This is a genomic window from Enterobacter sp. 301B (assembly GCF_003850715.1).
Lineage (GTDB): Bacteria > Pseudomonadota > Gammaproteobacteria > Enterobacterales > Enterobacteriaceae > Enterobacter > Enterobacter intestinihominis.
On record NZ_PQTC01000010.1, the window covers coordinates 57,672 to 167,427 of the forward strand.

Below are 109,756 nucleotides of genomic sequence, written 5' to 3' on the forward strand. Positions count from 1 at the left end.
CGCGTTTCGGGGCGGAACCAGGCTTTGGCTTCCGTCACTTCCGGCAAGTTATCGGTCAGCACGTCGATACGGCGGTGCATAAAAATCCCGTCGATAACCTCGGGGGAATAATCTTCCGCGGGGTTGCCGCGTACGAAATCGGCCAGCAAATTGCCGGAGAGGGAGCTGTCCGCGAGGTGAGCGAGATGCAGGTGAGCGAGAAAATTCATGCGTTTTATTCGTCCGGTGGCGGCTAGTTGTTGCAGCAAAAGGGTGTGAGCACTAGACTATGCCGCCTGTTTTTAAGTCACGAGTATACGTCATGCGCGTCGCCGATTTCTCCTTTGAACTACCTGAATCCCTGATTGCTCACTACCCCATGCCTGAGCGTAGCAGCTGTCGCTTGCTGTCACTGGACGGGCCAACGGGCGCGCTGACGCACGGTACTTTCACCGATCTGCTCGACAAGCTCAACCCTGGCGATCTGCTGGTCTTTAACAATACCCGCGTGATCCCAGCGCGTCTGTTTGGCCGTAAAGCCAGCGGCGGCAAGATTGAGGTGCTGGTCGAACGTATGCTCGATGATAAACGTATTCTGGCACATATTCGCGCATCCAAAGCGCCGAAGCCGGGCGCTGAACTGCTGCTGGGTGATGACGAGAGCATCAAAGCGACCATGACCGCGCGTCACGACGCGCTGTTCGAGGTGGAGTTCAACGACGAGCGCACGGTGCTTGATATCCTCAACGCCATCGGCCACATGCCGCTGCCGCCGTACATTGAACGCCCGGATGAAGAAGCCGACCGCGAGCTGTATCAGACCGTCTACAGCCAGAAGCCTGGCGCAGTGGCGGCGCCAACGGCGGGCCTGCACTTTGATGAACCGCTGCTGGAAAAGTTGCGCGCCAAGGGTATTGAGATGGCCTTCGTGACGCTGCACGTCGGCGCGGGGACGTTCCAGCCGGTGCGCGTGGACAGCATCGAAGACCACATCATGCACTCTGAGTATGCCGAAGTGCCGCAGGAGGTGGTTGATGCGGTGCTGGCGGCGAAAGCGCGCGGTAGCCGCGTCGTGGCCGTCGGTACAACGTCGGTACGTTCCCTTGAGAGCGCTGCGCAGGCCGCGAAAAAAGAGCTGATTGAGCCCTTCTTTGGCGATACGCAGATCTTTATCTACCCGGGCTATCAGTACAAAGTCATTGATGCGCTGGTGACCAACTTCCATCTGCCTGAATCGACGCTGATTATGCTGGTCTCCGCGTTTGCGGGGTATCAGCATACGATGAACGCCTACAAGTCTGCGGTAGAACAAAAATATCGCTTTTTTAGCTACGGTGACGCGATGTTTATCACGTACAATCCGCAGGCTTTGAATGAGCGTGTCGGGGAATAAGTCCGCGGCACCGTGTTACAACGTTGGACTGTTTTTCTGACGTCGGAGAAAAAATGAAATTTGAACTCGATACCACCGATGGCCGCGCGCGTCGCGGTCGCCTGGTGTTTGATCGCGGCGTGGTAGAAACCCCCGCGTTTATGCCTGTGGGCACGTACGGCACCGTAAAAGGAATGACGCCGGAAGAAGTTGAAGCCACTGGCGCACAGATAATTCTCGGCAACACCTTCCACCTGTGGCTGCGTCCAGGCCAGGAGATCATGAAGCTCCACGGCGACCTGCACGACTTCATGCAGTGGAAAGGCCCCATCCTCACCGACTCCGGCGGTTTCCAGGTCTTCAGCCTGGGCGATATCCGTAAGATCACCGAGCAGGGCGTACACTTCCGTAACCCGATCAACGGCGATCCAATCTTCCTCGATCCGGAAAAGTCTATGGAGATTCAGTACGATCTCGGCTCCGATATCGTGATGATCTTCGACGAATGTACGCCATACCCGGCGGACTGGGACTATGCCAAACGTTCCATGGAGATGTCCCTGCGTTGGGCGAAGCGTAGCCGCGACCGTTTTGACTCCCTGCAAAACAAAAATGCGCTGTTCGGCATTATCCAGGGCAGCGTTTACGAAGATTTACGCGATATCTCGGTTAAAGGTCTGGTAGAGATAGGCTTTGATGGCTACGCTGTCGGCGGTTTGGCTGTGGGTGAGCCGAAGGAAGATATGCACCGTATTCTGGAGCATGTCTGCCCGCAAATCCCGGCGGATAAACCACGATACCTGATGGGTGTGGGTAAACCAGAAGATCTGGTGGAAGGCGTACGTCGCGGCATTGATATGTTCGACTGCGTTATGCCAACCCGAAACGCACGTAACGGTCATCTGTTCGTTACCGATGGCGTGGTGAAAATCCGTAACGCGAAGCATAAGAGTGACACCAGCCCGCTCGATTCCGAGTGCGATTGCTATACCTGTCGCAATTATTCTCGCGCGTATCTGCATCATCTCGATCGTTGCAACGAGATTTTGGGGGCGCGTCTCAATACCATTCATAATCTTCGTTATTATCAGCGCTTAATGGCTGGTTTACGTAAGGCTATCGAAGAGGGTAAATTAGAGAGCTTCGTGACCGATTTCTACCAACGTCAGGGGCGGGATGTTCCACCGTTGAACGTTGATTAATTTTAATAATGAGGGAATTTGAATGAGCTTTTTTATTTCTGATGCGGTAGCAGCAACGGGTGCACCAGCGCAGGGCAGCCCGATGTCTCTGATTCTGATGCTGGTTGTGTTCGGTCTGATCTTCTACTTCATGATCCTGCGTCCACAGCAGAAGCGTACTAAAGAGCACAAAAACCTGATGAACTCCATCGCGAAGGGCGATGAAGTCCTGACCAATGGTGGCCTGGTGGGTCGCGTAACCAAAGTAGCGGAAAACGGCTACATTGCTATCGCCCTGAACGACACCACTGAAGTGGTTATCAAACGTGACTTCGTAGCTGCCGTTCTGCCGAAAGGCACCATGAAGGCGCTGTAATCCCAACTTTTCCCAAAGGGAACTGCCGTGTTAAACCGTTATCCTTTGTGGAAGTACATCATGCTGGTCGTCGTGATTATCGTCGGCCTGCTGTACGCGCTTCCCAACCTGTATGGTGAGGATCCGGCCGTTCAAATCACTGGCGCGCGCGGTGTCGCCGCCAGTGAGCAAACGCTGATCCAGGTCCAGAAAACGTTACAAGAAGAAAAAATTACCGCTAAGTCTGTGGCACTGGAAGAGGGCGCAATTCTTGCTCGCTTCGACACCACCGACACGCAGCTCCGCGCACGTGAAGCGCTGATGGGCGTGCTGGGTGATAAATATGTCGTGGCGCTTAACCTTGCTCCTGCAACCCCACGCTGGCTGGCTGCGCTGAACGCAGAGCCAATGAAACTGGGTCTTGACCTGCGTGGCGGCGTTCACTTCCTGATGGAAGTGGATATGGATACCGCGCTCGGCAAGCTACAGGAACAGAATATCGACAGCCTGCGCAGCGATCTGCGCGATAAAGGCATTCCGTACACCACCGTACGTAAAGAAGATAACTACGGCATGAGCATCACGTTCCGCGACAGCGCGGCACGCGATCAGGCTGTGACCTATCTGTCTCAACGTCACCGCGATCTGGTGATCACCTCTCAGGGCAGCAACCAGCTGCGTGCGGTAATGACCGACGCGCGTCTGAGTGAAGCACGTGAGTACGCCGTTCAGCAGAACATTAACATTCTGCGTAACCGTGTAAACCAGCTGGGCGTGGCTGAGCCACTGGTACAGCGTCAGGGTGCTGACCGTATCGTGGTCGAACTGCCAGGTATCCAGGATACCGCCCGTGCGAAAGAGATTCTGGGTGCGACGGCGACTCTGGAGTTCCGTCTGGTTAACGCCAACGTTGACCAGGCTGCTGCGGCTTCAGGCCGTGTGCCGGGCGATTCCGAAGTGAAACAGACCCGCGAAGGCCAGCCGGTTGTGCTGTACAAACGCGTGATCCTGACCGGTGACCATATCACCGACTCCACTTCAAGCCAGGATGAGTACAACCAGCCGCAGGTTAACATCTCGCTGGACAGCGCAGGTGGCAACATCATGTCTAACTTCACCAAGGACAACATCGGCAAGCCGATGGCGACCCTGTTCGTGGAGTACAAAGACAGCGGTAAGAAAGACGCCAATGGCCGTGCCGTGCTGGTGAAAGAGGAAGAGGTGATTAACATCGCCAACATCCAGTCTCGTCTGGGTAACAGCTTCCGTATTACCGGTATCAGCAACCCGAACGAAGCGCGTCAGCTCTCTCTGCTGCTGCGTGCCGGTGCGCTGATTGCGCCAATTCAGATTGTTGAAGAGCGTACCATCGGTCCAACCCTGGGTATGCAGAACATCAAGCAGGGTCTGGAAGCGTGTCTGGCCGGTCTGGCGGTGTCCATCATCTTCATGATCTTCTTCTATAAGAAGTTCGGCCTGATTGCGACCTCCGCGCTGATTGCCAACCTGGTGCTGATCATCGGTATCATGTCCCTGCTGCCGGGGGCGACGCTAACCATGCCGGGTATCGCGGGTATCGTTCTAACCCTTGCGGTGGCGGTCGACGCCAACGTACTGATAAACGAACGTATTAAAGAAGAGCTGAGCAACGGTCGTTCTGTACAGCAGGCGATTGAAGAAGGCTACAAAGGGGCGTTCAGCTCCATCTTCGATGCGAACGTAACAACACTGATTAAGGTTCTTATCCTGTATGCAGTGGGTACTGGCGCGATCAAAGGCTTTGCGATTACTACCGGTATCGGTGTCGCAACGTCGATGTTTACCGCTATTGTCGGCACCCGTGCCATCGTGAACCTGCTGTACGGCGGCAAGCGCGTCAAAAAGCTGTCTATCTGAGGAGTGCGTTGTGGCACAGGAATATACTGTTGAACAATTGAACCACGGCCGTAAAGTCTGGGACTTTATGCGCTGGGACTACTGGGCCTTCGGCATTTCAGGTTTTCTGCTGATCTTGTCCATCGTCATTATGGGCGTGAAAGGCTTTAACTGGGGTCTGGATTTCACCGGTGGTACGGTGATCGAAATTACCCTGGAAAAACCGGTCGATATGGACCAGATGCGTGAGTCTCTGCAAAAAGCGGGCTTTGAAGAGCCGCTGCTACAGAACTTCGGCAGCAGCCGCGACATCATGGTGCGTATGCCGCCGGTACACGATGCCAACGGCAGCCAGGAGCTGGGCAGCAAGGTCGTTCAGGTTATTAACGAAACGACCAGCCAGGATGCAACGGTTAAGCGTATTGAGTTTGTCGGCCCGAGCGTTGGTGCTGACCTGGCGCAGACCGGTGCGATGGCGCTGCTGGTGGCGCTGATCTCGATTCTGATTTACGTCGGTTTCCGCTTTGAGTGGCGACTGGCGGCAGGCGTGGTTATCGCTCTGGCGCACGACGTGGTGATCACCATGGGCATACTGTCTTTCTTCCACATTGAGATTGACCTGACGATTGTGGCATCCCTGATGTCCGTTATCGGTTACTCACTGAACGACAGTATCGTGGTATCTGACCGTATTCGTGAAAACTTCCGTAAGATCCGTCGCGGCACGCCGTACGAAATCTTTAACGTGTCGTTGACCCAGACGCTGCACCGTACGTTGATCACCTCCGGCACCACCCTGATGGTGATCCTGATGCTGTTCCTGTTTGGTGGCCCAGTGCTGGAAGGCTTCTCGCTGACCATGCTGATCGGTGTGTCTATCGGTACGGCCTCGTCTATCTACGTCGCGTCCGCGCTGGCGCTGAAGCTGGGCATGAAGCGCGAGCATCTGATCCAGCAGAAAGTCGAGAAAGAAGGGGCGGATCAGCCGTCCATTCTGCCGTAAGAGTCTTATGCGGTATTGAAATCCCGGCCTGCTGGCCGGGATTTTTTTTGTCTACTCCTGACAGTATGCATACCGCTGCTTCCGGCTCGACAGGTGCCTCAATATTGTGCAGACGGAGAGACGCTTTAGCGAAAGTGCGGACAGAGCTCTGGCAGATTTTTTGCGGAAGGTGAAGCAGTAAAAAGCCGGGTGGCGTCTACGCCTTACCCGGCCTACATTCGGATCGTAGGCCCGGCAAGCGCAGCGCCACCGGGCGAAGTCCGCACAGGTTAGAAGTTGTAACCCACGACCAGGTAACCACCCCAACCGGTAGAGCGAACGCTGAAGTCGCCGTTGCCGAAGTTCAGGCTGGCGTCGTCGTTCCACTGACCACCGTTGTGCCAGTAACGCGCAACAACAGAGTAGTGCCAGTGATCGTAGTTCAGCGCCAGAATGTGGCTGGAGGCGATGGAGTTACTGGTACGAGCATGCTTCCCGTTGTTGTCATAGAAGTTATCGTCGCCCAGGTCTGAACCCCAGTCAAAGTTGGTGAAGCCGATATAGCTCAGGTTACCGCCCCACAGCTGAGTGATTGGCACAAAGTATTTCACTTTGAAACGGTAGCCATCCCACTCGTTCTCATTTGATGCGCCATAGTTCTGCCACTGGTATTTCGCATACACGTTCAGTGACAGGCTCATTGGCAGGCCGGTTTCGATGTCAGTACCCAGACCCATATACCAGGTGCTCTGTTCCTGAGAATCGTTGCGACCCATGTCATAGATGTAGTTGTTCGCGAAGTACCACTCTTTGAACGGACCAAACGCCAGGCTGGTGCCGGTCAGTTTGTCGATAGAGAAACGCGGTTCGATTTCCATGAACAGCGGGGAGCCATTGTTCCAGATACCTTTCGCATCGGAGTTACCGCCGAAGAATACCGGCAGATCGACGTAGCCGTAGAAATCAAACCAGTCTTTTTTAGCGAATGCTTCGTACTCGAGGTAAGTATCGTTGCGGATCTGCGGCCCGAAACGGGTGTGGTAGCTGCCTACCACGTTAACGCTCTGGTGCCACCAGTCGGAGAGATATTGTGGTTTGTCGTTTTCCGCTGCGTTAACAGTGAAAGAGGAGGACAGTGCCAGCACGGCGCCAGCTGCGAGTAATGTTTTTTTCATAATCATGCCACTGATTGAAATTCCCTTCCGGGAGTGAAAAATGCGCGAATTGCGTTTCTAAATATTTCGTGTTTCTGCGGAGCCTATTATAGGAATCCTTGCTCACAAAAATATGTGTTGTTTCACATATCTCTCACATACGTAATCGATTGCGTTCACGTTTGCGTACTTTAAACGGCCGGGATTGTAGCGGCAATCATTTATGTTGCCAATCCATACGAAATGTAAATGTTAGCGGAGTGACATTTCACTCCGCTAAAAGGGCGGGTTATTGCGCGGCAGGTTGAATGTCGTGAATGCGGATAAAGCCCAACTGTTCTGGCGTCAGTCCGCTCAGCTGGAGCGGGATATCAACATCGCTCGGTGCCAGCGTGCTGGCGGGGGCGGTGAAGAGCTGATTCTTCACATTCACCTCCTGATAGCTCTCCGTGGTGCCCTGAATCTGGCCCCACTCTACGGTGCCGCTGAAGGCGGGAAGCGGATCGTTGGATTCACCCTGAATGCGTAATGTTGCGCGCGTACCATCGGCATTCGCTGCAACATTCACCAGAGACATCCTTAGCGTGCCAATCTGGCTGTTCAGACGCGCGGGCGTGTTTGCGCCCGGCAATAAATAAACGCCATTGCTGGATTTGGCATTCAGCGCGTTCTGCTGGGTGATCTTCACGGTTTCTTTATTAAGTTTGTCCATCGCCACATTGAGCGTATTCACGCTTTGTTTCATCTCGCGAACTTCACTTTGCTGTGCGCAGGCGCTGAGCGTGAACAGGCTCCCAACCAGCACTATTTTCAGGTAACGTCTTGTCATTGCGTTTAATTCCTTGAAATCACACATTGCTGCAATGGTAGACAGGATAGTGGCGTCAGGCATAGATCCTTTGTCTCAAAAAGCTCTTCCTTTGTTGTCGGGCCAGTTCAGGGTAAAATAGAAATCAGTTAACCAGATAACAGGGACATCGTATGCATTGCCCATTTTGCTCCGCTGTGGATACCAAAGTCATCGACTCACGTCTTGTAGGCGAAGGGTCTTCCGTGCGTCGTCGTCGGCAGTGTCTGGTGTGCAACGAGCGTTTTACCACCTTCGAGGTGGCAGAGCTGGTAATGCCGCGCGTGGTAAAAAGTAACGATGTGCGCGAACCGTTCAATGAAGAAAAACTGCGTAGCGGGATGCTCAAGGCGCTGGAAAAACGGCCCGTCAGCTCCGATGACGTCGAAATGGCGTTAAATCATATTAAATCTTATCTGCGGGGGCTAGGTGAGCGCGAAGTGCCGAGCAAAATGATCGGTAACCTGGTGATGGAACAGCTAAAAAAGCTCGATAAAGTCGCCTATATTCGCTTCGCCTCCGTTTACCGCAGCTTCGAAGACATTAAAGAGTTTGGCGAAGAGATCGCCCGCTTACAGGATTAAGCCTATGCAGGACGAGATGTACATGGCGAGAGCCATGAAGCTGGCGCAGCGCGGTCGGTTTACCACTCACCCTAACCCTAATGTCGGGTGCGTCATTGTTAAAGATGGCGAGATCGTGGGTGAAGGTTTTCACTACCGCGCAGGCGAGCCGCACGCTGAAGTGCATGCCCTGCGCATGGCGGGGGAGAGGGCGCGTGGCGCGACGGCCTACGTGACGCTGGAGCCATGCAGTCATCACGGGCGCACGCCTCCGTGCTGCGAAGCACTGATTGCGGCGGGAGTCTCGCGCGTTGTCGCCGCCATGCAGGATCCTAACCCGCAGGTGGCGGGCCGCGGGCTGTATCGTCTGCAACAGGAAGGGATCGACGTCAGTCACGGCCTGATGATGCAGGATGCCGAAGCCATCAACAAAGGCTTCCTGAAGCGTATGCGCACCGGTTTCCCGTTTATCCAGCTTAAGCTTGGCGCGTCACTGGATGGCCGCACGGCGATGGCGAACGGCGAGAGCCAGTGGATCACCTCGCCACAGGCAAGGCGCGATGTGCAACGTCTGCGTGCGCAAAGCCATGCTATTCTCACCAGCAGTGAAACGGTGCTGGCTGACGATCCGGTCCTGACCGTGCGCTGGGATGAGCTGAATGCCGATACCCAGGCACTCTATCCGCAGGAGAACCTGCGTCAGCCGCTGCGCATTATTATTGATAGCCAGAACCGCGTGACGCCGGAGCACCGCATCGTGCAGCAGCCGGGGGAAACCTGGATTGCCCGCACCAAAGAAGATACGCGCGAATGGCCGCAAGGCGTGCGCAGCATTATGGTGCCGGAACACAACGGGCATCTCGATCTGGTGGTGCTGATGATGCTGCTGGGTAAACAGCAGGTCAACAGCATCTGGGTCGAAGCCGGTCCGACGCTCGCCGGCGCGCTGCTCCAGGCAGGGCTGGTGGATGAGCTTCTGGTCTACGTTGCGCCTAAACTGTTAGGTAACGACGCGCGCGGCCTGTTTGTGCTGCCCGGCCTTGAAAAACTGGCCGATGCGCCGCAACTCTCATTCAGCGAGATTCGTCCGGTAGGCCCGGATGTCTGCCTCCATTTAACGACAGCGTAATTGCTCCTGAAATAGGGAAGCAGTGCGCAAAGTATTATGATAAAATCCGCCCCCCTGCGGGGCCAAATGAACCCGTAAAGGAAGAGTATGAACATTATTGAAGCTGCTGTAGCTACCCCGGACGCTCGCGTCGCCATCACCATTGCGCGTTTCAACAACTTCATCAACGACAGCCTGCTGGAAGGTGCGGTTGACGCCCTGAAACGTATCGGCCAGGTTAAAGATGACAACATTACCGTCGTTTGGGTACCAGGTGCTTACGAACTGCCACTGGCAGCGGGCGCGCTGGCGAAAACCGGTAAATACGACGCGGTGATTGCACTGGGTACTGTTATTCGTGGCGGCACTGCGCACTTCGAATACGTTGCGGGCGGTGCAAGCAATGGTCTGGCGCACGTTGCACAGGATGCTGAAATTCCTGTCGCGTTCGGCGTACTGACTACTGAAAGTATTGAACAAGCCATCGAACGTGCTGGCACCAAAGCCGGTAACAAAGGTGCAGAAGCTGCACTGACCGCGCTTGAAATGATCAATGTATTGAAAGCCATCAAGGCCTGATTTTTTTGTAAGGGGAATTCCGTGAAACCTGCTGCTCGTCGCCGCGCCCGTGAATGTGCCGTCCAGGCACTTTACTCCTGGCAGTTGTCCCAGAACGACATCGCTGATGTTGAATACCAGTTCCTGTCAGAACAGGACGTGAAAGACGTTGACGTTCTGTACTTCCGTGAACTGCTGTCGGGAGTGGCGACTAATAGCGCGTATCTCGATGGTCTGATGAAGCCATACCTGTCCCGTCTGCTCGAAGAGCTGGGCCAGGTCGAAAAAGCAGTGTTGCGTATCGCGCTGTTTGAGCTGTCTAAACGTGATGATGTGCCGTACAAAGTGGCCATCAACGAAGCGATCGAACTGGCAAAAACCTTCGGCGCTGAAGACAGCCACAAGTTTGTAAACGGCGTGCTGGATAAAGCCGCACCTGCGATCCGTCCCCACAAAAAGTGATCCGCAAACCGGAGTCTTGCATTGCCTTTTTGGCAGTGCGGCTCCGGTTTTTTTCTTTTATTTGCTGAGGCATAACGTATGGCATGCGGCGAATTCTCCCTGATTGCCCGTTATTTCGACCGTGTCAGAACCTCTCGTCTTGATGTTGAAACCGGCATTGGCGATGACTGCGCACTTCTCAATATTCCCGAAAAACAGACGCTGGCAATCAGCACCGACACCTTAGTATGTGGGCGTCACTTCCTGCCCGATATCGATCCTGCCGACCTGGCGTATAAGGCGCTGGCGGTCAACGTTAGCGATTTGGCGGCAATGGGCGCCGACCCGGCCTGGCTGACGCTGGCTCTGACCCTGCCGGAGGTGGATGAAGCCTGGCTTGAAGCCTTCAGCGATGCCCTGTTTGAACAGCTGAATTATTACGATATGCAGCTGATTGGCGGTGATACCACCGCCGGGCCGCTGTCGATGACCCTGGCAATCCACGGCTATGTGCCAGCGGGGCGCGCGCTGAAGCGTTCGGGCGCAAAACCGGGCGACTGGATCTACGTGACCGGTACGCCGGGGGATAGCGCGGCCGGGCTGGCGATCCTTCAGAACCGTTTAGCAGTTGAAGATGCTGACGATGCGGCGTACCTGGTGAAGCGCCACCTGCGGCCCACGCCGCGTATTTTGCACGGTCAGGCGCTGCGCGAGCGGGCCAGTTCTGCTATCGATCTCTCTGACGGGCTGATCTCCGATCTCGGCCATATCCTGAAGGCCAGTGGCGTGGGCGCACGGATCGATCTGGATCTGTTCCCACTGTCAGAGCCGTTGCGTCGCCATGCCGATCCTGAACAGGCGCTGCGCTGGGCACTATCCGGTGGGGAAGATTATGAGCTGTGCTTTACCGTTCCCGAGCTGAATCGCGGGACGCTGGATGTGGCGTTAGCGCATCTGGGGGCGAAATTTACCTGCATCGGGCAGGTGATGCCGGAAAGTGAAGGGCTGCTGTTTGTCCGCGACGGCGCCCCGGTTACGCTTGACTGGAAAGGGTACGATCACTTCGCGTAATTTTGTGCGCTCTGTATTGCCGGGTGGCGCTGCGCTTACCCGGCCTACGGATTTTGTTCCCTGAATTGTTTATTTAAACCCTACCACCGGATGTTGCTGATACGGCGTCTCCAGCTCGGCAATCTGCTCCGGCGTCAACGATAAGTCCACCGCACTCAACAACTCGTCCAGCTGTTCTTCCCGCGATGTGCCCACAATCGGCGCGGCGACACCGCGCTTGCTCAGCAGCCACGCCAGCGCTACCTGCGCGCGCGTTGCACCGATATCGTCGGCGATCCCGGCTAATCGTTCGGCAATTAACGCATCGCTGGCTTCTGTATCGTCATACAGATTTTTACCTACTTCATCCGATACCAGCCGGGCGGTAGTTTCACCCCACGGACGGGTTAACCTTCCGCGCGCCAGCGGGCTCCACGGGATCACCGCCACGCCTTCCTGGTAGCAGAGCGGCAGCATCTCGCGTTCTTCTTCCCGGTAGATCAGGTTGTAGTGATCCTGCATAGTGACAAAGCGCGCCCAGCCATGCTGCGCCTGGAGATCGAGCGCCTGAGCAAACTGTGAGGCATGCATGGACGATGCGCCGATGTAGCGCGCTTTACCGGCTTTCACGACATCGTTCAACGCTTCAAGCGTCTCTTCGATCGGCGTGTTGTAATCCCAGCGGTGAATTTGCAGCAGGTCGACGTAATCCATGTTCAGGCGTCTGAGGCTGTCATCAATGGAGCGCAGGATTTGCGTGCGAGAAAGGCCTTCCGCCAGATCGCCTGACGGGTAATACACCTTGGTGGCGACCACAATCTCATCCCGACGGGCAAAATCTCGCAGGGCGCGGCCCACAATCTCTTCGCTGCTGCCGTCGGAGTAGCTGTTGGCGGTATCGAAGAAGTTGATGCCGCCGTCAATGGCGCGCTTAATGATAGGGCGGCTGCTCTCTTCCGGCAGCGTCCAGGCGTGATTTCCCCGGTCAGGCTCGCCAAACGTCATGCAGCCCAGGCAAAGCCGGGACACCTTGAGGTCTGTTTTTCCTAATGTCGTGTATTGCATGGTTCCGCTCCTGCTGTTTAAACAATACGTTTAAGCATAGCAGGAGCAGAAAAGGGGAGGGATCAGGCCAGCCAGGTGCGGATTTTAGCTTCGATACCGACGGCGTCCAGGCCAATGTCGGCGCGCGCCTCGTCCTGAGTGCCTTGCGGGATGAAGTGGTCCGGCAGGCCGAGATTAAGCACCGGAACGACTTTACGGTTCGCCATCAGCACTTCGTTCACACCGCTACCCGCGCCACCCATGATGGCGTTCTCTTCCAGCGTGACCAGCACTTCATGGCTTTCCGCCATGCTCAGAATCAGAGATTCATCGAGCGGCTTCACAAATCGCATATCGACGAGCGTCGCATTCAGGGTTTCAGCGACTTTTGCCGCTTCCGGCATCAGGGTACCAAAGTTCAGGATCGCCACTTTTTCACCGCGACGTTTCACCAGACCTTTACCGATGTCCAGTTTTTCCAGCGGCCGTAATTCAACGCCAAGGGCATTGCCGCGTGGATAACGTACCGCACAGGGACCGTCCTGATAGTGGTAACCGGTATACAGCATCTGACGACACTCGTTTTCGTCGCTTGGCGTCATGATCACCATGTCCGGGATGCAGCGCAGGAAGGAGAGGTCAAATGCGCCCTGGTGCGTCTGGCCGTCAGCCCCCACGATGCCCGCACGGTCGATAGCAAACAGCACCGGCAGCTTCTGGATGGCAACGTCATGGATCACCTGATCGTAGGCGCGTTGCAGGAAGGTAGAGTAAATCGCTACCACCGGCTTGTAGCCGCCAATCGCCAGGCCCGCTGCGAAGGTCACCGCGTGCTGCTCGGCAATGGCGACGTCGAAATACTGGTCCGGGTATTTTTTGGAAAACTCCACCATGCCGGAGCCTTCACGCATGGCAGGCGTCACCGCCATCAGCGTGTTGTCTTTCGCCGCCGTTTCGCACAGCCAGTCGCCAAAGATTTTTGAGTAGCTCGGCATCCCGCCGCTGCTTTTCGGCAGACAACCGCTGGTATGGTCGAACTTGGGCACCGCGTGGAAGGTGATCGGATCTTTTTCCGCCGGTTCGTAACCACGCCCTTTTTTGGTCATGATATGCAGGAACTGCGGGCCTTTCAGGTCGCGCATGTTTTTAAGCGTCGTCACCAGACCTAACACATCGTGGCCGTCCACCGGGCCAATATAGTTAAAGCCCAGCTCTTCAAACAGCGTACCCGGCACGACCATGCCTTTGATATGTTCTTCGGTACGCTTAAGCAGCTCTTTGATCGGCGGTACGCCGGAGAAGACTTTTTTCCCGCCTTCGCGCAGTGAGGAGTAAAGCTTACCGGACAGCAGCTGCGCCAGATGGTTATTCAGCGCGCCGACGTTCTCGGAGATCGACATTTCGTTATCGTTGAGGATCACCAGCATGTCCGGTTTGATATCGCCCGCGTGGTTCATGGCCTCAAAAGCCATCCCGGCGGTGATCGCCCCGTCACCAATCACGCAGACGGTACGGCGTTGCTTATTCTCTTTTTCGGCGGCAACGGCAATCCCGATGCCTGCGGAAATGGAGGTGGAAGAGTGGCCGACGCTTAACACGTCAAACTCGCTCTCGCCGCGCCACGGGAACGGATGCAGGCCGCCTTTCTGGCGAATGGTGCCAATCTTATCGCGACGTCCGGTCAGAATTTTGTGCGGATAGGCCTGGTGGCCAACATCCCAGATCAGCTGATCGAACGGCGTGTTATAGACGTAATGCAACGCCACGGTCAGCTCAACCGTGCCAAGTCCGGAGGCGAAGTGGCCGCTGGAGCGGCTAACGCTGTCGAGCAGGTAGCGACGCAGCTCGTCACACAGCTTCGGCAGACTCTCTTTCGGCAACAGACGTAACTCCTGAGTGGAGTCAACTAACGCCAGTGTCGGGTATTTGGCAATATCAAAACTCATCAAAGGCTCATCGAGATATATAGTTTATTTATTACGCTGGATTATGTAGTCCGCTAGCGCTTCCAGTGCCGAGGTATCCAGCGATTGCGCGGCCAGCTCATTCAGTGACCGGCGGGCATCGTCTATCAGATCCCGGGCTTTACGTTGGGCATGCTCAAGGCCCAACAGGGCGGGGTAGGTACTTTTGCCAAGCTGCTGATCCGCACCCTGACGTTTTCCCAGTGTTGCAGTATCGCCCACCACATCCAGAATGTCATCCTGAACCTGGAATGCCAGACCGATACTTTCTGCGTATCTGTCCAGAATCGGCAGGGCTTTGCGCCCGCGTTCACCCGCGCTCAGTGCGCCCAGACGAACGGCTGCCCGAATCAGGGCGCCCGTTTTGTGACGGTGGATGCGCTCCAGCTGTTCCAGAGTTACCTGACGACCTTCAGCCTCTAAATCCAGCGCCTGGCCGCCGCACATCCCGGCGACGCCGCTGGCCATTGCCAGTTCGGACACCATTGCCAGACGATCGCGATCGCTCACTTCAACCATCGGCGCATCGCTCAGAATAGAGAACGCCAGGGTTTGCAGCGCATCACCCGCCAGAATGGCATTCGCTTCGCCGAACTTAATGTGGCAGGTCGGCTGACCGCGACGCAGATCGTCATCGTCCATGGCCGGCAAATCATCGTGGATCAGCGAATAGGCGTGGATACACTCCACGGCGGCTGCCGGGGCGTCCAGCGTGTTATCGCTGATACCGAACATGTTGCCCGTGGCATACACCAGGAACGGACGCAGGCGTTTACCCCCCAAGAGTGCGCCATAGTGCATGGCTTCAACCAGAGGAGTGTTCTGAAAAGGCTGCGGCTCAATGAAACGGCGCAGCGCGTCGTTGGCGCGGATGACGCGCGCCTGAAGCGCGTTGGAGAAATCCATTTACTCGGCGTCCGGTGTGAATGGCGTGGTTTTAGCGTCTTCGCTGTCGGAAAGCAGGATCTGCACACGCTGCTCGGCCTGCTGGAGTTTTACCTGCCCCTGGCGCGCGAGCTGCACGCCGCGTTCAAATTCGTTGAGCGCGTCTTCCAGCGGGAGATCGCCGCTCTCAAGACGGGTAACGATCTGCTCCAGTTCACTCAGCGCAGTTTCGAAACTGGCCGGTGCGTCGTTTTTCTTCGGCATAGTGAATTGACTCTTAAATTTTTCGCCCTGACATGGTAACGGACTCGGGGCAATTATCAAATAACGCGAGTGGCGCGATGGTGGTATACTTGCGCGCCTGGATGCAGCCACGGGTGTGGGCTGCTGTATCATTTTCCACTACAAGCCTTTATAAGCTTGCCTAAGAAACATTGCCGCCATGAAGTTTATCATTAAATTGTTCCCTGAAATCACCATCAAAAGCCAATCCGTGCGTTTGCGCTTTATTAAAATTCTCACCGGGAACATTCGTAACGTATTAAAACACTACGACGAAACGCTCGCCGTGGTGCGTCACTGGGACCACGTTGAAGTCCGCGCGAAAGACGAAAACAAACGTCTTGATATTCGCGACGCGCTGACCCGTATCCCGGGTATTCACCATATTCTGGAAGTGGAAGACGTTCCCTTCACCGATATGCACGATATCTTCGAAAAGGCGCTGGTACAGTACCGCGATCAGATCGAAGGGAAAACGTTCTGCGTACGCGTGAAGCGCCGTGGTAAGCATGAGTTTAGCTCCATTGACGTTGAGCGCTATGTCGGCGGCGGTCTGAACCAGCACGTTGAGACGGCGCGCGTGCGCCTGACTAATCCGGACGTTACCGTTAATCTTGAGATCGAAAACGATCGCCTGCTGCTGGTTAAGGGCCGTTATGAAGGTATTGGCGGCTTCCCGATCGGCACGCAAGAAGATGTGCTGTCGCTGATCTCCGGCGGGTTCGACTCCGGCGTTTCCAGCTATATGCTGATGCGTCGCGGCTGCCGCGTGCACTACTGCTTCTTTAATCTGGGCGGCGCGGCGCACGAAATCGGCGTACGTCAGGTGGCGCATTACCTGTGGAACCGTTTCGGCAGCTCTCACCGCGTGCGTTTCGTGGCGATCAACTTTGAGCCAGTGGTTGGCGAAATTCTTGAGAAAGTGGATGACGGCCAGATGGGCGTGGTCCTGAAACGTATGATGGTGCGTGCGGCGTCCAAAGTGGCTGAGCGCTACGGCGTGCAAGCGCTGGTCACCGGTGAAGCACTGGGGCAGGTCTCCAGCCAGACGCTGACCAACCTGCGCCTTATCGACAACGTGTCTGATACGCTGATCCTGCGTCCGCTGATCTCTCACGATAAAGAGCACATCATCGATCTGGCGCGTAAAATCGGTACTGAAGATTTTGCCCGCACCATGCCGGAATATTGCGGCGTGATCTCAAAAAGTCCAACCATTAAAGCGGTGAAGGCGAAGATCGAAGCGGAAGAAGAGAACTTCGATTTCAGCATCCTGGAAAAAGTGGTGGCGGAAGCGTCCAACATCGATATCCGTGAGATCGCCCAGCAGACCGAGCAGGACGTGGTTGAGGTGGAGACGGTCAGCGGCTTCGGTGCTAACGATACGATTCTGGATATTCGTTCTGTTGATGAGCAGGATGACAAGCCGTTGCAGGTGGAAGGCGTGGAGGTGGTTTCGCTGCCGTTCTACAAACTGAGCACCCAGTTTGGCGATCTCGACCAGAGCAAAACGTATCTGCTGTGGTGCGAACGTGGGGTCATGAGCCGTTTACAGGCGCTGTACCTGCGCGAGCAGGGCTTCGCGAACGTGAAGGTGTATCGCCCGTAGCCTATTGCCCGGCGGCGCTTCGCTTACCGGGCCTACGGTACCGTACACTTGTAGGCCGGGTAAGGCGTAGCCGCCACCCGGCTTTTTTTACTCGTAGTAGTTATAAATCCCTGCCGCCATCACCAGCGATGACGCCACTTCGTACGCTTTTTCGCGCCCGACCAGCAGGTCAATAATCTTCAGGCCAAAATCAATGGCGGTACCCGGCCCCTGGCTGGTGAGCAGGTTAACGCGCGGATCCCAGACCACGCGTTTATCCACCCACTGGTCTTCCGGAATCGTATCCTTCAGGCCTGGGAAGCCGGTCATATTGCCGATGGGGAAAATGTCGTGCGGAACCAGTACCGTACCTGCGGCCGCACAGATTGCCGCGACGATACGCCCGGAAAGATGAAACTGACGAACGGTTTCAACCAGCAGCGGGCTGTCGCGGAAACACTCCGCGCCCTTCAGACCGCCCGGCAGCACGATAATGTCGTAATCACCGTCCGCCACCTGTACAAGCGGTGCATCTGCCAGGATCTTGACTCCACGCGAGCAGGTAATCGCCAGACTTCCGTCGCTGGCGACGCTGGCGGTGGTAACCTTAATACCACCACGTACCATCAAATCAATGGTGGTGACCGCTTCTGTCTCTTCGCTACCAGGGGCGAGGCATACCAGTGCCGATGCGCTCATACTCACTCTCCTTTCGTTTAACTAACTCAAACAGACGGCTGTTTTCCGCAACGGTAATGCCGTGTGCCCGGGCGCGTTTTAACAGATAACCGGTAATGTAATCAATTTCGGTATGCCGCATAGCCCGGATATCCTGCAGCATTGAGGAGATATTTTCTGCCGTACTCTCAATGACCTGGTCGACATAATAACGTAAATCGGTTTCTGAGGTGTGGTAGCCTTCGCGTTCAATGACGGCGGCAACTTCCCGGCAAATCAGCGCTAACCGATCGGGATGCTGGCGCAGATCACCGTTAGGGCAATCCAGCAGGGCAGTCAGTGGATTGATCGCGCAGTTGACCGCCAGTTTGCGCCACAGTTCTGCGCGAATGTTATTGTGCCAGGCGACGTCAGGCAGCGTGCTTTGCAGGGTATCCGCAAGATAGCTGTAATCGCCGGGCTGTTCACGCGCCGGGCCGATATGGGTGATGCCACTGGCAACATGAATAATGACGTTACCGTCGCGGCGTGCCGCGTGGGTGGTTGTTCCCATTAGCAGCGGTTGCCGGACAGACTTTAGCTCTTCAATGGTACCCATACCGTTGTGAATCAGCAGGACTGGCGTGCTTTCAGGTAATTGGGCGGCCAGGCTTTTCACCGCATCGGAGACCTGCCAGGCCTTCAGCGTGACCAGCAGCAGATCGCTGCTCGCGAGAAATTCCGGATCGTTTGCCGTCAACGACTCGTTAAAAATTGAACCGTCTGTACCCATCACATTCACACTGCAATAGGGTTGGGGAATTCGCAGCCAGCCCTGAACGTCGTGTCCCTGTTTGCATAGCGCGCTGAGCCAGAGTTGACCAAGGGCGCCGCATCCAAGCACTGTTACTTTCATTGTTCCTCCTCACCTGCAACTGCGCCAGGTGCTAAGACGCTAAGTATAGCGCCATCAGCTAAGCTTCTCGTTATGCCTCGTTGCAGGTATTATGCAACGCAACAAAAATGAAGGGAGAAGAAAAGATGCCATCTTTCGATATTGTTTCTGAAGTTGATCTGCAGGAAGCGCGTAACGGCGTAGATAATGCTATTCGTGAAGTGGAGTCACGTTTCGATTTTCGTGGCGTTGAGGCGACCATTGAACTGAACGACGCGAACAAGACAATCAAAGTACTGAGTGAGTCTGATTTCCAGGTCAACCAACTGCTGGATATCCTGCGCGCCAAGCTGCTCAAGCGCGGCATTGAAGGGACCTCACTTGATGTACCGGAAGATTTTGTTCACAGCGGCAAAACCTGGTTTGTAGAAGCGAAGCTGAAGCAGGGGATTGAAAGCGCGGTACAGAAAAAAATCGTTAAGCTTATCAAAGACAGCAAGCTGAAAGTGCAGGCGCAGATCCAGGGGGAAGAGATCCGCGTGACCGGAAAATCCCGTGATGACCTGCAATCCGTGATGGCGCTGGTGCGTGGCGGCGATCTCGGTCAGCCATTCCAGTTTAAAAACTTCCGCGATTAAGACAATTATGCCCGGCTAAACCGGGCATTTTTTCAGGCCTTCAGCGCCTGCTCTACCTCAAAGCGGTTAGTCACTTTGCTGTCAATTTTGACATACGCACTGCGCTCTTCCGGGACAATCAGCACTTCGCTCACGCCCTCTGTCGCTTCCAGACGCTGTTGTAACGCGTCACCGATTGCCACGTCATCGGGAATTTCCACCCGCAGGCTACTCACATAGCGCGGCTCTTTCATGGTGCTGGCAACAAACAGCCAGAGCATCGCCAGTAGCGCACCGGCGAGGAACACGGTCTGAGAATCAAAAAGGCCGTCCACCCAGCCGCCGAGGGACCCGCCGATCGCCACGCCGAGAAACTGGCTGGTGGAGTAAATGCCCATCGCGGTGCCTTTGTATCCTGCCGGAGACTCTTTGCTGATAAGCGACGGCAGCAGGGCTTCCATCAGATTAAACGCCAGGAAGAACAGCTGTACGCCTGCGATCAGCTCCCAGAAATGTGGGCCGGCGCCCCACAGCACAATCTCGGCAATCAACAGTAACGCCACGCAGCCCACGAAGACGCGTTTCATTTTGCGCTTCACTTCGGCGTAAATAATGAAGGGCACAACGGAGACAAACGAGATCAGCATTGTGACCAGATAAATTTTCCAGTGCTCTGCCGCCGGGAAACCTGCTGCGGCAAGTTGACCGGGCAGGGCGACAAAGGTGGACATCAGCAGAATGTGCAGGCACATAATGCCGAAGTTCAGCTTAAGCAGGCGCGGCTCGGCGATGACTTTGCTGAAGCAGCCTTTGACCATCCCGGATTCACGGTTCAGGACATGGTTTTTACTGTCCGGCACAACCCACAGCGTGAGTGCGATCCCGATGGTTGCCAGCACGGCTATCATCCAGAACAGGGCGTGCAGGCCGAGTGAATGGGTAATAATCGGCCCCAGCACCATGGCAATGGCAAACGTAACGCCGAAGCTGACGCCAATAAACGCCATGGCTTTGGTGCGGTTTTGCTCGCGGGTTAAATCTGACAGCAGCGCCATCACGGCGGCGGCAATCGCCCCGGAACCTTGCAGGGCGCGGCCAAGAATAATTCCCCAGATGGAGTGGGAGAGGGCAGCGATGATGCTGCCAAGTACAAACACCAGCAGCCCGCCGACAATCAGCGGTTTGCGACCCACGCGGTCGGAGAGCAGGCCAAAGGGGATCTGGAATATCGCCTGCGCCAGGCCGTAGATACCGATCGCCAGACCAATCAGCGCTTCGCTGGCACCCTGTAACGCCATGCCATATGTGGTCAGAACGGGCAGGACCATAAACATGCCAAGCATCCGCAGCGAGAAAACAGTCCCTAAACCCCAGGTCGCACGCAGTTCACCTGGCGTCATTTTATAATCGTTCATTACCACCTCTACCAAAAAGCAGGCCATAGTTTAGGCGGGGTGATAAGTGCGGTAAATAGGTGTTTGTTTAAGAGATATTACGAGGGTGTGATAAAAGCACCCCCGGATAAAAAATTACGCCTCGACGCGCAACCCGTAGCTTTTAAATTTCTCAAGAACAATGGCAATTTCATCGTCACTGAGTACCGGAACGGGATCCACGATCGCCAGCGTGGCCAGGTAGAGTTTTGCCAGCACCTCTACCTCCTGCGCCAGCCACAGTGCCTTCTCAAGATTTTCTTCGCAGGTGATCAGACCGTGGTGCTGTAATAGCGTCGCTTTGCGATCGCGTAACGCGACCGCGACATGCTCTGACAGCGCGCGCGTCCCGAAGGTCGCGTAAGGCGCGCAGGGAATGGAGTTTCCCCCGGCGGCGGCAATCATATAGTGAATAGCAGGAATGGGGCGGTTGAGTATCGAGACGGCGGTACAGTTAACCGCATGGTTATGGACGACGGCGTTAGCATCCGGGCGGGTCTGATACACAACCTGATGAAAACGCCATTCGCTGGAGGGCAGTTTATCCTCTTCGTGTCGCCCCTGTGCATCGACATAGACGATACTCTCTTCGGTCAGATGCTCGTAGGGAATTCCGGTCGGCGTAATCAGCATACCGTCGCGATAGCGAACGCTGATATTCCCGGCGGTGCCCTGATTTAATCCCATGCGGGTCATCTCAAGGCAGGTGTCGATAATGTCTCTGGCTAATCGGGCTCGTTCCATTTTTTATTCTCCGGGTACAGTTTTATTTTTACTGGCGGGAACGTTTGACCAGCTTCATATCGACTTTCGCCGTCTCGTTGACCGCTTCGCCGTCGATGGCTCGCTGCATCAGTTCAAACGCTTTTTCCGCCCAGGTATCTTCATCCTGCTGCATGGACCAGACGCTGTTAGGCAGGAACCCCAGCATGGGGTGCTCATCGAAGGTGCCAATATTGATGTGTTGAGGCACGGTACCGGTACGCTTCCGCAGGGCTTCGATTGCCCCTTCCAGGACGGGTAACGATGAGGCGATAAACGCCTGCGGAACACCCTGGCTGTCGATAAGCGAATCCATCAGGGCATATCCCCCCTCCGGCGTATTGTCCGGCCCTTCGATGACCCACTCGCGATGGTGAATACCGGCTGTTTTCAGGGCCTGCAAATAGCCGTTCAGACGGTCCGTAATGCTGGGCAGTGCGGTATCGCCCACAAGGAACCAGAGCGGCGTTTTGCACTCTTCCAGCATATTGCGGGCCAGTTCATCCCCCCCAGCCTCGTTATGACTCTCTACCAGCGCGTTGTCAGTAAAGCCAAAATCCCGGTCAAGGAGCACCAGTGGCTTTTGGATCTGCCGCAAATGATGCTGCTGATTTTCCAGCGTCGAGGGAACGATAAATAAGCCGTCCACGTTGCGCGCCATCAGAGCTTTTACCAGCTTGTTTTCGTAATCCACATCGTTGTAAGTACAGCTGATCATCAGCTGGTAACCCGAACGGCGGCAGCGCAGTTCGAGTTTCTCGGCGAGCGTTGCAAAGAACACGTTTGAGATGTTGGGCACGATGAGCCCCAGCGTCTCGGTTTTGTTTAACTTCAGACTGCGCGCCGAATGGTTGAGGGTATAGCCGAAGCGCTCGACGTGTTCATTAATTCGGGACTGTGTTTTCACACTGATCCGATACTGTTCGGCTTTCCCGCTCAGTACCAGCCGCACGGTGGTGACGGATAAATTCAGATCCTTCGCTATCTGTTCAACTGTTTTGGCCATCGCTACGCCTCAATCCTTAACGTACGTAAAAACTGCTGATAAAGCATACGCATCCTGCCATTACATTTCCTGCTGCATCAGGAGATTAAGCGCCTGTTGCTGGGTCCACAGCATCAGGTACGCCTCATATTTTTGCCGGTGGAAGGCCGCGGTTTCCGGCCGACAGGTGATGATATCGCCGGCTTTGACCATTTCCCGGGTGGCGTCGGTAAGCGTTGCCCATGCACCGCTCGCCACAGCGCCGCAAATGGCCGCGCCGAGAGTGACCGCATCTTCTTCGGCTAAAAGGTGAATATCGCAGCCTGTGGCATCGGCATACTCCCGCAGCCAGAGCCGGTTATGAGTAGCTCCACCACAAATGACAATGCGCGACAAAGTGTGCCCATGATGTTTCAGAGTATCCATAATGTGTCGTGTGCCGTAGGCAATGGCCTGTAGCGTGGCCAGATAGAGCCTCGCCAGCGCGCGCTCACCGGTCTCTAATGTCAGACCGACAACGCTGCCCCGGGCATCAGGACGCGAACGCGGCGAGCGGTTGCCGTGGTGATCGGCCAGAATGTGCAGGTTGCGGGTGGGATATTTTTCTTCCTGTTCAAGCGCGGCTACCCAGTCGTTGAGTAATGCCACCGGATGGCATTGCGCCGCTTCTGCTTTTGCAAACAGCTCTGCGCTGACTCCGTGCTCGCGCAACGTCCAGTCGACCAGCGCCCCGGCAGCACTTTGCCCGCCTTCCGTCAGCCAGTAGCCCGGCAGCATGGCGCTCCAGTAAGGTCCCCAGACGCCGGGCGTATGGATCTCCGTCTGACTGGCAAGCATATGGCAGTTCGAGGTTCCGCTGATGAGCGCCAGCGTGCCTTCCGGGTGTGAGCCCGTCAGCGCCACGCCACCCGCGTGGGCATCGATCATGCCGCTTGCCACAATCACCTCTTCGGGCAACCCCAGAGCTTGCGCTGCCTGTGGGCTGAGTTTCCCGACGCATTCAGCGACGTCCAGAATAGTATCGGGAATTTTTGTCAGTAAGGTCTCCAGCCCCACCTCCCTGAGCAGCGATTCGCTGAACTGCGCCTCATGCGCAAGGTAGTTCCATTTGCAGGTGAGGGTGCACAGGCTGGCGGCGTCCTGGCCCGTCGCTTTCCAGACCAGAAAATCGGCAAGGTCGAAAAAGCGCCAGGCCTGATTCCATGTTTCAGGATGATGCCGCTGCAACCACAGCAGTTTTGGCAACTCCATCTCGATGCTGACCTCGCCGCCCACGTAGCACAGGGCCGGATCGCGTGTGGCATTGATGTGAACGGTTTCTTCGTGAGCACGATGATCCATCCACATAATGATGTCCTGCGATGCCGGACTGTCCGGGGAGACGCTCAGGCCGTTACCGTCAGCATCCAGCGCGACCAGCGAGCACGTGGCGTCGAAGCCAATCGAACGAATGGCGTCAGGTGAAATCCCAGAGGAGTCGACGGCTTCCCGCACCACCGCACAAACCTGCTGCCAGATTTCCACAGAGGATTGTTCCACGCGCGCATTGCTGGCGTGAAACTGCGAAATCGGACGGGTCGCGAAGCTCAAACGCTCGCCTTGCGCAGAGTAAAGCCCTGCACGAACGCTGGCTGAACCTACATCTACCCCGAGGAAATAGCCGTCACTCATCATGAACTTCCTTATTTTTTACCAAACGGATGCAGCAGTTTATCAATTTCAGGCGTGTTGATATTCTGCGCATTGACATATTTCACTGGAATATCAATTTCTTTGGCCACCGTCTGTCCGGAAATCACCGCGTTCAGCGCTTTTATGCCCTGATAACCAATCTGATAGGCGTCCTGCACCACGAAGCCCTGAATCACACCGTTTTTAAGGAAGTTAATGATGGCTTCGGTGCTGTCAAAACCGATGACTTTTACTTTGCCCTTCAGATTCTGGCTGTCGATAGCGTTCGCAACGCCCAGGGTTGAGCCTTCGTTGGTGGCATAAATACCGGCGATATCCGGGTTGGCCTGAACCATATCAATGGTTTTATCCATCGCTTTTTGCGGGTCGCCATCGCTGTATTGCACCGGCAGTACCTGAATATTCGGGTACTTCTCTTTCATCCGCTCGCTGAACCCTTCAGAGCGCTCAATGGCGGACGTCGTCCCGGCTACGTGAGCGATAATACCCACTTTCCCCTTCTGGCCTACCTGCTCCGCCAGCGCATCCGCAGCCTGTGCGCCCGCCTTACGGTTATTGGTGGCGACAAAGCTGGCCGGGATATCCGAGTTCACGCCCGAGTCGAAGGTCACCACTTTGATCCCCCGGCTGTTGGCGGTTTCGACCAGCGGGGCAAGGGCGTTTGCATCAAGTGCGGCCAGCAACAGGCCGTTTGGCTTTTGTGCCATGGTGTTTTCGACTAACTGGATCTGTTCGGCGATTTGCGTTTCATCGGCAGGGCCAACGTAGCTGGTTTTGTCACCCAACTCTTTTGCGGCAGCTTCCGTTCCCATTTTGACCGTCTGCCAGAATTCGTGCTGGTAACCTTTACTGACCACCGGCAGGTTTAAATCTTTTGCCAGCGCGCTGCTGGACAGGATGGCAACGAGCGACAGGGCGCTCAGGATATGGCTGGTTTTCATTATTTTGCTCCGTTGTAGGGTTGGCAGGGCTTGTTGTATCGAGAACCTAACGCATTCTTTTACGTAACGTGTCCAGGTAGACGGCGGCAACGACGACCACGCCCATCGCCACCATCTGCCAGAACTGGGACACGCCCATGAGATTGAGGCCGTTTTTCAGCACGCTCATAATGAACGCGCCTATGATGGTGCCGCCAATCGTGCCCACGCCGCCCATCAGACTGGTACCGCCGATCACTACCGCCGCAATGGCTTCCAGCTCATAACCCACGCCCACGGTTGGCTGGCCTGAGTTGAGACGAGAGGCGAGGATCACCCCGGCCACGCCGGTTAACAGGCCGCAGAAGGCGTAAACGAAAATTTTCACTCGCTGGACTTTGATCCCGGAAAGGTGTGCCGCCGTTTCATTGCTGCCGACAGCGTAGATATAGCGGCCCATCACCGTTTTCTTCAGGATCCACATGGCGATCAGTGCCACGATGACCAGGTAGAACACCGGATAAGGCAGAACGTCGAACAGGCGACCCTGTGCTAGCAGCTTGAACTGCGGGTAGTCAGAAAAATAAATCGCGCGGCCATCGGTCATCACCATATTGATGCCGCGTACCGACATCATTAAGCCGAGGGTGGCAATAAACGGTGGTATGGTCATTTTGGTGACCAGAAACGCGTTCACATAGCCGCAAAGTCCGCCTGCGAGCACGCCTGCCAGAATACAGACCGGCAACGGCATACCAAACCCGGCGGCGATGCCCACCGCAACCCCTGAGAACGCCACCACCGATCCAAGCGACAGGTCGATCCCGGCGGTAATAATCACAAAGGTCACGCCAATGGCCATGATGCCAATCACCGCCGTTTGCAGGGCGATAGTCATGATATTTTCAGTATTAAAGAAGAACGGAGTGCTGAAGCTGAAAAACAGAACCAGCAATACCAGGCTAAAAAGAGGCGCCAGACGCATCAGGAGCGCTTTATTTATTTTCATCGTATGACTTCCGCTTTGCGGCGATGGAACGGTAACGGACATGATTAATCCTCCAGCGTGGCGTATTGCATGATTTTTTCCTGGGTGGCGTGCTCAGCCGCTATTTCGCCGGCAATGCGGCCGCTGCGCATCACGAGTATGCGGTCGCACATTCCTAATACTTCCGGCAGTTCGGATGAAATCATGATGATCGATTTACCTTTAGCGACAAGGCGATTCATTAATTCGTAGATTTCCAGCTTGGCGCCAACGTCAATTCCCCGGGTTGGCTCATCAAAAATTAAAATATCGGTGTCTTTGCAGACCCAGCGGGCAATAATAATCTTCTGTTGATTACCGCCGCTTAAATTCAGTGCCGCCTGTTCCAGATGTGGCGTTTTTATTCGCAGCGTATCTACCAGTTTCTGGCTGGACTCCCGGCAGCGTTTTTCATCAACATTACCCGCGACGCCAGCGTAGTCCGGGTAATTGCCGAGCATAATGTTCATCTCAACAGAAAGGCCGAGGGCGAGTCCCTCTTTTTTGCGGTCTTCTGTTAAATAGCTGATGCCTTTCTCAATGGCGTCAGCCACGTCTTTAATACGTGTGGGGGTGCCGTTCAGCGTCAGGGTGCCAGCGTCGATCGCATCGGCGCCAAACAGGGCCCGGCCCAGTTCAGTTCGGCCTGCGCCCATTAAGCCAGCGAGACCGAGGATCTCACCGCGCCAGAGGGTAAAGTTGATGTCATGCAGTACACCATTACGCGTCAGGCCGTTCACCTCCAGCACTTTTTCTCTGCGCTGATGCGGCGGGCGTTTTGGGTAGATGTTATCGAGATTGCGGCCAACCATCATGGCGATAAGCTCGCCGATCTGAACCGTTTCATAATCTACGGTGGCGATGTATTGTCCGTCGCGCATGACGGTCGCGCGATCGGCGATCAGCGCCAGCTCTTCCAGACGGTGCGAGATGTAGACAATCCCCGTGCCCTGAGCCTTGAGCATCCGCGTGACGTCAAACAAACTCTCGATTTCACTTTCGGTCAGCGCGGCGGTGGGTTCATCCATGATTAGCACTTTGGCATTGACCGAAATCGCTTTGGCAATTTCCACCATCTGCTGCTGGGCTACGGTTAATTCACTGACGCGGGCGTCCGGGGCGATTTTTAAATTCAGCATGTGCAGTATTTTCTCAACCGCCTGTCGCTGGGCGCGTTTATCTAACTGCCAGCGACTATTTTTGCAGAATTCACGGCCAATAAAGATATTCTCTTCCACGGTTAAATCGGGGAAGAGATTAAATTCCTGATGGATAATCGTAATACCTGCATGCTGAGCACTTAGCGGATCGCTGAATGATACGGATTGCCCTTCAAAGCGAATTTCACCGGCATCAGGTTGGTAAACACCGGATAAAATTTTCATCAGCGTCGATTTGCCGGCACCGTTTTCACCTAAGAGGGCATGAACTTCGCCGCAGCGTAAATCGAAATCAACCTGATTCAGCGCCAGCACGCCGGGAAAGCGTTTGGTAATGCACGTCATCTGAATAAGAGTCTCTGACATTGCAAAATTCCTGTGTTGGAAAGGCAATGAATCACAAGCCACAGTGATTTAGTTAATAAGCTAACTCGACTTAGCTTTCGTCCTTAAAAGCTATTTTAGGGTTATAATTTAGCCAAATCATTTGTATTCAAATTGTGACGTCGTGCAAAGGTATTTTGTTATTTGATTGAATTTAAACGATATGTTTAGTTTTTGCTGAATCGTAATACCTGACACTGATCGAATTTTGACCTCTCATCGTGAAACTGCTCACAGATCCTGCACATTTATCTTGTCTCATTTTTAGTGTGAACCCTAAGCTAATTCGAGTTAGCAAATTTCACCACTTTCCGTTCACGGCGCTGCCTGGGCGCTTTTTCACGGCTATGCCCCTGAGACGGATAGGTTAACCAACGTGAGGAAGGGCTATGAAAACGATAAAAGCGTTACCCCGTATTGGCATTCGACCTGTTATTGATGGCCGCCGAATGGGCGTACGCGAGTCTCTGGAAGAGCAGACCATGAACATGGCGAAAGCCACGGCGGCGCTACTCAGTGAAAAATTACGCCACCCCTGCGGTACGCCCGTTGAGTGCGTGATTGCCGATAGCTGCATTGCCGGAATGGCGGAGACCGCTGCTTGTGAAGAGAAGTTCAGCACGTGCCACGTTGGTCTGACGATCACCGTCACCCCCTGCTGGTGTTACGGGAGTGAAACCATTGATATGGATCCGCTGCGTCCGAAAGCGATCTGGGGCTTTAACGGCACCGAGCGTCCGGGGGCAGTATACCTCGCGGCGGCATTGGCGGCGCATAACCAGAAAGGGATCCCGGCGTTTTCCATATATGGCCACGATGTACAGGATGCGGGCGACGAGACCATCCCGGCAGACGTTGAGGAAAAATTGTTGCGCTTCGCCCGGGCGGGCCTGGCGGTCGCCAGCATGAAGGGGAAAAGTTATCTGTCGGTGGGCGGGGTCTCGATGGGGATTGCGGGCTCGATTGTCGATCACAACTTCTTTGAATCCTGGCTGGGGATGAAGGTGCAGGCGGTGGATATGACCGAACTGCGTCGCCGCATCGATCATAAGATTTACGACGAGCAAGAACTTGAGCTGGCCCTGGACTGGGCGCAAGCACATTTCCGTTTCGGCGAGGATAAAAACGCGGAGCAGTATCGTCGCAATGAACAGGAGAATGCCGCGATCCTGCGGGAGAGTCTGCTGATGGCGATGTGCATCCGCGACATGATGCAGGGTAACCCAAAACTCGCTGCGATGGGCCGCGTGGAGGAATCTCTGGGCTATAACGCCATCGCGTCCGGGTTCCAGGGACAGCGCCACTGGACGGATCAGTATCCAAATGGCGATACCGCAGAGGCGCTGCTGAACAGCTCCTTTGACTGGAACGGTATTCGCCAGCCGTTGGTGGTGGCGACGGAAAATGACAGCCTGAACGGGGTAGCAATGCTGTTTGGACATCTGATGACCGGTACAGCGCAAATCTTTGCCGACGTGCGCACCTACTGGTCGCCAGAGTCGGTTGAGCGTGTTACCGGCCAGAAACTCACTGGACGGGCTGAGCAGGGCATTATTCATCTGATCAACTCCGGCTCGGCGGCACTGGACGGTACAGCGGAGCAGAAAGACGCCGAGGGGAAACCGACCCTGAAACCACACTGGGACATTACTGAGCAGGAAGCCAACGCGTGCCTGGCCGCAACCCACTGGTGTCCGGCGGTGCATGAATACTTTCGCGGGGGCGGTTTCTCATCAAACTTCCTCACCCGAGGTGGCGTGCCATTTACCATGACCCGCGTAAACCTCATCAAGGGGGTGGGCCCGGTATTACAGATAGCGGAAGGCTGGAGTGTTGAGCTGCCGGAAAAAGTACATGACATTCTGAATAAGCGCACCGATTCAACCTGGCCCACCACCTGGTTTGCCCCACGTCTGACCGGTAAAGGCCCGTTCAGCGACGTCTATTCAGTGATGGCGAACTGGGGGGCTAACCACGGAGTATTAACCGTCGGGCACGTCGGTGCTGATTTCATCACCATGGCGTCCATGCTGCGCATTCCCGTGTGCATGCATAACGTACCGGAGGCGCTGATTTATCGGCCGACGGCCTGGGGCGCTCACGGTATGGATCCGGAAGGGCAGGATTACCGCGCCTGTGAAAATTACGGACCGTTATACAAACAATAAGCCGGTTTGCCAGCCTGCTCCGGCGGACTGGCAGCCTGTGGGGACCGCAATGAAAAAATGTTTTCTGGTTCTCGATTGTGGCGCGACGAACGTGCGCGCCATTGCGCTGGATCCTGAAGGGAATATTGTGGCGCGAGCCTCGGTGGCGAACGAAAGCGAAAGTGCCGCTGAAAATCCGGCCTGGCACCAGTGGTCGCTCGACGCCATCATGCAACGTTTTGCCGTCTGTTGTCAGAAAATCAGCGCAGTGCTGAGCAAGCATCAACTGTGCGGAATGAGTGTGACGACCTTTGGCGTGGATGGCGCGCTGGTGGATGAGCGGGGAGAACTGCTTTACCCGATCATCAGCTGGAAATGTCCACGAACCGTGCCGGTGATGGAAGCGGTTGCCCGTTTATGCTCCCCGGCTGAACTACAGCAGATCACCGGCGTTGGGCAGTTTAGTTTCAACACGTTGTATAAGCTAGGCTGGCTTCAGGACAACCATCCCGATCTGTTACAGCGTGCTCACGCCTGGCTTTTTATCTCCTCGCTAATCAACCATCGCCTGACCGGAAAAATGACGACCGATCTCACGATGGCCGGTACCAGTCAGATGTTCGATCTACATCAGCGGTGCTTCAGCGAAACGATCTTAAGCAAGATCGGCGTGCCTCATTCCCTTTTCCCGCCGCTGGTTTCCCCCGGAGAGATGATGGGTGAACTGCAGCCCGACGCTGCATCCAGACTCGGATTGCCTTGCGGTGTGCCGGTGATCTCCGCCGGGCACGATACGCAGTTTGCCCTTTTTGGCGCCGGTGCGGGAATTAATGAGCCGGTTCTCTCTTCGGGAACCTGGGAGATTTTAATGGCGCGCACCTCGCAGGTTGATACCGCTTTACTGGGGCAATACCCGGGCGCGACCTGCGAACTGGATAGCCGGACGGGGCTCTATAATCCGGGAATGCAATATCTGGCGTCTGGCGTACTGGAGTGGATCCGCGCGCTGTTCTGGTCGCCTGATGTCAACTGGGACACTATTCTGGCTCAGGCGGCGGCAATTCCGTACGGGGCGGATGGCGTCACGATGAATACCCAGTTGCTCGATTCTCCGCTCGCTGGCTGGCAGGGCGTTACGCTCACCACCACGCCAGCCCATTTTTACCGCGCAGCCCTGGAAGGACTTACGGTGCATCTGCAAGAAAAACTCCAGGCGCTGGAGGCGATCGCGCAATTTAAGGCGCGTGAACTCCTGCTGGTGGGGGGAGGTAGCCGCAATATGCTGTGGAATCAGCTCAAGTCCAATGCGCTTGGGATCCCGGTGAAGGTTCTTGAAGATGCAGATACGACCGTGCTGGGAGCGTCTTTGTACGGATGGTGGGGCGTCGGAGAAACGGCCAGCGCTGAGGCTGCTCGCGATCGGGTCCACTATCGTTACCGTTATTTCTATCCTGAGGAGCAAAGCCGTGCTTAAAACGATATCCCCACTGATTTCACCCGAGCTGCTGAAAACGCTGGCAGAGATGGGCCATGGTGACGAGATTATTTTTGCAGACGCTCACTTTCCCGCGCACAGCCTGGGGCCAAAGACGATCCGCGCAGATGGCCTGCTCATCAGCGATTTGCTGGCCGCGGTGATACCGCTGTTTGAACTCGACAGCTATGCGCCACCGCTGGTGATGATGGCCCCTGTCGACGGGGATACGCTCGATATACAGGTAGAAGCACGCTATCGCAACGCACTCTTTGGTGAGGCGGAAGGGGAGGGGATTACGCGTATTGACCGTTATGCGTTTTATGCGCGGGCACAGAAAGCGTACGCCATTGTGGTGACAGGCGAGACAGCGAAATACGGCAATATACTGTTAAAGAAAGGGGTTACGCCGTACCAATAAAAAACGCCGGGTTAAACCCGGCGTTTTTACTTCAGTCTTCTTACCAGACGTACGTCAGCAGGCTTTGTGAATCTGGCACCATGAAGTCTACGGACATCATCACGGACAGGGAGGTGATGGCGACAATCGAGAACACAAACAGCTTGCGTGCCCAGACCTTGTCATCTTCCACTTTGTAACCGCGCAGAGCCATGCCGAGCCACCAGACGCTCACCGCAGCGGCCACCACCAGATATTTATATCCGGCGTAACCGCCCAGAGAGAGCATCAGCGTTGCCACGGCAAAAGCGATGATGTACAGCGTGATGTGGTTTTTGGCAACTGAGATGCCTTTCACGACCGGCAGAACCGGAATGTTCGCTGCCTGATAATCCTTAAAGCGGAAAATCGCGATAGCGTAGGAGTGCGGCATCTGCCACAGGCTAAAGATAGCCAGCAGGATCAGCGCACCGCTGTCGAACTCGTTCGTGACGGCGCAGTAGCCAATCACCGGCGGCGCAGCGCCGGAGAGAGAACCAATCAGCGTGCCGTAGACGGAGTGGCGTTTCATATACAGGCTGTAGACGCCTACATACACCACGAACCCCATCACCCCCAGCCAGCAGGCCAGCGGGTTAGCACCAAACCACAGCAGCATAAAGCCAGCAATACCCAGCAAGGTGGCGTACACCAGCGAGACGGAAGGAGCAATCAGGCCTTTAACCAGCACCCGATTTTTGGTCCTTTCCATCTTCTTGTCGATATCCATGTCGATGTAGTTGTTAAATACACAACCGGACGCAACCACCAGTGACACACCGACCAGCGTGTAAATAAAGAGGGTGTAATCAATGCTGCCTTTAGAGGCCAGCAGGAACCCTCCGATTACGGAGATCAGGTTGCCAAAGATGATGCCTGGTTTCGTGACTTGCAGGTATTGCTTAAACATACTCGCCGCTCTTAGTGAACCATCATGTTGTAGTTAAGGTTCCACATAATCCAGATGGAACCGACTACCAGGATAGCGATGATAATCACGGTAAAGATAAAGGCCGTCATGTTCCAGCCTTCATCGGACTTGGTGTTCATGTGCAGGAAGCAAACCAGATGCACCAGAATCTGAATCACCGCGGTCACCAGGATTGCGCCCAGGATAACCGGCTTAGATGCAGAACCGTTCATCACCATCCAGAACGGGATCACCGTCAGGATGATCGACAGGATGAAACCTGTCATGTAGGTTTTTACGCTGCCGTGGGAAGCGCCATGATCGTTAGAATGACTCATTACATCGCCCCCATCAGATAGACAACAGAGAACACACAGATCCATACCACGTCCAGGAAGTGCCAGAACAGGCTCAGGCACATGATACGGGTACGGTTAGTACTGGTCAGGCCGCGACGGGAGATCTGGAACATCAGCACTGCCATCCAGATCAGACCAGAGGTCACGTGCAGACCGTGGGTGCCGACCAGCGCGAAGAACGCTGACAGGAAGCCACTGCGATCCGGACCAAAGCCTTCCGCAATCAGGTGATGGAATTCATAGATTTCCATCCCGATAAAGCCAGCACCAAACAACCAGGTCAACGCCAGCCAGGAAACAACCTGGCTTTTGTTGTTTTTGTACATGGCGATAGCCGCCATGCCGTAGGTGATGGAGCTGAATAACAGCAGTGCGGTTTCAACCAGAACGAACGGCAGCTCAAAGATGTCCTTACCGGTCGGGCCGCCCGCTGTGCCATTCACCAGAACGGCATAGGTTGCGAACAGACAGCAGAACAGGATGCAGTCGCTCATCAGGTAGATCCAGAAACCGAAGACTTTCGTCGGTCCTGTATCATGGTGCGCATGTTCATGCGCGTGGGCAGTCGAGTGCGCCAGAGTATCAGTTGCCATTTTTCAGCCCCGCTTTAGAAATCTCGTCAAAATGCTGGTTTTCCAGCTTTTCAACTTCACGGACTGGTACGTAGTAGTCCACGTCCTCGTCAAAGCTCTTCACAATCCAGCTGATTACGATGCCAGCGAAGCCAACAATCGCCATCCACCAGATGTGCCAGATCATTGCGAAACCAAATACCGTTGCGAAGGCGGCAATCACGATGCCCGCACCGCTGTTTTTCGGCATATGGATCTCTTCGTAATGTTCAGGTTGCTTGTACGCTTCACCTTTTTCTTTCATTTCCCAGAATGCGTCACGCTCATGAATGTGCGGCACTACGGCAAAGTTATAGAACGGAGGTGGAGAAGAGGTAGACCACTCCAGCGTACGGCCACCCCACGGGTCACCGGTCAGGTCGCGGTTCAGGTTACGGTCACGGATAGACACGTAGTACTGAATCAGCTGGCACAGGATACCGCAGGCAATCAGCGCGGCGCCGCCCGCTGCAATCATCAGCATCGGATGGAACTGCGGATCGATCTGCTGGCTCAGACGACGGGTCATCCCCATGAAGCCCAGCACGTACAGCGGCATAAACGCCACGAAGAAGCCGATGATCCAGAACCAGAAGGCGCGTTTGCCCCATTTTTCGTTCAGGGTGAAACCGAACGCTTTTGGCCACCAGTAGGTCACACCTGCGAAGCAGCCGAAGACGACGCCGCCGATGATAACGTTATGGAAGTGCGCAATCAGGAACAGACTGTTGTGCAGGACAAAGTCAGCGCCTGGAACCGCCAGCAGCACGCCGGTCATCCCACCTACGGAGAAGGTCACGATGAAGCCGATGGTCCACAGCATCGCTGAGTGGAACTGGATACGGCCCTGGTACATGGTGAACAGCCAGTTGAAGATCTTAACCCCGGTCGGGATCGCGATAATCATAGTGGTAATACCGAAGAAGGCGTTTACGTTGGCGCCCGCACCCATGGTGAAGAAGTGGTGCAGCCAGACGATGAACGACAGGACGGTAATACACACGGTTGCCCACACCAGAGAGGTGTAACCAAACAGACGTTTACGCGAGAAGGTTGCCGCGATTTCGGAGAACACACCGAACACCGGCAGAACCAGGATGTACACTTCCGGGTGACCCCAGGCCCAAATCAGGTTGATGTACATCATCATGTTGCCACCCATATCATTCGTGAAGAAATGGGTACCCAGATAGCGATCCAGGGTCAGCAGCGCGATGGTGACGGTCAGAATTGGGAACGACGCGATAATCAGGACGTTGGCGCACAGAGATGCCCAGGTAAATACTGGCATCTTGAACATCGTCATACCTGGTGCACGCATCTTCAGGATGGTCACGAAGAAGTTAATACCGGTCAGGGTGGTACCGACACCGGAGAGCTGAAGCGCCCAAATCCAGTAGTCAACGCCCACGCCCGGACTGTACTCAATTCCCGAAAGTGGCGGGTAGGCCAGCCAGCCGGTCTGAGCAAATTCGCCCACACCCAGTGACAGGTTAACCAGGATAACGCCGACAACGGTGAACCAGAAGCTCAGGTTGTTCAGGAACGGGAACGCAACGTCGCGCGCGCCGATTTGCAGCGGAACGACAACGTTCATCAGACCGATTACCAGCGGCATCGCCACGAAGAAGATCATGATAACGCCGTGAGCGGTAAAGATCTGATCGTAGTGGTGCGGTGGCAGGAATCCGGCTTCGCCCGCAGACGCAAGCGCCTGCTGGCTACGCATCATGATTGCATCCGCAAAGCCACGAATTAACATGACGATACCGACGATGCAGTACATGATGCCGAGTTTTTTGTGGTCAACCGAAGTCAGCCACTCGTTCCACAGGTAGCTCCACTTACCGAAGTAAGTGATCAGGCCAACTAAGGCCGCGCCACCAATGATAATTGCAGCAATCGTAACCATGATAATGGGTTCATGGTACGGCACCGCATCCAATGTCAATTTTCCGAACATTTTCTTCCTCGGCCCCTTAGTGAGCGGTTTCCGCGTGGCTCATGTCCATGCCTTCCATACCCTGGTGCGTGTTGTGCTCGCCTTCAGGCTGGGTCATGTCCATGCTCATGCCGTGATCCATAAATTTGCCAATAACATCTTTGAACAGATTCGGTTTCACGTTAGAGAAGTACTCCACCTTGTTGTATTCGCTAGGTGCAGCCACTTTTTCGAACGCCGCCATGTCAGACATGGTGTTTGGAGACTGCTTCGCTTTTGCAACCCACTGGTCGAAAGTCGCGCGGTCTGGCGTAGCGATAGCTTTGAACTTCATACCCGAGAAGCCCGGGCCACTATAGCTGGCGGAGATACCGTCGTAGGTGCCTGCTTCATTCGCAATCAGATGCAGGTTAGTCTGCATACCGGCCATCGCGTAAATCTGGCTGCCCAGACGTGGGATGAAGAAGGAGTTCATTACGGAGTTGGAGGTCACTTTGAACTGAACCGGAGTGTTCGCCGGGAAGGCGATTTCATTCACGGTAGCAATGCCCTGTTCTGGATAGATGAAGAACCATTTCCAGTCCATGGAGACCACTTCAATGGTAATGGGTTTTTCATCGTGAACCAGCGGTTTGCTCGGCTCAAGTGCGTGAGTGGTTTTCCAGGTCAGTACAGCAAGGAACAGGATGATCAGAATAGGTACCGTCCAGACCACAGCTTCCACTTTATTGGAGTGTGACCAGTTAGGGCTATACTTCGCATCTTTATTGCTCGCACGATACTTCCAGGCGAAACCAACAGCCATCAAGATGGCAGGAATAACCACAATCAACATCAGGCCAAAAGCCGTCAGTATCAATGAACGTTGTTCCAGTCCAATCTGTCCTTTGGGGTCTAGTAGTGCAGAATCGCAGCCACTGAGTAATACAGTGCCTGCGAATAATGACAACCATCCCAAACTTTTATTGTATTTCCTGAGTCTCATTTAACGACCTCAATTCCACGGGAGTCTGGTGGCGTTTAAAGTGTGGGGGCATTTTACGGGAAGGTTACATTACTGTAAACATCATTAGCCCTGTGTCAGGAAGGTGTTACTGGGTTCTGCCGTACATGTCACAAGTGTTGCAAATTATGTCGCGTTTCCAGACGGAAGCCGCACGGAGTGGGCGTTATAACGAAAGGGTGCCCCAGCATACCGCAAAAGGGATAATTGGTATAACCATTGCGAAAAACACACAATTAGTTAACAATTAATTATCAATAAAAAGACAACTAAAAAACGAAAATTCAATGTTTCGAATGCTGAATCGTTTAATGAAAAATAGCGTAGCGAAATAAGCTCCAATAATTTCCGAATGCTATCCCGCACAAAACAACAAATATTTTTTTTGTCGATGGCGGTTATTTCACCGTTATAATTTCGGGCTGTTATTACAACGGGAAATAACCTTTCGCTTTTTACTTCATGTCATCTGCGTCTTTCGTAATGACATGAAATCCAGCATCCCACCCGTCAGGATCCCCGCCAGGGCGAGAAACACACCTGCATCAAGCAGAAGGGTTTCAAAAGGAAGTGACAAGTCGGTAGTCGCATTCATGATGAGCACCGTGAGCCACCCTACCAGGGCAAGACAACCTGCCATTAGCAGACGCAGGGCAAACCGATAGGCAGCGTGATATTCCGTGCGCGGCATGAAGTGTTCCGTCCGCTGGGTATATTCCAGCGTCTGGCGACAGACCAGCAGCAATAAAATCCCCGGCACGGCCGCCACCACCGAGAAGAGATAAAAGGTCGGCCAACCGTAGGCTTCAACAAACCAGCCCGCGACGGGGCCAACGTATACGCGCCCGACGGCGGAAAGGGCAGAGAGCAGCGCAAACTGGGTAGCGGAAAATGACTTATTGCACAGCGTCATCAGCAGGGCGACAAATGCCGCAGTGCCCATACCGCCGCACAGGTTCTCAAAGAATACCGCCGTCCCCATACTGATCATATTCTTGTCGGTGATCGACAGCAGCCAGTAACCGGCATTCGATGCGCCCTGAAGTATGCCAAATATCAGCAGAGCGCGGAACAGCGTCAGGCGCTGCATCAATACGCCGCCGTACAGCGCGCCGACAATCGTGGCAAACAGACCCAGGGTTTTGTTCACCACGCCGACCTCGCCCGCATCAAACCCGACGCCGCGGATCAGGAAGGTAGTGGTCAGACTCATGGCGAAAGCGTCGCCAAGCTTATAAAGGACAATAAGCAGCAGGATCAGCCAGGCATTATTGCGACCAAAGAAGTCGCGCAGCGGTGCGGCGACGGCCTGCTCCAGCGAGCGTGGAACCGGGATCACATCGCTCGGTTCAGGCGCGAACAGAGTGGCAATAATGCAGGGGATCAGCAGTGCGGCCATCAGCCAGTACATGCCCTGCCAGCCGAGATAGCGGTCAGCAAGCCACAGTGCGAGTCCGCCGGAAACCAGCATACCCAGGCGGTAGCCGAGCACGCTGATTGCCGCACCGGCGCCACGCTCTTCCGCTGGCAGGACGTCCGTTTTCCAGGCGTCAAAAACAATGTCCTGCGAGGCGGAGCAGAAGGCGATGACCACCGCAAGCGCGGCCATCCAGCGCAGCTGCGTTGACGGTTCAAGGAAACCCATTGCGGCAATGGCGAGCAACAGCAGCACCTGCGTCATCACTAACCAGCCGCGACGGCGCCCGAGGAACGGTGGGGTATAGCGATCCATCACTGGCGACCACAGGAACTTAAAGACGTAAGCCTGGCCGACGAGCGAGAAGAAACCAATGGTTTTAAGATCGATGTTCTCAACCGTCATCCACGCCTGTAACGTGCCGGAGGTGAGCGCAAGGGGTAAACCGGAGGCGAAACCCAGGATCAGCAGAATAGCTGATTTCGGTTGCTGGAAAATGCGTAAGTAGTGACTGGACATGTTCTTATGAACTGACCCGGTGAAGCACCGGGTCAGTCAGCAGGATTAACGTGCGTTCTGCTTGATGAAGTCGTGAATGCTGGTGTCCTGTGCCATGTCGGCAATGGTGTCAGTCAGCACGCTGTTAACCGCGTTAGCGATATTTTTGTTGGAGGCCTGGAATGCGCCTTCAACGGAATAGCTTGCACGGTAGTTTTTGTTCATCTTGTTGCCGTTCTTCGCGGTAGCGATGATGGAGATATCGGCTTTGGTCGCAATGTTGTAGCGAACGTTACCCTGGGAGACGTCAGCGTACAGGTTGTTCACGATGATTTGCAGATCAACCGCGCCGCTTGGGCCAATCATGTAGCCACGGGAGGTCATCTGTTTTTCCAGTACTTCCTGCAACAGGAAGCGCAGGTCGCGGGAAGCGGTCAGCGTAACCTGCTGGTTGTCGCGAGTCACTTTCGCCAGCGCCTGGTCCTGACGCTGATCGGCGCCATTAATGCTGACCGTCACGCCCATCAGGCTTGGATCCTGCTGAGGCAGGGTAATTTTTGGTGAAACGTCAATGGTCGTCGGCGGGGTTGCGCAACCGGCGAGCATAAAGAGTGCTACCAACGGAAAGAAGATTTTTTTTAACATTTTCGGGTTCTCAACGAATCGTAAGCAAAGAGAGAAAAATTGCCGCCATCATAACATCGCCAACGGCCAGGGGAAGTGGTCAACGCATGTAAATTCATCGCCTTGTCCGAAAACTGACCACCTTTCCGCTTTTCTCTGCCTGTAAGTGACAAAACGTATGAACCTCATAGTGAACTTCATCCGTTTGGATGAGAAAATCAGACGAAAGCTAAATATTTGTTGTCACGGTGTAATGGAACCGGTAAAAGCGGCTAATATTTAAAGGGATGGGTGACATCTTAGCGTTGTCGGAGGAGTGATTTCATGATGATACGTGAACAGATAGAAGAAAAATTAAGGGCAGCGTTCAACCCTGTGTTTCTCGAAGTTGTCGACGAAAGCTATCGTCATAACGTGCCGGCAGGTTCTGAAAGCCACTTCAAAGTGGTTCTGGTCAGCGATCGCTTCACGGGAGAACGTTTCCTGAACCGACACCGCTTGATCTACAGCACCTTGACGGAAGAACTCTCCACAACCGTACATGCGCTGGCGCTGCATACCTACACCATTAAGGAATGGGAAGGGCTGCAGGATACGGTATTCGCATCACCGCCTTGTCGGGGTGCAGGCACCATCGCCTGATAAATCGGATTTGCAACCGCCGGAGTTTTTCCAGTATGTTGCTTACAGATTTCGTCAAAACGGCCTTCGGGCCGTTTTGTTTTGTCTGAGTTTTGAGCGGATGGCGCGTTTTTAAGGCTAAAAATAGCCTTAAAGTGTGAAAAAAGCCGCAGCAACATGCTCCAACCGTTCTCGACTCACCTAAGTGATGCCGCTATAATGCCGCGTCTTATTGAATGTCTTCGGGATGATTCTGGCGACAGGGAATGTGAATCTGCACATAAGAGAGCATCCCGGTATAACAGACAGATTCAGAGTTGACCGAGCACTGTGATTTTTTTGAGGTAACAAGATGCAAGTTTCAGTTGAAACCACTCAAGGCCTTGGCCGCCGTGTAACGATTACTATCGCTGCTGACAGCATCGAAACTGCTGTGAAAAGCGAGCTGGTCAACGTAGCAAAAAAAGTACGTATTGACGGCTTCCGCAAGGGCAAAGTACCAATGAATGTTGTTGCTCAGCGTTATGGCGCTTCCGTGCGTCAGGATGTGCTGGGTGAACTGATGAGCCGCAACTTTATCGACGCGATCATCAAAGAAAAAATCAATCCAGCCGGCGCGCCAAACTACGTTCCAGGTGAATACAAGCAGGGCGAAGACTTCACCTATTCCGTAGAGTTCGAAGTGTACCCGGAAGTTGAGCTGAAAGGTCTGGAATCAATCGAAGTTGAAAAACCGATCGTTTCCGTGACTGACGAAGACGTTGACGGCATGCTGGATACCCTGCGTAAGCAGCAGGCGAACTGGAAAGAGAAAGAAGGCGCTGTTGACGCGGAAGACCGCGTAACCATCGACTTCACCGGTTCAGTAGACGGCGAAGAGTTCGAAGGCGGTAAAGCGTCTGATTTCGTACTGGCGATGGGTCAGGGTCGTATGATCCCAGGCTTCGAAGACGGTATCAAAGGCCACAAAGCAGGCGAAGAGTTCACCATCGACGTGACCTTCCCTGAAGAATACCACGCTGAAAACCTGAAAGGTAAAGCAGCGAAGTTCGTCATCAACCTGAAGAAAGTTGAAGAGCGCGAACTGCCAGAACTGACTGAAGAATTCATCAAGCGTTTCGGCGTGGAAGATGGTTCTGTTGCGGGTCTGCGTGCTGAAGTGCGTAAAAACATGGAGCGCGAGCTGAACGGCGCTGTACGTAACCGCGTGAAGTCTCAGGCGATTGAAGGTCTGGTGAAAGCGAACGACATCGACGTTCCTGCTGCCCTGATCGACAGCGAAATCGACGTTCTGCGCCGTCAGGCTGCACAGCGCTTCGGTGGCAACCAGCAGCAAGCGATGGAACTGCCACGCGAGCTGTTCGAAGAGCAAGCGAAACGTCGCGTTGTTGTTGGCCTGCTGCTGGGCGAAGTGATTCGTACCCACGAGCTGAAAGCTGACGAAGAGCGTGTGAAAGGCCTGATCGAAGAGATGGCTTCTGCATACGAAGATCCATCAGAAGTGATCGAGTTCTACGGTAAGAACAAAGAGCTGATGGACAACATGCGCAACGTTGCACTGGAAGAGCAGGCTGTTGAAGCGGTACTGGCGAAAGCGAAAGTAACCGAAAAAGAGACCTCTTTCACCGAACTGATGAACCAGCAGGCGTAATTTCGTCCCAACGGTTTAAAGTTTGAACAAAAAACCCGTTGCCCTCCGGCGACGGGTTTTTTTTATCACAGCTTTAGTCCTGGAAGGGTGCTAAAACGCCCTTTCAGTGTTAGCGTTACAACAAAACGTTGTTATGCTTGAAATAGGGCATGGCGACCCCCATTAGTATGTAATCACGATGATTGAGACTGGCTGATAATCCGTCCATAAGGTTACAATCAGTACAGCAGGTGTTTTCAATTTTGAACCAGGAGACGGAAATGTCATACAGTGGCGAACGAGATAACTTTGCACCCCATATGGCGCTGGTGCCAATGGTTATTGAACAGACCTCACGCGGTGAGCGATCTTTCGATATCTATTCCCGTCTGCTCAAGGAACGCGTTATCTTTCTGACCGGCCAGGTGGAAGACCATATGGCTAACCTGATCGTGGCGCAGATGCTGTTCCTGGAAGCGGAAAACCCGGAAAAAGACATTTACCTGTACATCAACTCGCCGGGCGGTGTGATTACGGCGGGCATGTCTATTTATGACACCATGCAATTCATCAAGCCGGATGTCAGCACCATCTGTATGGGACAGGCGGCGTCCATGGGGGCTTTCCTGTTAACCGCAGGGGCGAAAGGTAAGCGTTTCTGCCTGCCTAACTCCCGCGTGATGATTCACCAGCCGCTGGGTGGTTACCAGGGCCAGGCGACGGATATTGAAATCCACGCCCGAGAAATTCTGAAAGTAAAAGCGCGCATGAATGAACTTATGGCGCAGCATACGGGTCAACCACTCGAGCAGATCGAGCGCGATACCGAGCGCGATCGCTTCCTGTCTGCACCAGAGGCAGTTGAGTACGGCTTAGTCGACTCCATTTTGACCCATCGTAATTGATGCCCGCGACGCGAGTGTGCCGCTATACTAATTTAGGGCGGCACGTTGCCTGTAAGCAGCTTGCGTCTGAGTATGGCATTTGCGTCGTCATGTGCGGCACATAGAACTTAAAAAGAGGTTTGGACTCATGACAGATAAACGCAAAGATGGTTCGGGCAAACTGCTGTACTGCTCTTTTTGCGGCAAAAGCCAGCATGAAGTGCGTAAACTGATTGCCGGGCCGTCCGTGTATATCTGCGACGAATGCGTCGATTTATGTAACGACATCATTCGCGAAGAGATTAAAGAAGTCGCGCCGCACCGTGAGCGCAGCGCGTTACCAACGCCACACGAGATTCGCCACCACCTGGACGACTATGTCATTGGTCAGGAGCAGGCGAAAAAAGTGCTGGCGGTGGCGGTATACAACCACTACAAGCGTCTGCGTAACGGCGATACCAGCAATGGCGTGGAACTGGGCAAAAGTAACATTCTGCTGATCGGGCCTACGGGTTCCGGTAAAACGTTGCTGGCGGAAACGCTGGCGCGCCTGCTGGATGTTCCGTTCACCATGGCGGATGCCACCACCCTGACCGAAGCCGGTTATGTGGGCGAAGACGTTGAAAATATTATCCAGAAGCTGCTCCAGAAGTGCGATTACGACGTACAGAAAGCCCAGCGCGGGATCGTCTATATCGATGAGATTGACAAAATCTCCCGTAAATCAGACAACCCATCCATCACCCGTGACGTCTCGGGCGAAGGCGTGCAGCAGGCGCTCCTGAAGCTGATTGAAGGTACGGTTGCGGCTGTTCCACCGCAGGGTGGGCGTAAACATCCGCAGCAGGAATTCTTGCAGGTTGATACCTCCAAGATCCTGTTTATCTGTGGTGGTGCGTTTGCAGGCCTGGATAAAGTGATCTCACACCGTGTGGAAACCGGCTCCGGCATTGGTTTTGGCGCAACGGTGAAAGCTACGTCTGAAAAACCAAACGAAGGCCAGCTGCTGGCGCAGGTTGAACCGGAAGATCTGATCAAATTTGGTTTGATTCCGGAATTTATCGGCCGTCTGCCGGTTGTGGCGACCCTGAACGAACTGAGCGAAGACGCGCTGATTCAGATCCTGAAAGAGCCGAAAAACGCGCTGACCAAGCAGTATCAGGCGCTGTTTAATCTGGAAGGCGTTGAGCTGGAATTCCGTGACGAAGCACTGGACGCGATTGCCAAGAAAGCGATGGCGCGTAAAACCGGTGCCCGTGGCCTGCGTTCTATCGTGGAAGCAGCATTGCTCGACACGATGTACGATCTTCCTTCTATGGAAGATGTCGAAAAAGTCGTGATCGACGAGTCCGTCATTGGTGGCCAGACCAAGCCGTTACTGATTTACGGTAAACCGGAAGCGCAGCAGGCATCTGGCGAATAATTCACCATTTCATACAATCAGTTAATCAAAAAGGGGGGATTTTATCTCCCCTTTACTTTTTCCGTATTCATGGCGTTGAATGTATGGGAAACATCCCCATATACTGGATTACATGTTAATGGTTGTGTGAAGCACAGTTACATGACCAGTTTACCTGGCGGACACTAAACTAAGAGAGAGCTCTATGAATCCTGAGCGTTCTGAACGCATTGAAATCCCCGTATTGCCGTTGCGCGATGTGGTGGTTTATCCGCACATGGTCATACCCTTATTTGTAGGGCGGGAAAAATCTATCCGTTGCCTCGAAGCCGCCATGGATCATGATAAAAAAATCATGTTGGTTGCGCAGAAGGAAGCATCAACGGATGAGCCGGGTGTAAACGATCTTTTCACCGTCGGGACCGTGGCCTCTATTTTGCAGATGCTGAAGCTGCCAGATGGCACCGTGAAGGTGCTGGTGGAAGGCTTACAGCGCGCGCGTATTACCACTCTGTCAGACGATGGCGAGCACTTCTCTGCGAAGGCAGAGTACCTTGATTCACCGGAACTTGATGAGCGCGAGCAGGAAGTGCTGGTACGCACCGCGATCAGCCAGTTTGAAGGCTACATCAAGCTGAACAAGAAAATCCCACCTGAAGTGCTGACGTCGCTGAACAGCATCGACGATCCTGCACGTCTGGCGGATACCATCGCTGCGCACATGCCGCTGAAGCTGGCTGACAAACAGTCCGTGCTGGAAATGTCCGACGTTAACGAACGTCTGGAATACCTGATGGCGATGATGGAGTCTGAGATCGATCTGCTCCAGGTTGAGAAGCGCATTCGCAACCGCGTCAAAAAGCAGATGGAAAAATCGCAGCGTGAGTACTATCTGAACGAGCAAATGAAAGCCATTCAGAAAGAGCTCGGCGAGATGGACGATGCGCCGGATGAAAACGAAGCGCTGAAGCGTAAGATCGACGCGGCGAAGATGCCGAAAGAGGCGAAAGAGAAAGCCGAAGCTGAGTTGCAGAAGCTGAAAATGATGTCTCCGATGTCGGCGGAAGCGACCGTTGTACGCGGCTACATTGAGTGGATGGTTCAGGTTCCATGGAATGCCCGCAGCAAGGTCAAAAAAGACCTGCGTCAGGCACAGGAAATCCTCGATACCGACCACTATGGCCTGGAACGTGTGAAAGACCGCATTCTTGAGTACCTCGCGGTACAGAGCCGTGTGAACAAAATCAAAGGTCCAATCTTGTGCCTGGTAGGGCCTCCAGGGGTGGGTAAAACCTCTCTGGGCCAGTCCATCGCCAAAGCGACCGGACGTAAGTACATCCGTATGGCGCTGGGCGGCGTGCGTGATGAAGCGGAAATCCGCGGTCACCGCCGTACCTATATCGGTTCTATGCCGGGCAAGCTGATCCAGAAGATGGCGAAAGTGGGCGTCAAAAACCCGCTGTTCCTCCTCGACGAGATCGACAAAATGTCTTCGGACATGCGTGGCGATCCGGCGTCGGCGCTGCTGGAAGTGCTTGATCCAGAGCAGAACGTGGCGTTCAGCGATCACTACCTGGAAGTCGACTACGACCTGAGCGATGTGATGTTCGTGGCGACCTCCAACTCCATGAACATTCCGGCGCCACTGCTGGACCGTATGGAAGTGATCCGTCTGTCCGGTTATACCGAAGACGAGAAGCTGAACATTGCTAAGCAGCACCTGCTGCCGAAGCAGATTGAACGTAACGCGCTGAAAGCTAACGAGCTGACCGTTGAGGACAGCGCTATTGTCGGCATTATTCGTTACTACACCCGTGAAGCGGGCGTGCGTAGCCTTGAGCGTGAGATCTCTAAACTGTGCCGTAAGGCGGTTAAGCAGCTGCTGCTGGATAAGAGCCTGAAGTACATCGTGATTAACGGCGACAATCTGCATGCTTACCTCGGCGTTCAGCGCTTCGACTATGGCCGTGCGGACAACGAAAACCGCGTTGGTCAGGTGACTGGACTGGCGTGGACGGAAGTGGGTGGCGATCTGCTGACCATTGAAACCGCCTGTGTACCGGGTAAAGGCAAGCTGACCTATACTGGCTCGCTCGGTGAAGTGATGCAGGAGTCCATCCAGGCAGCGTTGACCGTGGTGCGTGCGCGCGCGGAAAAACTGGGTATCAACCCGGATTTCTACGAAAAACGCGACATTCACGTTCACGTTCCGGAAGGGGCGACGCCGAAAGATGGCCCAAGCGCGGGTATTGCTATGTGTACGGCGCTGGTTTCCTGCCTGACGGGGAACCCGGTCCGTGCTGATGTGGCCATGACTGGTGAAATTACGCTGCGTGGTCAGGTACTGCCCATCGGCGGGTTAAAAGAAAAACTGCTGGCGGCACACCGTGGTGGGATCAAAACCGTATTGATTCCTTACGAGAATAAACGCGATCTGGAAGAGATTCCGGACAACGTTATTGCCGATTTGCAGATCCATCCGGTGAAACGCATTGAGGAAGTTCTGACTCTCGCACTGCAAAATGAACCGTCCGGAATGCAGGTTGTAACCGCAAAATAGTGACCTCGCGCAAAGAGCGCTAATAAAAACAAGGCTGGTAAGTCATTTCGTACTTGCCAGCCTTTTTTTGTATAGCTAATTTAGATTGCTGATTGGGTTAGCCATCAACAACGGGTGTTGTAAGGTCATAGCAGGACTGATATAACTGCTGCGCGGTCGCGCTGTGAAGGATTCAGGTGCGATATAAATTATAAAGAGAGGAAGAGAACAGTGAATAAATCTCAACTGATTGACAAAATTGCTGCGGGTGCTGATATTTCTAAAGCTGCAGCTGGACGTGCTTTAGATGCTTTAATTGCTTCTGTTACTGAATCTCTGCAAGCTGGGGACGACGTTGCACTGGTAGGCTTCGGTACTTTTGCGGTTAAAGAGCGTGCTGCCCGTACTGGCCGCAACCCGCAGACCGGTAAAGAGATCACCATTGCTGCCGCTAAAGTGCCGGGTTTCCGTGCAGGTAAGGCGCTGAAAGACGCAGTAAATTGATTGCTTTCCCGCTCCAGGGAAGCTGAAAAGTACAAGGGCGCATCGTTTGATGTGCCTTTTTTGTTTGTCCAGACCTGATTTGTGCGAGTTTATGCGAGTTGTGGGCTGACAATTGCCCTGTTTTCTTGTCACAATACGCCTTTACGCGCGACGGTCAGGATTTTCCGTCAGCGTCAGGTAACCAGTCACCTACAGCGGAGTGTTGTTACACCATGATGGACAGCTTACGCACGGCTGCTAACAGTCTCGTGCTCAAGATTATTTTCGGTATCATTATCGTGTCGTTCATATTGACCGGTGTGAGTAGTTACCTCATCGGCGGTGGCGCGAACTACGCCGCAAAAGTGAATGGCCAGGAAATTAGCCGTGGGCAGTTCGAGAACGCTTTTGCTGGTGAACGTAACCGCATGCAGCAACAGCTGGGCGACCAATACTCTGAACTTGCAGCCAACGAAGGCTATATGAAAAACCTGCGTCAGCAGACGCTGAACCGCCTTATCGACGAAGCGCTGCTGGACCAGTACGCGAAAAGCCTCGGTCTGGGCATCAGCGATGAGCAGGTTAAAAAAGCCATCTTCTCGACGCAGGCTTTCCAGTCTAATGGGAAGTTCGACAACGCGCGTTACAACAGCATTGTTAACCAGATGGGGATGACGGCTGACCAGTACGCACAGGCGCTGCGTAACCAGTTGACCACGCAACAGCTGATCAACGCGGTGGTGGGCACCGATTTCATGCTGAAAGGCGAAACTGAAGCGCTGGCGGCACTGGTGGCGCAGCAACGCGTGGTGCGTGAAGCGACGATTGATGTCAATGCACTGGCGGCGAAACAGCAGGTTAGCGACGCTGAAGTTAATGCTTACTATGAGCAAAACAAGAACAACTTCATCTCTCCTGAACAGTTCCGCGTAAGCTATATCAAGCTGGATGCAGCTGCGATGCAGAAAAACGCGACTGACGCCGAGATCCAGTCTTATTACGACCAGCATCAGGATCAGTTCACTCAGCCGCAGCGTAACCGTTACAGCGTGATCCAGACCAAAACGGAAGCAGAAGCAAAAGCCGTGCTGGACGAGCTGAACAAAGGCGCTGATTTCGCGACCGTGGCGAAAGCAAAATCCACCGACATTATTTCTGCCAAAAACGGTGGTGATATGGGCTGGCTGGAAGATTCCACCACCCCGGATGAGCTGAAAAATGCGGGTCTTAAAGAGAAAGGCCAACTGTCTGGTGTAATCAAATCCTCCGTTGGCTTCCTGGTGGCGCGTCTGGACGATGTCGTGGCGGCGAAAACCAAGCCGCTGGCTGACGTTCGTGATGATATCGCTGCGAAAGTGAAGCAGGAGAAAGCGCTGGACGCCTTCTATGCTCTGCAACAGAAAGTGAGCGATGCCGCAAGCAACGACAACGAATCACTGGCGGGCGCTGAGCAGGCTGCTGGCGTGAAAGCGGTTGAGACGGGCTGGTTCAGCCATGAAAATCTGCCGGAAGAACTGAACTTCAAACCGGTTTCAGATGCCATTTTCAATGGTGGTCTGGTAGGTGAGAACGGTACGCCGGGCAGCAACTCAGACATCATTACCGTTGACGGTGACCGTGCGTTCGTACTGCGCGTCAGCGAGCACAAAGCCGAGGCAGTGAAGCCCCTGGCGGAAGTGAAAGATCAGGTGGTGGCGCTGGTCAAACACAACAAAGCGGCACAGCAGGCAAAACTGGATGCAGAGAAAATTCTGGCCGATCTGAAAGCCGGTAAGAACGATGCACTGAAAGCGGCTGGCCTGAGCTTTGGCGAAGCCAAAACGCTGAGCCGTACCGGTCAGGATCCTGTCAGCCAGGCGGCGTTTGGTCTGAGCCTGCCGGCGAAAGACAAACCTGTCTTTGGCACCACGACCGATATGCAGGGTAACGTGGTGATTCTGGCGCTGGATGAAGTCAAAGCCGGCACGCTGCCAGACGCGCAGAAGAAGGCCATGGTTCAGGGAATTACCCAGAATAATGCCCAGATTGCTTTCGAAGCGATGATGAGCAACCTGCGTAAAGAAGCCAAAATCAAGCTGGGTGATGTGGTGACCCAGGAGCAATAATTACGTACCTGCTCGCAGATTTTCGTAACGCTCTGCAAAAACTAAAGGCCGCTTTCGCGGCCTTTTCCATTTCTGCAATCTGCTGTTTGTCCCTGTTTTCTCGTACGGCTATCGTGGCGTGGCTGTCAACAAACAAGGAGAAAACAGCATGAAATGTGGAATCAAAGCACTGTTAATTACACTGGCTATTGCCACTTCCGGGATGAGTGCGGGCGCGCTGGCGGCGTCGCCCTCGGCTAAAGCGCAGGCTGCACAGACCAAAACAGACTCAGCTGCGCAGGCTTATACGCAATCAAAAGCGACTGAGGCCGGTAAAAGTGCAGAGGATGACGGTACGCGAGTCAGCATCAATTCGGCATCGGCAGAAGAGCTCGCGCGCGTGATGAACGGTGTGGGACTTAAAAAAGCCCAGGCCATTGTTAGCTACCGCGAGGAGTACGGTCCTTTTAAAACCCTTGACGATCTCAAGCAGGTGCCGGGTATGGGCAGCGCGCTGGTTGAGCGCAATCTCGCACACCTGACGCTGTAATCGCGTAATCACTTGCACTGCGGCAAAAATTTGCCAGGATAAAGAGGTCATACCAGTTATGACCTCTGAACCTATAACAACGAAAGGCTATTGCGCTATGCAGACACAAATCAAAGTCCGTGGTTATCACCTCGATGTTTACCAGCACGTCAATAACGCCCGCTACCTTGAATTTCTTGAAGAGGCGCGCTGGGATGGCCTGGAGAACAGCGAAAGCTTCCAGTGGCTGACCGCACACAACATCGCGTTTGTGGTCGTCAACATCAACATTAACTACCGCCGCCCGGCTGTGCTGGGGGATGTGCTCACCGTGACCAGTGAGGTCCAACAACTGAATGGCAAAAGTGGTGTATTGAGCCAGGTCGTCACGCTTGAGCCAGAAGGGCAGGTGGTGGCCGATGCGCTGATCACCTTTGTCTGTATCGATCTCAAAACCCAGAAAGCGTTGCCGCTGGAAGGGGAGTTGCGCGAAAAGCTGGAGCTGATGATCGCATAAGTAATATTTAGGAATGCCCGCGCTGTCGACTCCTGTTGTACGACAGCGCGGACAGTTAGCCCTTATTTCAGACCGGTCTTTTTCTGCATCGCGGCCATCACGCCCGCTTTATCCGCAAGATAATGATTCAGACCGTTCGCGCGCAGGTTACAGGCGGCACACTGCCCGCAGCCGTCCCCTTTAATGCCGTTGTAGCAGGTCAGGGTCTCGTTGCGAACGATATCCAGCTTGCCCCAGTAGTCGGCCAGCGCCCAGGTTTCGGCTTTATCCAGCCACATCAGCGGCGTTTCGAAGCGGGTCTCTTTTGCCATACCCAGATCGACGGCGTGATTGAGTGCTTTCACGAATTCATCCCGACAGTCCGGGTAGCCAGAGAAGTCGGTCTCACACACGCCCGTGATCACCGCTTCGGCTTTCACCTGGTAGGCATAGATTGCCGTCAGGGTCAGGAAGAGAATATTACGCCCAGGTACGAAGGTATTCGGAATGCCGCTGGCATCCGGTTCGTAATCAGGCACCGGAATGCTGTCGCGGGTGAGGCTGCTGACGGCCAGTTCATTTAACAGCGTCACGTCCAGCACTTTATGAGCGCGGGCGCCCAGTTTGAGGGCCAGTTCACGAGCGACATCGATTTCAGCGCGATGACGCTGACCATAATCAAAAGTGACGCAGTGCACTTCATCATACTGGTGAAGTGCCTGAATCAGGCAGGTTGTGGAATCTTGTCCTCCGCTGAACACGACGACGGCACGTTTCATAGATCATCTCGACAGTTACGGTAAAAGCGTCATGTTAACGCCTGGCTAAAGCGGCGACCAGCTTCTTCACGCGTTTGGTGGAGGAAGCCAGGCTTCGGTGAAGTCAAACCAGCCGCGAGTGTTAAGGCGTATTCCGTTGACGCCCGGAGGAGCGCTGATTTGATACTGGTAGTTAAAGAGCGGTGTCAGGACGGCTGTCTCCATTAATCGGCTGAAGATAGCCTGAAGTCCTGCGTGTCGGTCACGTTCGTCGGCCTGCGTCTGCACCGCATCCAGCGTGGCCTGCAAATGGGCGTATGCCGGTGCGCTCAGCAGATGCGGCCAGAGCGCATCGCAGCGGAGCCATTGCTCAAGGGTGTACGCTGGCGCTTCGCCAATCAGTCTGTCTCCCATCATGATGTCTGCATCGGCAAGCTGCTGGCAACCGTCCCACGTCTTGGCGTCGTGAAAGATGACGGTCAGTTCACAGCCCTGCCGCGCAAGGTATGCTTTTAACTGGCTGGCCATGGTGTGAAGCTCAACCGGCAGGTGGTAGACAAGCGTCAATGCCTCTGGCAGCACAACGTCGGTTAAATCAGGCCATTGGGGGATCGCCCAGCCGGGAAGCAGTTCCTCGGTAGGAGTGATGAGCCCTTCGTTCAGGGGAAGCGTATGCAGCAGCGTTGAGAGATGAATGATATTAATCAGCCGCTTTGCCTGAAGTTCGCTCAGACGCGGACTTTGTTTCAGCGTGAGGTAGCAGAAGCCCAGACTGGTGCTGTTACTCACCAGCCGCAGGCTGGCCAGCTCGTCGGCCTCGCCAATGGCGATTTGCACCGGGTGGCGACAGCTGGTGCCCAGACTGTAGTCAAAAAGCTGGGGCGTGATCCAGTACTCGATAGCCTTAAGTAACGGATGACCAAGGTGATACTGCTCGTGGCTTTCCAGACGCACCAGTTCAGGCTCAAAAACGCTCAGCCGAAAGGGACCGCTGCCCACCACGGGGTAATCAGGATGCGCCAGACGGCTACAGTAGGTTGCCAGCCTGTGCGCCAGCCAATAGTCAGGTTGATGGAGAATAAACGTCAGGCTTTGCGGATGCGTGGTTTCGATACGTAAGACGCTGCGGAAAAGCGTGTCCATGCCGGGCTGCGATAGCAGCGCCGTCAGGCTTTGCCTGAGCTGTGCCGTCTCTATTTTATCGCCGTTATGCCAGTGCAGGGTGGAGCGTATGTAGAAATGCCAACGCAGGCCGTCAGCAGAGACTTCCCAGTGATGCGCCAGATCGCCCGTGGGTTCACTGCTGTTACCATTAAAACGCGTCAAACCAGAGAATACCTGTCCCGCCAGATGCTGCTCCGCCCGGCCAGGGAGAAACCCCGGCTGAAGCGGCTCCAGCGAACGATAGTAGGGAATACGCAGCGTCGGCGTATCGTTCTGCCATTGCCCGCCCATAAACGGATGCAGCAGCGATCGCAAATCTTCAGGCGCGAGCTGGGCCAGCTCCAGCGCGTTGTGCTGCTGTCCACTTTTCAGGGCCTCTTCCATCATCGTATTACGCAACGAATCCGGGGTGACGTGAAAGCGTAATTCCCCACGCTTTCCTCGTCCGGAGCGGGCGTGCCAGCTTAGCCAGCCCGCCTCCTGCGCCTGGCGCAGCAGGGTGCGTACATGTCGCTCGCTGCAAAAGCAGCGGCTGGCAAGTTCACTGATGGTCACCTGCTGCGTTGCGCCGGCGGAGGGGTGCCACAGACGCTGATACTGGTTAAGACGGTTAAGCTGGCGCATGAAAAACCCGGAACAATAATTATCATCTATTCACTATTACTTCCGTATATCTCACGTAATACTGATGCACAAGTTAACCGCATCACATTTCGGGAGTAATTATGGCTCGGCTCGCTGCATTTGATATGGACGGCACGCTGTTAATGCCGGATCACCGTTTAGGGGAGAAAACCCTGAACACACTTAAGCGCCTGCGCGAGCGTGAAGTCACCCTGACGTTTGCCACTGGTCGTCATGTGCTGGAGATGCGCCATCTGCTGGGAACATTTGCCCTCGATGCGTTCCTGATCACCGGCAACGGGACGCGCATTCACTCCGTCGAGGGCGATGTGCTGCACCGTCAGGATCTGGATCCGGAAGTGGCGGACATCGTCCTGCACAGCACCTGGGATACGCAGGCCAGCGTGCATGTTTTTAACGATGAAGGCTGGTTTACCGGGCGTGAGATCCCGGCCTTGCTGCACGCTCACGTTTACAGTGGCTTTAAATATCAGCTCATCGATTTGCGCCGCATTCCGGCACACAAGGTAACCAAGATCTGCTTCTGCGGCGATCACGACGATCTCTGCCGCCTGCGTATTCAGCTTAACGAGGCGCTGGGCGACCGGGCGCACCTGACCTTCTCGGCGGTGGACTGTCTTGAAGTGCTGCCGGTGGGCTGTAACAAAGGATCTGCGCTGGCGGTGCTGAGCGATCGTCTGGGGCTGACGATGCAGGACTGTATGGCCTTTGGTGACGCCATGAACGACCACGAGATGCTGAGCAGCGTAGGTCGTGGGCTGATTATGGGGAACGCGATGCCGCAACTTATCGCCGCGCTCCCGCATTTACCGGTTATCGGACACTGTCGTAACGAAGCGGTGTCCCATTTTTTGACGCATTGGCTGGACAAAAATAACCTCCCATATTCCCCCGAATAGCGAGATCCTTCCAGCAAGCCAGGCTAAAGCCTGGCTTTTTTTTATTTCACCAGATGCGAAATCTGCGCTTTCCACGGTTCAACATCGCCAATATTGGCCTGTACCCATTCTGCGTTGTAATAGGTGTCCAGGTAGCGTTCCCCGCTGTCGCACAGCAGCGTGACGACAGAGCCGCTAAGGCCTTCTTCACGCATTCTCGCGGCCAGTTGTAGCGCCCCCCACATATTGGTGCCGGTAGAGGCTCCGACCTTACGGCCAAGCTGTGTCTCCAGCCAGTGCGCCGTCGCGACGCTGGCGGCGTCCGGCACGCGGAGCATCTCATCCACAACGTCCGGAATGAACGAGGGTTCGACGCGCGGGCGACCAATTCCTTCGATCTTGCTCCCCACAGGGCTGCGCAGGCTGGCATCGCGAGATTGCCAGTAATCAAGGAACACCGAGTTCTGAGGGTCAACCACCATCAGCTGCGTATCATAACCCTGACAGCGGATATAACGTCCGATGGTGGCGGAGGTTCCGCCCGTGCCCGCGCTCATGACAATGTAAGAGGGGACGGGATGTGGCTCGTGGGTCATCTGGCGGAAAATGCTGTCCGCAATGTTATTATTGCCGCGCCAGTCGGTGGCGCGCTCGGCGAAGGTGAACTGGTCCATATAGTGACCATTTAGTTCGCGGGCCAGCATTTCGGAGGCCGCATAGATTTCGCAGGCGCTTTCCACAAAGTGGCAGCGTCCGCCGTAAAATTCGATCTGTTCAACTTTACGTTTCGCCGTGCAGGAGGGCATCACAGCGATAAACGGCAGGCCCAGCAGGCGGGCAAAGTAGGCCTCTGAGACGGCAGTTGATCCGGACGACGATTCAATAATCGTGGTGCCTTCTTTAATCCAGCCGTTACATAAACCGTATAAAAAGAGTGAACGCGCCAGGCGATGCTTCAGGCTGCCGGTAGGATGGGTACTTTCATCCTTCAGGTAAAGCTGAATGCCGGGAAATCCAGGCAAAGGCAGGCGGATCAAATGGGTATCTGCCGAGCGCTGATAGTCGGCATTTATTTCGCTGATGGCATGTTTAACCCAGGTGCTATTCATCGTAGTTATCCGTTTGTCATTTTGTGCCCAGCATAGCGAAAAGCACAGAAAAAATTGTTGCTATCTGGCCTTTAAAATAGAATGTAAGGAGAATAATTTTCTCTGGGAGGTGGATATGCTAGATAAAATTGACCGCAAGCTGCTTTCTTTGCTGCAAAGCGACTGCACCCTCTCTTTGCAGGCGCTGGCAGATGCCGTTAATCTGACCACCACACCGTGCTGGAAGCGCCTCAAGAAGCTGGAAGACGATGGCATTCTGCTGGGACGTGTGGCGCTGCTAGACCCCGAAAAACTGGGGCTTGGACTGACCGCCTTCGTCCTGATAAAAACGCAGCATCACAGCAGCGAATGGTACAGCCGCTTCGTCACCCAGGTTTCCGACATGCCCGAGGTGCTCGGCTTCTGGCGCATGGCGGGGGAATACGACTATCTGATGCGCGTTCAGGTGGCAGACATGAAGCGCTACGATGATTTTTACAAGCGGCTGGTCAATAGCGTACCGGGCTTGTCCGATGTCACCTCCAGTTTCGCCATGGAACAGATTAAATACACCACAGCGTTACCCATTGAATAACTTCATAAAATATCTTCAGGAAAAGACCGCGTGCGATTATTTGCCCAATTAAGCTGGTACTTTCGTCGGGAGTGGCAACGCTACCTCGGCGCGGTGGCCCTGCTTATTATCATTGCCATTTTGCAACTGATCCCGCCCAAAGTGGTGGGATACGTCGTGGATGGTGTTACGGAACAACATTACACCGCCGCACGGGTGATGATGTGGGTCGGTACGCTGGTGTTGACGGCCGTGGTGGTTTACCTGCTGCGTTATGTCTGGCGCGTGCTGCTGTTCGGCGCGTCCTATCAGCTTGCCGTTGAGCTGCGCGAGGACTTTTACCGCCAGCTGAGCCGCCAGCACCCTGAGTTTTATCTGCGTCACCGTACCGGGGATCTCATCGCCCGCGCCACTAACGATGTGGACCGTGTGGTGTTTGCCGCCGGTGAAGGGGTGTTAACGCTGGTGGATTCCCTGGTGATGGGCTGTGCGGTACTGATTGTGATGTCTACGCAAATTAGCTGGGAGCTCACGCTGCTGGCGCTGCTGCCGATGCCGCTGATGGCGCTGGCGATTAACCGCTACGGCGAGCAGCTCCATGAACGCTTTAAGCTGGCGCAGGCGGCGTTCTCGTCGTTAAACGATCGCACCCAGGAGAGCATGACCAGCATCCGCATGATCAAAGCGTTTGGTCTGGAAGACAGGCAGTCCGCGCTGTTTGCGGCCGACGCCGCCGATACCGGTGCGAAAAACATGCGCGTGGCGCGTATAGACGCCCGCTTTGATCCGACAATTTATATTGCGATTGGCATGGCGAACCTGCTGGCGGTGGGCGGCGGCAGCTGGATGGTGGTGCGAGGCACCATGACCCTCGGGCAGTTAACCAGCTTTGCGATGTACCTCGGGCTGATGATTTGGCCGATGCTGGCGCTGGCCTGGATGTTTAACATCGTTGAACGTGGGAGCGCCGCCTACAGCCGTATCCGCGCCATGCTGGCGGAAGTGCCGGTAGTGAACGATGGCAGCGAGCCGGTACCGGAAGGTCCGGGTGTTCTGAAGGCTGATATCCGCGTCTTTATCTACCCGCAAACGGAACATCCGGTGCTTGAAAACGTCAGTTTCACGCTGCGTCCTGGTCAGATGCTGGGCATCTGCGGCCCGACGGGCTCCGGTAAAAGCACCATTCTGTCACTGATTCAGCGCCATTTTGACGTGAGCGAAGGCGATATCCGTTTCCATGACGTCCCCCTGCCACGTCTGCTGCTGGATGACTGGCGCAGCCGCCTGGCGGTCGTCAGCCAGACGCCGTTTTTGTTTTCAGACACCATAGCCAACAATATCGCGCTCGGGTGCCCGACGGCGACACAGGACCAGATCGAGCATGTGGCGCGCTTAGCCAGCGTCCATGAGGATATTCTGCGCCTGCCGCAGGGCTACGACACAGAAGTGGGTGAGCGGGGCGTTATGCTCTCCGGTGGACAAAAACAGCGTATCTCTATTGCCCGCGCGCTGCTGCTGGACGCTGAGATCCTGATTCTGGATGATGCGCTGTCCGCGGTTGACGGGCGTACCGAGCATCAAATTCTGCATAACCTTCGGCAGTGGGGGGAGGGGCGCACGGTCATCATCAGCGCGCACCGTCTGTCGGCCCTTACCGAAGCCTGTGAAATTCTGGTGCTTCAGCACGGGCATATTGCTCAGCGTGGTCAGCATGAGCAGCTTGCCGGGCAGGCCGGCTGGTATCGGGATATGTACCGCTATCAACAGCTTGAAGCTGCGCTGGATGAGGAGGTCACCGATGCGTAAGTTTGGACAGATGTGGCCGACGTTAAAACGGCTGCTCGCCTATGGCTCACCGTGGCGCAAACCGCTTTCCATCGCCGTGCTGTTACTGTGGATCGCCGCGATTGCGGAGGTGACCGGTCCGCTGCTTATCAGCTATTTTATCGATAACATGGTGGCGAAAAGCTATCTGCCGCTGGGGCTGGTGGCGGGGCTGGGTGTGGCGTATGTCGGGCTACAGCTGACGGCGGCGGGGCTGCACTATGCGCAGTCGCTGCTGTTTAACCGGGCCGCCGTGGGCGTGGTCCAGCAGCTACGCACGGATGTGATGGATGCCGCGCTGCGCCAGCCGCTGAGCGAGTTTGATACCCAGCCGGTCGGGCAGGTTATTTCGCGCGTCACCAATGACACCGAGGTGATCCGCGACCTTTATGTGACTGTTGTCGCAACGGTTCTGCGCAGTGCCGCATTGATTGGCGCGATGCTGGTGGCGATGTTCAGTCTGGACTGGCGGATGGCGCTGGTGGCGATCGCTATTTTCCCGGCGGTGCTGATTGTGATGGTAATTTACCAGCGCTACAGCACGCCGATTGTTCGTCGCGTGCGCGCTTACCTTGCAGACATCAATGATGGCTTCAACGAAGTGATCAATGGCATGAGCGTTATCCAGCAGTTTCGCCAGCAGGCGCGTTTTGGCGAGCGGATGGGAGAAGCCAGCCGTTCGCACTATATGGCGCGGATGCAGACGTTACGTCTGGACGGCTTCCTGTTACGCCCGCTGCTGAGTCTCTTCTCTGCGCTGGTGCTGTGCGGGCTGTTGATGCTGTTTGGCCTGACGACGCGCGGAACCATTGAGGTGGGAGTGCTGTACGCGTTTATCAGTTACCTTGGCCGTCTTAACGAACCGCTGATTGAACTCACTACGCAGCAATCGATGCTGCAACAGGCGGTAGTCGCGGGTGAGCGTGTGTTTGAGCTGATGGACAGGCCGCGTCAGACCTATGGCGATGATGAACGTCCGCTGGAAAGTGGATCCATAGCGTTTGATCATGTCTCGTTTGCCTACCGCGACGATCAGCTTGTCTTGCAGGATATCAACCTCGAGGTACCGTCGCGCGGTTTTGTCGCCCTGGTTGGGCATACCGGCAGCGGCAAAAGCACGCTCGCCAGTTTGCTGATGGGCTACTATCCGTTGACGCAGGGGGAGATCCGTCTGGATGGACGGCCTCTTTCCGCGCTTAGCCACAACGCGTTGCGTAAAGGCGTCGCGATGGTGCAGCAGGATCCGGTAGTGCTGGCGGATACCTTTTATGCCAACGTGACGCTGGGACGACCTTTCACGCCTGAGCAGGTATGGGAGGTGCTGGAAACGGTGCAGCTGGCAGATCTGGCGCGCGGGTTAAGCGAGGGGATCAATACCCGGCTGGGCGAGCAAGGCAATAACCTCTCTGTCGGGCAAAAGCAGCTCCTGGCGCTGGCGCGCGTGCTGATTGAGACGCCGCAGGTGTTGATTCTGGATGAAGCGACCGCAAGCATCGACTCCGGTACCGAACAGGCGATCCAGCTGGCGCTGGCTGCCGTGCGGGATCGCACTACGCTGGTGGTTATCGCTCACCGCCTCTCAACGATCGTCGATGCCGATACCATTCTGGTGCTGCACCGTGGCCAGGCCGTTGAACGGGGTACGCACAGAGCGCTGCTTGAGGCGAAAGGACGCTACTGGCAGATGTATCAGTTGCAGCTGGCAGGCGACGAGCTGGCCGCCAGCGTGCGCGAGGAGGAGTCGCTCAGCGCCTGATGCACCATAACAAGGCAATGCGCTAACAGTCTTAACCGTTGGTGCAAAACTGAAACGCACCCTGCACTGCCATGGTGCGTTTTTTTTCACCCCTTCGCGGCGCATGCGCGCCGCGGCGCTTTCCTCCTCACATTTCACTTCTGGCACACCCTTTGCAATATACCTCTCGTGTTAGCTGCGGCCATTACCGAATTCTGACTGGAGGGGATATATGAAGCTGGTTACGGTGGTAATCAAACCATTCAAACTCGAAGACGTGCGTGAAGCGCTGTCTTCCATGGGTATTCAGGGACTGACTGTCACCGAAGTGAAAGGCTTTGGGCGTCAGAAAGGTCATGCCGAGCTTTATCGCGGGGCGGAATACAGCGTTAACTTCCTGCCAAAAGTGAAGATTGATGTGGCGATTGCCGACGATCAGCTTGATGAGGTGATTGATGTCGTCAGCAAAGCGGCCTACACCGGAAAAATTGGCGACGGCAAAATTTTCGTTGCCGAACTACAGCGCGTCATTCGCATCCGTACCGGCGAATCTGACGAAGCGGCGTTGTAAGTAACTCCTGGCACACAGTGATAGGGATCGAGAAAATGATGAAAGCAACAATGAAAACAGGTCTGGGTTCGCTGGCACTGCTGCCGGGCCTGGCAATGGCTGCACCTGCTGTGGCAGACAAAGCCGATAACGCCTTTATGATGATTTGCACCGCGCTGGTGCTGTTCATGACGATTCCGGGGATCGCGCTGTTTTACGGCGGCCTGATCCGCGGCAAGAACGTACTCTCCATGCTGACGCAGGTTGCCGTCACGTTCGCGCTGGTGTGCGTGCTGTGGGTGGTTTACGGTTACTCGCTGGCCTTCGGGGAGGGCAACGCCTTCTTCGGCAACGTTAACTGGGCGATGCTGAAAAATATCGAACTGACCGCGGTAATGGGCAGCTTCTATCAGTATATTCATGTCGCGTTCCAGGGCTCATTCGCGTGCATCACCGTGGGGCTGATTGTGGGCGCGCTGGCTGAGCGTATCCGCTTCTCTGCGGTACTGATTTTCGTGGTGGTCTGGCTGACGCTCTCCTATGTCCCGATTGCGCATATGGTCTGGGGCGGTGGTCTGTTGGCTTCCCATGGCGCTCTGGACTTTGCGGGCGGCACCGTTGTTCACATCAACGCCGCCGTAGCCGGCCTGGTAGGCGCATACCTGATTGGCAAGCGCGTGGGCTTTGGGAAAGAAGCATTTAAGCCGCACAACCTGCCGATGGTCTTTACCGGCACCGCCATCCTCTACTTTGGCTGGTTCGGCTTCAACGCAGGTTCAGCCAGCGCCGCTAACGAAATCGCCGCGCTGGCCTTCGTGAATACCGTGGTGGCAACTGCCGGGGCCATCCTCTCATGGGTATTTGGCGAGTGGGCCGTTCGCGGCAAGCCATCCCTGCTGGGTGCCTGTTCTGGGGCGATTGCCGGTCTGGTAGGTATTACGCCAGCATGCGGTTACGTGGGCGTGGGCGGCGCATTGCTGATCGGTATCGTCGCGGGTCTGGCGGGGCTGTGGGGCGTTACCGCACTGAAACGTATTCTGCGCGTTGACGATCCGTGTGATGTATTCGGCGTACACGGTGTGTGCGGCATTATCGGCTGTATCATGACCGGTATCTTTGCTGCACAATCTTTGGGCGGCGTGGGTTATGCTGAAGGCGTGACCATGATGCATCAGGTGCTGGTCCAGCTTGAAAGTATCGCGATTACGGTTGTCTGGTCGGGCGTTGTGGCCTTTATCGGCTACAAGCTGGCCGATATGACCGTGGGGCTGCGCGTACCGGAAGAGCAGGAGCGCGAAGGTCTGGACGTCAACAGCCACGGCGAGAATGCGTACAACGCATAATTTGAGTGCCTTGCCGGGTGGTGGCTTCGCCTTACCCGGCCTGAAAAAGTGAAATTTGCAGGCCCGGTAAGCGTAGCGACCGGGCTTTTTACCTCACCCGCGATTACGCATCACACCTTCCTGCACGGTAGAAGCCACCAGCACACCATCCTGGGTGTAAAACTCCCCGCGAACAAAACCGCGTGCGCTGGACGCAGAGGTACTTTCTACGCTGTAAAGCAGCCACTCGTTCATGTCGAAAGGACGATGGAACCACATGGAATGGTCAATCGTGGCGACCTGCATCCCTTTTTCCAGGAATCCCACGCCGTGCGGCTGTAGCGCAACCGGCAGGAAGTTGAAATCCGACGCATAACCCAGCAGATACTGATGCACGCGCAAGTCTGCCGGTACGCTGCCGTTGGCGCGGATCCACACCTGGCGGGTGGGCTCAGCAGTATGCCCCTTCATTGGGTTATGAAATTCGACCGGGCGGATCTCCAGCGGTTTATCACACAGAAACTTCTCTTTTACCTGCGGCGGCAGCAGATGTGCGAGTGCGCGGGCAATTTCGGTTTCCGATTTCAGATCGTCCGGCGATGGGGCAGACGGCATCTGTTTTTGATGCTCATAGCCCGGCTCTGGCGCCTGGAAGGAGGCGGTCATGTAGAAGATGGGTTTCCCATGCTGGATGGCCGCCACACGGCGAGCGCTGAAGCTTTGGCCGTCACGCAGAACTTCCACGTCGTACACAATCGGTTTAGCGCTGTCACCGGGGCGTAAAAAGTAGCTGTGGAATGAGTGCACCAGACGGTCTGCCGGAACGGTCTCCTTAGCGGCATATAGCGCTTGCCCCACGACCTGGCCCCCAAAAACCTGGCGTAAGCCTAAATCTTCGCTCTGTCCGCGAAAAAGCCCTTCTTCTATTTTTTCCAGGTTCAGCAATGTCAGCAGATTGTTCAGTGCCTGACTCATAGTGGTCCTCAATAAACGCCGTGGCGAAAGATACGCTGAGTATAACGCAGAAACGATAGTGGTCCGATGGGTAGAATTATCTTAATACCTGGGCAAAATTAGGCATAAATCCGTGATTTGTGCCACACTTGTTTACGTTATGTGAATAAAACGACATCGGATGGGATCGATCCCGCCGGTGCATTGATGATAAGGAGACTTCAATGAAACTCGTGCCTATGTTAAGCGGTGTTGCAATGGCGGTGGCGTTGTCCGCCTGTGCGGATAAGAGTGCCGATGTAGCGGTACCAACGGCGACCCCAAACGGGATTAACACCCTTTCACAGCAAGCTATTCGACAGCCTAACGTGTCCGGTACCATCTGGATCAAACAGAAAGTCGCTCTGCCGCCGGACGCGGTTTTAACGGTCACGTTATCCGATGCGTCTCTGGCGGATGCACCGTCTAAAGTCCTTGCACAGCGTGCAGTTCGTACAGAGGGTAAACAGGCGCCGTTCAGCTTCGTGCTGCCGTACAACCCGTCTGACGTTCAGCCTAACGCGCGTATCCTCCTGAGCGCGGCGGTAACGATCAACGATAAGCTGGTCTTTATCACCGATACCGTGCAGGAAGCGGTCAACAAAGGGGGCACCAAAATCGACCTGACCCTGGTCCCGGTGCAGCAGACTGAAGTGCCTGTGGCAACGCAGACCAATCAGCCGACCTTGCCTACACCGCCAACACAGTTGTAACTTTCTTTCGCCCTCTTCATCTTGACGGGAGAGGGCGTCAGTATTCCCAGCGATACTTCTGCATATCTATCTGTCCCGTCCCGGACACCTGTACCCCTTCTGAGAGTAATGCCTGACGCTGGCGCTGCAAGTCTGGCCCGGTGAGGGAAATGGCACCATGGCGATTAACGACCCGGTGCCATGGTAACGTACTTCCCTCCGGAAGCCTTCTTAGCACGCCGCCAACCTGACGCGCTGCGCGCGGAGAGCCCGCCAGTCGGGCGACTTCCCCATAGGTCGTAACACAGCCTTCCGGAATCGAGGCCACGATTTGCCACACTCGCTGTGGGAAAGAGTCGTGTTCGTCCATTGTTTCTCCAGCGGGAATTCAGCGAAGGGTAATGTTATACGAAGATAAAGAAGATTGTCGGGTCAGTTTGCGCAATAATCCAGCATCCAGTTGCCAGCGGCTTGCAATTGAGGTGCTCCACAGGGATAATGCGCCAGCGCGTTGGTTATCAACGCTCTCAATGGGGGCTCTGTTGGTTCTCCCGCAACGCTACTCTGTTCACCAGGTCAGGTCCGGAAGGAAGCAGCCAGGGCAGACGACGTGGGTGCCGGGATGTAGCTGGCAGGGCCCCCACCCATTTGTGTTCTTCTCTGAAGTTTCCCCCTATATAAACCTTCTCAATTATGTGCCTATTTTGTTCGTGCAATATCTCCTTCATTGAACTGAAATAATAATGTCATAAACCTGTAATAATAGACTGTCATTTTATTATCGGGCGTCTTTTTGTTGTCATAAGCAAAAAAATATATATCTGGATAACAAACTTATCTTCGTGTATTAAATTAAACACGTGTTCCGAAAGGATGTGACAATCATGGTAACTGCGGTTTTAAACGTTAAAATTGATGAAGCGCTAAAAGAAAGACTCCGCCACTATGCGGAAGACAATAATGAGAATTTAAGCGTGACCACAGAGAAACTGCTGCTGCTGGCATTTGAAGCAGTAGAAGAGGCGGGAGTATCGGAAGAGGATGTTGATAATCAGCATACGGAAGAAGAGAGCGTAAATCCATTTACTCCTAAAGAAATCAAAGCACTACGTAAACTTCTGAAGAAGAGAAAATGAAACAACAACTATCGACTGCCAGCGATTACAACGAGGCCTGCAATCTGTTACGTTCGGGCTATGTGAAACATGTTCGTCTTGGCTGGAATGTAGGAAGTGATGAGTTCTTTCGAATTGCGTCTGACTGGTGTGATACCGGTGCGAAAATAAAGAAAGAAGGTGAAAATTTCATTATTTCGCTGAAAGGCTTCCCGATTCCTCCTCAACATTAAGTTGTTCTTCATGAAAACAGCTGACTGCATGCGTTACAGTCAGCTGTTTTTATTGTTTCTGGCGAATAATTTACACCAGGCTCCGTTTTACTGGCGGTGTACTTTTATTTAAGGCAAGCCACAGCGGTTTGATACGCAGTAATGCCTCTTCAAGTTCTGGCGAATTGAGTGAGAAGGGCATACGCAGGTAGCGGTCAAACGCGCCTGAAAGCCCAAAGCGCGTGCCGGTGCCCATAATGATGCCTGTCGTTTCTGCACGTGCCGCCAGTTGAGTCGCCAGCATGCCGGGTAGTTCAATCCAGTATGAAAGTCCTCCCTCCGCTTCCTGAAACCGCCATTCGGGGAAATGCTCCCGTAACATCTGGCCGCAGCGGTCACGCCGTTCTGCCAGCATTTCCCGCCGGGCAGGCAGGAAGGTTTCACTGTTTTCGATAAGCCACAGCGTGGCCAGCTGTTCCAGCACCGGAGAGCCCAGATCCAGCGTGTCGCGCGTCTGTGCGAGCGTGGCGATAGTGCGGGACGAGGCGCGGATCCAGCCGAGACGAAGCCCACCCCAGAAGCTTTTGCCTGCGGAACCCAGCGTAATCACCGCGGCCTCCGGGTTAAAGGCGGCCAGCGGCGGCGGCGGGGGAGCATCGAACCAGAGATCGACCATGGTTTCATCCACCACCAGCGTGGTGCGGGTTTGCGCGGCGATGTCGGTTATGCTCTGACGCGTCGCGGCATCCATGCAGCGCCCGGTCGGATTATGAAAATCCGGCATTAGATAGGCCAGACGCGGGGCTGTCTGGGCAAGCGTTGCGGCAAAACCATCGGTATCCCAGCCCGTTTCTGGCAGCGAGACGCCCACGGGCCGACATTGCGCCCCCTGAATCGCGGCTATCGCCAGCGGGTAGGTGGGATGATCCACCACCACGCGATCCCCGGGCCCGGTCATCATTCTTAAGATTAGGGCGAAGCCGCTGACGGCACCGTTCACCACCATCACTTCGTCTGCCCGGGTGGGCAGACCGCGTGCGGTATAGCGGGCGGCGATAGCTTCACGCAGCGCTGGAAGCCCAAGCTGATCGTAGCCGGTCAGCGCCAGATTCGGCGTAATGGTCGTCAGCGCGTGGGTGTAGGCCTGATGGATCTCTGGCCCCGCGTTGAGCGCGGCGGTTGAGAGATCCAGCGCCGCGCTGGCAGTGGAAAGCGTGGGCACGGCCCGGCTGTCTGGCAGGATCGCCCGGGAACCGCTGCCGTGACGGCTCTCCAGAAAACCCTCTTCACGCAGATGCGCCAGCGCGCTGCTGATGGTGGTGCGGCTGACGTCCAGTGCGGCGGCCAGTTCCCGCTCTCCGGGCAGGCGCGTGTTTAGCGCCAGCCTGCCATCCAGAATTAACAGGCGTAACGCGTCAGCCAGCTGGCGCCACCGCGGGGTGCGGGAAGAGGTTTGTTGCCAGTGCCCTAACAGGCGAACCAGAGACTGGCTTCCAAAACGACGTGATGACATGTGCAGTCCACTATTTGAAAACTGGACATTAATCATAGTGCCATTTTCAGCGAAGATGGAAGCTGGTTCTTCGGAGAAGAGAAAATGGTGCGTCGTCTGGTACAACTTTATGTCGGTTTAGCCCTTTACGGACTTTCAACCGCGATGTTTATTCGTTCGGATCTGGGTGTTGATCCCTGGAATGTTTTTCACCTTGGCGTCGCCATCCAGGCCGGAATGAGCATCGGCACGGTGATGATTTTAACCGGGGCTGCGGTGCTGCTGCTATGGATCCCGCTGCGTCAGCTTCCGGGGCTGGGTACGGTCAGTAACGTGATTTGTATTGGCCTGGCGGCAGATGCGTCAATGGCATTGATCCCGGAGCTCACCTCGCTGCCCGTGCGCATCACCCTGCTGGTTTCCGGCATTGTGGTTAACGCCCTTGCCACCGGAATGTATATCGGCGCGGGTTTTGGCGCAGGCCCGCGCGACGGTCTGATGACCGGCATACACGCCCGGCTGGGCTGGTCGATCCGCAGCGTGCGTACCGCAATCGAGGTGACCGTGTTGATCGTCGGCTATCTCCTCGGGGGAGCGTTTGGCGTCGGAACCGTGCTATATGCGTTAACCATCGGCCCGCTGATCCAGCTTTGTTTGCCGTGGTTTCGCCAGAGACCGCGCATGCAGAAAGCCGCGCAGCCGGAGCGGATTGCTTAATTTTGCGAAGCGCTCACAGGCTATAATGGCGTAACTGTGTCAGAATAGTGACTACCTTTTACTACGCCAGAATCTATGAAAGCGATCACTCTTTATGACGTTGCCCGCGTAGCGGGCGTTTCTTATCAGACCGTTTCCCGGGTGATTAACGACGCGGAACACGTTTCTGCCCGTACGCGGGAAAAGGTCCGACAGGCCATGGCGGCGCTACACTATGTACCTAACCGTGGCGCGCAGCAGCTGGCCGGGAAACGCACTCGCACGCTGGGGCTGATGACCAGCGATCTGGCGCTGCATGCGCCGTCGCAAATCGCCTCAGCTGTAAAATCCCGGGCAGTGGAGCAGGGGGCTGGCGTGCTCATCTCTATGGTGGAGCAGCCCGCGCAGTGTCAGGCTGCTTTGCAGGAGTTACTGGCGCAGCGCGTGGAGGCGCTGCTGGTGAACGTTCCGCTGGAAGATGCTCAGGCAGAAATGCTTCAGGAAATGGCCTCGCCGACCCCGGTTCTTTTTCTTGATGTTTCCCCCACAGCTCGGGTTAACAGCCTCGTTTTCAATGCTGAACAGGGCGCTGGCCTGGGGGCGGAGCATCTGCTTTCGCTGGGGCACCGGCGAATTGCGCTGCTCGCCGGGCCGGAAAGTTCTGTCTCTGCCCGGGCTCGCCTGGCGGGATGGAAAACTACGCTGGCTCAGGCTGGCGTGGAAGCGTTTGCGGTGGCGCAGGGCGACTGGAGCGCGGCTTCAGGCTACGAGAAAGGGCATCAGCTCCTGGCGGGCGCACAGCTGCCGGAGGCGATCCTTGTGGCGAACGATCAGATGGCGCTTGGCGTTTTACGCGCCTGTGCGGAAAAAGGCGTTGCGGTACCGGGGCAGATCTCGGTTGTCGGGTTTGATGATACGGCTGACAGCGCGTGGTTTTCCCCTCCGCTGACCACCGTTCGGCAGGCGTTCCGCGAGGCCGGTGAACGCAGCGTGGAGTGGCTCCTGGCAACTGCCCGTCACGCCGAACCCTGGCAACAACAACTTCCTGTTACGTTGATCGTTCGTCATTCCACCGCGCCGCGCGCCGTACAACAGGCCGATCGTGAAGATCTGGCGCAACAGCTAAGAACGCTGGCGCTGCTGGCGGAGAAACTGGCGCGCAGCTAGCACTTTTGTGATCGTGCTCGCCTGGTGACGATCAAAGTCTTTACCGCCACCGTTTACCAGGGCATGTTGACTAAAATTGTGAGCGCTTCGTAAAGAGGTTGATATGTCTTCTACATTGCCGCTGACCCTCAGCGCAATTCTGGCTCGTCGTGACTGGGAAAACCCGGGCGTGACGCAGTGGAATCGTCTGGCCGCACACGCGCCTTTTCATAGCTGGCGCGATGAAACCCTCGCCCGGGAGGATAAGCCTTCGCTGAGCGAGCGTCTGCTTAACGGCATCTGGCGATTCAGCTTTTTCCCGGCACCAGAGCAGGTGCCCGAGGCATGGATAACGGACGATCTGTCTGATGCCGTTGAGATGCCCGTGCCGTCGAACTGGCAGATGGAGGGATTTGATACCCCCATCTACACCAACGTCACCTATCCGATAAATGTGAACCCGCCCTATGTACCGGCTGAAAACCCAACCGGTTGTTACTCGCTCACATTTGAGATGGATGATGCCTGGCTGCTCAGCGGACAAACCCGCATTATCTTTGATGGGGTGAATTCAGCTTTTCATCTGTGGTGTAACGGCCAGTGGATAGGCTATTCCCAGGACAGCCGTCTGCCTGCGGAGTTCGACCTCAGCGCGGTGCTGCGACCGGGGCAGAACCGCCTGGCGGTGATGGTGTTACGCTGGTGCGACGGAAGCTACCTGGAAGATCAGGACATGTGGCGGATGAGCGGCATTTTCCGTGACGTCTCGCTGCTGCACAAGCCGGAAACGCAGATTGCCGATTATCAGATCGTGACCGATCTGAATGCCGAATGCGATCGGGCGCTGCTCCGGGTTGACGTTGCGCTGGAAGGCTTACGCTATGCCGAATGCGAGGTGGCGTTTACCCTGTGGCGTAACGGCGAAGCCTGCGCGCAAATCACGCAACAGCCCGGATCGGCCATCGTGGACGAACGCGGCAGTTGGGCGGAGCGGCTCACGGTGGCGATACCCGTGAACAATCCCGCGCTGTGGAGCGCTGAAACACCGGAACGCTATCGTTTGACCATGTCGCTTCGGGATGTGCAGGGCAACATGCTGGAGACTGAAGCTTGCGATGTCGGTTTCAGACGCGTCGAAATCAGCAACGGCCTGCTGAAGCTTAACGGCAAACCGCTGCTGATCCGCGGCGTGAACCGTCATGAACATCATCCTGAGAAGGGGCAGGTGATGGATGAGGCGACCATGCGCCGCGACATCGAACTGATGAAGCAGCATAACTTCAATGCCGTGCGCTGCTCGCATTATCCGAATCACCCTCTGTGGTACACGCTTTGCGATCGCTACGGCCTGTACGTGGTCGATGAGGCGAATATTGAAACCCATGGCATGGTGCCGATGAGCCGCCTGGCGGACGATCCGCGCTGGCTGCCTGCCATGAGCGAACGTGTAACGCGTATGGTGCAGCGGGACCGGAATCATCCGTCCATCATCATCTGGTCCCTGGGGAATGAGTCCGGGCATGGGGCGAATCACGATGCGCTGTACCGCTGGCTGAAAACCACCGATCCCACGCGGCCGGTGCAGTACGAAGGCGGGGGGGCCAGTACGGCGGCAACTGATATTATTTGCCCGATGTATGCCCGCGTCGATCAGGATCAGCCGTTCCCGGCGGTGCCAAAGTGGTCGATTAAAAAGTGGATTGGTATGCCGGACGAAACCCGTCCGCTGATCCTGTGCGAGTATGCCCACGCGATGGGTAACAGCTTTGGCGGCTTTGCCAGCTACTGGCAGGCATTCCGCAGCCATCCCCGGTTGCAGGGCGGCTTTGTCTGGGACTGGGTCGATCAGGCGCTGACGAAAAAAGCGGAAGACGGCACGGCATTCTGGGCCTACGGCGGCGATTTTGGCGATAAGCCCAACGATCGTCAGTTCTGCCTCAACGGGCTGGTGTTTCCCGATCGCACCCCGCATCCCGCCCTTTACGAGGCACAGCGTGCCCAGCAGTTCTTTACCTTTACGCTGGTGAGCACCGCTCCGCTGCTCGTTGATATCCAGAGCGATTATCTGTTCCGTCATACTGACAACGAGAGTCTGCGATGGTCGGTGGCGCGTGACGGTGCGGTGTTGGCTTCCGGCGAAATAACCCTTTCTGTTGCGCCCCAGGGAACACAGCGCGTTGAGATCCCGCAGACTGAATTCGGCGCTGAACCGGGCGAGGTCTGGCTCAACGTGGAGATCGTTCAGCCGCAGGCCACGCCGTGGTCGCCGTCCGGCCACCGTTGTGCCTGGGATCAGTGGCCGCTCCCGGCTCCGCTGTACCTTACGCCACCGAAAGCAGACGGAACCCCACCACAGTTAACGGTGCAGGAAGAGGTGCTGGACATCACTCATCAGCAGCAGCGCTGGCAGTTTAGCCGTCTCACCGGCAACCTGACCCAGTGGTGGAACGCGGGCGCTGAAACGCTCCGTTCCCCGCTAACGGATAACTTTACCCGGGCGCCGCTGGATAATGACATTGGCGTCAGCGAGGCGACCCGCATCGATCCGAACGCGTGGGTGGAACGCTGGAAAGCGGCAGGGATGTATGAGATATCCTCGCGCCTTATCCAGTGTGAAGCGGAACAGCATGCCCGTGAGGTGGTGGTGACCACGCAGCACGTCTGGGAGCATCAGGGTAAAGCGCTGTTTATCAGCTACAAGGTCTGGCGGATTGATGACCACGGGTTACTGCACGGTGATGTGCAGGTGACGGTGGCGTCTGACATTCCTGAACCCGCTCGCGTGGGCCTGAGCGTTATGCTGGCGGATATCCCGCAAACGGTGCGCTGGCTGGGGCTGGGCCCGCTGGAGAATTATCCGGACAGAAAACTGGCGGCGCAGCAGGGGCGCTGGGCGTTACCGCTGGACGCCATGCAGACGCCGTATATCTTCCCGACGGAGAACGGTTTACGCTGCGACACCCGTGAGCTGACGTTTGGCTCACATCACTTCCAGGGACAGTTCCATTTCTCCCTGAGCCGTTACAGCCAGCAGCAACTGCATACGACAACGCATCAGCACTTGCTGCGGGAAGAGGCTGGCTGCTGGTTGAATCTTGATGCCTTCCACATGGGCGTGGGGGGGGACGACTCATGGAGCCCGAGCGTAGCTCCCGCCTTCATTCTGCAAAACCGTCGGCTGCGCTACACGTTTTGCTGGCAGCAGAACGGCTGAGCCGATACGTGCGGCCACTGCCGTGGCCGCACGTAACACCGCGCAATGGGTTTATTTCCTGAGGTTGTGCTCGGCCCAGCGAATGAAATCTTCTTTAGGCAGCGCCTTGCTGAAATACCAGCCCTGTCCGTACTGCACGCCGTGGCGATGCAACCATTCGAGCTGCCCTTCAGTTTCAATGCCTTCTGCGACCATCGCCAGCTTAAGCGATTTGGCCATTTCGATGATGTGGGGAGTCACGTTCTTATACTCCAGCGCGTCCACAAAGGATTTATCAATCTTCAGGGTATCGACATCAAGATCCTGCAAATAGCTCAGGCTGGAGTAACCCGTACCAAAATCATCAATGTAGATGGCATGCCCGGAGCGCCGAAACGCAGCGATGGCAGGGGCGCTGACGGCAGGATCGGCAAAGCCGCGCTCGGTCAATTCAAGGGCGATCTGGCGCGGGTGGACGCCCCATTTGTTGAGCAATTGACTCAGCAGGCGAGGCAGCTCGGGGGACGTTAAATCGGATGGTGCAAGGTTGACAGAAATGTGCAGTTCCGGGTGATGATGCAGCCAGGCACCTAAATCCTCAAACACCTTATTCACCACCAGCTGTGTCAGCGTTGAAATAAGCCCCGTCTGCTCCGCCAGGGGAACAAAGAGATTAGGCGACAGGTCACTGCCATCTGGCTGCGGCCAGCGCATCAGCGCTTCTGCACCCACCAGTTTTCCACTGCATAGCGCCACAATGGGCTGATAGTAAACCTCGATCTCCCGGTTGTTGATCGCGTCGATCAGCCGGTTACGCGGGGAAAGCAAACGGCGGAGGATGCGAAGCACAATAAGGGCTGCAACCAGGCTTATCAGTATGCCTGCCGGTAGCCAGATGATCAGCTGCTGATGCCAGGATGCCGCGAGCGGTTTTAACGATGCCCAGGCAATAACCGTAAGCCCCAGTTCTGGCACCGGTTTCAACACGTACATCGAGCCGTTGTATTGCACGCGCTTAACGTCCTGCTGCTCCTTAACGACAGAAAGAATATACGGGTCGAGAATATTGCTTCTGGCAAATATCCGATGGGTTTCGCTTCCCACCAGGGCGGCATCCATCGAAATGTCACCGAACGGGACAACATCCACAAGCGACGCCGGATCGACCATTACCAGATAATGTCCTTTCCCCAGAACGGCCATATAACGGTGAATGCCGAGGTCGTTTTGCGAGGTGAGCCACGCGCTATATCCGTCTGCGGTGATCCGCATCGGGGGCGGTAAGATCGCCGTATTACTGGATTGTTCCAGAGAGGAGCAGAGCGGCTTCTGGTTATCGATATACATCACTTCCTGAATATAGCGCCATGAGAACGCGACACGACGCATTTCGCGTAAGTGCGGAGGAGTGCAGGGCGGGGCGTTGAACAACTGTAGGTGCGTGAGCGCCTGTTTTGCCTGCGCAACGACTCTGTCGGTACGGATCAGGACGCGCGAGGCATATCTGTCCAGTGCATCCACAAATTTCGCCTCTGCCTGACGATGCGCCAGCCAGATACTGAGGCACACAGGGACCAGCACAGAGAAGATCAGTACGCCTGTCACCAGGCTGACCAGATGTCGGGTTCGCATGCTGCTGTATCCTTTCCATATGCCCGACCAGGGCATGGAGTTTGCGCGCCAGATGAAAAATTTTTTATCGCTAAATGATATAGTTATAGCATGTAACAGTCTCTGGCAGTATTTGAAAAAACCTTTCAAAAACAGGCTGTGCGTCACAGGGGTTGTTTTTGCAGCAAAGCTCAGATAGTATTTTGTTATGTTATAACAATACATGAAGGCCAGAGATGAAACCGAATATCCATCCAACCTATCGCACCGTTGTGTTTCACGACACCACGGCTAATGAATATTTTAAAGTTGGCTCAACGATTAAGACAGACCGTGAATTTGAGCTTGAGGGGAAAACGTATCCCTACGTTACTCTTGATGTCTCCTCTAAATCACATCCGTTTTATACCGGGAAGCAGAAGACCTTCTCGACGGATGGCAGCGCGGCACGCTTCCGCAAGCGTTTTGGTGGCTTTCTTGATGCGAAGCGAGGCTAATCATGCAGGTGCTTAACTCATTGCGCAGTGCAAAACAGCGTCACCCGGATTGCCAGATAGTCAAACGCAAGGGACGCTTATACGTGATTTGCAAATCTAACCCGCGCTTTAAGGCGGTGCAGGGGCGTAAAAAAAGACGCTAGACGCGCATTTCTCGCCAGCTTTCCAGGGATCTTTTCTGTTTGCCATCGACGGTAAAATTGTCGGTGGCAAGCCAGCTTTCAAACGCGCTCGCCAGCGCTGACCACTCTTTGTCGAGAATTGAAAACCAGTCGGTGTCCCGGTTTCGGCCTTTAATGACCAGCGCCTGGCGAAAACGCCCTTCAAACTGAAACCCAAGACGCAGGGCCGCTTTGCGAGAGGGTTCGTTCAGGCTGTTGCACTTCCATTCATAACGTCGGTAGCCCAGGGTATCGAACACGTACCGCATCAGCAGATACTGCGCTTCTGTCGACATGGGCGTGCGGCTTAACATTGACGAGAAGTGAACATGTCCCACTTCTACAACGCCGTTTTTAGGATCGATCCGCATAAGGGACAGCGTCCCGACAGGAGATTGGGTCTGGTTATCGATAACGCTAAAGTGGATGGGATCGGATAATTTGCTCACGCTCGCCACCCATTCGGCAAACTCCTCTGCGGTGGCATCGGGTTCACGCAGCAGCCACGTCCAGCTTCGGGTATCTCCGGCCAGGGAATACGCAGAGAACAACGCGTGGGCATGCTCCACGCGCAGCGGCTCAAGCCGACAATAGCGACCCTGAAGTACCACCCGGGACGGGTGAGGGCGAGGCTGCCAGTCGGCAAGGCTTTCCCCTACAGGTTGTCCAAACTCATTGAATACACTCATCTTTATTTCCACGATGTTGAAAAGATCTCCAGATTAGTGAATTACTGGTTCCTTAAAAAGAACCACCAGGCTATGTTTTGCTGGTACCACGAGGAGGTAAAGATGAATATACCGGGTGATGAGCTATACACCCTGCTCCATGCTGCGCTGAAAAAACGTGGGGAAGAAACGCTCCAGCGCGCGCTCTACCTTGCTTTGCGGGAGGCCATACTGTGCGGAAGGCTTCGGTCCGGCAGTCATTTGCCCGGCTCGCGAACGCTGGCGCAGCAGATCTCGGTGTCCCGAAACACTGTTAATGCGGCGCTGGACCAACTCACGCTCGAAGGTTATTTGCTGCGTAGCCGCCAGGGTACGCGGGTGGGGCAATTCGCTCATCGTACGATTGCCCGGACATTACCGGACCCGGACGTCAGGCTGACAAAACGTGTTGCCCTGCTGCCCGCGCCTGTGCCGCGCGACACTCCGGTGATGGCATTTACGCCAGGAACGCCTGCCATCAACTATTTCCCCTTGCCGCTGTGGCGGCGGTTATACGATCGCGTCCTGCGCGAGGAGGGGAGCGCCCTGTTAGGGTATGGTGACCCGGCCGGCGAGCCGACGCTACGGGCCGCCATTGCCCGCCATCTTGCGCTCTCCCGCGGCATTGACTGCGATGCCAGCCAGATTGTGATAACCGAAGGGGCACTGGAGGGCGTCAATCTGTGCACGATGCTGTTAAGCGAGCCGGGGGATGTCGCCTGGGTTGAAAATCCCGGCTATAGCGGCGCTAAAAGCGCTTTCGTCAAAACCGGCCTGGCGATGAGCGGCATACCGGTTGATGACGAGGGGATGTGCTGGGAAGGGCTGTGTGCGCCTTCACCCACGCTGATTTTTACCTCGCCATCGCATCAGTTCCCTTACGGAAGCGTGCTCAGCGCGCGGCGGCGTCTGGCGCTGCTGGAACTGGCCCGGCAGCACAGCGCGTGGATCATTGAGGACGATTACGACAGCGAATTCCGTTATGCCGGTGAGCCCGTACCGGCGATGCTGGGAATGGTCAACAATGCGCCCGTTGTGTATCTGGGGACGTTCAGCAAAACGCTGTTTCCGTCGCTCAGAATGGGGTTCATGGTATTACCGCCAGCGCTGGCGAAGGCAGCGCGTCCGGCCATCGGCTCGCTGCTGCGCGGCGGGCATCGCGCTGAACAGCGCACCCTGGCGCTATTTATTGAGGAAGGCCACTATGCGCGACATCTTGCCGCCATGCGCCGACTTTATCGTAAGCGATACCGCCAGCTGCGGGAGGTGCTAAGTGCAGAGCTTCATACGCCGCACCGTGTTCTTGCCGGAGAAGGAGGGATGCACCTGGCGCTGGCGATTGACGGTATCGACGACCAGCGGCTGGTGGAGCAGGCAAGAGCGTTTCAGCTGGCACCCGCTGCACTGAGCGGGTACTACCTTGAGACGACGCAGGGGCAAACCGGTCTGGTTTTAGGTTACGGCAATACCTCTGCTTCGCAGTTTGCGCCGGGTATTCGACGTCTTCAGGCGCTCATTACACAGCAGCGGGGCGGGAAAGGGTAAAGACATCATAAAAAGAGAGCTGGCCCTTGGTGAGGACCATTTTCTGCAACTTCTCTTTTTGCCCGGCTTCGACAGCCGGCGAGTGCAGGATGCTGTCGATCAGCTCCTTCGGCACGTAACGCGTGTTGTACCACTCCCCGTTGTAGCAGACGCGGAAATCGAGTACGTCGATATCTTCATACCGGTAACGCGGATTGACGTCGAAAAAGAAAAACGCGTTAAACACCACGAACAGCACAACCAGCAGCCAGACGGAATCGACCAGCGTTTCAGACTTCAGCATGACGATAAGCGTTGCCAGCCAGGCGGCGTACATGGCGACGAACAATCCGGGATGTTTGCGAATAAAGCTGATGCTAAAGCGCGGACGATTGTCGCGCTTTTCGCGGGTATTGAGCTCGTCGATGGTGGCGGTAAGCAGGCGCTGTATCTCTGTCATTTTTTGCCTTTATGATTGTTAAAAATACAGGTGATCTGCCTATTTTATGAGAGGGGTTTATGCGATGAAAGTAACAGTTATGCCAGGAAAAAGCATAACAGTTACTCAGGATGCGCTTAGATCATTTTAATGATTTTCGCCGGATTCCCGCCCACTACCGCATTGGCCGGCACGTCTTTGGTCACTACCGCGCCGGAAGCGATAACCGCATTATCGCCAATGGTCACGCCCGGATTAATCACCGCGCGTCCGCCGATCCAGACGTTATGGCCTATGGTGACCGATTTACCGTACTCCAGCCCGCTGTTACGTTCGGTCGCGTCCAGAGGATGCGTGGCCGTATAAATGTGCACCCCCGGTGCGAGCATACAGTTATCGCCAATGCGGATAGGGCAGACGTCCAGCATGACGCAGTCGAAGTTGGCGTAAAAATTGTTGCCCAGATAGATGTTATAGCCGTAGTCGCAGCGGAAGCTCGGCTCAATATAAGTGCCTTCGCTTTGACCCAGCAGGTCAGCTAATAAGGCGCGACGTTCGGCCTTCTCATCGGGTGCGGTATGGTTATAGCGGTGAACAATATGACGAGCGCGTAAACGGTCAGCCCTCAGCGTGTCATCGCCGGGGCGATAATATTCACCGGCAATCATCTTCTGTTTTTCTTCACTCATGGGAACCTCTCTGGAATCGTTTTACGTAGCGTAAAGAGGATTATCCAGAAAGGGAACGTTCCCTAAAAGTGGCTGTGACGGGAGTCACAACATTCTTGCGTATAAATACGTTTTATACGGGGACCTGGCGTTTGCACTTGAAGCGTAATACGAAAGGTAAATTCAGCTTAACAACGGGCGTAGTGCCTTAAAGTCTCTCTTCAACGACTAACGAACAAATTTCCATACCGAAGAGGGGATCTTGTCATAGAGTTTATTCATGGTCAGTTCAGCAAGACGATGGTCGGCAGCTGAATAAAATACCGCCAGTTCATTATCAGACAGCTCGTATTTATTTTTCTCAATAACACGTTCGAGCGTGTCAATTGACTGACAGCGTCGCAGGCGCATCAAATAATCGACTTTAGTTAATGGTTTATCAGACATAAAATTCACCTTAGTATTTGTAATAATTTTAACAGGAAAGACTAACCGGATTAGCTCTGCTGACATTCGTGAAGCAGCGAAATAGACGGTTTCCTGATTTACGCCATTTCTGCAAATCCTGTGCGTTAATGCCGTAGCTGCTGAACAACATAAAGGTGTCGTCCAGGTATTCATCAATTTGCTCTATCAACTTATTATCTTCATTGTACTTAATTTTATAATTAAGTGCGAAGGTTGCGATATGCTCGATCAGCTCATTAAGCTGTAAATTGATAGCAGACGTTGGATCGTTCACCCAGCCATGGTTACTTTCTTCAAGATTGGCAAGGCAGTCATGGTACAAGGATTCGCAGAGAAATTTCAACTGCGCGATATCATGCCTTTTTGGCGAGTACTCGTCCATAGCGCATCCCCTTCTGAGTGATTTTTTACTCACCGAACATCATGTCGGGATGGATACAACTTGCTTAGCCACACGGGAGCTGTGTTCCTGATAACTCTAACTATAAGCCACTCTGATCAGGATTTCACCGCGCTATTACGAAAAATTACAATTAAAACGTTTCCTTGCGAGCGCTTACGCAAATGTGACCTCAGACGCGAACACTTTTATCGAGAGAAACCCTTTTTTTAATCCGTTCCTTAAGATTCATTGAGTTAGCGCAATGTTTCATTTGAAGTCCGGATTCAGATGTCTTCGGCATTTACGATGGTTTAGGATTTGTCCGAATATTTTAGACGATGAATTGATATTAAAAGAATGCTGAATTCTACGATTAGCTTATCGGATTATTATGATAAGTCTTATCAGGACGGGTGAAAATAAATAAAACGACAATAAGACTATTTTATGAATTTTTCTGAAAATGAAAAAGGCCGCAAATGCGGCCTTTTTATCATGTGAAACCGGTATCAGTGATGTTCTACCGAATGATTGTGCTCCACATCTTCATTTTTGCGGCTAAAGCGGCGACGTACCACCACGAAGAACACCGGTACAAAGAAGATGGCGAGAACGGTCGCAGTGACCATACCACCCATTACACCGGTACCTACCGCGTTCTGTGCGCCGGAGCCTGCGCCTGAGCTGATAACCAGCGGCATAACGCCGAGGATAAACGCCAGGGACGTCATCAGGATTGGACGCAGACGCATACGAACGGCTTCAAGCGTTGCTTCAATCAGGCCTTTACCTTCTTTCTCCATCAGATCTTTGGCGAATTCGACGATAAGTATCGCGTTCTTCGCCGACAAGCCAATGGTTGTCAGCAGGCCCACCTGGAAGTAAACGTCGTTAGTCAGCCCTCGGAAGGTTGCGGCAAGCAGCGCACCGATAACCCCCAGCGGAACCACGAGCATAACGGAGAACGGAATCGACCAGCTCTCATACAATGCCGCCAGACACAGGAACACCACAATCAGTGAAATGGCGTACAGGGCAGGGGCCTGGTTACCGGACAGACGTTCCTGATAGGACATACCGGTCCAGTCGTAGCCAATACCCGCAGGCAGTTTGCTGGCCAACTCTTCCATCAGGTTCATGGCTTCACCGGTGCTTCGGCCCGGCGCCGCCTGACCGAGGATCTCCATCGATGGCAAGCCGTTATAACGCTCCAGACGCGGCGAACCGTATTCCCAGCGCGAAGTTGAGAAGGCGGAGAACGGCACCATCTGGCCATCGCTGCCGCGAACGTACCAGTTGTTGATATCGTTCGGCAGCATACGGTATTGCGCTTCGGACATGACGTACACTTTCTTCACGCGACCACGGTCGATGAAGTCGTTGACGTAGCTGCCACCCCAGGCTGCACCCAGCGTGGTATTGATGTCACTGATGGACACACCCAGCGCCTGTGCTTTTTCCTGGTCGATATCGATCTTGTACTGCGGCGTATCTTCCAGACCGTTAGGACGCACGCCCACCAGCAGGTCAGGGTGTTTAGCCACCTCGCCAAATAGCTGGTTACGCGCCTGAGTCAGTTTTTCGTGGCCCAGACCGCCCTGGTCAATCAGCTGGAAGTCGAAGCCGGTCGCCGTACCCAGTTCAACAATCGCTGGCAGGTTAAAGGCGAAGACCATCGCATCTTTAATCTGTGAGAAGGTACCCATGGCCCGGTTGGTAATGGCTTCAACTTTGTTCTCATCACCCGGGCGTTCGGACCAGTCTTTCAGAGAAACGAAGGCAATACCGGTGTTCTGACCACGACCCGCGAAGCCAAAGCCGTTAACCGCAAACACGGATTCGACGTTGTCTTTCTCTTTGGTCAGGAAGTAGTCGGTCATCTCATCCAGCACTTTTTGCGTACGTTCTTGCGTCGCACCCGCCGGAAGCTGAGCCATGCTCAGGAACACGCCCTGGTCTTCATCTGGCAGGAACGAGCTTGGCAGACGAACAAACAGGAAAGCCATGCCCACCACGATGATGATATAGAGCAGCAGATAACGACCGGTGCTGCGCAGGATGTTCCCCACGCTGTCGGTGTAGTGATGCGTACTCTTATCAAACATGCGGTTAAACCAGCCGAAGAACCCTTTGTGCTCGCCGTGGCCACCTTTCTTAATCGGCTTCAGCATGGTCGCACACAGGGCTGGCGTCAGGATCAGGGCTACCAGCACCGACAGCGCCATCGCGGAAACGATGGTAATAGAGAACTGACGGTAAATCGCACCGGTTGAACCCCCGAAGAAGGCCATCGGGATAAATACCGCAGACAGAACCATCGCGATACCGACCAGCGCGCCCTGGATCTGGCCCATTGATTTACGGGTTGCTTCCTTCGGCGGCAGGCCTTCTTCCGCCATCACACGCTCAACGTTTTCGACCACTACGATGGCGTCATCCACCAGCAGGCCGATGGCGAGCACCATCCCGAACATCGTCAGGGTGTTTATCGAATAGCCAAATATCGCCAGAACCGCGAAGGTGCCGAGCAGTACAACCGGCACGGCGATGGTTGGGATCAGCGTTGCGCGGAAGTTTTGCAGGAACAGGTACATTACCAGGAAGACGAGGATGATCGCCTCAACCAGGGTTTTTACCACTTCGTGAATCGAAATTTTAACGAACGGCGTGGTGTCATACGGGTAAACAATTTTCAGACCCGACGGGAAGAAAGGTTCCATCTTCTTCAGTTCTGCACGGATAGCCGTCGCGGTGTCCAGGGCGTTCGCCCCAGTCGCCAGTTTGATACCTAAACCGGAAGCCGGTTTACCGTTGAACTTCGCAATAACGTCGTAGTTCTCGCCACCCAGCTCCACTTTCGCCACGTCACGCAGGCGAACCTGCGAACCGTCCTGATTCACCTTCAGCAGAATTTTACTGAACTCATCCGCCGAGGTCAGACGCGTTTGCGCGATGATAGACGCGTTAAGCTGCTGGCCTTTCACCGGCGGCGTGCCGCCTAACTGACCGGCTGCAACCTGGGCGTTTTGCGCTTTAATTGCGCTGATCACGTCAACCGGGGTCAGCTGGAAGTTGTTCAGCTTATTCGGATCCATCCAGATACGCATCGCGTACTGTGAACCGAACAGCTGAACGTCACCCACACCAGACGTACGGCTGATGGCGTCCTTCATGTTGGCGCCCACGTAGTCGGAAATATCTTCCTGCGTCATGGTGCCATCGGTGTTAATCACGCCGACAACCATCAGGAAGCTACTGGACGATTTCTCGACGCTCACACCCTGTTGTTGCACTTCCTGCGGCAGCAGGGGCATCGCCAGCTGCAGTTTGTTCTGCACCTGAACCTGCGCAATGTCCGCATCCGTACCGGATTCAAAGGTCAGGGTAATCTGAACTGTACCGGTTGAGTCACTGTTTGAGGACATGTACATCAGGTTATCGATACCGTTCATGTTCTGTTCGATAACCTGCGTAACGGTGTCCTGCACCGTTTTGGCATCAGCGCCCGGGTAGGTTGCGGAGATCGTCACTGCCGGCGGCGCAATCGTTGGATATTGCGCAACAGGCAGCTTCAGGATCGCAAGTCCCCCGGCCAGCATGATGATAATGGCGATCACCCACGCAAATATGGGGCGATCGATAAAGAAATTAGGCATGTCTTAACGGCTCCTGTTTAAGTTAAGACTTGGTTTGTTCTGACTGGCCAGCGGCCGACGCTTGTTGTTTGTCGTCAGATTTCACTTCCTGAGCTTTGACCTGCGCGCCAGGACGAACTTTTTGCAAACCAGTAATAATCACGCGATCGCCATCTTTCAGACCTTCCGTTACCAGCCACTTGTCGCCAATCGCCTGCGTTGCAGTGATATTGCGTGTTTCGACTTTGTTATCGGCACCCACAACCAGCGCGCTCGCATCGCCGCGTGGCGTACGGGTCACACCTTGCTGCGGAACCAGAATGGCGCTTGGGTTAGTCCCTTCTTCAAGACGGGCGCGTACGAACATACCCGGCAGCAGGGTTTTATCCGGATTCGGGAAAATAGCCCGGATGGTGATAGAGCCGGTGGTCTGATCGACGGTCACATCAGAAAATTCCAGTGTGCCTGTCTGTGAGAACTTGATACCGTCGTTGGTAACCAGTTCAACTTTGGCTTTACCGTTTTCCTGTTTCAGTTGTCCGCTGGCAAGCTCCTGTTTGAGACGCAGGAAATCGTTGCTGGACTGTGTAACGTCAACGTAGATCGGGTCAAGCTGCTGCACGGTGGCCAGCGCGTTGGTTTGACCGTTCTGCACCAGCGCACCTTCGGTGACGGCTGATTTACCAATACGACCGCTGATAGGGGAGGTCACTTTGGTGTAGGCGAGGTTAATACGCGCGGTTTCTACCGCCGCTTTCGCCGCCACAACGGCTGCATTGGCTTGCTGTGCATCGGCCAGGGCAGAATCGTAATCCTGTTGGCTGATGTACTGCGTGCCGAGCAGTTTCTTGTAACGATTCAACGTCAGTTGCGAAATTTTGGCTGCCGCTTCTGCTTTCGCCAGATCGCCTTTAGCGCTCTCATAAGACGCCTGATAGGTTGCTGGATCAATCTGATAAAGAGACTCACCTGCTTTCACATCACCGCCTTCGGTGAAGTTACGTTTCAGGATGATACCGCTCACCTGCGGACGTACTTCTGCAATGCGATAGGCGCTGGTGCGGCCCGGTAGTTCTGTTGTCATCTGGAGAGGTTCGGATTTGAGCGTCACGACGCCAACTTCTGGCACCTGCTGAGCTCCTTGTTGAGCCTCTTTGTCGTCACATCCTGTAAGCGCTAAGCTGCCTGAGAGCATCAGAACGACCGCCAGAGGCGTTAACCCTCTGTTTTTGTTCATATGTAAACCTCGAGTGTCCGATTTCAAATTGATCAAGGGTCCTGAGTCTAAAAACCCATTGCTGCGTTTATATTATCGTCATGCTATGGTACATACATTCATAAATGTATGTAAATCTGACTCCTGTAAATTCATCAACGTATGGCACGAAAAACCAAACAACAAGCGCTGGAAACCCGACAACACATTCTGGATGTGGCAATGCGTTTGTTCTCACAGCAGGGTGTTTCGGCAACCTCGCTGGCGCAGATTGCTCAGGCCGCGGGCGTCACGCGGGGAGCGATTTACTGGCATTTTAAAGACAAGTCAGATCTGTTTGGTGAAATCTGGGAGCTTTCAGAGTCCAGCATCAGCGATCTTGAGAGTGAGTATCGGGCAAAATTCCCTCACGATCCACTCTCAGTATTAAGAGAAATATTAGTATATATCCTTGAAGCGACTGTTGTGGAAGAACGCCGACGTCTGATGATGGAAATCATCTTCCATAAATGTGAGTTTGTTGGCGAAATGGCGGTGGTTCAGCAGGCGCAGCGCGACCTGTGTCTGGAAAGCTACGATCGCATCGAGCAAGTTCTTAAGGAATGTATGCAGGCCGACATGCTTCCCGCTACGCTGTTAACGCGCCGGGCGGCGATCCTGATGCGCAGTTATATTTCCGGCCTGATGGAAAACTGGCTTTTCGCCCCGCAGTCGTTCGATCTGAAATCAGAGGCGCGCAGCTACGTCGCGATTTTCCTGGAGATGTGCCAGCTTTGCCCGACCCTTCGCAGCGAGGGAGCGCCGCTTACTGCCTGAATCTTTCCAGGAAATGTCTTAGAGGATTACCTTCCCGCTATTCTGCTTTAGCCGGGCGTGATATTCTTCACGCCCGACTATTTTCGGTCATTTCTCAGATCACATTCACGACTATGCTGCACACCTATCGCTCGACACATTCTGTTCTGGCCGTTTTTTTGATCCTGCTGTTTTTCTTTGCAGCCGCACCGCATTCCTGGGCCCGTGCAGACAACGGCAGTGACGTCCCGACGCGTGCCGAGGTTCAGTCGCAACTCGACACCCTGAATAAACAAAAAGATCTCTCCGCCCAGGAAAAGCTCGTTCAGCAGGACCTGACGGAAACCCTGGATACGCTGGATAAGATCGATCGCATCAAAGCCGAAACGGCCCAGTTGCGGCAGAAGGTCGCTCAGGCGCCGGAGAACATGCGTAAAGCAACGGAGGCCCTGAACGCGCTTAGCGACGTTGATAACGACGATGAAACCCGAAAAACGCTTGCCACGCTTTCGTTGCGCCAGCTCGAGTCGCGCGTGGCGCAGCTGCTGGACGATCTGCAAACGGCGCAGTCCGATCTCTCGACCTATAACAGCCAGCTGGTTTCGCTGCAAACCCAGCCTGAGCGCGTGCAGAACGCCATGTATTCTGCATCGCAACAGCTACAGCAGATACGTAACCGTCTGAATGGCATTACCGTGGGGGAAGGGGCGCTTCGACCGACCCAGCAAACGCTGCTGAACATCCAGCAGACGCTGCTGAACGCGGAGATTGAACAGCAGCGTAAGAGTCTGGAAGGCAACACGGTGTTGCAGGATGCGCTGCAAAAACAGCGTGACTACGTGAACGCGAATATCAACCGGCTCGAGCATCAGCTTCAGCTGTTGCAGGAGGCGGTGAACAGCAAGCGCCTGACGCTGACCGAAAAAACGGCGCAGGAAGCGGTCTCGCCAGACGAAACGGCGCGTATCCAGGCCAATCCGCTGGTGAAGCAGGAGCTGGAAATTAACCATCAGCTGAGCGAGCGCCTGATTCAGGCGACTGAAAGCGGCAGCGCGCTGGTGCAGCAGAATATTAAAGTCAAAAACTGGCTGGATCGCGCTTTGCAGGCTGAGCGCAATGTCAAAGAGCAGATTGCCGTCCTGAAGGGAAGCCTGCTGCTGTCGCGCATTCTTTACCAGCAGCAGCAGACGCTGCCGTCCGCCGACGAGCTGGAAGACATGACCAACCGCATTGCGGATTTGCGTCTTGAACAGTTTGACGTTAACCAGCAGCGCGATGCCCTGTTCCAGAGCGATACGTTTGTTGCCAAAGTGGAAGAAGGCCATTCAAGTGAAGTAAACGGTGAAGTTCACGACGCGCTGTTGCAGGTTGTGGATATGCGCCGCGAACTGCTCGATCAGCTTAATAAGCAGCTGGGCAACCAGCTGATGATGGCGATTAACCTGCAAATCAACCAGCAGCAGCTGGTGAGCGTGTCTAAAAGCCTCCAGGAGATCCTGACCCAGCAGATTTTCTGGGTGAACAGCAACAAACCCATGGACTGGGACTGGTTTAAATCTTTCCCTGAAACGCTGAAATCCCAGATCAAAAGCATGAAAATTACCGTGAACTGGGAGAAAGCCTGGCCTGCGGTAATGATTGCCTTCCTTGCGGGTCTGCCTTTGCTGCTCATCGCCGGAGTAATACGCTGGCGTTTGAAATGGCTGAAGCAGTACCAGGCGAAGCTGGCCTCGGAAGTGGGGCAACTGCGTAACGACAGCCAGCTGCACACCCCGAAAGCGATCCTGATCGATCTGATCCGTGCTCTGCCGGTCTGCCTGCTGATCCTCGCCGTCGGCCTGATCCTGTTGACCATGCAGCTCAATATCAGCGACCTGCTGTGGGCGTTCAGCAAAAAGCTGGCGCTGTTCTGGCTGGTGTTTGGTCTGTGCTGGAAAGTGCTGGAAAAAGACGGCGTCGCGGTCCGACACTTCAACATGCCGGAAAAACTCACCAGCCACTGGCGTCGCCAGATTGTACGTATCAGCCTCGCGCTGTTGCCGCTGCACTTCTGGTCCGTTGTGGCCGAGCTTTCGCCGCTGCATCTGATGGATGACGTGCTGGGACAGCTGGTAATTATGCTGAACCTGCTGCTGATAGCCGTCCTGATGTGGCCGATGTGCCGCGACAGCTGGCGGGATAAAGAGTCCCACAATCTTCGTCTGGTTACCGTAACGGTGCTGGCGATCATTCCGCTGGCGCTGATGGTGCTGACGGCAACGGGTTACTTCTATACCACGCTTCGTCTGTCAGGCCGCTGGATTGAAACCGTGTATCTGGTGATCCTGTGGAACCTGTTGTTCCAGACCGTGCTGCGCGGTTTGAGCGTGGCGGCGCGCCGCATTGCGTATCGTCGTGCTGTTGCCCGTCGACAGCATCAGGTTAAAGAGGGGGCTGAAGGGGCGGAGCCGCAGGAAGAGCCGACCATTGCCCTGGAGCAGGTCAACCAGCAAACGATGCGTATTACCATGCTGGTGATGATTGCGCTGTTTGCGGTGATGTTCTGGGCCATCTGGTCTGATTTAATTACCGTCTTCGCCTACCTCGACAGTATCACCCTCTGGCAATACAACGGTACCGAAGCGGGCGCTGCGGTAATGAAAAGCGTCACCATGGGCAGCCTGCTCTTTGCGCTGGTGTCGTCGGTGGTGGCCTGGGCGTTGATCCGCAACCTGCCTGGTCTGCTGGAAGTGCTGGTGCTCTCAAGGCTGAACCTGCGTCAGGGGGCGTCGTATGCCATTACCACCATCCTGAACTACGTCATTATTATTGTCGGGGCGATGACGGTATTCGGCTCGCTGGGCGTCTCGTGGGATAAACTCCAGTGGCTGGCGGCGGCGCTGTCGGTAGGTCTGGGCTTCGGCTTGCAGGAGATCTTCGGTAACTTTGTTTCTGGCCTGATAATCCTGTTCGAACGTCCGGTGCGTATCGGCGATACCGTCACCATCGGCACCTTCTCCGGGACCGTCAGCAAGATCCGTATTCGTGCGACCACCATCACTGACTTCGATCGTAAAGAGGTGATCATCCCGAACAAAGCCTTCGTGACCGAGCGACTGATCAACTGGTCGCTTTCGGATACTACGACGCGCGTGGTGGTCCGACTCGGGGTGGCCTATGGTTCAGATCTGGATAAAGTGAAAGAGGTCCTGCTGGAAGCCGCGAAATCACATCCTAAAGTGATGCACGATCCTGCGCCTGACGTGTTCTTCACCACCTTCGGGCCAAGCACGCTGGATCATGAGCTGCGCCTGTACGTACGCGAACTACGCGATCGCAGCTACACCGTCGATGAGCTGAACCGCACCATTGACCGTCTGTGCCGTGAAAACAACATTAATATCGCCTTCAACCAGCTTGAAGTTCACCTGCGTAACGAGAAAGGTGACGAACATACGGAAGTGAAGCGCGAGATTAAGGGTGACGAAAACTCCGCCCCTCACCCTGCCCACTCCCCAGAGGGGAGAGGGTAAAAAGCGAATCAGGGCAGATCTTTCAAACCGCACCTAACGGTCCCCTCTCCCTCCAGGGAGAGGGCTAGGGTGAGGGCAACCGGCCTTCACCTTTCCCTCAAAATCCCGCCGCACAATCTCCAGCGCTTTCAGCACCGTCTCCGCCGGGATCTCGTGATTCTCCAGCAGCATAATTAAATCGACGGCCAGCTTGACCTCGTCGGGGGCATTTTCCAGTGACATTAGTGGCTCCTGTTAACGGGTCAGGCGTTCAATGACGCGTTCAATCTCATCCAGCGCCTGACGGCAGCGGACGATGCGGCCTTCCAGCGCGCTGATTTCACGCATTAATAACTGCTGCTCTTGCAGCGTTTCGCTGGTGGTCAGGCGGGCTTCGCGCTCACACTTCATCTCAAACAGACGCCGCTCAAACTCCTGGTTCTCCAGCCGCTTGCGCTGCCATTTTCCGAGCCCAGGCGAGGCGCTGTCCCACGCCCGTAGCGGCCAGGCGGCGATTTCGCGGTGCAGGGCGGTGATCTGCTCAGTAAGATGCTCCGCAAGCCACACCACCTGTTCCTGCTGTTCACTCTCAACCGCGTGGCGAAGCTCGTCGAGGTTGGTCTGCATCTCAGCAAGGTAATCCTGAATGACGGTACTGCGGGTGCGGAAGAGCTGCCGGTCAAAGCGCGGTTTCAGCGTAGCATGTCCCATCAGCGGTGTGGCCTGCGCCCGCAGCGCGATCAGCTGATTTTGCAGCCTCTCAAGAAGCAGTGCTGTTTTCAATGCGCTCTCCAGTGGTAAAGTAGCCGTTCAGTTTGATAACGATTCGCATTATGCAGCGTACTATTTTAATCATCATTGGCTGGCTCGCGGTAGTGCTGGGTACGCTGGGCATCGTATTGCCCTTGCTGCCGACCACCCCGTTCATCCTGTTGGCCGCCTGGTGCTTCGCCCGCTCGTCGCCGCGTTTTCACCACTGGCTCCTGTACCGTTCGTGGTTTGGCGGCTACCTGCGGCATTGGCAAAAACACCGGGCCATGCCGCCCGGGGCCAAGCCGCGCGCCATTGCCTTCATCCTGATCACCTTCGCCGTCTCGTTATGGCTGGTGAAAATGATGTGGGTGCGCATTCTGCTGCTGGCAATCCTGGCCTGCCTGCTGATCTTCATGTGGCGGATCCCCGTGGTTGATGAAAAGCAACAAAAGCACTGAAGCCTCATCATGGCGGTTGCAATTATGGCGCACAGCCAGTAAATTCGACCGTTTTCGAGCACAGGTGCGCCTGGTCAAAGGTTAAACAACTGTTACTTTGACCGACTCGTCGCGCGCCGTGAGTAACACTGTTTCATTTAGGCACAAACCGATGACCGCAACTGCACAGCAGCTTGAATATCTGAAAAATAGCATCAAAAGTATCCAGGATTATCCAAAGCCTGGCATTCTTTTCCGTGATGTCACCAGCTTGCTGGAAGACCCGAAAGCGTACGCCCTCAGCATTGAACTGCTGGTTGAGCGTTATAAAAACGCCGGGATCACCAAAGTAGTAGGTACCGAAGCCCGTGGCTTCCTGTTCGGCGCACCGGTTGCGCTGGCGATGGGCGTGGGTTTTGTGCCGGTGCGTAAGCCGCGCAAACTGCCGCGTGAAACCATTGCTGAGAGCTATGAGCTGGAATACGGCACCGATCAGCTGGAAATTCACGTTGATGCCATCAAGCCAGGCGACAAAGTGCTGGTGGTGGACGATCTGCTGGCAACCGGCGGCACCATCGAAGCGACCGTGAAGCTGATCCGTCGTCTGGGCGGGGAAGTGACCGACGCGGCCTTCATCATCAACCTGTTCGATCTCGGCGGCGAGCAGCGCCTGGAAAAACAGGGTATTACCAGCTACAGCCTGGTGCCTTTCCCGGGTCATTAATCCCGTATCTCACAACCTCGCTCAATGGGTGAGGTTGTGATAGCATTCCCCTCCATTAATTCACCTTCCAGCGTTGCAGAGCCTGCCCATGAGTTATCAGGTGTTAGCCCGTAAATGGCGACCACAAACCTTTGCTGACGTTGTCGGTCAGGAACATGTGCTGACGGCCCTGGCGAACGGCTTGTCGCTAGGTCGCATCCATCACGCCTATCTTTTCTCCGGCACCCGCGGCGTCGGTAAAACCTCTATTGCCCGTCTGCTGGCAAAAGGTCTGAACTGCGAAACCGGGATCACCGCCACCCCGTGCGGCGTATGTGACAACTGCCGGGAGATCGAGCAGGGGCGTTTTGTCGATCTGATCGAGATCGACGCCGCCTCGCGCACCAAGGTGGAAGACACCCGCGATCTGCTCGACAACGTGCAGTACGCCCCGGCGCGCGGCCGCTTCAAGGTCTATCTGATCGATGAAGTGCACATGCTGTCGCGCCACAGCTTCAACGCCCTGCTGAAAACGCTGGAAGAGCCGCCTGCGCATGTCAAATTCCTGCTGGCGACCACCGATCCGCAAAAGCTGCCGGTCACGATCCTGTCGCGCTGCCTGCAATTCCATCTGAAGGCGCTGGACGTTGAGCAGATCCGCGCACAGCTTGAACACATTCTTGATGAAGAGAAGATCGTTCACGAGCCGCGCGCCCTGCAGCTGCTGGCCCGCGCGGCGGACGGCAGCCTGCGTGATGCGCTGAGCCTGACTGACCAGGCAATTGCCAGCGGTGACGGTAAGCTTTCCACTGACGCGGTCAGCACCATGCTCGGCACGCTGGATGACGATCAGGCGCTGTCGCTTATCGAAGCGATGATTGCCGCCAACGGTGAGCGGGTAATGACCCTCGTCAACGATGCCGCCGCCCGTGGCATTGAATGGGAAGCGCTGCTGGTCGAGATGCTCAGCCTGCTGCATCGCGTGGCGATGCTGCAATTGTCTCCGTCGGCCATTGGCGCGGACATGGCGACCATTGAACAGCGGATGCGTGAACTTGCGCGCACCGTGCCGCCGGCTGACGTGCAGCTTTATTATCAAACCCTGCTGATTGGCCGCAAAGAGCTGCCGTTTGCACCGGATCGCCGGATGGGCGTTGAAATGACGCTGCTGCGCGCGCTGGCCTTCCATCCGCGCAAGCCATTGCCGGAGCCGGAAACGCCCCGGCAGTCCTTTGCGCCGGTTGCGCCGACCGCGGTAATGTCACCGCAGCAGGTGCCACCGCAACCGGCATCGCCGCCGCCGCAGAACGTGCCGCTGTCGGATGCCACCAGTTCGGTGCTTGCCGCACGAAGCCAGTTGCAACGTGCGCAGGGAGCAACCAAACCAAAAAAGAGTGAACCGGCAGCGCCTGCAAGAGCGCGGCCGGTGAACAACGCCGCGCTTGAACGACTGGCCTCGGTAACGGAGCGCGTGCAGTCGCGTCCGGCACCGTCCGCGCTCGAGCAAAAAGCCCCGGCGAAAGAAGAGGCATACCGCTGGAAGGCGACTACCGTTGTTGAAACGGTCAAGGAAGTGGTCGCCACGCCAAAAGCGCTGAAAAAGGCGCTTGAGCATGAAAAAACGCCGGAGCTGTCCGCGAAGCTCGCGGAAGAGTCCATCGAGCGCGACGCCTGGGCCGCTGAGGTCAGCAAACTTCAGCTGCCGAAGCTGGTGGAGCAGGTCGCGCTGAATGCCTGGAAAGAGCAGGAAGGCAATCAGGTGCGTCTGCACCTGCGCCCTGGCCAGCGGCACCTCAACTCCCCAGGCGCGCAAAAGGCGCTGGCCGAGGCGCTTACCGCATTACAGGGTGTGCCGGTTGAATTGACTATCATTGAAGATGATAATCCGGCGGTGAAAACGCCGCTCGAGTGGCGACAGGCGATTTATGAAGAGAAGCTCGCGCAGGCGCGCGAGTCGATTATCGCGGATAACAACATCCAGACCCTGCGCCGGTTCTTCGACGCCGATCTGGATGAAGAGAGTATTCGCCCCCTTTGATCGTGAGTCTGACTTACGGTTGTAATCCTTAACGTGAAAGAAGAGAGAAGCCTATGTTTGGTGGAAAAGGCGGTCTGGGTGGCCTGATGAAGCAGGCTCAGCAGATGCAGGAAAAAATGCAGAAGATGCAGGAAGAGATCGCTCAGCTGGAAGTCACGGGTGAATCGGGTGCCGGTCTGGTCAAGGTGACCATCAACGGTGCGCACAACTGCCGTCGCGTTGAAATCGACCCGAGCCTGCTCGAAGACGACAAAGAGATGCTGGAAGATCTGGTTGCAGCCGCGTTTAACGATGCCGCTCGCCGTATCGACGAAACCCAGAAAGAGAAAATGGCCTCTGTTTCCAGCGGTATGCAACTGCCGCCGGGCTTTAAGATGCCATTCTGATGCAAACCAGTCCGCTGCTCACGCAGTTAATGGAAGCACTGCGCTGCCTGCCGGGCGTTGGCCCGAAGTCGGCGCAGCGTATGGCGTTTACGCTATTGCAGCGCGACCGCAGCGGCGGGATGCGCCTGGCGCAGGCTCTGACCCGCGCCATGTCAGAAATTGGTCACTGTGCGGATTGCCGGACCTTTACCGAGCAGGACGTCTGTAACATCTGCACGAACCCGCGTCGTCAGGAAAACGGTCAGATTTGCGTGGTGGAGAGTCCGGCGGACATCTACGCCATCGAACAAACCGGGCAGTTTTCCGGCCGCTATTTCGTGCTGATGGGGCATCTCTCCCCGCTGGACGGCATCGGCCCGGATGATATCGGTCTCGATCGTCTTGAACAGCGTCTTGAGTCCGAGACGATCAAAGAGGTGATCCTCGCCACCAACCCGACGGTGGAAGGGGAGGCAACCGCCAACTACATCGCCGAGCTGTGCGCGCAGTACGGCGTTGACGCCAGCCGCATCGCCCACGGCGTGCCGGTCGGCGGTGAGCTGGAGATGGTCGACGGCACCACGCTGTCGCACTCGCTGGCCGGACGACACAAGATTATTTTCTGACCAAACGGAGGCTGCGTGCGCGGCCTCCGCTTGAAAATCCCCCCCCTTATCCCCATCTCTCACTCAACGTTTTACAACCCCATTAAATGGCATTGTTGAGGTCGACTTAGATGAAAGGACAAGAAACCCGTGGTTTCCAGTCAGAAGTAAAACAGCTTCTGCACCTGATGATCCATTCCCTGTATTCCAACAAAGAAATCTTCCTGCGTGAGCTGATTTCCAACGCCTCCGATGCGGCGGACAAGTTGCGCTTCCGCGCGCTGTCCAACCCGGATCTGTACGAAGGCGATGGCGAACTGCGCGTGCGCGTCTCTTTTAATAAAGAGAACCGCACCCTGACGATTGCCGATAATGGCATCGGGATGAACCGCGACGAGGTGATCGACCATCTCGGCACCATCGCTAAATCCGGCACCAAAGCGTTCCTCGAGTCCATGGGCTCTGACCAGGCGAAAGATAGCCAGCTGATCGGTCAGTTCGGCGTAGGCTTCTACTCGGCATTCATCGTGGCGGATAAAGTCACCGTGCGCACCCGCGCCGCGGGCGACAGCGCCGAAAACGGCGTGCTGTGGGAATCCAAAGGGGAAGGCGAATACACCGTTGATGATATCACCAAAGCGGATCGCGGCACCGAAATTACTCTGCACCTGCGCGAAGGCGAAGACGATTTCCTGAACGACTGGCGCGTACGCTCCATCATCAGCAAATATTCTGACCACATCGCGCTGCCGGTGGAGATTGAAAAACAGGAAGAGAAAGACGGCGAAACCGTGGTTTCCTGGGAGAAAATCAACAAGGCGCAGGCGCTGTGGACGCGCAACAAAGCTGAAATTAAAGACGACGAGTACAACGAGTTTTACAAGCACATCGCCCACGACTTTACCGACCCGCTGACCTGGAGCCACAACCGTGTGGAAGGGAAGCAGGAGTACACCAGCCTGCTGTACATTCCGGCGCAGGCGCCGTGGGACATGTGGAACCGCGATCACAAGCACGGCCTGAAGCTGTACGTGCAGCGCGTCTTCATCATGGACGACGCCGAGCAGTTCATGCCGAACTACCTGCGCTTTGTGCGTGGCCTGATAGATTCCAACGATCTGCCGCTGAACGTCTCCCGTGAAATTCTCCAGGACAGCACCGTCACCCGTAACCTGCGTAACGCCCTGACCAAGCGAGCGTTGCAGATGCTGGAAAAACTGGCGAAAGACGATGCGGAAAAATACCAGACCTTCTGGAAACAGTTCGGCCTGGTGCTGAAAGAAGGCCCGGCGGAAGACACCGCGAACGTGGAAGCTATCGCTAAACTGCTGCGCTTCGCCTCTACGCACAACGACTCCTCCCCCCAGACCGTATCGCTGGAAGAGTACGTCTCCCGAATGAAAGAAGGGCAGGAGAAGATCTACTACATCACCGCCGACAGCTATGCGGCAGCGAAGAGCAGCCCGCATCTGGAGCTGCTGCGTAAGAAAGGCATCGAAGTGCTGCTGCTGTCTGACCGCATCGACGAGTGGATGATGAACTACCTGACCGAGTTCGACGGTAAATCCTTCCAGTCCGTTGCTAAAGCCGACGAGTCTATCGATAAGCTGGCGGATGAAGTGGACGACAGCGCGAAGGAAGCCGAGAAGGCGCTGGAGCCGTTCGTTGAGCGCGTGAAAACCCTGCTGGGCGATCGCGTGAAAGAGGTGCGCTTCACGCACCGTCTGACCGATACGCCAGCCATTGTCACCACCGATGCGGACGAAATGAGCACCCAGATGGCGAAACTGTTCGCTGCGGCGGGCCAGGCCGTGCCGGAAGTGAAATATATCTTTGAGCTTAATCCGGATCATCCGCTGGTGAAACGCGCGGCGGATACCCAGGACGACGCCCGCTTTGCGGAGTGGGTTGAACTGCTGCTGGATCAGTCCCTGCTGGCCGAGCGCGGCACCCTGGAAGATCCTAACCTGTTCATTAAACGTGTGAATGCGCTGCTGCTGGCGTAATACAAAACCTACCCCTCACCTTGGCCCTCTCCCCAAAGGGGAGAGGGTATAATCGTCCCCTCTCCCCTTTGGGGAGAGGGTTAGGGTGAGGGGGCATTCTCGCACTCACCCAAATAATCTCCCCCCGTTAACCGTTTCAGCCTCCCCGCCTTCCTTGAGCGATACCCGTTCTGGTGGTATTGTTTAGCGCTTTTGAAAAATTGAATCGACATTTGAGGGGATTTTCGCAATGCGTATTATTCTGCTTGGCGCTCCGGGCGCGGGTAAGGGAACTCAGGCTCAGTTCATCATGGAGAAATACGGTATTCCGCAAATCTCTACTGGTGACATGCTGCGTGCCGCTGTTAAATCTGGCTCCGAGCTGGGCAAACAAGCTAAAGACATCATGGACGCAGGCAAGCTGGTGACCGACGAACTGGTTATCGCGCTGGTAAAAGAGCGCATTGCTCAGGAAGACTGCCGCAATGGTTTCCTGCTGGACGGCTTCCCGCGCACCATTCCTCAGGCTGACGCCATGAAAGAAGCGGGCATCAACGTGGATTACGTGCTGGAGTTCGATGTACCGGACGAACTGATCGTTGACCGTATCGTTGGCCGTCGCGTGCACGCTGCCTCTGGCCGCGTTTACCACATCAAATTCAACCCGCCTAAGGTTGAAGGCAAAGACGACGTGACCGGCGAAGAGCTGACCACCCGTAAAGACGATCAGGAAGAAACCGTGCGTAAACGCCTGGTGGAATACCATCAGATGACCGCACCGCTGATCGGCTACTACTCCAAAGAGGCGCAGGCGGGTAACACCAAATACGCGAAAGTTGACGGCACCAAAGCCGTGGCTGACGTACGTGCAGAGCTGGAAAAAATCCTCGGCTAAGCGCACCTCTCTCACCCGGAGCCCCGGGTGAGAAAAATTCTCATCTTACCTATTACAGCAATGGGTTTCGTTTAAACGCATTTCCGCTACAATTGACAGCCTATCAAATGGTTAAGAGGCGTGAATGAGTCAGGCGAAAACCGGCATCCTGCTTGCCAATCTGGGCACCCCAGAAGCACCTACTCCAGCGGCGGTAAAACGCTACCTGCGACAATTTTTAAGCGACACGCGCGTCGTGGATACCCCAAGACTGCTGTGGTGGCCACTGCTGCGTGGTGTCATTCTGCCGATTCGTTCTCCGCGTGTAGCAAAGCTCTATCAGTCCGTGTGGATGGAAGAAGGCTCGCCGCTGATGGTCTACAGCCGTCGTCAGGAGAAGGCGCTGGCCGCCCGTCTGCCGGACATGCCCGTTGCGCTCGGTATGAGCTACGGTAAGCCATCCCTGGAAAGCGCCGTCGACTCTCTGCTGGCGCAGGGCGTTGAACACATTGTGGTGCTGGCCCTTTATCCGCAGTATTCGTGCTCCACGGTGGCTGCCGTCTGGGACGAACTGGCACGCATTCTGGCGACCCGCCGCCGTATACCGGGCATCACCTTTATCCGCGACTACGCCGATAACGAGCTGTACATTCAGGCGCTTGCCAGCAGCGCGCGCGCGTCGTTTGAAAAACACGGCGAGCCGGATCTGCTGCTGCTCTCCTATCACGGTATTCCGCAGCGTTTCGCGAACGAAGGGGACGATTACCCCCAGCGTTGCCGCGATACCACCCGCGAGCTGGTCTCCGCCCTCGGCCTGCCGCCTGAGAAGGTGATGATGACCTTCCAGTCGCGCTTCGGTCGTGAACCGTGGTTGACCCCGTATACTGATGAAACGCTAAAAATGCTGGGCGAGAAGGGCGTGAAGCACATTCAGGTTATGTCGCCGGGCTTCTCGGCGGATTGTCTGGAAACGCTGGAAGAGATTGCCGTCCAGAACAAAGAGTTCTTCATGGAGGCCGGCGGAACGAAATACGAATACATTCCTGCGCTTAACGACTCCCCTGAACACATCGATATGATGGTGTCACTGGTCACCACCCGCCGCTGATCGCGTTACGGGCCGGGTTTGTGCTACCATTCCCGGCCCGTATTCTTTGCACAGTTCAGACCATGAAATTTCCCGGTAAACGTAAGTCCAAACACTATTTCCCCGTCGATGCCCGCGATCCGCTGTTACAGCAAATTCAGCAGGAAAGCGAAACCAGCGCTGCCTGGGTGGTCGGTATCGATCAGACGCTGGTGGACATTGAAGCCAAAGTGGATGATGCGTTTGTCGCACGTTACGGTCTGAGCGCCGGGCACTCGCTGGTGATTGAGGATGACGTTGCCGAAGCGCTGTATCAGGAACTGATGCGCGAAAATCTTATCACCCACCAGTTTGCTGGCGGCACCATCGGTAACACCATGCACAACTACTCCGTTCTGGCAGACGACCGCTCGGTGCTGCTTGGCGTGATGTGCAGCAATATCGAAATCGGTGGCTACGCCTACCGCTACCTGTGCAATACCTCCAGCCGCACCGATCTGAACTATTTGCAGGGCGTTGACGGGCCGATTGGTCGTTGCTTTACGCTGATAAGCGATTCCGGCGAGCGTACCTTTGCCATCAGCCCCGGCCATATGAACAAGCTACGCGCTGAAAGTATTCCGGAAGAGGTGATCGCGGGCGCGTCTGCGCTGGTGTTGACGTCTTATCTGGTGCGCTGCAAGCCGGGCGAACCAATGCCGGACGCAACCATGAAGGCAATTGAGTATGCGAAGAAATACAACGTGCCTGTGGTTCTGACGCTGGGCACCAAATTCGTGATTGCCGACAACCCGGAGTGGTGGCAGGCCTTCCTGAAAGAACACGTCTCGATTCTGGCGATGAATGAAGAAGAAGCCGAAGCGCTGACCGGCGAAAGCGATCCGCTGCTGGCGTCTGATAAGGCGCTGGACTGGGTGGATCTGGTGCTCTGCACCGCCGGGCCGGTCGGGCTGTACATGGCGGGCTTCACGGAAGAAGAGAGCAAGCGGAAAACCCAGCACCCGCTGCTGCCGGGCGCTATCGCCGAATTTAACCAGTACGAGTTCAGCCGCGCCATGCGTCATAAAGACTGCATCAACCCGCTGCGTATCTTCTCCCACATTGCACCGTATATGGGTGGCCCCGAGAAGATCATGAACACCAACGGCGCGGGCGACGGCGCGCTGGCCGCGCTGCTGCACGACATCACCGCTAACGCCTACCACAAAACCAATGTGCCGAATTCCAGCAAACACACCTTCAACTGGCTGACCTATTCCTCGCTGGCGCAGGTGTGCAAGTACGCGAACCGCGTGAGTTATCAGGTGCTGAACCAGCATTCACCGCGCTTAACGCGTGGGCTGCCGGAACGGGAAGACAGCCTCGAAGAGGCGTATTGGGACAGGTAAAAGAAGACCCCTCACCCTGGCCCTCTCCCCAAAGGGGAGAGGGAACTTGAACACCCTCTCCCCTTTGGGGAGAGGGCTGGGGTGAGGGGACCAGGCCGCACAAAACTTACCCCGTCACTGCCTCTTCAACTGGCGGCTTCGTCAGCATTGTCAGCATCGTATTTGCAATCTCACGCTCACCCATCACCACCTGATTCGCGCCGCGCTCGGTAATGTACTCCACTTCGTCATCATAATGGGCGCGGGCTATGATTTCGATATGCGGGCATTTTTCACGGGCTGTGGCGACAATCTCGCCAGCCTCGTAACCGTTCGGGATAGTGAGCAGCAGCCAGCGAGCGCAGTCCAGATGCGCCAGATTCATAATTTCTTCGTTAGCCGCGTTGCCCAGCACCGCGCGGATGCCGCGTTCGCGAAGTTCGTCGACGCGGGTGCGTGACGTTTCAATCACTACAAGTGGAATGCCCTGAGCCATCAGTTTTTCACCCAGCAGGCTGCCGACGCGGCCAAAACCGACCAGCAGCGCGTGGTTGCAGATATCCACCGGGATCTGTTTCTCTTCTTCTGTCGCCTCTTCCAGCGTCAGCTCTTCGAGGGTTTCGGTCTTCTCGAGATATTTCTCCAGCAGGGCAAACAATACCGGGTTCAACATGATGGAGAGGATCGCCCCCGCCAGCACCAGATTTTGCCCAGCCTGTGGCAGCAGATTCAGGGCCATTCCCAGACCAGCCAGAATAAAGGCGAACTCGCCAATCTGCGCCAGGCTGGCGGCGATGGTCAGCGCCGTGCGCGGCGAGTGACCGAACATCCGCACCAGGAAGAAGGCGGCAACGGACTTACCAAAGATGATGATTGCCAGCGTACCCAGCACGGCCAGCGGCTGCTGGATGAGGATCATCGGGTCGAACAGCATCCCGACGGAGACAAAGAACAGCACCGCGAACGCATCACGTAGTGGCAGAGTATCGTGCGCGGCACGGTGGCTCAGCTCGGACTCGTTCAGCACCATCCCGGCGAAGAACGCGCCCAGCGCAAAGGAGACGTCAAACAGCTCGACAGCGCCAAAGGCAATGCCCAGCGCCAGCGCAAGGACCGAAAGCGTGAACAGTTCACGCGAGCCGGTGGCGGCGCTGCGGGACATGATCCACGGCACCAGACGGCGGCCCACCAGCATCATGATGGCAATAAACGCCACAACCTTACCGATGGTAATGCTCATATCCAGCGCCAGCGAAGCGAAGCCGATATTCTCTTTTTCCATCATCCCGGCGACGGCGGGCAGCAGTACCAGCGTCAACACCATCACCAGATCTTCAACTATCAGCCAGCCAATCGCGATTTGCCCGCGCTGGCTGTCTATCAGCTGCCTCTCTTCAAGCGCGCGCAGCAGCACCACGGTACTGGCGGTTGAAAGACACAGCCCAAATACGATACCGGTCATGATTGACCAGCCCAGCACCGCCGAAAGCGCCATGCCCAGTAGCGTCGCCACCCCTATCTGGGCGATCGCTCCCGGTATGGCGATCGACTTTACCGCCATCAGATCCTTCAGGGAAAAATGCAGTCCGACGCCAAACATCAGCAGGATAACGCCCAGTTCCGCCAGCTCCGGTGCAAGTTTGGTATCTGCGACAAAACCCGGCGTAAAGGGTCCTGCCAGCACGCCCGCTAACAAATAGCCTACCAGGGGCGAAATACGCAGTTTGTTGGCAATCATGCCGAGGATAAAAGCGAGCACAAGTCCACCAACAATGGTGGTGATAAGCGGTGTGGCGTGGTGCATTCCGTCTCCTTTCGCGATGGGTGATCCATTTTTGGTGCAAATACCAAAAAGCCGATTAATAGTTTATGACAATTTTTACGCTTATGTTTATGAATAATTGTTGAAATCACAATAAAAAGGCAATAAGCACGAAAAAAGGCAGATTTTGATAAATTTGCTGAGGGGAGGGAGAGGAAAGCCTTATGGCATCAGGTTATCCGGCTGCCAAAGTTTAACTTTGGCAGCCGTGTAGTTACGCTTTATGACGGTTGTCAGGCAGGAATATGGTCAACATCCCCAGAAGTGGCAGGAAAGCGCAGATTTTATAGACCAGGAAGATGCTGGTGTGGTCTGCAACCATCCCTAACACGGCGGCGCCAAGGCCGCCCATGCCAAAGGCAAAACCGAAAAAGAGACCGGAAACCATACCGATACGTCCCGGCAGCAGCTCTTGCGCATAGACCAGAATGGCTGAAAACGCCGACGCGAGAATAAAACCAATTATCACTGTCAATATTCCGGTCCATTCCAGCGTTGCGTACGGTAAAACAAGCGTAAACGGCGCAACGCCGAGGATAGAGCCCCAAATCACATATTTACGTCCGATTTTATCTCCCACAGGGCCGCCAATCACCGTGCCTGCCGCCACCGCAAACAGGAAGGCAAAGAGATGGAACTGGGCGTTTTGTACCGATAATCCGAATTTTTGCATCAGATAGAAGGTGTAATAGCTGCTAATGCTCGCCATATAGAAATATTTCGAGAAAATCAGCACCAGCAACACGCTGACGGCAAGGATCACCTTATTACGCGGAAGGGGATTGGTTATCTTCGCGACAGGTTTTCCCTTATTTACGCGGTGCTGCGCGGCATACCAGCGGCTGATTTGCGCCAGGACGACAATCGCCAGCAGCGCGGCCAGCACAAACCACGCCACGTTGCCTTTGCCGTAAGGCGCGATAATTACCGCCGCCAGCAGAGGACCGAGGGAGCTACCAAAGTTCCCCCCCACCTGGAACAGAGACTGCGCCAGCCCGTGGCGTCCGCCGGAGGCCATACGCGCCACGCGGGACGATTCCGGATGGAACACCGATGAACCGGTTCCCACCAGCGCCGCGGCAACCAGTACCGCCTCAAAGCTGCCCGCCATGGCCAGCAGCACCAGCCCGCTCAGGGTGAAGCACATCCCAATGGGCAGCGACCATGGCATCGGGTATTTGTCCGTCCAGTAGCCCACCACCGGCTGTAGCAGCGAAGAGGCCAGCTGGAAGGTCAGGGTAATCATCCCGATCTGCACGAAGGTTAATGAGAACTCAGACTGCAACAGCGGGTAGATCGCCAGAATCAGCGACTGGATCATGTCGTTGAGCAGATGAGAGAGACTGATTGCGCCTAATACTTTGAAGGAAGTGCGCGATTTCGGCGGCGACGCCGGAACGCCCTGAACAGGCTGGGTTGATTCACTGATTGCCATAAATACCACGTCAATTTGTAATTAGAGATGCAGGGAGTAATTATTATCCGACTAACATACCCGTCCGTGACATTTGAAGAAAGTCGCAATTCTGAAAACTTATTTGTCTATTCTTGTGAGTCACTGTAATTTTTGCGTTTGTCTATGGGTCAGGGAGAGAGAAGATGAAGTTAATAAAGCGTGGCGTCGCGCTGGCGCTCATCGCCGCATGGGGGCTGACAAGCCTGCCCGCGCAGGCGTATGAAAAAGATAAAACTTATAAAATTACCATTCTGCATACTAACGATCATCACGGCCATTTCTGGCGCAGCGAATACGGTGAATATGGCCTGGCGGCGCAAAAAACGCTGGTGGACGGCATTCGTAAAGAGGTCGCGGCTCAGGGCGGCAGCGTGCTGTTGCTGTCGGGCGGGGATATTAATACCGGCGTACCGGAATCTGATTTGCAGGATGCCGAGCCTGATTTCCGCGGCATGAATTTAATTGGTTACGACGCGATGGCGGTCGGAAACCACGAGTTTGATAACCCGCTGAGCGTATTGCGCCAGCAGGAAAAGTGGTCCAAATTTCCGTTCCTTTCCGCCAATATTTATCAGAAAAGCACCGGCGAGCGCCTGTTTAAACCGTGGGCGCTGTTTAAGCGTCAGGATCTGAAGATCGCGGTCATCGGCTTAACCACCGACGATACGGCCAAAATTGGCAACCCTGAATTTTTCACCGACATCGAATTCCGTAAACCGGCGGACGAAGCGAAGCTGGTGATCCAGGAGTTGCAGCAGAATGAAAAACCGGATGTGATTATCGCTACCACCCACATGGGGCATTACGACAACGGTCAGCACGGCTCTAACGCGCCGGGCGACGTGGAGATGGCGCGCAGCCTTCCTGCGGGCTCGCTGGCGATGATTGTGGGCGGTCACTCACAGGATCCGGTCTGCATGGCTTCTGAGAATAAAAAGCAGGTAGATTATGTGCCCGGCACGCCGTGCGCCCCGGATCGTCAGAACGGTATCTGGATTGTACAGGCCCACGAGTGGGGTAAATACGTTGGCCGTGCGGATTTCGAATTCCGTAACGGCGAGATGAAGCTGGTGCACTATCAGCTCATCCCGGTCAACCTGAAGAAGAAAGTGACCTACCCGGACGGCAAAAGCGAGCGGGTACTCTACACGCCAGAGATCGCTGAAAACCAGCAGATGCTCTCCCTGCTGACGCCGTTCCAGAGCAAAGGGAAAGCGCAGCTGGACGTGAAGATTGGCACGCTTAACGGACGACTGGAAGGGGACCGCAGCAAAGTCCGCTTCGTACAAACCAACATGGGGCGTCTGGTGCTGGCCGCGCAGATGGCGCGCACGAATGCGGATTTCGGCGTGATGAGCGGCGGCGGTATTCGTGATTCCATCGATGGCGGAAACATCACCTATAAAGACGTGCTCAAAGTGCAGCCGTTTGGCAACGTGGTGGTGTATGCGGACATGAGCGGGAAAGAGGTAATTGACTACCTGACCGCCGTGGCGCAGATGAAGCCGGACTCCGGAGCGTATCCGCAGTTTGCTAACGTCAGCTTCGTCGCGAAGGACGGTAAGCTCAACGATCTCAAAATCAAAGGCGAACCTGTTGATCCGGCGAAAACCTACCGCCTGGCAACGTTAAGCTTTAACGCCACCGGCGGCGACGGCTATCCGCATATCGATAACAAACCGGGCTATGTAAATACCGGGTTTATTGATGCGGAAGTGTTGAAGCAGTTTATCCAGCAAAATTCACCGATTGACGTGAACGCGTATGAGCCGAAGGGCGAGGTGAGCTGGCAGTAGTGCGGGTGTGTTGTGCCGGGTGGCGGCTACGCCTTACCCGGCCTACATTCGAATCGGAGGCCCGGTAAGCGCAGCGCCACCGGGCAATTTTCTCAATCCCTGCGCGCAATATCCGCAAATTTCGCGTCCAGCATTTTCGCCAGATCGCCTGCGGCCAGTTCGATATCCAGCCCGCGTTTGCCGCCAGAAATATAGATCGTCTCAAATTCCTGCGAAGGCGCATCGATCAGGGTCGGCAGACGCTTTTTCTGGCCGAGCGGGCTGATCCCGCCGACCAGATAACCCGTAGTGCGTTGCGCAACCATCGGGTCTGCCATATCGACCTTTTTCGCTCCCAGCGCTTTGGCCACTTTCTTCAGATCAAGCTGTCCGGCGACGGGCGTCACTGCCACGGCGAGGTGCTTCATATCGCCATTCACCGCGACCAGCAGCGTTTTGTATACCTGGTCCGCGTTCAGCCCCAGCTTGCGCACCACTTCATCACCAAAGTTGGTTTCGTTCGGATCGTGATCGTAGGTGTGGATCCGGAAAGAAATTTTGTTTTTTTCGAGTAATTTAACGGCGGGAGTCATGGCTATCCTTCTTACGACAGACGGTTCATGCCAGCAGCATACGCCTGACGTTTGTCTAAAAAATAGCACCATCTTGCGCAATAGTATTGGCAGTGATGGTTACTTTGAGCGACAATCGGCGTAGCCGAAGGTCACTTCGGTATAATAAAAACGATGAAATTCCTCTTTGACGGGCCAATAGAAATATTGGCCATTTTTTTATTTCAGCAGCGACGGCAAATTCCCTTCTCCGTACAAATGCAACGCGCCAACCGCGACAACATAACGACCGGCAGGCAGGGCATACAGCGTCTCCCGCCACGCCTGGTTGCGCGCGTTCATCAGCACATCATACAACGATTCACTGAACGTCGACGGTAACGCCAGCTTACCGTCTGCGGGCGGCGCATCCAGCCACCAGCCAATCATCGTTTGCAGCAGACGCGCGTTGGTGTGCCAGTGGGTCAGGGTATCATCCAGCAGCATCTTGCCGTCATCAGGAAGCTGGCGAAGAAGCGCAATCTGGCTGTCCGTGCCTTCCAGTTCAATGACGGACAGGTTGCACGCCCGTGCCGCATTCAGCAGTTGATAATCGATACCGTAATCGCCGCGCAGCCCCAGGCGCTGCGCCTGGGTTGCCTGTAGCACCATGGCAATTTGCCACAGGGGCAGGGTGTCGAGCATTGAGAGCGAGACGCCGGACTCATCCGCAAGACGGGTAAGCTCAGCCAGCTGCGTCTCGTTAAGACGTTCAGCCAGGGGGCGGTCGCTTTCCAGCCCGGCAAACGGCGATTCATGGCCGGAGATGTCGGCTTCGACGATCAGCGCGTCGGCGCGCTTCAGTAGTTTAATCAGGCCTGAGGGCAGGGGGGACATATCCTGCGTGCCCATATGAATGCTTCCCACCAGGTGCAGTTGCTGCCCACCCGGAAGCGAAATATCCATACCGGGCCAGGCATAACGGCGGGGAAAAAGGGCGCGAAACGATGTTTTTATACGATTAAACAGACCCATACGCGCTCCATAAACGGAAAGGTTCATGCTAGCGCGTGGGGAAGGGGGGCGCAATAGGCGAAAGCCGGGCGGCGCTGCGCTTACCCGGCCTGCTTCCGGGATTCTACGCTTTCGGTTTAAACCGCAGCAGACGGTTAGCGTTGCTCACCACGGTAATTGACGAGAGCGCCATCGCTGCACCCGCAACAACCGGGTTCAGCAGGGTGCCGGTCAGCGGCCACAAAATCCCGGCGGCAATCGGAATGCCGAGCGAGTTATAGACGAAGGCCCCCAGCAGGTTCTGCTTCATGTTGCGCAACGTGGCTTTCGAAATCGCCAGCGCATCCGCCACACCCATCAGGCTGTGGCGCATCAGGGTGATTGCCGCGGTTTCAATGGCGACATCGCTCCCGCCGCCCATCGCAATACCTACGTCAGCCTGCGCCAGCGCCGGGGCGTCGTTGATGCCGTCGCCGACCATCGCCACCTGACGACCATCACGTTGCAATTTCCTGATGGCGTCCGCTTTGCCATCTGGCAGTACGCCGGCTATCACCTCATCAATCCCGGCTTCTCTGGCGATGGCGTTAGCGGTAGTCGGGTTATCACCGGTTAACATCACCAGGCGATAGCCCGCATGGTGCAGGCGTTGCAAGGCATCCACGCTGTCCTGGCGTAACGGATCGCGTACGGCCAGCAGCGCCGCCACCTGACCATCCCTCGCCAGCAGAACCGGCGTCGCGCCCTGAGAGGCCTGCGCGTTCAGCTCAGCGTCCAGCACGGACGTATCAACACCGTGTTCAGTTAGCAGTGCCTGGTTACCCAGCAGCAGCGTATGGCCTTCTGCTTCACCGCTGACCCCTAAACCGCGCAGGGTGCGGAAGTTGCTTACCTGCGGCAGGCGGGCATCACCGGCTTTCTCAAGGATGGCGCGCGCCAGCGGGTGACTGGAGCCTTGTTCCAGCGCGGCGGCCAGGCGCAGGGCATCCGTCTCCGTACAGCCAATGGTATTAACGGCCACTACCTGCGGTTTGCCCTCGGTGAGCGTGCCGGTTTTGTCAAAGACGAGGGTGTCCAGCGTGCTTGCCCGTTGCAGGGCGTCAGCATCACGGACCAGTACGCCAAATTCGGCGGCGCGTCCGACGCCAGAGATAATCGACATCGGCGTGGCCAGACCAAGGGCACAAGGGCAGGCGATGATCAGTACCGTGGTGGCGATCACCAGGGTGTAGACAATCTGCGGCGCCGGGCCGAAGAAATACCAGATTGCCGCGCTCAGCAGGGCAATACCGACCACCACTGGCACAAAAATGGCGGAGATTTTATCGGCAAGCTGACCAATTTCCGGCTTACTGCTCTGCGCCTGGCGGACCATCCGAATGATGCGTGACAGTGTGGTATGACTGCCAACGGCGCTGGCGCGGAACAGCACGCTGCCGTCCTGTACCACCGTACCCGCATGCACCGCATCGCCCTGAGATTTCTGCTGGGGGATCGGCTCACCGGTCAGCATGGCTTCATCAAGCCAGGCATCGCCCTGGGTGATTTCACCGTCGACGGGCACGCGGTCACCGGTGGTGAGACGCAGCGTCATACCGGGTTGCACCTCTGAGAGAGGAACGTTTTTTTCCCCATCGTCGGTGACCACGCGGGCCGTCGGCGGGGTTAAATCGAGTAATCTTTCCAGCGCTTTCGAAGAACGCTGACGCGCGCGGGCTTCGAGCATATGGCCTAAGTTAATCAGACCTATAATCATCGCGCTCGCTTCATAATAGAGATGGCGCGCCTCCATCGGGAACCACTGCGGCCAGACGTTAACGCTCATCGAATACAGCCACGCCGCACCCGTCCCGAGCGCGACCAGCGTGTCCATCGTCGCGGTGCGGTTTTTCAGGCTCTTCCAGGCGCTGGTATAGAAATGTCCGCCTGCAAACACCATCACCGCAAGGGTAATCAGACCAATCACCAGCCACAGGGTGCGGTTGTCTGCGGTGACCATCATGTTGTCACCCATCATGCCCCACACCATCACCGGAATACCGACCAGCAGGGCGACGATCGCCTGCCAGCGGAAGCGCTTCATGGTGGCGACAGCCGTTTCCTGCTGGCGCTCGCGGCGCTCGGCATCATCTTCGATGGCCTCCGCCCCGTAGCCCGCTTTCTCCACGGCCTGCACTAAATCTGCGGCGGAGGCACTGCCCATCACCAGCGCAGTACGCTCCGCCAGGTTTACCCGTGCCTGTGCGACGCCCGGTACCGCCTGTAAGGCGTTTTGTACCCGGGAGACACAGCTGGCGCAGCTCATGCCGTTGATCAGCAGCTGTTGGCTGTCATCAATATCATCAGCTACCGGAAGCTCAGGAGTGGCCGCTGTCAGTGCTTCCGACGGGGATGATGACTCTGCCAGCGGTTTAGCCTTTGGGTGGCTTAACTCCGCCCCGTAACCGGCCTGTTTAATGGTATCAATCAGCGCGTCGGCGCTGGCGCTGCCGGTCACGGCGGCATGATCGATAGTCACCTCAGCGCTTTCCACATCAGGACGCTGCTCCAGGCTTTCTTTAACACGTTTGACACAGTGGCCGCAGGAGAGGCCGTCCAGTGTCAGGTCAATAGTGTGAGACATAACAAAACTCCCGTATAATGTTCTGGTCAATTGTTGACCTTCACTCTGCTTTTCGCTAACTGTTATGAAGGTTAAACCTTCCATCAAGGGGAAGGTCAAGCTTTTAAATTGCTGATTGAAAGGGATTTTTAAAATCAGCGTCCACATAGCGTCCACACTTCGACAAAAGTGTCCACATTACAAAGACAAAGCCCCGCTTGCTGAGCGGGGCTTTTTTCATAACAAGTTACTCTTCATCGTCTGAATGTTACTCTGGTTAATGACATAAATTTCGTTTACTTCCAACCACAAGCTTTTTGAAGCGGTTTCATTGCATCTGAAAGGCCCTTCAGATCGAAGGTTGCACTCACAGGGGCTTCATTGTATGGGGTGATTCTGGTGAACATTTTGTCTGCTTTAGCTAGAGATTTAATAAAATCGATGTCACTACCCTTGTAAAAAACCGCTTTGGTATCAGTTGAGATAGACCATCCTTTTTCAACTGCTTTCTGTTTATCCAGGCGGTAGAGCATACTCGTTTGCTCAAGGCCTAGGTACACATCCCAGTTAATGAATACCTCCGTTTTCTTTTCGCGGCAGGCTACATAAATTGTTGGCATCACACTTTCACCAAAGGGCGTTCGAATGTAATCATTACTGTTAAGTGAGAGGATTATGTTTTTTGAGTCGTCTACCGGTGAGGTGCTAATTGATGTTTGCCACTTGCCAGGATTAGAAACAGAACTTTCTACAGCATCAGTTTCTGCTGATGTAGTCTGCGGGAATAACTTGTCGATACATGCCAGCCTTTTAGTGCCATTAATTTCACTTTGGCACTCTAACAACTTAGCTCGGTCAGGTTGCTGATAATCAGTTTTTGCTGACGTGTTTATCGTGCTTGTTGTAGCTTTAAACGTTGGAGAGAAGAAGCGATCGTAACAAGATAGTCGTTTATCATTATCTTTCTCATTAGGGCATTGATCTCTACTCTCGAATTTATCAGCATTTTGTGTTCGTGATGGCGGTATTGATTTGTCGTAACAAGAAAGTCGTTCAGCATTATTTTCAATAGCCCGACACTCAAGGACTGCATTGAAGTTTTTATGTTCACTTCCTGCGCATACAGACACTGCATTGAGTGCCATAAATGATGCTATTACATTTAAAAAAAGCTTTTTCATTTAATCATCCCTTTGGTCTTGTGAGGAATACAAAGATACCGATGATTATGTCGCCTATAAGCCAGACACTAGCGATTGCCATTAAACCTAGACCGGTACCAATTGCAGCCCCAGCTCTTTCTGCATCGGAAGTTGCGTGATTTATTACTTCACCACTACCACCTAATCCTGCGAAGAGGCAGTAGATCATAAATAGGTTGAACAGTATAAAAGCCCATTTGATGACTTTTCCAAAAAGTGAACGTCTTGGCTTTTTAAGCTGCTTCCCACATGACGGGCAACGTAATGCTGTATCACTTACATCCTTAAGACACTCTGGACAGCTAACCAATGCCATAAACCAATCTCCTTTAATAAAAAGCTTATCTTTTTGTTACAAATCATTGGGATTTTATCGGATTTGGACGCATTGACAAGTGAAAAGCCCCGTTACAAAAACGGGGCTTTTGTTTAAATAATCAGGCTAAGTTGATTATTTCCATAGTGCGAGGCGGGAAAGGCATCGCGGGGGATGAAGTCTGGCGGTAACGGTGCAGCACCTGCACGCTTTGTTACCTCCCTTTCTACGCTGTTAAGCGTGGTGAATGACCGGCTACATTCCAGATTCTGACACTGGTGATATTGCCGGATTGTCATATCGGTTATTTTACGGCTGGTACGGGTGCGGGCCATAGCGCCGCAGAATGGACATCTGAACATAATGATGGCTCCCCTGTGGGAGTTGAACTCCATTTCATTTTATTCAGTTTCCGCTATCCAGTCAGGTATTTTCGCTTCCAACTCCAGTCGGGTGGTAAAGCCGCTATCGTCGATGACGTGCTCAGCACGCGCAATGATCCAGTCCTGATTATCAATTTCATCCTTAAAACCGCTAACCGTGACGTGCATTTCGGGGTATAGCTCAGCGCGGCCACGCGCCAGGGTGATCGAAAACTCTGCCGCGCCACGTTGAAGCTGTTGCCACTTAGCCGCCGCCGCCCGTTTTGCCGCTTCTTCATTCTGGTAGGTCTTGCGCAGCACATAAACGTTACCGTCTGCGCCCTCCATGTAATCTCCCTCACGGCTGCTGCTCTTATCTTTTTTGGGCTTTGCAGGCTTGCGGCGCTTAACGCTGACCTTTTTCTTTTTGCCAAAATTGAGATCCAGCCAGTAGGCCCGAACGCCGGTATATGCGTCTCGATCGGCAATACGAAAGCGGTGACGGTCGCCGCTCGTGCGGTCAATGCTGGCAGAGGGTAGCGCCTTCCCTTCAGCGGTCACACCGCCGCCCGGCAGGATAAACAGCAGACTGCCGTTCTTGACGGTGGCAATTGCGCCTAACATTTCAGCCATGCGGGTAAGGAATGACATATCGCTTTCCTGCGTCTGGTCGGCGTGATCAATCTCTATATCCATGAGCATTTCACTGATCTGCGCCTTCAGTCCGTAACGGTGTGCAATGGCCGACACAACGCGCTCAACAGTGACGTCATGCCATGAGACTTCTCGTTTTACGTTGAACTCTTCACGAAAATCAGCACTGCGGGCAGTAATGCCAATGGTATCTGCCGGGCCTTCGTGGGACACCTCATCAACCGTGTACAGACCTTTGTAGATCAGTGGCTCACCCAGCCAGCCAATTGATACGGCAAGCTCAGCTCCACGCGGCGGCAATGCAACCAAACCGTCACTGTCATCAATGGAAATGGACAGCTGATCGGCATCAAATCCCCGGTTGTCCGTCAGTGAAAACGACATGATCCGATCATCAAGCTGCGTCAGCACCTTGCCGCCCATCGTAATGCTGAATCCCGGACTTTTTACCGCCTCGGTCAGTGAATCGTTATAGCTGCTGACGGCATCGCTAAGTGATTTTGTCAGGTCTGTAAGTGCCATGCTTCCCCCTTATTCCGGCGAAGGATCCCACGCGCGCGGGAGAGACCAAATTGGTTTTTGTTGTCGCCGTCCGGCCAGACCCGTAATAGCGTGAGTGGCGTTCAGACATGAGGGATTATCACTGCGAACTCAATAACGTAATGGTGGCTAACATGTCAGAGACACGTTTCCACGGTGTACGCGTCCGGGAAAATACCGACCTGGTAACGGCCATCAATGACATTGAATCCAGTGTCATTGGGGTCGTCGCCGTGGCGGATGATGCCGACGCGGAAACCTTTCCCCTGAATACCCCCGTGTTGCTGACACGGGTTAACAGCGTGCTGGGTAAGGCGGGTAAAACCGGCTCCCTGTACAAAACGCTTAAAGCCATCGATGACCAGACCAGCCCGAAGGTCATTGTTGTGCGCGTGGCAGCAGCGACCGAAGAAGAAGGCGGCAAAACGCAGTCGCAGCTCATCATGGGTGGCACGGCAGAAGACGGCAGCTATACCGGCATGTACGCATTTCTGACGGCCGAACAGAAGGTAGGTTATCGCCCGCGCATTCTGGCCGTGCCGGGCTACGACACGGAAGAAGTGACCTCTGCGCTGTGCGTTATTGCGCAGAATCTGCGTGCGTTTGTTTATGCCAGTTGCTACGGCCGCTCGACGATGGCAGAAGCTATCGCCTACCGCGCAACCTTCGCCTATCGTGAGCTAATGCTTATCTGGCCTGACTTCATCGCATACAACCCGCAGACCGGAGAAAATGAAATCTTCCCGGCTCCGGCGTATGCCTGCGGCCTTCGCGCGCTGATTGACAACAATCAGGGCTGGCACAAATCGCTTTCCAACGTGTCGGTCAAGAACGTGCTGGGCATTTCGCAGGATGTTTTCTGGTCGCTACAGGCCGAAGACAGCGACGCGAACGAACTCAACAACAAGGAGATCACGACGCTCATCAAGCGTAACGGTTTCCGGTTCTGGGGCAACCGTGTTACGGATACCAAAGATTATATCTTTGAGGTTTATACCCGTACGGCACAGATTCTGGCTGACAGTATCGCTGAGGCGCAATTTAAATCAGTGGACGAACCGCTAACCCCGGCCAACGTTAAGGACGTGGTCAGCGGCATCAGCGGCAAACTCAATTCGCTGGTGACGCAGGGGCGGCTGATCGGTGCGGAATGCTGGTTTGATATCCTGGATAACCCGACACCCGGTCTCCGTCAGGGTCAGGTACGCATCCGCTATAAATATACACCGGTTCCGCCAATGGAAGATCTGACGCTCTACCAGACCTTCACGGATGAGTATTTCGAATCGGCGTTCTCTTCACTGGGAGGTGCATAAATGGCTGTTCCTCACAAACTGCGCCTGTTCACCTGCTTTGTGAACGGCAGCAACTGCATCGGTAAAGTCTCTTCCGTGACGCTGCCAAAACTGACCCGTAAAACTGAAGACTTTCAGGGTGGCGGGATGATTGGCTCTGCTGCGGTGGATCTCGGTCTGGACAGTGGCGCGCTGGATACCACGATGGTGGTTGGTGGTCTGGTTCAATCGTTACTGCTGAACTACTGCGGTGATATCGACGAAACCCGCTTCCGCTTCGCCGGTGAATATTACACCGATGGCGAAAGCCTGCTGGTTGAGGTCGAGCTGCGCGGCCGTATCACCGAAATGGATGGTGGTGAAAGCAAGCAGGGAGAAGATACCTCTGTCAGCTACACGATGAAGAATACCTATTACAGGCTCAGCATCG

The 109,756-nt window shown here is 55.1% G+C and carries 101 protein-coding genes, 1 other RNA gene, 1 pseudogene and 1 other annotated feature (1 of these 104 running past the window's edge); of the genes and pseudogenes, 55 read left to right on the top strand and 48 right to left on the bottom strand.

Annotation, left to right across the window (positions count from 1 at the left end):
- Positions 1-209, bottom strand: partial view of an ACP phosphodiesterase gene (acpH, locus tag C3451_RS12880; protein ID WP_032624760.1) — the 5' end (the start) only. It extends 373 nt beyond the left edge of the window; only the first 209 of its 582 coding nucleotides appear in the window; the start codon lies at positions 207-209; its stop codon lies beyond the left edge, outside the window.
- A gap of 92 nt (positions 210-301) precedes the next feature.
- Here acpH and queA point away from each other — a divergent pair, with 92 nt between their 5' ends.
- From queA to C3451_RS12910, 6 genes and pseudogenes are all read left to right on the top strand, one after another.
- Positions 302-1,372, top strand: a complete 1,071-nt coding sequence (gene queA, locus C3451_RS12885; RefSeq protein WP_022647221.1) for a tRNA preQ1(34) S-adenosylmethionine ribosyltransferase-isomerase QueA — start codon at positions 302-304, stop codon at positions 1,370-1,372.
- Positions 1,373-1,425: 53 nt separating this feature from the next.
- A complete protein-coding gene (gene tgt / locus C3451_RS12890; protein ID WP_003859110.1) occupies positions 1,426-2,553 on the top strand; it encodes a tRNA guanosine(34) transglycosylase Tgt in 1,128 nt (375 codons plus the stop codon).
- Between the two features lie 22 nt (positions 2,554-2,575).
- Positions 2,576-2,908 (top strand): preprotein translocase subunit YajC, encoded by a 333-nt coding sequence (gene yajC, locus C3451_RS12895; protein ID WP_003859109.1) that lies wholly within the window; start codon positions 2,576-2,578, stop codon positions 2,906-2,908.
- A 27-nt stretch (positions 2,909-2,935) separates the two neighbouring features.
- A complete protein-coding gene (secD, locus tag C3451_RS12900) occupies positions 2,936-4,783 on the top strand; it encodes a protein translocase subunit SecD (protein WP_032621613.1) in 1,848 nt (615 codons plus the stop codon).
- A gap of 10 nt (positions 4,784-4,793) precedes the next feature.
- Entirely contained in the window at positions 4,794-5,765 is a 972-nt protein-coding gene (gene secF / locus C3451_RS12905; RefSeq protein WP_045622327.1) for a protein translocase subunit SecF, read from the top strand.
- A gap of 70 nt (positions 5,766-5,835) precedes the next feature.
- Positions 5,836-5,946: pseudogene (locus C3451_RS12910) on the top strand (DNA-binding transcriptional regulator); the annotation flags it as partial.
- Positions 5,947-6,034: 88 nt separating this feature from the next.
- Here the strand turns inward: C3451_RS12910 and C3451_RS12915 are convergent.
- On the bottom strand, positions 6,035-6,919 hold the full coding sequence (locus C3451_RS12915; RefSeq protein ID WP_032621817.1) for a nucleoside-specific channel-forming protein Tsx: 885 nt from the start codon (positions 6,917-6,919) through the stop codon (positions 6,035-6,037).
- A 268-nt stretch (positions 6,920-7,187) separates the two neighbouring features.
- Positions 7,188-7,727, bottom strand: a complete 540-nt coding sequence (locus C3451_RS12920; RefSeq protein ID WP_022647224.1) for a DUF3251 domain-containing protein — start codon at positions 7,725-7,727, stop codon at positions 7,188-7,190.
- A gap of 152 nt (positions 7,728-7,879) precedes the next feature.
- Here C3451_RS12920 and nrdR point away from each other — a divergent pair, with 152 nt between their 5' ends.
- The 5 genes from nrdR to thiL all read left to right on the top strand — a co-directional run bounded on the left by nrdR (position 7,880) and on the right by thiL (position 11,486).
- Complete coding sequence (gene nrdR / locus C3451_RS12925; protein ID WP_003859099.1) at positions 7,880-8,329, top strand: transcriptional regulator NrdR; 450 nt, start codon at positions 7,880-7,882, stop codon at positions 8,327-8,329.
- Positions 8,330-8,333: 4 nt separating this feature from the next.
- Positions 8,334-9,437: a bifunctional diaminohydroxyphosphoribosylaminopyrimidine deaminase/5-amino-6-(5-phosphoribosylamino)uracil reductase RibD gene (gene ribD / locus C3451_RS12930; RefSeq protein ID WP_022647225.1), complete on the top strand. Its 1,104-nt coding sequence runs from the start codon at positions 8,334-8,336 to the stop codon at positions 9,435-9,437.
- Positions 9,438-9,524: 87 nt separating this feature from the next.
- The gene (ribE, locus tag C3451_RS12935) at positions 9,525-9,995 is read left to right on the top strand and encodes a 6,7-dimethyl-8-ribityllumazine synthase (protein WP_003859098.1); all 471 of its coding nucleotides are present in this window, start codon (positions 9,525-9,527) and stop codon (positions 9,993-9,995) included.
- A gap of 21 nt (positions 9,996-10,016) precedes the next feature.
- Positions 10,017-10,436, top strand: a complete 420-nt coding sequence (gene nusB / locus C3451_RS12940) for a transcription antitermination factor NusB (protein WP_006809908.1) — start codon at positions 10,017-10,019, stop codon at positions 10,434-10,436.
- Between the two features lie 78 nt (positions 10,437-10,514).
- On the top strand, positions 10,515-11,486 hold the full coding sequence (gene thiL / locus C3451_RS12945; RefSeq protein WP_022647226.1) for a thiamine-phosphate kinase: 972 nt from the start codon (positions 10,515-10,517) through the stop codon (positions 11,484-11,486).
- 69 nt (positions 11,487-11,555) lie between these two features.
- Here thiL and C3451_RS12950 read toward each other — a convergent pair whose 3' ends face one another.
- The 4 genes from C3451_RS12950 to xseB form a co-directional block, all read right to left on the bottom strand.
- Positions 11,556-12,530 (bottom strand): aldo/keto reductase, encoded by a 975-nt coding sequence (locus tag C3451_RS12950; RefSeq protein WP_023305572.1) that lies wholly within the window; start codon positions 12,528-12,530, stop codon positions 11,556-11,558.
- Between the two features lie 62 nt (positions 12,531-12,592).
- A complete protein-coding gene (gene dxs, locus C3451_RS12955) occupies positions 12,593-14,455 on the bottom strand; it encodes a 1-deoxy-D-xylulose-5-phosphate synthase (RefSeq protein ID WP_022647228.1) in 1,863 nt (620 codons plus the stop codon).
- A gap of 24 nt (positions 14,456-14,479) precedes the next feature.
- Positions 14,480-15,379: a (2E,6E)-farnesyl diphosphate synthase gene (gene ispA / locus C3451_RS12960; protein ID WP_022647229.1), complete on the bottom strand. Its 900-nt coding sequence runs from the start codon at positions 15,377-15,379 to the stop codon at positions 14,480-14,482.
- Complete coding sequence (xseB, locus tag C3451_RS12965) at positions 15,380-15,622, bottom strand: exodeoxyribonuclease VII small subunit (protein WP_003859094.1); 243 nt, start codon at positions 15,620-15,622, stop codon at positions 15,380-15,382.
- Between the two features lie 178 nt (positions 15,623-15,800).
- On the opposite strand from xseB, the gene thiI reads away from it, so the two are divergent.
- A complete protein-coding gene (gene thiI, locus C3451_RS12970) occupies positions 15,801-17,249 on the top strand; it encodes a tRNA uracil 4-sulfurtransferase ThiI (protein WP_022647230.1) in 1,449 nt (482 codons plus the stop codon).
- 87 nt (positions 17,250-17,336) lie between these two features.
- Here the strand turns inward: thiI and yajL are convergent, their stop codons facing one another.
- Both yajL and panE read right to left on the bottom strand, forming a co-directional pair.
- Positions 17,337-17,927, bottom strand: a complete 591-nt coding sequence (gene yajL, locus C3451_RS12975; protein WP_022647231.1) for a protein deglycase YajL — start codon at positions 17,925-17,927, stop codon at positions 17,337-17,339.
- The gene (gene panE, locus C3451_RS12980; RefSeq protein ID WP_022647232.1) at positions 17,890-18,801 is read right to left on the bottom strand and encodes a 2-dehydropantoate 2-reductase; all 912 of its coding nucleotides are present in this window, start codon (positions 18,799-18,801) and stop codon (positions 17,890-17,892) included. The genes yajL and panE overlap by 38 nt, the downstream gene beginning before the upstream one ends.
- A gap of 125 nt (positions 18,802-18,926) precedes the next feature.
- On the opposite strand from panE, the gene C3451_RS12985 reads away from it, so the two are divergent.
- Positions 18,927-19,418: a YajQ family cyclic di-GMP-binding protein gene (locus C3451_RS12985; protein ID WP_022647233.1), complete on the top strand. Its 492-nt coding sequence runs from the start codon at positions 18,927-18,929 to the stop codon at positions 19,416-19,418.
- Between the two features lie 32 nt (positions 19,419-19,450).
- Here the strand turns inward: C3451_RS12985 and C3451_RS12990 are convergent, their stop codons facing one another.
- The 7 genes from C3451_RS12990 to C3451_RS13020 all read right to left on the bottom strand — a co-directional run bounded on the left by C3451_RS12990 (position 19,451) and on the right by C3451_RS13020 (position 27,742).
- A complete protein-coding gene (locus C3451_RS12990) occupies positions 19,451-20,812 on the bottom strand; it encodes an MFS transporter (protein ID WP_022647234.1) in 1,362 nt (453 codons plus the stop codon).
- A 114-nt stretch (positions 20,813-20,926) separates the two neighbouring features.
- A complete protein-coding gene (gene fucA, locus C3451_RS12995; RefSeq protein ID WP_017383181.1) occupies positions 20,927-21,574 on the bottom strand; it encodes an L-fuculose-phosphate aldolase in 648 nt (215 codons plus the stop codon).
- Positions 21,575-21,602: 28 nt separating this feature from the next.
- Positions 21,603-22,598, bottom strand: a complete 996-nt coding sequence (locus C3451_RS13000) for a LacI family DNA-binding transcriptional regulator (RefSeq protein ID WP_045622325.1) — start codon at positions 22,596-22,598, stop codon at positions 21,603-21,605.
- A 60-nt stretch (positions 22,599-22,658) separates the two neighbouring features.
- Positions 22,659-24,248: an FGGY-family carbohydrate kinase gene (locus C3451_RS13005; RefSeq protein ID WP_045622320.1), complete on the bottom strand. Its 1,590-nt coding sequence runs from the start codon at positions 24,246-24,248 to the stop codon at positions 22,659-22,661.
- A gap of 11 nt (positions 24,249-24,259) precedes the next feature.
- Positions 24,260-25,210, bottom strand: a complete 951-nt coding sequence (locus C3451_RS13010; protein ID WP_000858088.1) for an ABC transporter substrate-binding protein — start codon at positions 25,208-25,210, stop codon at positions 24,260-24,262.
- Positions 25,211-25,256: 46 nt separating this feature from the next.
- Positions 25,257-26,240 carry an ABC transporter permease gene (locus C3451_RS13015; RefSeq protein ID WP_045622318.1) on the bottom strand — a complete coding sequence of 328 codons (984 nt, stop codon included), beginning with the start codon at positions 26,238-26,240 and terminating at the stop codon, positions 25,257-25,259.
- Between the two features lie 2 nt (positions 26,241-26,242).
- Positions 26,243-27,742 carry a sugar ABC transporter ATP-binding protein gene (locus C3451_RS13020; RefSeq protein WP_045622316.1) on the bottom strand — a complete coding sequence of 500 codons (1,500 nt, stop codon included), beginning with the start codon at positions 27,740-27,742 and terminating at the stop codon, positions 26,243-26,245.
- 407 nt (positions 27,743-28,149) lie between these two features.
- Between C3451_RS13020 and fucI the strand changes: the two genes are divergently transcribed.
- Genes fucI through fucU form a run of 3 tightly spaced genes read left to right on the top strand, consistent with a single transcriptional unit; the run spans position 28,150 to position 31,802 of the window.
- Positions 28,150-29,928: an L-fucose isomerase gene (gene fucI / locus C3451_RS13025; protein WP_045622315.1), complete on the top strand. Its 1,779-nt coding sequence runs from the start codon at positions 28,150-28,152 to the stop codon at positions 29,926-29,928.
- Between the two features lie 49 nt (positions 29,929-29,977).
- On the top strand, positions 29,978-31,381 hold the full coding sequence (fucK, locus tag C3451_RS13030) for an L-fuculokinase (protein ID WP_023305580.1): 1,404 nt from the start codon (positions 29,978-29,980) through the stop codon (positions 31,379-31,381).
- The gene (gene fucU, locus C3451_RS13035; RefSeq protein ID WP_022647241.1) at positions 31,374-31,802 is read left to right on the top strand and encodes an L-fucose mutarotase; all 429 of its coding nucleotides are present in this window, start codon (positions 31,374-31,376) and stop codon (positions 31,800-31,802) included. Before fucK ends, fucU begins: the two co-directional genes overlap by 8 nt.
- 40 nt (positions 31,803-31,842) lie before the next feature.
- Here fucU and cyoE read toward each other — a convergent pair whose 3' ends face one another.
- The 7 genes from cyoE to C3451_RS13070 form a co-directional block, all read right to left on the bottom strand.
- Positions 31,843-32,730, bottom strand: a complete 888-nt coding sequence (gene cyoE / locus C3451_RS13040) for a heme o synthase (RefSeq protein ID WP_022647242.1) — start codon at positions 32,728-32,730, stop codon at positions 31,843-31,845.
- Positions 32,731-32,741: 11 nt separating this feature from the next.
- Complete coding sequence (locus C3451_RS13045; RefSeq protein WP_006809888.1) at positions 32,742-33,068, bottom strand: cytochrome o ubiquinol oxidase subunit IV; 327 nt, start codon at positions 33,066-33,068, stop codon at positions 32,742-32,744.
- A complete protein-coding gene (locus C3451_RS13050) occupies positions 33,068-33,682 on the bottom strand; it encodes a cytochrome o ubiquinol oxidase subunit III (RefSeq protein WP_022647243.1) in 615 nt (204 codons plus the stop codon). Before C3451_RS13050 ends, C3451_RS13045 begins: the two co-directional genes overlap by 1 nt.
- Entirely contained in the window at positions 33,672-35,663 is a 1,992-nt protein-coding gene (gene cyoB / locus C3451_RS13055) for a cytochrome o ubiquinol oxidase subunit I (RefSeq protein WP_006809887.1), read from the bottom strand. Before cyoB ends, C3451_RS13050 begins: the two co-directional genes overlap by 11 nt.
- Before the next feature lie 16 nt (positions 35,664-35,679).
- Complete coding sequence (gene cyoA / locus C3451_RS13060; protein ID WP_006809886.1) at positions 35,680-36,627, bottom strand: cytochrome o ubiquinol oxidase subunit II; 948 nt, start codon at positions 36,625-36,627, stop codon at positions 35,680-35,682.
- A gap of 478 nt (positions 36,628-37,105) precedes the next feature.
- On the bottom strand, positions 37,106-38,581 hold the full coding sequence (gene ampG, locus C3451_RS13065) for a muropeptide MFS transporter AmpG (protein ID WP_022647245.1): 1,476 nt from the start codon (positions 38,579-38,581) through the stop codon (positions 37,106-37,108).
- A 45-nt stretch (positions 38,582-38,626) separates the two neighbouring features.
- The gene (locus C3451_RS13070) at positions 38,627-39,205 is read right to left on the bottom strand and encodes a lipoprotein (protein ID WP_022647246.1); all 579 of its coding nucleotides are present in this window, start codon (positions 39,203-39,205) and stop codon (positions 38,627-38,629) included.
- A 303-nt stretch (positions 39,206-39,508) separates the two neighbouring features.
- On the opposite strand from C3451_RS13070, the gene bolA reads away from it, so the two are divergent.
- From bolA to C3451_RS13120, 9 genes are all read left to right on the top strand, one after another.
- Positions 39,509-39,826: a transcriptional regulator BolA gene (bolA, locus tag C3451_RS13075; RefSeq protein WP_003859051.1), complete on the top strand. Its 318-nt coding sequence runs from the start codon at positions 39,509-39,511 to the stop codon at positions 39,824-39,826.
- Positions 39,827-40,157: 331 nt separating this feature from the next.
- Positions 40,158-41,456 (top strand): trigger factor, encoded by a 1,299-nt coding sequence (tig, locus tag C3451_RS13085; RefSeq protein WP_006809881.1) that lies wholly within the window; start codon positions 40,158-40,160, stop codon positions 41,454-41,456.
- Between the two features lie 260 nt (positions 41,457-41,716).
- Complete coding sequence (clpP, locus tag C3451_RS13090; RefSeq protein ID WP_006809880.1) at positions 41,717-42,340, top strand: ATP-dependent Clp endopeptidase proteolytic subunit ClpP; 624 nt, start codon at positions 41,717-41,719, stop codon at positions 42,338-42,340.
- A 127-nt stretch (positions 42,341-42,467) separates the two neighbouring features.
- Entirely contained in the window at positions 42,468-43,742 is a 1,275-nt protein-coding gene (gene clpX, locus C3451_RS13095) for an ATP-dependent protease ATP-binding subunit ClpX (protein ID WP_006809879.1), read from the top strand.
- A gap of 184 nt (positions 43,743-43,926) precedes the next feature.
- On the top strand, positions 43,927-46,281 hold the full coding sequence (gene lon, locus C3451_RS13100; protein WP_045622313.1) for an endopeptidase La: 2,355 nt from the start codon (positions 43,927-43,929) through the stop codon (positions 46,279-46,281).
- Between the two features lie 210 nt (positions 46,282-46,491).
- Positions 46,492-46,764, top strand: a complete 273-nt coding sequence (gene hupB / locus C3451_RS13105) for a nucleoid-associated protein HU-beta (protein WP_002444653.1) — start codon at positions 46,492-46,494, stop codon at positions 46,762-46,764.
- 212 nt (positions 46,765-46,976) lie between these two features.
- On the top strand, positions 46,977-48,848 hold the full coding sequence (ppiD, locus tag C3451_RS13110; protein ID WP_045622311.1) for a peptidylprolyl isomerase: 1,872 nt from the start codon (positions 46,977-46,979) through the stop codon (positions 48,846-48,848).
- A 148-nt stretch (positions 48,849-48,996) separates the two neighbouring features.
- Positions 48,997-49,377 carry a helix-hairpin-helix domain-containing protein gene (locus tag C3451_RS13115; RefSeq protein ID WP_045622310.1) on the top strand — a complete coding sequence of 127 codons (381 nt, stop codon included), beginning with the start codon at positions 48,997-48,999 and terminating at the stop codon, positions 49,375-49,377.
- 97 nt (positions 49,378-49,474) lie between these two features.
- Positions 49,475-49,873 (top strand): YbgC/FadM family acyl-CoA thioesterase, encoded by a 399-nt coding sequence (locus tag C3451_RS13120; protein WP_017694410.1) that lies wholly within the window; start codon positions 49,475-49,477, stop codon positions 49,871-49,873.
- Positions 49,874-49,935: 62 nt separating this feature from the next.
- On the opposite strand, the gene queC is transcribed toward C3451_RS13120, so the two are convergent.
- Positions 49,936-50,631: a 7-cyano-7-deazaguanine synthase QueC gene (gene queC, locus C3451_RS13125; RefSeq protein WP_022647250.1), complete on the bottom strand. Its 696-nt coding sequence runs from the start codon at positions 50,629-50,631 to the stop codon at positions 49,936-49,938.
- A 66-nt stretch (positions 50,632-50,697) separates the two neighbouring features.
- Positions 50,698-52,398, bottom strand: a complete 1,701-nt coding sequence (locus C3451_RS13130) for an SgrR family transcriptional regulator (protein WP_045622308.1) — start codon at positions 52,396-52,398, stop codon at positions 50,698-50,700.
- Positions 52,399-52,499: 101 nt separating this feature from the next.
- Between C3451_RS13130 and cof the strand changes: the two genes are divergently transcribed.
- The gene (gene cof, locus C3451_RS13135) at positions 52,500-53,318 is read left to right on the top strand and encodes an HMP-PP phosphatase (RefSeq protein ID WP_023299454.1); all 819 of its coding nucleotides are present in this window, start codon (positions 52,500-52,502) and stop codon (positions 53,316-53,318) included.
- 41 nt (positions 53,319-53,359) lie between these two features.
- Here cof and C3451_RS13140 read toward each other — a convergent pair whose 3' ends face one another.
- Complete coding sequence (locus C3451_RS13140; protein WP_022647253.1) at positions 53,360-54,406, bottom strand: PLP-dependent cysteine synthase family protein; 1,047 nt, start codon at positions 54,404-54,406, stop codon at positions 53,360-53,362.
- A gap of 115 nt (positions 54,407-54,521) precedes the next feature.
- Between C3451_RS13140 and C3451_RS13145 the strand changes: the two genes are divergently transcribed.
- From C3451_RS13145 to amtB, 5 genes are all read left to right on the top strand, one after another.
- Positions 54,522-54,980 carry an Lrp/AsnC family transcriptional regulator gene (locus C3451_RS13145; protein WP_022647254.1) on the top strand — a complete coding sequence of 153 codons (459 nt, stop codon included), beginning with the start codon at positions 54,522-54,524 and terminating at the stop codon, positions 54,978-54,980.
- A 30-nt stretch (positions 54,981-55,010) separates the two neighbouring features.
- Entirely contained in the window at positions 55,011-56,765 is a 1,755-nt protein-coding gene (locus tag C3451_RS13150) for a SmdA family multidrug ABC transporter permease/ATP-binding protein (RefSeq protein WP_063139117.1), read from the top strand.
- Entirely contained in the window at positions 56,758-58,539 is a 1,782-nt protein-coding gene (locus tag C3451_RS13155; protein ID WP_045622306.1) for a SmdB family multidrug efflux ABC transporter permease/ATP-binding protein, read from the top strand. Before C3451_RS13150 ends, C3451_RS13155 begins: the two co-directional genes overlap by 8 nt.
- Before the next feature lie 211 nt (positions 58,540-58,750).
- The gene (gene glnK, locus C3451_RS13160; protein WP_006809867.1) at positions 58,751-59,089 is read left to right on the top strand and encodes a P-II family nitrogen regulator; all 339 of its coding nucleotides are present in this window, start codon (positions 58,751-58,753) and stop codon (positions 59,087-59,089) included.
- A gap of 35 nt (positions 59,090-59,124) precedes the next feature.
- Positions 59,125-60,411 carry an ammonium transporter AmtB gene (gene amtB, locus C3451_RS13165; protein ID WP_022647257.1) on the top strand — a complete coding sequence of 429 codons (1,287 nt, stop codon included), beginning with the start codon at positions 59,125-59,127 and terminating at the stop codon, positions 60,409-60,411.
- 93 nt (positions 60,412-60,504) lie between these two features.
- Here the strand turns inward: amtB and tesB are convergent, their stop codons facing one another.
- Positions 60,505-61,365 (bottom strand): acyl-CoA thioesterase II, encoded by an 861-nt coding sequence (tesB, locus tag C3451_RS13170; RefSeq protein WP_022647258.1) that lies wholly within the window; start codon positions 61,363-61,365, stop codon positions 60,505-60,507.
- Positions 61,366-61,568: 203 nt separating this feature from the next.
- Between tesB and C3451_RS13175 the strand changes: the two genes are divergently transcribed.
- On the top strand, positions 61,569-62,096 hold the full coding sequence (locus tag C3451_RS13175; protein WP_022647259.1) for a YbaY family lipoprotein: 528 nt from the start codon (positions 61,569-61,571) through the stop codon (positions 62,094-62,096).
- Positions 62,097-62,133: 37 nt separating this feature from the next.
- On the opposite strand, the gene C3451_RS13180 is transcribed toward C3451_RS13175, so the two are convergent.
- Positions 62,134-62,445, bottom strand: coding sequence for an MGMT family protein (locus C3451_RS13180; RefSeq protein WP_022647260.1), 312 nt, complete (start codon positions 62,443-62,445; stop codon positions 62,134-62,136).
- 170 nt (positions 62,446-62,615) lie between these two features.
- On the opposite strand from C3451_RS13180, the gene ffs reads away from it, so the two are divergent.
- From ffs to C3451_RS13195, 3 genes are all read left to right on the top strand, one after another.
- Positions 62,616-62,712: signal recognition particle sRNA small type (gene ffs / locus C3451_RS13185), an RNA gene on the top strand.
- A gap of 247 nt (positions 62,713-62,959) precedes the next feature.
- Complete coding sequence (locus C3451_RS13190; RefSeq protein WP_022647261.1) at positions 62,960-63,211, top strand: hypothetical protein; 252 nt, start codon at positions 62,960-62,962, stop codon at positions 63,209-63,211.
- Positions 63,208-63,423, top strand: coding sequence for a hypothetical protein (locus tag C3451_RS13195; RefSeq protein ID WP_006809861.1), 216 nt, complete (start codon positions 63,208-63,210; stop codon positions 63,421-63,423). The genes C3451_RS13190 and C3451_RS13195 overlap by 4 nt, the downstream gene beginning before the upstream one ends.
- Before the next feature lie 70 nt (positions 63,424-63,493).
- On the opposite strand, the gene C3451_RS13200 is transcribed toward C3451_RS13195, so the two are convergent.
- Positions 63,494-64,915, bottom strand: a complete 1,422-nt coding sequence (locus C3451_RS13200; RefSeq protein ID WP_045622302.1) for a PLP-dependent aminotransferase family protein — start codon at positions 64,913-64,915, stop codon at positions 63,494-63,496.
- Between the two features lie 84 nt (positions 64,916-64,999).
- On the opposite strand from C3451_RS13200, the gene C3451_RS13205 reads away from it, so the two are divergent.
- From C3451_RS13205 to C3451_RS13215, 3 genes are all read left to right on the top strand, one after another.
- On the top strand, positions 65,000-65,611 hold the full coding sequence (locus tag C3451_RS13205) for a membrane protein (RefSeq protein WP_022647263.1): 612 nt from the start codon (positions 65,000-65,002) through the stop codon (positions 65,609-65,611).
- A gap of 75 nt (positions 65,612-65,686) precedes the next feature.
- Complete coding sequence (locus tag C3451_RS13210) at positions 65,687-66,757, top strand: LacI family DNA-binding transcriptional regulator (protein ID WP_045622300.1); 1,071 nt, start codon at positions 65,687-65,689, stop codon at positions 66,755-66,757.
- A gap of 103 nt (positions 66,758-66,860) precedes the next feature.
- Positions 66,861-69,950: a beta-galactosidase gene (locus C3451_RS13215; protein WP_045622299.1), complete on the top strand. Its 3,090-nt coding sequence runs from the start codon at positions 66,861-66,863 to the stop codon at positions 69,948-69,950.
- A 51-nt stretch (positions 69,951-70,001) separates the two neighbouring features.
- On the opposite strand, the gene C3451_RS13220 is transcribed toward C3451_RS13215, so the two are convergent.
- Entirely contained in the window at positions 70,002-71,561 is a 1,560-nt protein-coding gene (locus C3451_RS13220; protein WP_045622297.1) for an EAL domain-containing protein, read from the bottom strand.
- 215 nt (positions 71,562-71,776) lie between these two features.
- On the opposite strand from C3451_RS13220, the gene C3451_RS13225 reads away from it, so the two are divergent.
- On the top strand, positions 71,777-72,037 hold the full coding sequence (locus C3451_RS13225; RefSeq protein ID WP_124304323.1) for a type B 50S ribosomal protein L31: 261 nt from the start codon (positions 71,777-71,779) through the stop codon (positions 72,035-72,037).
- 2 nt (positions 72,038-72,039) lie between these two features.
- Positions 72,040-72,180, top strand: coding sequence for a type B 50S ribosomal protein L36 (ykgO, locus tag C3451_RS13230; RefSeq protein ID WP_003859006.1), 141 nt, complete (start codon positions 72,040-72,042; stop codon positions 72,178-72,180).
- Here ykgO and C3451_RS13235 read toward each other — a convergent pair.
- The gene (locus tag C3451_RS13235; protein WP_045622295.1) at positions 72,177-72,887 is read right to left on the bottom strand and encodes a GNAT family protein; all 711 of its coding nucleotides are present in this window, start codon (positions 72,885-72,887) and stop codon (positions 72,177-72,179) included. The two genes, ykgO and C3451_RS13235, sit on opposite strands and share 4 nt — an antisense overlap.
- Positions 72,888-72,989: 102 nt before the next feature.
- Between C3451_RS13235 and C3451_RS13240 the strand changes: the two genes are divergently transcribed.
- On the top strand, positions 72,990-74,450 hold the full coding sequence (locus C3451_RS13240) for a PLP-dependent aminotransferase family protein (RefSeq protein ID WP_023299463.1): 1,461 nt from the start codon (positions 72,990-72,992) through the stop codon (positions 74,448-74,450).
- On the opposite strand, the gene C3451_RS13245 is transcribed toward C3451_RS13240, so the two are convergent.
- The 6 genes from C3451_RS13245 to acrA all read right to left on the bottom strand — a co-directional run bounded on the left by C3451_RS13245 (position 74,422) and on the right by acrA (position 81,258).
- On the bottom strand, positions 74,422-74,889 hold the full coding sequence (locus tag C3451_RS13245) for a YlaC family protein (protein ID WP_045622293.1): 468 nt from the start codon (positions 74,887-74,889) through the stop codon (positions 74,422-74,424). The two genes, C3451_RS13240 and C3451_RS13245, sit on opposite strands and share 29 nt — an antisense overlap.
- Positions 74,890-75,005: 116 nt before the next feature.
- Positions 75,006-75,557, bottom strand: coding sequence for a maltose O-acetyltransferase (gene maa, locus C3451_RS13250; protein ID WP_045622291.1), 552 nt, complete (start codon positions 75,555-75,557; stop codon positions 75,006-75,008).
- 207 nt (positions 75,558-75,764) lie between these two features.
- Complete coding sequence (locus tag C3451_RS13255) at positions 75,765-75,983, bottom strand: HHA domain-containing protein (protein ID WP_015571250.1); 219 nt, start codon at positions 75,981-75,983, stop codon at positions 75,765-75,767.
- A 28-nt stretch (positions 75,984-76,011) separates the two neighbouring features.
- A complete protein-coding gene (gene tomB, locus C3451_RS13260; RefSeq protein ID WP_006809850.1) occupies positions 76,012-76,386 on the bottom strand; it encodes an Hha toxicity modulator TomB in 375 nt (124 codons plus the stop codon).
- 509 nt (positions 76,387-76,895) lie between these two features.
- Complete coding sequence (gene acrB, locus C3451_RS13265) at positions 76,896-80,042, bottom strand: multidrug efflux RND transporter permease subunit AcrB (protein ID WP_023299464.1); 3,147 nt, start codon at positions 80,040-80,042, stop codon at positions 76,896-76,898.
- A gap of 22 nt (positions 80,043-80,064) precedes the next feature.
- The gene (gene acrA, locus C3451_RS13270; protein ID WP_022647272.1) at positions 80,065-81,258 is read right to left on the bottom strand and encodes a multidrug efflux RND transporter periplasmic adaptor subunit AcrA; all 1,194 of its coding nucleotides are present in this window, start codon (positions 81,256-81,258) and stop codon (positions 80,065-80,067) included.
- 141 nt (positions 81,259-81,399) lie between these two features.
- Here acrA and acrR point away from each other — a divergent pair, with 141 nt between their 5' ends.
- Positions 81,400-82,053 carry a multidrug efflux transporter transcriptional repressor AcrR gene (gene acrR, locus C3451_RS13275; protein WP_032624732.1) on the top strand — a complete coding sequence of 218 codons (654 nt, stop codon included), beginning with the start codon at positions 81,400-81,402 and terminating at the stop codon, positions 82,051-82,053.
- 113 nt (positions 82,054-82,166) lie between these two features.
- Positions 82,167-85,544: a mechanosensitive channel MscK gene (gene mscK, locus C3451_RS13280; RefSeq protein WP_045621263.1), complete on the top strand. Its 3,378-nt coding sequence runs from the start codon at positions 82,167-82,169 to the stop codon at positions 85,542-85,544.
- 33 nt (positions 85,545-85,577) lie between these two features.
- Here mscK and rsmS read toward each other — a convergent pair whose 3' ends face one another.
- Positions 85,578-85,766, bottom strand: a complete 189-nt coding sequence (rsmS, locus tag C3451_RS13285) for a pleiotropic regulatory protein RsmS (RefSeq protein ID WP_038415536.1) — start codon at positions 85,764-85,766, stop codon at positions 85,578-85,580.
- Positions 85,767-85,778: 12 nt separating this feature from the next.
- Positions 85,779-86,306, bottom strand: a complete 528-nt coding sequence (gene priC, locus C3451_RS13290; protein WP_022647276.1) for a primosomal replication protein N'' — start codon at positions 86,304-86,306, stop codon at positions 85,779-85,781.
- 50 nt (positions 86,307-86,356) lie between these two features.
- Here priC and C3451_RS13295 point away from each other — a divergent pair, with 50 nt between their 5' ends.
- The 9 genes from C3451_RS13295 to C3451_RS13335 all read left to right on the top strand — a co-directional run bounded on the left by C3451_RS13295 (position 86,357) and on the right by C3451_RS13335 (position 95,758).
- On the top strand, positions 86,357-86,734 hold the full coding sequence (locus tag C3451_RS13295) for a DUF454 family protein (RefSeq protein WP_001189855.1): 378 nt from the start codon (positions 86,357-86,359) through the stop codon (positions 86,732-86,734).
- 151 nt (positions 86,735-86,885) lie between these two features.
- The gene (gene apt / locus C3451_RS13300; protein WP_000127359.1) at positions 86,886-87,437 is read left to right on the top strand and encodes an adenine phosphoribosyltransferase; all 552 of its coding nucleotides are present in this window, start codon (positions 86,886-86,888) and stop codon (positions 87,435-87,437) included.
- An 88-nt stretch (positions 87,438-87,525) separates the two neighbouring features.
- On the top strand, positions 87,526-89,454 hold the full coding sequence (gene dnaX / locus C3451_RS13305; RefSeq protein ID WP_023299467.1) for a DNA polymerase III subunit gamma/tau: 1,929 nt from the start codon (positions 87,526-87,528) through the stop codon (positions 89,452-89,454).
- Positions 88,784-88,848 (top strand) — a sequence feature (DnaX frameshifting element). Its footprint overlaps the gene before it by 65 nt.
- Positions 89,455-89,507: 53 nt before the next feature.
- Complete coding sequence (locus C3451_RS13310; protein WP_003858972.1) at positions 89,508-89,840, top strand: YbaB/EbfC family nucleoid-associated protein; 333 nt, start codon at positions 89,508-89,510, stop codon at positions 89,838-89,840.
- On the top strand, positions 89,840-90,445 hold the full coding sequence (gene recR / locus C3451_RS13315) for a recombination mediator RecR (RefSeq protein ID WP_006809843.1): 606 nt from the start codon (positions 89,840-89,842) through the stop codon (positions 90,443-90,445). Before C3451_RS13310 ends, recR begins: the two co-directional genes overlap by 1 nt.
- A 110-nt stretch (positions 90,446-90,555) precedes the next feature.
- The gene (gene htpG, locus C3451_RS13320) at positions 90,556-92,430 is read left to right on the top strand and encodes a molecular chaperone HtpG (protein ID WP_124304324.1); all 1,875 of its coding nucleotides are present in this window, start codon (positions 90,556-90,558) and stop codon (positions 92,428-92,430) included.
- Between the two features lie 229 nt (positions 92,431-92,659).
- Complete coding sequence (gene adk / locus C3451_RS13325) at positions 92,660-93,304, top strand: adenylate kinase (protein ID WP_022647279.1); 645 nt, start codon at positions 92,660-92,662, stop codon at positions 93,302-93,304.
- A 124-nt stretch (positions 93,305-93,428) separates the two neighbouring features.
- Positions 93,429-94,391, top strand: coding sequence for a ferrochelatase (gene hemH / locus C3451_RS13330; protein ID WP_017383216.1), 963 nt, complete (start codon positions 93,429-93,431; stop codon positions 94,389-94,391).
- A gap of 62 nt (positions 94,392-94,453) precedes the next feature.
- Entirely contained in the window at positions 94,454-95,758 is a 1,305-nt protein-coding gene (locus C3451_RS13335) for an inosine/guanosine kinase (protein WP_022647280.1), read from the top strand.
- A gap of 106 nt (positions 95,759-95,864) precedes the next feature.
- On the opposite strand, the gene ybaL is transcribed toward C3451_RS13335, so the two are convergent.
- Together ybaL and C3451_RS13345 are read right to left on the bottom strand one after the other, a co-directional pair.
- A complete protein-coding gene (gene ybaL, locus C3451_RS13340; RefSeq protein WP_022647281.1) occupies positions 95,865-97,541 on the bottom strand; it encodes a YbaL family putative K(+) efflux transporter in 1,677 nt (558 codons plus the stop codon).
- A gap of 232 nt (positions 97,542-97,773) precedes the next feature.
- A complete protein-coding gene (locus C3451_RS13345; protein ID WP_022647282.1) occupies positions 97,774-98,994 on the bottom strand; it encodes an MFS transporter in 1,221 nt (406 codons plus the stop codon).
- Between the two features lie 164 nt (positions 98,995-99,158).
- On the opposite strand from C3451_RS13345, the gene ushA reads away from it, so the two are divergent.
- Complete coding sequence (gene ushA, locus C3451_RS13350) at positions 99,159-100,811, top strand: bifunctional UDP-sugar hydrolase/5'-nucleotidase UshA (protein WP_045621266.1); 1,653 nt, start codon at positions 99,159-99,161, stop codon at positions 100,809-100,811.
- Positions 100,812-100,903: 92 nt separating this feature from the next.
- Here the strand turns inward: ushA and ybaK are convergent, their stop codons facing one another.
- From ybaK to C3451_RS13385, 7 genes are all read right to left on the bottom strand, one after another.
- Complete coding sequence (gene ybaK / locus C3451_RS13355; RefSeq protein WP_010428207.1) at positions 100,904-101,383, bottom strand: Cys-tRNA(Pro)/Cys-tRNA(Cys) deacylase YbaK; 480 nt, start codon at positions 101,381-101,383, stop codon at positions 100,904-100,906.
- Between the two features lie 198 nt (positions 101,384-101,581).
- On the bottom strand, positions 101,582-102,376 hold the full coding sequence (locus C3451_RS13360) for a TraB/GumN family protein (RefSeq protein WP_023299471.1): 795 nt from the start codon (positions 102,374-102,376) through the stop codon (positions 101,582-101,584).
- A gap of 103 nt (positions 102,377-102,479) precedes the next feature.
- The gene (gene copA, locus C3451_RS13365; protein WP_045621267.1) at positions 102,480-104,978 is read right to left on the bottom strand and encodes a copper-exporting P-type ATPase CopA; all 2,499 of its coding nucleotides are present in this window, start codon (positions 104,976-104,978) and stop codon (positions 102,480-102,482) included.
- Positions 104,979-105,253: 275 nt separating this feature from the next.
- A complete protein-coding gene (locus tag C3451_RS13370) occupies positions 105,254-106,138 on the bottom strand; it encodes a type VI secretion system-associated protein TagO (protein WP_124304325.1) in 885 nt (294 codons plus the stop codon).
- Between the two features lie 4 nt (positions 106,139-106,142).
- Complete coding sequence (locus C3451_RS13375; RefSeq protein WP_124304326.1) at positions 106,143-106,475, bottom strand: hypothetical protein; 333 nt, start codon at positions 106,473-106,475, stop codon at positions 106,143-106,145.
- A gap of 113 nt (positions 106,476-106,588) precedes the next feature.
- On the bottom strand, positions 106,589-106,837 hold the full coding sequence (locus C3451_RS13380) for an ogr/Delta-like zinc finger family protein (RefSeq protein ID WP_124304327.1): 249 nt from the start codon (positions 106,835-106,837) through the stop codon (positions 106,589-106,591).
- Between the two features lie 39 nt (positions 106,838-106,876).
- Positions 106,877-108,013 carry a phage late control D family protein gene (locus C3451_RS13385; protein WP_124304328.1) on the bottom strand — a complete coding sequence of 379 codons (1,137 nt, stop codon included), beginning with the start codon at positions 108,011-108,013 and terminating at the stop codon, positions 106,877-106,879.
- Positions 108,014-108,165: 152 nt separating this feature from the next.
- Here C3451_RS13385 and C3451_RS13390 point away from each other — a divergent pair, with 152 nt between their 5' ends.
- Both C3451_RS13390 and C3451_RS13395 read left to right on the top strand, forming a co-directional pair.
- On the top strand, positions 108,166-109,347 hold the full coding sequence (locus tag C3451_RS13390; protein ID WP_124304329.1) for a phage tail sheath family protein: 1,182 nt from the start codon (positions 108,166-108,168) through the stop codon (positions 109,345-109,347).
- On the top strand, positions 109,348-109,756 hold a 409-nt coding region (locus C3451_RS13395; RefSeq protein WP_124304330.1), incomplete at its 3' end, for a phage major tail tube protein.

Excerpts from the sequence above, each read along its gene's own strand:
- C3451_RS12915 (WP_032621817.1), bottom strand. The coding sequence starts at position 6,919 with ATGAAAAAAACATTACTCGCAGCTGGCGCCGTGCTGGCACTGTCCTCC.
- queC (WP_022647250.1), bottom strand. The coding sequence starts at position 50,631 with ATGAAACGTGCCGTCGTCGTGTTCAGCGGAGGACAAGATTCCACAACC.
- tomB (WP_006809850.1), bottom strand. The coding sequence starts at position 76,386 with ATGGACGAGTACTCGCCAAAAAGGCATGATATCGCGCAGTTGAAATTT.
- C3451_RS13385 (WP_124304328.1), bottom strand. The coding sequence starts at position 108,013 with ATGGCACTTACAGACCTGACAAAATCACTTAGCGATGCCGTCAGCAGC.
- C3451_RS13335 (WP_022647280.1), top strand. The coding sequence starts at position 94,454 with ATGAAATTTCCCGGTAAACGTAAGTCCAAACACTATTTCCCCGTCGAT.
- C3451_RS13120 (WP_017694410.1), top strand. The coding sequence starts at position 49,475 with ATGCAGACACAAATCAAAGTCCGTGGTTATCACCTCGATGTTTACCAG.
- C3451_RS13020 (WP_045622316.1), bottom strand. The coding sequence starts at position 27,742 with ATGTCAGAGACTCTTATTCAGATGACGTGCATTACCAAACGCTTTCCC.
- lon (WP_045622313.1), top strand. The coding sequence starts at position 43,927 with ATGAATCCTGAGCGTTCTGAACGCATTGAAATCCCCGTATTGCCGTTG.
- cyoA (WP_006809886.1), bottom strand. The coding sequence starts at position 36,627 with ATGAGACTCAGGAAATACAATAAAAGTTTGGGATGGTTGTCATTATTC.
- amtB (WP_022647257.1), top strand. The coding sequence starts at position 59,125 with ATGATGAAAGCAACAATGAAAACAGGTCTGGGTTCGCTGGCACTGCTG.
- xseB (WP_003859094.1), bottom strand. The coding sequence starts at position 15,622 with ATGCCGAAGAAAAACGACGCACCGGCCAGTTTCGAAACTGCGCTGAGT.
- C3451_RS13345 (WP_022647282.1), bottom strand. The coding sequence starts at position 98,994 with ATGGCAATCAGTGAATCAACCCAGCCTGTTCAGGGCGTTCCGGCGTCG.
- dnaX (WP_023299467.1), top strand. The coding sequence starts at position 87,526 with ATGAGTTATCAGGTGTTAGCCCGTAAATGGCGACCACAAACCTTTGCT.
- C3451_RS13115 (WP_045622310.1), top strand. The coding sequence starts at position 48,997 with ATGAAATGTGGAATCAAAGCACTGTTAATTACACTGGCTATTGCCACT.
- thiL (WP_022647226.1), top strand. The coding sequence starts at position 10,515 with ATGGCATGCGGCGAATTCTCCCTGATTGCCCGTTATTTCGACCGTGTC.
- queA (WP_022647221.1), top strand. The coding sequence starts at position 302 with ATGCGCGTCGCCGATTTCTCCTTTGAACTACCTGAATCCCTGATTGCT.
- ampG (WP_022647245.1), bottom strand. The coding sequence starts at position 38,581 with ATGTCCAGTCACTACTTACGCATTTTCCAGCAACCGAAATCAGCTATT.
- ykgO (WP_003859006.1), top strand. The coding sequence starts at position 72,040 with ATGCAGGTGCTTAACTCATTGCGCAGTGCAAAACAGCGTCACCCGGAT.
- htpG (WP_124304324.1), top strand. The coding sequence starts at position 90,556 with ATGAAAGGACAAGAAACCCGTGGTTTCCAGTCAGAAGTAAAACAGCTT.
- fucA (WP_017383181.1), bottom strand. The coding sequence starts at position 21,574 with ATGGAACGAGCCCGATTAGCCAGAGACATTATCGACACCTGCCTTGAG.
- C3451_RS13070 (WP_022647246.1), bottom strand. The coding sequence starts at position 39,205 with ATGTTAAAAAAAATCTTCTTTCCGTTGGTAGCACTCTTTATGCTCGCC.
- C3451_RS13050 (WP_022647243.1), bottom strand. The coding sequence starts at position 33,682 with ATGGCAACTGATACTCTGGCGCACTCGACTGCCCACGCGCATGAACAT.
- clpX (WP_006809879.1), top strand. The coding sequence starts at position 42,468 with ATGACAGATAAACGCAAAGATGGTTCGGGCAAACTGCTGTACTGCTCT.
- nrdR (WP_003859099.1), top strand. The coding sequence starts at position 7,880 with ATGCATTGCCCATTTTGCTCCGCTGTGGATACCAAAGTCATCGACTCA.
- ybaK (WP_010428207.1), bottom strand. The coding sequence starts at position 101,383 with ATGACTCCCGCCGTTAAATTACTCGAAAAAAACAAAATTTCTTTCCGG.
- C3451_RS13010 (WP_000858088.1), bottom strand. The coding sequence starts at position 25,210 with ATGAAAACCAGCCATATCCTGAGCGCCCTGTCGCTCGTTGCCATCCTG.
- C3451_RS13175 (WP_022647259.1), top strand. The coding sequence starts at position 61,569 with ATGAAACTCGTGCCTATGTTAAGCGGTGTTGCAATGGCGGTGGCGTTG.
- C3451_RS12920 (WP_022647224.1), bottom strand. The coding sequence starts at position 7,727 with ATGACAAGACGTTACCTGAAAATAGTGCTGGTTGGGAGCCTGTTCACG.
- mscK (WP_045621263.1), top strand. The coding sequence starts at position 82,167 with ATGCTGCACACCTATCGCTCGACACATTCTGTTCTGGCCGTTTTTTTG.
- dxs (WP_022647228.1), bottom strand. The coding sequence starts at position 14,455 with ATGAGTTTTGATATTGCCAAATACCCGACACTGGCGTTAGTTGACTCC.
- ribE (WP_003859098.1), top strand. The coding sequence starts at position 9,525 with ATGAACATTATTGAAGCTGCTGTAGCTACCCCGGACGCTCGCGTCGCC.
- bolA (WP_003859051.1), top strand. The coding sequence starts at position 39,509 with ATGATGATACGTGAACAGATAGAAGAAAAATTAAGGGCAGCGTTCAAC.
- recR (WP_006809843.1), top strand. The coding sequence starts at position 89,840 with ATGCAAACCAGTCCGCTGCTCACGCAGTTAATGGAAGCACTGCGCTGC.
- C3451_RS13245 (WP_045622293.1), bottom strand. The coding sequence starts at position 74,889 with ATGACAGAGATACAGCGCCTGCTTACCGCCACCATCGACGAGCTCAAT.
- tesB (WP_022647258.1), bottom strand. The coding sequence starts at position 61,365 with ATGAGTCAGGCACTGAACAATCTGCTGACATTGCTGAACCTGGAAAAA.
- C3451_RS13045 (WP_006809888.1), bottom strand. The coding sequence starts at position 33,068 with ATGAGTCATTCTAACGATCATGGCGCTTCCCACGGCAGCGTAAAAACC.
- fucK (WP_023305580.1), top strand. The coding sequence starts at position 29,978 with ATGAAAAAATGTTTTCTGGTTCTCGATTGTGGCGCGACGAACGTGCGC.
- clpP (WP_006809880.1), top strand. The coding sequence starts at position 41,717 with ATGTCATACAGTGGCGAACGAGATAACTTTGCACCCCATATGGCGCTG.
- ushA (WP_045621266.1), top strand. The coding sequence starts at position 99,159 with ATGAAGTTAATAAAGCGTGGCGTCGCGCTGGCGCTCATCGCCGCATGG.
- C3451_RS13390 (WP_124304329.1), top strand. The coding sequence starts at position 108,166 with ATGTCAGAGACACGTTTCCACGGTGTACGCGTCCGGGAAAATACCGAC.
- cof (WP_023299454.1), top strand. The coding sequence starts at position 52,500 with ATGGCTCGGCTCGCTGCATTTGATATGGACGGCACGCTGTTAATGCCG.
- thiI (WP_022647230.1), top strand. The coding sequence starts at position 15,801 with ATGAAGTTTATCATTAAATTGTTCCCTGAAATCACCATCAAAAGCCAA.
- yajC (WP_003859109.1), top strand. The coding sequence starts at position 2,576 with ATGAGCTTTTTTATTTCTGATGCGGTAGCAGCAACGGGTGCACCAGCG.
- C3451_RS12950 (WP_023305572.1), bottom strand. The coding sequence starts at position 12,530 with ATGCAATACACGACATTAGGAAAAACAGACCTCAAGGTGTCCCGGCTT.
- adk (WP_022647279.1), top strand. The coding sequence starts at position 92,660 with ATGCGTATTATTCTGCTTGGCGCTCCGGGCGCGGGTAAGGGAACTCAG.
- acrR (WP_032624732.1), top strand. The coding sequence starts at position 81,400 with ATGGCACGAAAAACCAAACAACAAGCGCTGGAAACCCGACAACACATT.
- C3451_RS13255 (WP_015571250.1), bottom strand. The coding sequence starts at position 75,983 with ATGTCTGATAAACCATTAACTAAAGTCGATTATTTGATGCGCCTGCGA.
- C3451_RS13140 (WP_022647253.1), bottom strand. The coding sequence starts at position 54,406 with ATGAATAGCACCTGGGTTAAACATGCCATCAGCGAAATAAATGCCGAC.
- ybaL (WP_022647281.1), bottom strand. The coding sequence starts at position 97,541 with ATGCACCACGCCACACCGCTTATCACCACCATTGTTGGTGGACTTGTG.
- hemH (WP_017383216.1), top strand. The coding sequence starts at position 93,429 with ATGAGTCAGGCGAAAACCGGCATCCTGCTTGCCAATCTGGGCACCCCA.
- C3451_RS13295 (WP_001189855.1), top strand. The coding sequence starts at position 86,357 with ATGCAGCGTACTATTTTAATCATCATTGGCTGGCTCGCGGTAGTGCTG.
- tgt (WP_003859110.1), top strand. The coding sequence starts at position 1,426 with ATGAAATTTGAACTCGATACCACCGATGGCCGCGCGCGTCGCGGTCGC.
- C3451_RS13000 (WP_045622325.1), bottom strand. The coding sequence starts at position 22,598 with ATGGCCAAAACAGTTGAACAGATAGCGAAGGATCTGAATTTATCCGTC.
- C3451_RS13225 (WP_124304323.1), top strand. The coding sequence starts at position 71,777 with ATGAAACCGAATATCCATCCAACCTATCGCACCGTTGTGTTTCACGAC.
- C3451_RS13015 (WP_045622318.1), bottom strand. The coding sequence starts at position 26,240 with ATGTCCGTTACCGTTCCATCGCCGCAAAGCGGAAGTCATACGATGAAA.
- ribD (WP_022647225.1), top strand. The coding sequence starts at position 8,334 with ATGCAGGACGAGATGTACATGGCGAGAGCCATGAAGCTGGCGCAGCGC.
- C3451_RS12990 (WP_022647234.1), bottom strand. The coding sequence starts at position 20,812 with ATGAACGATTATAAAATGACGCCAGGTGAACTGCGTGCGACCTGGGGT.
- C3451_RS13155 (WP_045622306.1), top strand. The coding sequence starts at position 56,758 with ATGCGTAAGTTTGGACAGATGTGGCCGACGTTAAAACGGCTGCTCGCC.
- C3451_RS13215 (WP_045622299.1), top strand. The coding sequence starts at position 66,861 with ATGTCTTCTACATTGCCGCTGACCCTCAGCGCAATTCTGGCTCGTCGT.
- C3451_RS13190 (WP_022647261.1), top strand. The coding sequence starts at position 62,960 with ATGGTAACTGCGGTTTTAAACGTTAAAATTGATGAAGCGCTAAAAGAA.
- panE (WP_022647232.1), bottom strand. The coding sequence starts at position 18,801 with ATGAAAGTAACAGTGCTTGGATGCGGCGCCCTTGGTCAACTCTGGCTC.
- C3451_RS13145 (WP_022647254.1), top strand. The coding sequence starts at position 54,522 with ATGCTAGATAAAATTGACCGCAAGCTGCTTTCTTTGCTGCAAAGCGAC.
- glnK (WP_006809867.1), top strand. The coding sequence starts at position 58,751 with ATGAAGCTGGTTACGGTGGTAATCAAACCATTCAAACTCGAAGACGTG.
- C3451_RS13180 (WP_022647260.1), bottom strand. The coding sequence starts at position 62,445 with ATGGACGAACACGACTCTTTCCCACAGCGAGTGTGGCAAATCGTGGCC.
- C3451_RS13200 (WP_045622302.1), bottom strand. The coding sequence starts at position 64,915 with ATGTCATCACGTCGTTTTGGAAGCCAGTCTCTGGTTCGCCTGTTAGGG.
- C3451_RS13195 (WP_006809861.1), top strand. The coding sequence starts at position 63,208 with ATGAAACAACAACTATCGACTGCCAGCGATTACAACGAGGCCTGCAAT.
- C3451_RS13375 (WP_124304326.1), bottom strand. The coding sequence starts at position 106,475 with ATGGCATTGGTTAGCTGTCCAGAGTGTCTTAAGGATGTAAGTGATACA.
- C3451_RS13370 (WP_124304325.1), bottom strand. The coding sequence starts at position 106,138 with ATGAAAAAGCTTTTTTTAAATGTAATAGCATCATTTATGGCACTCAAT.
- cyoB (WP_006809887.1), bottom strand. The coding sequence starts at position 35,663 with ATGTTCGGAAAATTGACATTGGATGCGGTGCCGTACCATGAACCCATT.
- C3451_RS13240 (WP_023299463.1), top strand. The coding sequence starts at position 72,990 with ATGAATATACCGGGTGATGAGCTATACACCCTGCTCCATGCTGCGCTG.
- ppiD (WP_045622311.1), top strand. The coding sequence starts at position 46,977 with ATGATGGACAGCTTACGCACGGCTGCTAACAGTCTCGTGCTCAAGATT.
- maa (WP_045622291.1), bottom strand. The coding sequence starts at position 75,557 with ATGAGTGAAGAAAAACAGAAGATGATTGCCGGTGAATATTATCGCCCC.
- yajL (WP_022647231.1), bottom strand. The coding sequence starts at position 17,927 with ATGAGCGCATCGGCACTGGTATGCCTCGCCCCTGGTAGCGAAGAGACA.
- C3451_RS13005 (WP_045622320.1), bottom strand. The coding sequence starts at position 24,248 with ATGAGTGACGGCTATTTCCTCGGGGTAGATGTAGGTTCAGCCAGCGTT.
- cyoE (WP_022647242.1), bottom strand. The coding sequence starts at position 32,730 with ATGTTTAAGCAATACCTGCAAGTCACGAAACCAGGCATCATCTTTGGC.
- tig (WP_006809881.1), top strand. The coding sequence starts at position 40,158 with ATGCAAGTTTCAGTTGAAACCACTCAAGGCCTTGGCCGCCGTGTAACG.
- ispA (WP_022647229.1), bottom strand. The coding sequence starts at position 15,379 with ATGGATTTCTCCAACGCGCTTCAGGCGCGCGTCATCCGCGCCAACGAC.
- C3451_RS13130 (WP_045622308.1), bottom strand. The coding sequence starts at position 52,398 with ATGCGCCAGCTTAACCGTCTTAACCAGTATCAGCGTCTGTGGCACCCC.
- C3451_RS12985 (WP_022647233.1), top strand. The coding sequence starts at position 18,927 with ATGCCATCTTTCGATATTGTTTCTGAAGTTGATCTGCAGGAAGCGCGT.
- C3451_RS13205 (WP_022647263.1), top strand. The coding sequence starts at position 65,000 with ATGGTGCGTCGTCTGGTACAACTTTATGTCGGTTTAGCCCTTTACGGA.
- acrB (WP_023299464.1), bottom strand. The coding sequence starts at position 80,042 with ATGCCTAATTTCTTTATCGATCGCCCCATATTTGCGTGGGTGATCGCC.
- C3451_RS13310 (WP_003858972.1), top strand. The coding sequence starts at position 89,508 with ATGTTTGGTGGAAAAGGCGGTCTGGGTGGCCTGATGAAGCAGGCTCAG.
- fucI (WP_045622315.1), top strand. The coding sequence starts at position 28,150 with ATGAAAACGATAAAAGCGTTACCCCGTATTGGCATTCGACCTGTTATT.
- C3451_RS13210 (WP_045622300.1), top strand. The coding sequence starts at position 65,687 with ATGAAAGCGATCACTCTTTATGACGTTGCCCGCGTAGCGGGCGTTTCT.
- C3451_RS13220 (WP_045622297.1), bottom strand. The coding sequence starts at position 71,561 with ATGCGAACCCGACATCTGGTCAGCCTGGTGACAGGCGTACTGATCTTC.
- C3451_RS13380 (WP_124304327.1), bottom strand. The coding sequence starts at position 106,837 with ATGTTCAGATGTCCATTCTGCGGCGCTATGGCCCGCACCCGTACCAGC.
- apt (WP_000127359.1), top strand. The coding sequence starts at position 86,886 with ATGACCGCAACTGCACAGCAGCTTGAATATCTGAAAAATAGCATCAAA.
- C3451_RS13360 (WP_023299471.1), bottom strand. The coding sequence starts at position 102,376 with ATGGGTCTGTTTAATCGTATAAAAACATCGTTTCGCGCCCTTTTTCCC.
- rsmS (WP_038415536.1), bottom strand. The coding sequence starts at position 85,766 with ATGTCACTGGAAAATGCCCCCGACGAGGTCAAGCTGGCCGTCGATTTA.
- copA (WP_045621267.1), bottom strand. The coding sequence starts at position 104,978 with ATGTCTCACACTATTGACCTGACACTGGACGGCCTCTCCTGCGGCCAC.
- acrA (WP_022647272.1), bottom strand. The coding sequence starts at position 81,258 with ATGAACAAAAACAGAGGGTTAACGCCTCTGGCGGTCGTTCTGATGCTC.
- C3451_RS13235 (WP_045622295.1), bottom strand. The coding sequence starts at position 72,887 with ATGAGTGTATTCAATGAGTTTGGACAACCTGTAGGGGAAAGCCTTGCC.